The following is a 112,732-nucleotide window of genomic DNA, read 5'->3' on the forward strand; positions in this document are numbered from 1 at the left end:
GGCACGCTGGACGCGAACCAGCACGACGCCGGGCTCGACGCCAACGGCGTATACATCGTGCTCAGCGCCGGCGGTGTGATCAGCGCCCACCTGTAGACGCCTGCCCGGCTGCGCGTCGGCCCCTGCAATCCGCGAACATGTGATGGTTGTCGTATGACGCCGATCACAGAGGTGGAGGGGCGGCGGCTGGCGCTCAGCAATCTCGACAAGGTGCTGTATCCGGCCACCGGAACCACCAAGGGCGAAGTGCTCCATTACTACGCGATCACCGCGGCGGAGCCCCTGCTGGCGCACCTGCGCGACCGGCCCGTGTCCTTCCTGCGCTACCCGGACGGGCCGGACGGGCAGCTCTTCTTCACCAAGAACCCGCCCCCGGGCACGCCGTCCTGGGTACGGACCACCCCCGTGCCGCACCACGAGGAGAAGCAGGCCGCCCAGGTGGTCGTGCAGGATCTCGCCTCACTGACGTGGGCGGCCAACCTGGTGGTGGAGTTCCACACTCCGCAGTGGCGGGCCGATGCGCCCGGGATCGCCGACCGGATGGTGTTCGACCTGGACCCCGGCCCGCCCGCGACCGTTGTGGAGTGCTGCGCGGTGGCGGTGTGGCTGCGCGGGCGGCTGGCGGCGGACGGCTTGTCCGCGTACGGGAAGACCTCGGGATCGAAGGGGCTGCATCTGCTCGTACCGCTGGAGCCGACCCCCGCCGATCGGGTGTCGGCGTACGCCAAACGGCTCGCCGTCGAGGCGGAACAGGAGCTTCCGGAGCTGGTGGTGCGCCGGATGAAGCGGGCCCTGCGGCCGGGGAAGGTGTTCGTCGACTTCAGCCAGAACGCGGCGGCGAAGACGACCGCCACCCCCTACACGCTGCGCGCCCGGCCCGAGCCGACGGTCTCGGCGCCCGTCACCTGGGCGGAGATCGAGGAGTGCCGGACGCCGGGCAAGCTGGTCTTCCTCGCCGGTGACATGGGCGCGCGGCTGGAGCGGTACGGGGATCTGCTCGGCCCGCTCGTCGACGCGGACCGGGCCCGGCCGCTGCCGACCGCGCGGTAGGCGGAGCCGGGGCGGGAAGCCGCTGCCTCCGAGGCCGGGGCGAGGACCGGGGTCGGGGCCGGGGCGAGGGCCGGGCCGGAGTCGGGGCTGAGGCTGAAATCGGGGTCGGGGGCGGGGTCGGAATGGAACGCCCGAGCGTCCGAGGGCGGAGTGGACGCCCGGCGTCCGGGGCCGGAACGCGCACCGACCGGAGGGGCGGCTGTCTGGTCCGGTCCATCAAGACGGCCGAAATTCGCCCCTTCAACGCATAGCGCATGGCGGACGATCTTGTCATGTCCGTAAGGAAAAGACCGCATGTGGAGGGCGGATCGTCCGAGCCGTGGTGCACACTCCTCGCAGACACTGCTTCGTGGAGTTGCGTGGGGAGGCGATGGCGTGTTCGCAGGGATCGACGAGGTCGACTGGGCCTCGATGGAGCATGCCTACGGGCCTGCCGATGATGTGCCGGTGATGCTGCGGGGTCTCGCGTCCGGTGATCCGGTGGAGCGCGAGGCGGCGCTGGACGGCATGTACGGGGCCGTTCACCACCAGGGTGATGTGTACGCCTGCACGCTGGCCTGCATTCCTTTTCTGTTCGAGCTGGTCGTGGATCCCGGGATTCAGGACCGGGGCAGCATCGTCGAGCTGCTCACCAGCATCGGCGGCATCGATCTGGACGAGGACGACGAGGACGAGATCGACGAGGAGGAGATCGAGGGCGCGGCGAACTACGCGATGGCGGCGACCGCCGTCGCCGCGGGCGCCGGGGTGTTCTGCGAGCTGATGGCCGACGAGGACCCGGGGGTGCGGCTCGCCGCGCCCCTGGCGCTCGCCACGCTCCACAACCACCCGGAGCGGGTTCTCGCCCTGCTGCGGGAGCGGCTGCCGGTGGAGCCGGCCGAGGAGGTACGGCTCGCCCTGGTCGAGGCCGCCGGGCGGGTCGCTCTGCGGCATCGCGCACTGGCCGGGCAGGCGGCCGGCTGGCTGACCCGGCTCACCGGTGAGGGGTTCGCCCCGGGGCTGCGGCTCGCCGCCCTGGCCCAGTTGGCACGGTGCGCGCCGGATGCGCTGCCGGGCGATGTCGTGCGCGTGGTGACCGGGCTGCTGCGGCAGCTGCGCTCGGCGCCGCCGCGCCGGTCCGGGGCGGCCCCCGCCGGCGAGGCGCAGGCCGGCCGGACCGAGCCGGTCGCGGCCGCCGACGCGCCCAACGAGTCGGCCGGGGCCGGGGAACCGCCCGCGGACGAGCGGGCCGCGCCGGCGACCCGGATGGGGCAGCTGCGGGCGCTGTCCGAGGAGGACGTGCCGGGGCCCGGTGCCCCCTGGACGGCGGATCTGCTGCGGACGCTGCACGTCGGGCTCGACGACCGGGTCGCCGAGCGGACGGCACTGCTGGCGGACCAGCTGCGCAGCCCCGACCGCCGGCAGCGCATCGACGCGCTGCGGATGAGCAGCGGGCTGATCCGGGTGTGGCGCGGCTCGTACGAGGAGCTGGTCCGGCTGGTCGGCGAGCAGCTCGCGACCCCGGAACCGCGACTGGCCGGGGCGGCGGCGCATGTGCTGGAGGAACTCTTCGGGCTCGCCGCGCCCGCCGCCGACGCGCTGGCCGCGCGGGTGGCGGCGGACCCCGATGCCTGGGTGCGGGACTGGCCGAGCGGCCCCGCGGGGCTCGGCAGCGCGGTGAAGGCGCTGGCCCGGCTGGGCGACGCGCGTGCTGTCCCCGCGCTGGCCGCGGCGCTGGAGCGGCCCGAGGTGCCGCACGACATGGGGTTCGCCATCGGCTGTCTGGGGACGGCGGCGGCCCCCTTGGCCGCGGTGCTGCGCCGCAGGCTCGGCGAGGTCCGTCTCGACGAGGCGGCGTACGACCGGGCGGGCCCGCTGCTCACGGGGCTGGCCGCGCTCCGGGCGGACGAGGCGATGCCGGAGGTGCTGCGGGTACTGCGCGGCGCGCCGGAGCACCGGGGCCAGTGGCTGCGTACGGCGGCACTGCGGGCGCTCGGTTCGTTCGGGCCCGCGGCGCACAGTGCCGTACCGGAGCTGCGTACGCTGCTGCGCCGCCCCGGAAGCACCTCGGCGACCGAGGTGGCAGAGGCCCTGTGGGCGGTGGCCGGGGATGCCGACGCAGTGCTGCCGGTGCTCATAGACGGCCTGCAGGCGGAGCGCGTCCACGAGCGGCGCTCCGCGGTGAACGCACTGGGCAGGCTCGGGACGCGGGCGGCGGTGACCGCGCCCCGGCTGCGCGCGCTGCTCCGGCACGAGGATCCGTTGCTGCGGGTGGACGCGGCGGTCGCGCTGTGGGACGTGTCCGGGCGGGCCGACGAGTCCGTGCCGGTGCTCCTGGCGGCCTGGGAGCACCACCGCCATGTCCGGGTCCGGGTGGCGGAATGCCTGGCGCGGAAGGGGGTCGCTGGTGCAGGGTCGGACGCGGAGCACATGCTGCGCGCCGAGCTCGCCTCCGTACGCCGTCACAACGCGATGGACGGCGGATTCGGCAGCCACGACACATACGAGGACGAAAAGCTGCTGGCGCTCTGCCGGCAGGCTCTCCTGGGTGATACGGGGAAGGGACCCACCATATGATCATCTTCGGTACGCGGGGATATCTGTACCAACTGGCCATCCTGACGCTGGTCTGCGGCTGGTGCGGCAATCCGGCCGCGCACACGCTGCGCAAGCGCGTCACCAAGTTCACGCTGTTCTTCGTGCCGCTGTTCCCGTTCTCGACGAAGTTCGCCACGCAGTGCACGTTCTGCGGCGGGGAGCAGCAGATCCCGAAGGAGCAGGCCGAACAGCTGCTGGCGCAGAATGCCGCGTCGCAGGACGGCAACCCGTTCGGTCAGGCGCAGGGGCAGGGGCAGGCGCAGCCGGGATACGCGCCGGGCGGACAGGGGCAGAACCCCTACCAGCACTGACACAGCGCCCCGGGGCGACATCCCGAGCGGCAGTGAGCGGCGCTCGAACGCATTAAATAGGCATAACAGACTTCCTTCCGAATAAGGTCTATGAAGCATGGATCGCGGGGAAGGGAGGGTGTGATGCGTTCGCAGCGCCGGATGCGAAGCAGCGCGGCGGTGGCCCTCGGGGCCGTCGGCGCCGCGCTGCTGACCGGCTGCGGCGTCGGCGGCGGGCTGCGCAGCGCCGGACCCGCCCCGAACGCCGTCGGGCCCGCCCGGCTCTGGCCCGGGCTGCCGCCCGCCTCCGCCGCACCGTACGACTACGGCGAGGGCGAGACCGCGCGCATCCCGGGGATCGAGGTGCCGCACGGCGATGTGCACCGCCTGGACCCGGTCGCGGTGGTGCGGGCCGGCCTGAAGGCCCGGCCCAACCGGTCCAGCGGCACCGCCGACCTCCCCGCCGACACCGTCCGCCGCATCGACACGTGCCGCACCGAGCCGGTCTCCTGTCCGGTGCTGCGGCCCTACTTCCGCGATCTGACGGGCGACGGCAAGGACGACCTAGTGCTCGGCATCCGGCTGGCCGACCACCAGCTCTCCGTACGGGTCTACATGCCGGAGGCGGGCGGGCTGACCCGGATCCTGTCCACCACGGACGCCGTGATCAGTGTCGAGCTGGCCGGGCGGGATCTGATCATGCGGGTGCCGTCGGCCATCACCGGGTACGAGTACCGCACCGCCTGGACCTGGGACGGCCGGCAGCGCGCGATGCTGCCGACCCGGGACGAGATCCTGCGGATGCCGACGCCCCCGCCCCCGCAGCAGCGCCCCGGGGTCACACCGCCCACGGCCACCCCGCCCACCGGCACACCGTCCACCGCCACACCGTCCGCCGGCGTTTCCGCGGAACGCCGATGAGGCGGCGCGAGGCCGGGCGCCGCGGGACCGAACGGCACGAAACGGAGCGGCGCGGGACCGGATGGCGCGGGGCCGGGCGCCGCGGGACCGAACGGCACGCAACCGAGCGCCGCGGGACCGGATGGCGCGGGCCGCGGATGCCTTCCTGGACCGCGACGCTCACCTGGAAGTCGGCCGTCTTCATCACCGTGATGTGCTGCGTCCTCGCCGCGCTGCTGAGTGTGCTGGTCCACAGCGAGGTGACCCGGCAGACCGTCACCCAGGCCCGTGAGAAGGCGCTGTCGCGGCTGGCGGACGTCACCACCGCGTACGAGACGGGCGAGGCCCTCCCGCCGGGGTCCGGCATCGATCCGCCGGGGCTGCCCGCCTCCCTGCGCGCCCTGGCGGTGGACGGCGAACGCGGCACGCTCGTCGCCGACGACCACGGGCACCCCGCCATGTGGGCGGCGGCTCCGGCCGACGGCCGCGCGCTGGCCACCCAGGTGGACTACAGCCAGAGCGCCCGCACGATCAACGATCTCGACGGGGCGATCATCGGTTCCTCCCTGCTGGCCACCGGCGCCACCCTCCTCGTCGGCGCGTTCGCCGTCACCCGGGTCACCCGGCGGCTGCACCAGACGGCCCAGGTGGCGCGCCGGATCAGCGCGGGCGACCTCGACGCCCGCGTCGGCGACCCGCGCACGACGGATCCTTCGCGCCCGCAGGACGAGGTGGCGATCGTGGCCGGCGCGCTGGACACGATGGCGTCCACGCTCCAACGCAAGCTGCTGGCCGAGCAGCGGTTCACCGCGGATGTGGCGCACGAGCTCCGCACCCCGCTGACCGGGCTGTCGGCCGCCGCCGAGCTGCTGCCGCCGGGGCGCCCGTCGGAGCTGGTGCGGGACCGGGTCCGCACGATGCGGGCGCTGACGGAGGATCTGCTGGAGATCTCCCGGCTCGACGCCCGTACGGAACGGGTCGACCTCGATGTGCACGAACTGGCCCCGCTCGTCGAACGCGCGGTGGGCGCGTCGGGGACGGAAACCGAGATCCGTTTCGGGGAGCCCGGCTCGGCGCGCCCGCAGGCTCCCGTACGGGTCGAGACCGACAGACGGCGCCTGGAACGGGTCCTGGGCAATCTGATCGCCAACGCGCACAAGCACGGCCGCCCCCCGGTGGTGCTGACGGTCGACGGGCCGACGGTGACCGTACGTGATCACGGGCCGGGGTTTCCGGGCTATCTGCTGGAGGGCGGCCCGCAGCGGTTCCGTACCGAGGGCAGCGGCAAGGGGCACGGTCTCGGGCTGACCATCGCCGTCGGGCAGGCGGCGGTGATCGGCGCCGACCTCGTCCTGCGCAACGCCGGGGACGGCGGCGCGGTGGCCCGGCTGACGCTCCCCGAGTACGTACGGGCGGACGACGAGGCACCGGCGGACCCGGACGATCCGGAACCCGGGCGGCGACACTGAAGTGACGGTGCGTCAACCTCTCGCCCCACGGAGGCAGGCCGCCGGACAGGCCCCCAGGAACAGGTCGGCTGACACATCCGCTATGACATAAGGGAAATAGACACCACCTCTTGCTACGTTGCGTGGCATGACCGCAACGACGGCGGACACACCCCCGCCCGATCTACGTCTGCCCAAGCGGCGCGGAGTCGAGCTGCTGCTCCTCATCGGGGCCGTCCTCGTCTCCGTCTACGGCTACGCCGCCGTCGGCCTGGCCCGGAACGGCGCGGTCCCGCCCGATGTGGCCGGTTACGGCGCCGGTCTGGGGCTGCTCGCCCTCCTCGCCCATCTCGCGGTCCGCCTACGTGCCCCGTACGCCGATCCGCTGCTGCTGCCCATCGCCGTCCTGCTCAACGGTCTCGGCCTGGTGCTGATCTACCGGCTCGACCTGGAGACCCCGAAGGACCAGGCGGCCCCCACCCAGCTGATCTGGTCCACGCTCGGTGTGGCGCTCTTCATCGCGGCGGTCGTCTTCCTGCGCGACCACCGGGTGCTCCAGCGGTATGCCTATCTCTCGGTCGCCACCGCCCTGGTCCTGATGATCGTGCCGATCTTCTTCCCGGCGGTGAACGGCGCCAAGATCTGGATCCGGGTCGGCGGACTCTCCTTCCAGCCGGGCGAGTTCGCCAAGATCCTGCTTGCCGTGTTCTTCGCCGCGTATCTCGCCGCGAACCGCAACGCCCTCGCCTACACCGGCCGCCGGATCTGGAGGCTCCAACTCCCCACCGGCCGGGTGCTCGGCCCGATCGTGGCGATCTGGCTGCTCAGCGTCGGTGTCCTGGTCCTGGAACGCGACCTCGGTACCTCGCTGCTCTTCTTCGGCCTCTTCGTGATCATGCTGTACGTGGCGACCGGCCGGACCGGCTGGATCGCGGTGGGCCTGCTGCTCGCCGCCGTCGGCGCGTTCGTCGTCGGCTCCTTCGAGCCGCATGTCCACAGCCGGGTCCAGGACTGGCTCGACCCGTTCGCCTCCATCAACGCGGGCCAGGGCCCCGGCCAGCTGGCCCAGTCGCTGTTCGCGTTCGCCGCGGGCGGGATGCTCGGCACCGGGCTGGGGCTCGGCCACTCCATCCTCATCGGCTTCGCAGCCAAGTCCGACTTCATCCTGGCGACCGCGGGCGAGGAGCTCGGCCTGGCCGGGCTGACCGCGATCTTCCTGCTGTACGCGCTGCTCGTCGCCCGCGGCTACCGGGCCGGGCTTGCGCTGCGCGACCCCTTCGGACGGCTGCTGTCGATCGGCCTCGCCTCGATCCTGGCGCTCCAGGTGTTCGTGATCGCGGGCGGAGTGATGGGGCTGATCCCGCTGACCGGCATGGCGATGCCGTTCCTCGCCCAGGGCGGTTCGTCCGTCGTCACCAACTGGATCATCGTGGCGCTGCTGATCCGGGTCAGCGACCAGGCCCGCCGGCCCCACCCCGGCCAGGTGGAGACCGGAGTCATCGCGCCGATCGCAAAGGACGAGCCATGACCCCGTACCCGCCCGCCGTGCTCCCGCACGGGCCCGCCGCGCTCCCGTATCCGTCACGAGTCCCGGAGGCCAGGCCGTGATCCGTTACATCCGCCGGGCCGCCGCGCTCTGTCTGCTGCTGCTCGTGGCGCTGCTGCTGAACGCCGCCCGTGTCCAGGTCTTCGAAGCGAACAGTCTGGACAACAACCCGGCCAACCGCCGCCTCACGATCGCCCGTTACCACCAGCCGCGCGGCAACATCCTGGTCGGCGGCACGTCCGTGACCGGCTCCGAGAACACCGGTGAGCAGCTCGCGTACGAGCGCACGTACAAGAACGGCCCGCTGTACGCGCCGGTGACCGGCTACGCCTCGCAGACGTACGGCACGACCCTGATCGAGCACGCCGAGGACGGCATCCTCTCCGGCACCGACTCGATGCTCGCCCCGTTCCCGCTGTGGAACGAGATCACCCGCAGCCAGCAGCCCGGCGGCAATGTCGTCACGACCGTCAAGGACTCGATGCAGCGCGCCGCCTACGACGGGCTCGGCGGGCGCCGGGGCGCGGTGGCCGCCGTCGATCCGTCGACCGGCAGGATCCTGGCGCTGGTCTCCACCCCTTCGTACGATCCCGGACAGCTCTCCGGAACCGGTTCGTCCGTCACCGACGCCTGGCAGCGGCTGAACGCGACGAAGAGCCAGCCGATGCTCAACCGGGCGATCCGGCAGACGTATCCGCCGGGCTCCACCTTCAAGATCGTGACGGCGGCGGCGGCGCTCGACACGGACGTGGTCACCGATCCCGACGCCGAGACCGACACCCCGTCCCCCTATGTGCTGCCCGGCACGACGACCACGCTCCCCAATGAGGCGGAGGGCTGCGAGAACGCCTCGCTCGCCGAGGCGATCCGGGTCTCCTGCAACACCGTGATGGCGGAACTCGGAGTGCGGGTCGGGCTGAAGGACATGGTGGACGCGGTGCGGAAGTTCGGTTTCAACGACACCGGGCTGAAGATCCCGTCCGGGGTGGCGAAGAGCAACTTCGACACGAAGATGAGCGACGACCAGCTGGCGCTCTCGTCGATCGGGCAGTTCGACACGACGGCGACACCGCTCCAGATGGCGATGGTGGCCTCGGCCGTGGCCAACGGCGGCGACCTCAAGTACCCGTATCTGGTGGACCGTACGACCACGAGAAGCGGCTCGACCGTCCACCGGAACGGCTCGCGCACCTACCACCAGGCCATGAGCCCGCGGACGGCCATGCGGCTGCGGAGGATGATGGTCGACGTCGTGGAGCGGGGCACCGGGTCCAACGCCGCGATCGACGGAGTGACGGTCGGCGGCAAGACGGGCACCGCACAGCACGGCATCGACAACACGGGCAGGCCCTACGCCTGGTTCATCTCCTGGGCGCAGGCGCCGGACTCGGGTCGCCCGGCGGTCGCGGTCGCCGTGGTCGTCGAGGACGCCGCCGCGAACCGGGCCGACATCAGCGGCGGCGGCAGCGCGGCTCCGATCGCCCGTTCCGTCATGGAGGCGGCCCTGCGAGACTGACCGCGTGACGGGTGCGGGTGCGGGTGCGGGTGCCGATGCGGGCTCGGGTGGCGGTACGGCTGCTGCGGATGCGGATGCGGATGACGGTGCGGGCTCGGGTGGCGGTACGGCTGCTGCGGATGCGGATGCGGATGACGGTGCGGGGGCGGTGCACCGGGCGCTGGAGCGGATCGGGCGGGAGGATCCGCGCCTGTGCGCGTTCATCGAGGTGTGGCCCGCAAGGGCACGCGCCGACACGGAACGGGCCCGTCGACTGCCCCTGGGAGGAATGCCGTTCGCCGTCAAGGGACCGACCGGCATCCGTTCGTACGCGGCCCGGCGACTGATCGCGGCCGGCGGCGTCCCGGTCGGTTCGACCTCGGTCCCCGGCCCCGGCACACCCTGGCAGACCTGGGGGCTGGGCGCCCACGGCCGTACGGTCAACCCATGGCGCTCCGACCGCACGCCCGGCGGCTCCTCGGCCGGCTCGGCGGCGGCGGTCGCGGCGGGGCTGGTGGAGCTGGCGACCGGCAGCGACGGGGCGGGGTCGGTACGGATTCCGGCGGCGTGGTGCGGGGTGTTCGGCCTGAAGACGACGAACGGCCTGCTGCCCTCCCCGGACCGGTCCGGTCTCGCGTCCGCCGGGGTACTGGCTCGTTCGGCGGCTCATGCCCAGATCTATCTGCGCTGCGTCCTGGCCGGTCCAAAGGGTCCGGACGGTCCGGACGGTCCGGACGGTCCGGACGGTCTGATCGGTCCGGAGGGTCCGAACGGTCCGTACGGTCCGCAGGGCTGCGGACCCGCGCCGGCCGGCCTCCCGATCCCCGCCGTTCTCAGCCCCGACCTGGGGTATGCGGAGGTCGACCCCGAGGTCGGGTCGGTCGTCCGGCAGGCGGTGCGGCGGCTCGTGGCGGCCGGGGTGGTGCGGCTCGTGGACCGTACGTGCGAGCTGCTCGACCCGCGAGAGGCGTGGCAGGCGGTCCGGGACGGTCGGCCGTCGCCGGCCGCCGCGGAGATCCGGCGCGAGAACGACCTCCGGCTGGACGCCCTGTTCACCCGCACTCCGCTGCTGCTCACCCCGGCCACTCCCCACCGTCCGCACGGTCACGACGGTCCGGGCGAGCTCTACTCGACCGCGCTGACCTGGGCCTTCAACCTCAGCGGTCATCCCGCCGCGAGTGTGCCCGCCGGATTCACGGCGGACGGCTGTCCGGTCGGGCTCCAACTGGTCGCGGCGCGCGGGGCGGACGTCTCGCTGCTCGAAATGGCCCGTGCGGTGGAAGAGGCGCTGCCCACGGTGCGGCCATGACACACAGCGCCCCGCAGACCGGCCACGGACGCGCGGGGCGCCTGCCTCAGTTCAGCGGCTCGCGGCGTTGCAGCCACTGCGCGGGCACCCCGTCGACCCCGGTGGCCGCGCCGACGACACCGCCGGTGATGGCGCAGGTCGTGTCGACGTCGCCGAGACCCTCGGCCGTCGCCCAGAGTGCCGCTTCCAGGTCGTCCGGGTGCCGGGCCGCGGTCCACAGGGCGAACGGGACCGTGTCGTCGGCGCGGATGCGCTGCCCGTTGCCCAGCAGGTCGGCCGCCCGCCACGGCTCGGTGGTGAAGGGGACGTCGACGGCTCGGCGCAGGCCGTCGCGTACGAGCCCCTCGGGGGTCCGCTCGGCGACCGCCGCGAGGGTGTACTCGCCGCGGACCGACAGCGCCGCCGCGACCGCGACCGCCACCGCGCCCGCGATGCCTTCCGGATGGGCGTGGGTGACGGCCGCCTGCAGCGCGGCCTGCCCGGTTGCGTGAGCGACGTCCTCGTGGAAGCGGGCGCCGAGCGGTGCGACCCGCATCGCCGCGCCGTTGCCGAGGCTGCCGCCCTCGAAGAGAGCCGGCGCCAGCGTGCGCCAGTCGGTGGGCGAGGTCAGCAGCTCCGGCAGCAGGATGTGCATGCCGTGGCCGTAGCCGCGGGCCGAGTCGGCCTCGAAGGCGAGAGCGAAGCAGAGCGCGAGCCGGTCCTGTACGACTTCGCCGTCTTCGTCGACGGCGCGCAGGAGGGCGCGGGCCAGAGCGGTGTCGTCGGTCCAGTGCCAGACCGGTTCCTCGGGGGTGCAACGCGCCTTGATCTCGTTGTACGCCTGCCGGGGCCGGCGGAAGAGCGGAAACCACCGCTCACCGAACGCATCGCCTAGGGCCAGTCCTTCAAGGCTCCGGCGGGCGGCGGCGGCACCTGCGGGAAGGGAGGGGGGCGGAGTCGTCATACCCGCCATCCTTCCGGGACCGGCGGACGGCGTACATCCATTATGGCCCGCGGAAGTGCCCCGTTCCCTCCTGCTGTCGAACGATCTTGGGACGCATCTCGCGTTCTACCGTGGCTCCATGACGGTTCTTCATGTACGTGATCACAGCGGCCCCGACGACGGCCGGCCCGCTCTTCTCCTGCTCCACGCGGCCTCGCGTTCCCTCGCCGACTGGGACGCCGTCGCCCCGCATCTCACCACCGGCCACCGGGTGCTCGCCGTCGACCTGCCGGGGCACGGCTTGAGCGCCGCCCCTTCGTGGTCGTTCGACGCGGTGCTGAGCGATCTGGACGAGACCCTCGCCACCCTCGGGGTCACCGGTGCCGTGGTTCCCGTCGGGCACTCGCTGGGCGGGATGGTCGCCGCGCTGTACGCCGCCGAGCGGCCGGACCGGGTGCCGGGGGCGGTGAACCTGGACGGCTTCTGGTGGGGCAATCCCGGCCAGTACCCGGGTCTGGACCCGGACGAGGTGGCGCGGCGGCTGGCCGACATCGGGGACATGGCCCGTGCGTCGGCGGGGCAGCGGATGCCCGCGGAGTATGTCGAGCAGCAGGCCCAGTACAGCGTGGGGCTGGGCATCCCGTACGAGCGGGCGGAGGCATCGTTCCGCGCGAGCGCGCGAGAACTCCCGGACGGCAGCTGGCAGTTGCTGCCGGAACGGGAGTGCGCCCTGGAGATGCTGGATGCGCTGGACGCCCTCGACCTCTTCGCGCTGTTCCGCCGCGTTCCCTGCCCGCTGCTGCTGGTCCGGGCCCTGCACCGGGTGCCGCCGACGCCCGGCCTGGAGTGGCTGGACGAGCTGATGGAGGCGTACGGGCACGGCCTGGCCCGGGATCTGGCGGTACTGGTGGCGGAGCGGACGGGCGTCACGGCCGAAGGCATCGGGGCGACGCACGCGATGCTGCTGGAGGATCCGGAGCGGGTCGCGGAGCTGGTGCGGGACTTCGCCTCGCGGCTCTGAGGCCTCCGCCCCGCCGGCCGGCCCCGCCGGCCGGCCCCGCGACGGGCTCGTTCCCCGGCCGGCCCCAGTCCCCCGATGGGCTCAGTCCTCCGACGGGCCCGACGCGCCCTGCTGCACCGCCTCCTCGACCTCGGCGATCCTGGCCTGCTCCTCCGCCGCGAACCGGTCCCGGTCCAGTTGCTCGGCCAGCTCCTCGTCCTGGGTCATCAGCAGATCCAGGCTGGAGTCGCCGAGCCCGAAGACACCCATGTCGACGTAGGCCTTCTGGAGCCGTTCGCCCCACAGGCCGATGTCCTTGACACACGGGACTATCCGGCTGAACAGCAGCTTGCGGAAGAGCCGCAGGAACGGTGACTGCTCGGAGAGTTCCCCGGCCTCCCGCTTGCCGATGCCGAAGTTCTCCAGCACCTCGGCGCCCCTGAGCCGGTCGCGCATCAGATAGCAGCCTTCGATGACGAACTCCTCGCGTTCGCGCAGTTCGGCGTCGCTCAGCTGCTTGTAGTAGTCGCGCAGCGCCATCCGCCCGAAGGCGACGTGCCGGGCCTCGTCCTGCATGACGTACGCGAGGATCTGCCGGGGCAACGGCTTGGTCGTCGTGTCGCGGATCATGCCGAACGCGGCCAGGGCGAGGCCCTCGATGAGAACCTGCATGCCGAGGTACGGCATGTCCCAGCGGGAGTCCCGCAGGGTGTCGCCGAGCAGCCCCTGGAGGTTGTCGTTGACCGGGTAGAGCATTCCGATCTTCTCGTGCAGGAACCGGCTGTAGATCTCCGCGTGCCGGGCCTCGTCCATGGTCTGGGTCGCGGAGTAGTACTTCGCGTCCAGGTCGGGGACGGACTCCACGATCCTGGCCGCGCAGACCATGGCGCCCTGCTCACCGTGGAGGAACTGACTGAACTGCCAGGCGGTGTAGTGGGTGCGCAGATCGCTCCGGTCCTTCTCGGTCATCTTCGCCCAGTGCGGTGTGCCGTACAGGGTGAGGACGTCGTCCGGGGTGCCGAGCGGGTCGGCCGGATCGACCTCCAACGACCAGTCGATGCGCTTGTTGCCGTCCCACTGCTTGTCCTTGCCCTTCTGGTAGAGGGCGAGCAGGCGTTCACGGCCGTCGTCGTAGTCCCAGCTGAGGCGGGCCGCGCCGGAGGCGGGCACCTGCCAGAGCGGTGTGTCCGGGGCGGTGGTGTAGAGGTCGTGTGTCGACACGGACGGCTCCTTTTCGCCTTGCGTGCTCCGGCAAGTTGCGTGGCGGTTGCGCCAGTTGGCAGGTTCACACGTTGATAGACGCCGGGTCAACAAGTCGTGCGCAAGGGATTGACTGCCTTGCTGACGGGGAGTCTCATAAGGAGTGACCGCCGGTAACCCATGGGTGAGGTGCCTCCAGCCATGACCACAGTGTCCGAACGCGACGTGCAGTTGCTCCGCGACGCACTCGGCCCGCTCCGGGACCGCGAACAGACCGCCGAACGGCTGCTCGCGTCCTCGGCCAAGCACTCCTTCGATCCGGACAAGGAACTCGACTGGGACTCGGCGATCGAGGCCGGCAAGTGGTTCTGGCCGCCCGAGCTCGTCTCGCTCTACGACACCCCGCTGTGGCGGAGGATGTCCGAGGAACAGCGGATGGACCTGTCCAGGCACGAGGCGGCGTCGCTGGCCTCGCTGGGCATCTGGTTCGAGATCATCCTCATGCAGCTGCTGGTCCGCCACATCTACGACAAGCCGGTGACCAGCAACCACGTCCGCTACGCGCTCACCGAGATAGCCGACGAGTGCCGGCACTCGATGATGTTCGGCCGCATGATCAAGTGGAGCGGGTCGCCCGACTACCCCGTACCGCGCGTCTACCACAACCTCGCACGGGTGCTGAAGACCGTGTCCACCACGCCCGGTTCGTTCGCCGCGACCCTGCTCGGCGAGGAGATCCTCGACTGGATGCAGCGGCTGACGTTCCCGGACGAGCGCGTCCAGACACTGGTGCGCGGCGTGACCCGCATCCACGTCGTCGAGGAGGCGCGGCACGTCCGCTACGCCCGCGAGGAGCTGCGCCGCCAGATGGTGACCGCGCCGCGCTGGGAGCGCGAACTCACCCGGGTGAGCTGCGGCGAGGCGGCCCGCGTCTTCTCCGTCTGCTTCGTCAACCCGCACGTGTACGAGAGCGTCGGCCTGGACCGCCACGAGGCCGTTGCCCAGGTGAAGGCGAGCGGTCACCGGGCGGAGGTCATGCAGAGCGGAGCCAAGCGGCTGACGGACTTCTTCGACGACATCGGGGTGCTGAACGGGGTGGGACGCAGGCTGTGGAAGCGGTCGGGCCTGCTCGCGTGAGGCGACGCCCCGTTGCCCATGCGCCCGCAGCCCTTAGGGTTCATGGCATGACGACTGCCGCGCCGCCGACCCGTGCGTACCGAAGGCTCAGCGTCGAGGAGCGCCGCACCCAGCTCCTCGGTGCGGCCCTCACCCTGTTCGCGCACCGGGCCCCCGACGAGGTCTCGCTCGACGAGGTGGCGACGGTCGCCGGGGTCTCCCGCCCGCTCGTCTACCGCTACTTCCCGGGCGGGCGGCAGCAGTTGTACGAGGCGGCGCTGAGGTCCGCCGCCGAGCAGCTGATCCTGTGCTTCACCGAGCCGCCCGTGGGACCGCCCACCGAGCGGGTGCTGCACGTGCTGGACCGCTATCTCGCCTTCGTCGACGAGCACGACACCGGTTTCAGCGCACTGCTGCGCGGCGGCAGTGTCGTGGAGACCTCCCGCACGACGGCGATCGTCGACGAGGTGCGGCGGGCGGCCGCCGAGCAGATCCTGCTGCACCTGGGCCGGGGCGGCACGGGTGCGGGGGACGCGCCGGGGCCCAGGCTGCGGATGATGGTGCGCACCTGGATCGCGGCCGTCGAGGCGGCGTCCCTGATCTGGCTGGACGAGGGCAAGCAGCCCGCCGCGGCCGACCTGCGCGACTGGCTGGTCGACCAGCTGATCGCGCTGCTGGCGACGACGGCGGCCTCGGACCCGGAGACCGCGTCGGCGGTGACGGAGCTGCTGCCGCTGGAGACCGCCGCGGGCCCGGCCGGACGGCTGGCGGAGCGGCTGATCCCGGTCGTCGGCGGAGCGGCCCATCTGCTGCCCCGGGGCTGATCGGTCAGACTGGGGCGGTGAGAAGCGAGAACACCCCCTTCACCGGCGGCCCCCTGGACGGGCGGGTACTGCCCGTCCTCGTCGGCCCGACCGGCCACCCGCCCAAGTGGTACGAGGTCCCGGTACCGGCCGCCGACGGCGGGCCCGCCACCGTGTACGCGTACCGCCGGGTCCCGGCCGGCCACTCCAAGCGGCTGGGGATTCCGCGTGGCTGGGTGTACGAGTACGCCCCCGAGGGCAGGGAGCGGCACAGCCCCAAGTGGCCCTGGTCGAAGCCGGACTGAGGATACGGGGCCGGGCGCGGCCGAGCGGCCGGTCTAAGATCGACGCTCTGGTGCCAGGGCACGGTCAGCAAGGGGGTGCGCCATGGAGGCGCTGCGTCAGGACGATCCACGCCGCATCGGTCCGTACACCGTGCTGGCGCGGTTCCGCGAGACCGCGAGCGCCGTGCAGTACCTCGCACACGACGCGGCCGTCGGCAGACCCGTGCTGCTCACCGTCGCCCGCCCCGAACTCGCCGCGCTGCCCGCCTTCCGGCGCCGTTTCCTGGCAGAGGCCCGCATCGCGGACCGGCTGGCCGGCGACCGGGTCCCGCCGCGGTCGGACGCCCCTGCCGATGCCCCGGGCAACGACGCGGACGACGGCCTGCTGTGGACGCTCGGCCCCTACGTACCCGCGCTGACGCTCTCCGACGCGATCGAGGTCACGGGGCCGCTTCCCGAACGGGCCGTGCGGATTCTGGGCGCGGGCATCGCCGAGACCCTCTCCCGTGTGCACGCCACCGGAGCCGTACTCCAGGGCCTGGCACCCCGGACGGTCCTGCTGGCCGAGGACGGACCGCGGCTCACCGCGTTCGGCCCGCTGGCCGCCGCGGCCGCCGCCGAGGCCCGGCCCGGCGGGCAGTTGTCCGTACGGCTCGCCCACCTCACCCCGGAGCAGGTCGAGGGCGAGGAACCCGGACCGGCCTCCGACCTCTTCGTCCTGGGCCTGCTGCTGGCCTACGCGGCGACCGGCACGACCCCGCTCGCCGACGGCCCGGCCGCCGAGGGCGCCGAGCGCATCGCCCGCACGGACCCCGAACTCGGCGCTGTCCCGGCGGAGTTGCGCGACCTGATCGCCCGCTGCCTGGCGAAGGACCCGGCCGACCGGCCGAGCGCGGGAACGGTGGCGGCGGAGCTGGCCCGGGAGGGAGCGGCGGTCCCGGCGAAGAACGGCTGGCTGCCGGAGTCACTGGCCGCCGCGCTGACGGAACAGGGAGTACGCGTACGGGAGTTGGCCGAGGCGTGGCATCCGGTGGACGCGCCGGTGAGCGGGCCGGCGGACGGGCCCGGCGGCGCATCCGCCGGTGAACCCGTCGACGGGCCCGTGGACGGACCTGCGGACGAGGCAACCCCGGCCGGTGACCCGGCCGACGCACCGGCCCGCGAACCCGCCCCGGAGCCCGGTCCCGCCCGGGACACCCGTACCGCTCAACTCGGCGACATCGGGCGCCACGTACCGAGGACCGACCGGCCGACGACACAGTTGTCCGTCCCGCGCGAGCTCACCGGCGCGCCTGCCGGGCCCGCCGCCGGGCTCCCGGCGGTGCTCCCGCCCGTCGCACCGATACCGCCCCACCCGCTTCCGGCCCACGCGGCCTCGGCCGCCCCCCACGCCACCTCCGCCACCTCCGCCTCCCCCACCCTCGACCGGCGCGGCCTCTTCATCGGTCTCGCCGCCGGGGCCGCGGGGCTGGTGGTCGGCGGTGGTGGGGCGCTCGCGCTGGGCTCCGGCGACGGGGACACGGACGATGCCAAGCCCGCGCCGGGCCGCAGCGGCCCCGCCGTCGCGGGGCTGCCACCGCAGCCGCATTGGGTGTACCGGCACCCGGCGACCGAACCGCCGCCGCTCACCGCCGCCCTCTGGAACGGCCGGCTGCTGGTGCTGACCAGCGAGAACGGGGCGACCGGCGTCGATCTGTGCACCGGGCGCCGGGTCTGGGAGAGCGCGGACGCCGCCAAGGGGCGCGCCGCGCTGCCGGCCGGGAAGGACCTCTGCTTCGTCGCGGGTCCGTCCGAGTTCCTGTGGCTGTCGCCGAAGGACGGCAAGACCGTGCACCGGGCGGGCTACGCGGACCAGTTCACCGGGGCGCCGAACCTCGCGGTGTCGGAGATCGTCGGCACGCTCGGTCCGGTGGTCTGGTTCACGGGCTCCCACAAGGTCACCGTCAAGGCTCCGCCCCCGAAGAAGGGCAAGAAGCGCGGCAAGGACACCCAGGTCGTCACGTCGTACCTCTTCGCCTACGACATCCTCCAGCGCAAGGAGCTGTGGCGGACCCCCGTACCCACCGGGCGCGGCCCCGCCGCCCCCGTGTACCGGCTGGTCTCGACCGGACAGGACGGTTTCGTCGTGCGCCAGAGCCCGGCCACGCTCACCCCCGGCGACGTGAAGGCCGCCAAGGGGAAAGCCGTCTTCCGGAGCTTCGACCAGAAGACCGGGAAGCAGCTGTGGAGCCGGTCGTTCGGTACGGTCGCGCCGGACGCGGCGGCCCTGGGCGACGACCGGGACCTGCTGTACGCGGCGGTGGGCGACGATCTCCAGGCGTTCGAGCTCCCCGCGGGCAAGCCGAAGTGGACGCTGAACGGCACCACCGGAACCCCGTACGGGACCCCTGTGGTCACCGGCACGCTTCTGCACACCACCAACCGCAACCAGGAAGTGGGCGCGGTCGAGCGGGAGACCGGCCGGCTGCGCTGGCAGCGCTCGACGGAGGCGGCACCCGGCACCGCCGCCCCCGCGGTGGCCCTCAGCGCGACCGGCAGGACGCTGCTGGCCGCGGACGCGTCCCAGGTCACCGCATTCGCGGCGGAGGACGGGCGGCGGCTGTGGAAGTTCCAGGACATCGGCTCCCAGGACCCGAAGGGACCCACCGTCACCGCCCCGTACCGGGTGCTGCCGTCCGGCAGTACCGCCGTCGTCCAGCGCGAGCGGATCTTCTACGCGTTCCCGGTCGCCTGAGCCGTCTCGTTCGGGCCACCGAACGAGCCGCTTCGTCCCCTGCCGGTCCGGCCGGACCGGCCGTTCCTGCCGTTCCCCGCCGTCCCCCGCCGGTGCAGAACACGGTCGGCCGTGTGGAGGGCGCCACCCGATTGAAGCAGTGGCACGGCCTCGCCGCCCGCTACGGAACGACCCCGGCCGTCCACCCCCGCCGGATTCCGCATCGCGGGCCGCCGGACGGGCCGGAGCCGAAGCCCCGGCATCCGCGCCCGCTCACCGCCTTCCGGGCGAACCCTCCTGCCGCCACACCGCCGGGTTCTTGCATCTCTTGGCGCCAAGTGACCGTATTGATGCGTTGCGCTCGCTTATGGGGTAGTCCCATGATTCGCCCCGCCCCCGGAGGTGATGTCGTGTCAGGCGGAATCCTGCGCGTGGCCTGCGCCACGGCACTGGCCACGATCGCCGTGGCCTCGCCGGCGGCCGCCGCACCCGTGGAGCCGGGCCCCGCGGCGAGCGGTGCCTCGAAGCCGCCCGCCGCTCCCCCACCCGCTCCCGCCCCGGCCCCGGCAGCCGCGAGCAACGGTGTCGCCCGGCTGCTGACCGATCTGCAGAAGCTGTACCAGCGGACCGAGGAGGCCACCGAGACGTACAACGGGACCGCGGCGGAGCTGAAGAAGCGCACGGCGCAGGCGAAGAAGCTCCACGCCTCCCTCGCCGCCGCCCGGGTCGCGCTGGCCGACAGCCGTGACGCGGCGGGGCAACTGGCCCGGGAGCAGTATCAGGGGCGGTCGGACTTCTCGTCGTACCTGCGGTTGCTGCTGGCCCGTGACCCCGCGCACCTCCTGGACCAGGAGCATGTGCTCCGGCGCGTGGCAGCCGGGCGGGCGGCGACCGTGAAGCGGCTCACCGGCGCCGAGAAGCGCGCCGACGAGCTGGCTGCCGAATCACGCAAGGCGCTGGACCGGCAGCAGGTCCTGGCCGCGCGGCAGAAGAAGCAGCGGGACACGGTGCGGTCGCGGCTCAAGGCCGTCGAGGCGAAACTGGCCACGCTCTCCGCCGCTCAGCTCGCCGAGCTGTCCCGACTGGAGCAGCAGGGCGCGGCGAAGGCCCAGGGCGCGCTGGTCGCCTCGGGCGCGATGTCCTCGGTCAGGCCGCCGTCCCGGGCGGGCGGCGAGGCGGTCGAGTACGCGTTGGGCCAGGTCGGCAAGCCGTACGTGTGGGGCGCGGAGGGGCCGGATTCGTTCGACTGCTCGGGGCTCACGTCGCAGGCCTGGGCGAAGGCGGGCCGGACCATTCCACGGACCTCGCAGGAGCAGTGGCGACAGCTGCCGAAGGTGCCTCTGAACGCGCTGCGCCCGGGTGACCTGGTGATCTACTTCCCGAAGGCCACCCATGTGGCGCTCTACATCGGCAACGGCCTGGTGGTGCAGGCGCCCCGGCCGGGCACGCAGGTGAAGGTCTCCCCCGTGGCGTCGAACCCGCTGCTGGGCGCCGTACGACCGGATCCGCAGGCCGCACCGCTGTCCGCGTACCGGGCGCCGCAGCTCCCGCAGGGTGCGACCGCGGGCTCGGACACGGGGTACGGCTCCTCGTCGGCGCCCGAGGAGTAGGCCCCGGGCCCGTGACGTGCGCACAGGACAGCCGGGCCGGGTCCCGTCGGATTCCCGACGGACTCGGCCCGGCTGCTGCCGTCCGGCGGCCGACGCGGCCCCGGACACCTCGGCGAGGCACGCGTTCGTCTTCTCCGGGTCGGAGATGCAAGCCACTCACGTCAGAGGCCCCTCGCCTGCGAACTCTCCGCAGATGAGGGGCCTCTGACATCCCGTGGGCCGTCTGTGGACCGCCTGTGGTCCGTCAGCCCCGAACCGGGCCCCTGCTGTGGGCCGTCGCGATGCCCTCTGCCGCTCTGTCGGCTACGGCCCGATGTCCTGGGGTGGTGGTTATGCCCTGGGGGTCACGCCCAGCCCTTGTGCGAGTCCCTGCTCCGCTGCCCCGCGCTGCAGTGCCCCACTTTCCCCCGAGCCGCCTCTGCGGCGCAGTACGACCAGGCACGCCCCGGCCGCGGCCACGAGCAAAACCACCGTGGAAACAATCGAGATCATGGGTCCCCCGTTTGTCTGGCGGAACCGTCCCGCGGCCCCTCGCCGATCCGTTACTGTCAGTATCGGCGCGACGGCGGAGTTTGTGAATACCACGACCATCGCGTCTTGGCGTGGGCGCCCGAAAGCCGCCCGACACCGCGTCTGCCCAGGGGTTTGGGGGTCATGAGCCCCTGACTGTCACGGGGGTGCCAGGGCCACTCGCCGCGTCGGTGACCGGGCCGTCCGTGGGCCGTCCGACGACGGCCCACAGTCGCCGACGTTCACCAACGTTGACCGGTGCTGTGCAGGTCAGACGCCTACACAGCCGCAGAGACCTCGGCGAGGTACGCGTTCGTCTTCTCCGGGTCGAAGAAGAAGTTCTCGAAGTCCGCCGGGTTGTTGAAGCCGTTGGCGAAGCGGTTGGCGACCGGCTGGAGCTGGCCGGCGGCGCCGATCAGGTTCAGCACGTGCTCCGGCGGTACGCCGAGCATCGCGTTGGTCCACTTCACGACGTGCTGCGCGGTGTCCCAGTAGCGGTCGAACGTGGCCTGCATCCAGTCCGCGTCGAACTCCCGGTCGCCGTGCTCGATGATCGAGTCCAGGTACGCGTTGGCGCACTTGGAGGCCGAGTTGGAGCCCTGGCCGGTGATCGGGTCGTTGGCGACGACGACGTCGGCCACCCCGAGGACCAGGCCGCCGCTGGGCAGCCGGCCGATCGGCTTGCGGACGGTCGGGGCGTAGCGGCCCGCCAGGGTGCCGTTGGCGTCGGTCAGTTCGACCTTGGTGGCACGGGCGTACTCCCACGGCGTGAACCGCTCCATGAGCTCCAGCGTCTTGGCGAGGTGCTCGGAGGGGTCCTTGATGCCCTGGAAGGCGTCGAGCGGGCCGCCCGGGACGCCCTCCCAGAACAGGATGTCGGCGCGGCCGGACGTCGTCAGGGTCGGCATCACGAAGAGCTCGCCGACACCGGGGACCAGGTTGCAGCGGACCGCGTCGAACTCGGGGTGCTCGGGGCGCGGGCCCATGCCGTGGACGTACGCGACGGCCAGGGCGCGCTGCGGGGCGTCGAACGGCGAACGGGACGCGTCCCGGCCGAACATGGAGACCAGCTCGCCCTTGCCCGCGGAGACCATCACCAGGTCGTAGGTGCGGGAGAAGTAGTCCAGGTCGGAGACGGCGGCGCCGTGGATGACGAGCTGTCCGCCGCGCTGGGCGAACGTCTCCATCCAGCCGGCCATCTTCACGCGCTGGTCGACGGACTGGGCGAAGCCGTCCAGCTTGCCGACCCAGTCGACGGCGCGCGAGGAGTCGGGCGCGGCGACCGAGACGCCGAGGCCCTCGATGCGCGGGGCCTGGGACTCCCAGAAGTTGAGCTGGTAGTCGCGCTCGTGCTGGAGCGCGGTGTGGAACATGCACTGGGTCGACATGACCCGGCCGGACCGGATCTCGTCGGCGGTGCGGTTGGACATCAGGGTGACTTCGTACCCTCTGGACTGCAGTCCGAGGGCGAGCTGGAGACCGGACTGGCCGGCTCCGACTATGAGTATCTTCCGCATCGCGGTTCTCCGTTACGTATGGCGTGCGAGCTATGCCGGGGTGGCGTCGAGGGCGTGGCCCACGAGGGCCAGCAGCGACTCGACGACGGTGATCCTGTTACGCGCGTCCATGATCACAACAGGCACGTGCGGGGGGACAGTCAGGGCCTCCCTGACGTCCTCCGCCTCGAACCCCGGCGTTCCCTCGAAGTGGTTGACGGCGACGATGTACGGCAGGCCGCAGCTCTCGAAGTAGTCGAGTGCGGGGAAGCAGTCGGCGAGCCGCCGGGTGTCGGCGAGGACGACCGCGCCGATCGCGCCGCGCACCAGGTCGTCCCACATGAACCAGAAGCGCTGCTGGCCCGGTGTGCCGAACACGTACAGCACGAGGTCGTCGTCGAGCGTGAGCCGGCCGAAGTCCATCGCGACGGTCGTGGTGACCTTGTCGGGCGTCGCGGAGAGATCGTCGGTCTCCTCGCTGGCCTGGGTCATCATCGCTTCGGTCTTCAGCGGGGTGATCTCGGAGACGGACCCCACGAAGGTCGTCTTGCCCACGCCGAATCCGCCCGCGACCACGATCTTCGTGGCGATGGGGGCCCTGGTGTGGTCCAGCTGCCAGGCCTGCAGCGATTCCTCGGCCTGGTCCTTGGCCCTCGGCTGGCGCGGGGCGAAGAGTGGCGACTCAGAGACGGCGGAGTCCATTGAGCACCCTTTCGAGCAGTGCGCGGTCGGGCTGGCCGGTGCCGTGCCCGGTCCCGTACACGCGGATCTTTCCCTGGTCGGCCAAGTCGCTGAGCAGCACCCGGACCACGCCGAGGGGCATCTTCAGCAGGGCGGAGATCTCCGCGACCGTACGCATCCGGCGGCAGATCTCGACGATGGCCTGGAGCTCCGGCATGACACGGGTGGCCAGGTTGCCGTTGGTCAGCTCGCGGCGCTCCTCGGGCGCTTCGAGCGCGGCGACGAACGTCTCGACGAGCAGGACGTGGCCGAAGCGGGTGCGGCCGCCGGTGAGGGAGTACGGGCGGACCCGTGCGGGCCTTCGGTCGGACCCGCGGACGGGGAGCCTGCGGGCGGGTTCAGCAGGGGGCGTCACTGGGCGCTCTCCATCGATTTGCGCAGTTCACTGCGGAGTTCGGGGGTGAGTACGTGTCCGGCTCGGCCGACGAAGAGCGCCATGTGGTAGGCGATGACGCTCATGTCGCAGTCCGGGGTGGCGTGCACACCGAGCAGCGAGCCGTCGCTGATCGACATGACGAAGACGCTGCCCTCGTCCATGGCGACCATCGTCTGCTTGACACCGCCGCCGTCCATCAGCTTGGCGGCGCCGGCGGTGAGGCTGCCGATGCCGGAGACGATGGTGGCCAGGTCGGCGCTGGAGCCCTTGGGGCCGTCCTGCAGGCCGGTGGCCCGGGTGGCGAGATGGCCGGGGTCGGAGGAGAGCAGCATCAGTCCGTCGGATGAGACGACCGTGACCGAGTGGACCCCTGGCACCTCCTCCACCAGATTGCTCAGCAACCAGTGAAGGTTCCGGGCCTCGGTACTCAGCCCGAATGTGCTGGGCGCAGTCAACTGCGTGCCTCCTCGACTGTGTCCCCCGTCTCATCGGTTCGGCCGTCGGTACGGTCGGCCGACTCACTGTGCTCGGTGTGCGCGGGGCGTCCGGCGTGTGCCGCGGCCCCGGGGAACGGCTGGTTCGCCGTGATCTCGGCGATCTCCGCCTCGACGTCCCGGCGGCCGTCCCTCGCGCCCTGGTGGAAGCCGCCGAGCCGACGGCGCAGCGCCTCCTTGTCCAGGCTGCCCTTGCGCTCGGCGCTGGGCGCCGTGGTGGGCTTGACGACCTTGGGGGTGCGCTTGGGCAGCCCCTTGTCCGTGATGCGCTCCTGCTGCGGCTGCGGAGAGCGCTCCTGCGACTGCTGCTCCGGCTTCCGGGGGCCGGGCAGGGCGTCGGCGACGGGCGCGGGGGCCGGGACGGGAGTGGGTGCGGTGTACGGCTCCGGGGCAGGAGCGGGGGCCGGGGCGGCGTACGGCGCGGATGCCTGCGCCTGGGCCTGAGCCTGCGCCTGGGCTTGAGCCTGCGCCTGGGCGGTGTACGGCTCCGGGAATTCGTCGGCCGTGCGCTCGTGGCGGTCGGGGCCGATGGTGTACGGGTCGGGCGCCGTGAACTCCGAGGTGTCCGCGAACTCCGGAACCACCGGAAGGCGGACCTGCATCGTGATCTCCGCCTCGGCCTCGGCTGCTGCCGGGGCGGGCGCGGGGGCGCTGTCCGGGGCGTGCTCGGGCGCGGGCTCGGAAGCGGCCCCGGACTCGCGGATCGTCTGCTCCGCCGCCGCGATCAGCGGGTCGCCCGGCAGGGCGAGCGTGCGTGTCGGCAGCGCGTTGGAGTTGGCCTCGGCGACCGACCCCGGAAGGTTCAGCGCGGGCGCGTCCCCGGAGACCTGCACCGGCGGCGGCGTGGCGGCCGGTGGTGCCTTCGGCAGCAGGGTCTTGGGCAGGACGACGACCGCCGTGACCCCGCTGCCGCTGTGGTCGCGCAGCTGGACCCGTACGCCGTGGCGCGCGGCCAGCAGGGAGGTGACCTGGAGGCCGAGTCCGGCCCCGGGCGCCCCCTTGTCGTCCCGCTCGCCCGCATCGAACAACGTCGGGTCGCCGAGCCGGGTGTTGAGCTCGCTCATCCGCACGGCCGACATCCCGATGCCCTCGTCCTGGACGGAGAGCATCACCTCGCCGGTCTCCAGCAGCCAGCCGGAGAGCTGGACATGGGAGTCCGGCGGCGAGAAGGAGGTCGCGTTCTCCAGGAGTTCGGCGACGAGGTGGCTGAGGTCGTCGGCGGCGAAGCCGGCGATCTGGGCGTGCGGCGGCAGGGACTGGATGGTGACCCGCTCGTACCGCTCGATCTCGGAGACGGCCGCGCGCAACACGTCGACCAGCGGGATCGGGCTCGCGTGCCCGTGCCCGTGCTCGGCGCCCGCGAGGACCAGCATGTTCTCGCTGTGCCGACGCATGACCGTGGCCATGTGGTCGAGCTTGAAGAGGGTGGCCAGCCGCTCCGGGTCGTGCTCCCGCTCCTCCAGGCTCTCGATGACACCGAGCTGGCGCTCGACGAGGCCGAGGGTGCGCAGCGAGAGGTTGACGAAGGTGTGGTGGACCGTGTTCTTCAGCCGCTCCAGCTGGGCGGTGAGGTCGGAGGTCATGACCTGGAGTTCGGCGCGCTGGAGGGTGAGCGCCTCACGTCCGGCGATCAGCTCGGCGCGTTCGGTCTGCAGGCTCTCGAAGCGGCCGTTGAACTCGTGGAGCAGTCCGTGCAGCTTGCCGTGCAGGGCGTTGATGGACCGTACGGCCTGGGCGAACTCGTCGTTGCGGCCGGTGTAGCGGATCGGTTCGGCGGTGTCGGGCTCCGCGGCGAGGCGGGCGGCACCGATGCGCAGGACGGCGAGCGGCTGGGTGAGGGTGCGGGCCACGGCGGTGGAGACGCCGACGGCGATCAGCAGACAGCCGCCGAGCAGCGCGATCCGCAGTTCGAGCGCGGTGACGTCGTCGTCGCGCAGCTGCTCCAGGCGCTGGACCTGTGCGGTGCCGAGGGCCGATTCGACACCCCGCATCCGGTCGATCCGGGCGGAGAGGGCCGCCTCGACCTTCTTGCTGCTGACCCGCTGGTCGGCGTCGGACAGCTCGGGACGGTCGGTGAGGGAGTTGAGGTACTTCTCCGCGCTGTTGACCTCGGGCCCGGTGACGGTGGACGACAGCTTGTCGCGGGCGGTGGAGCCCGCGGCCTGGTCGAAGTCGGCGAGCGAGGAGAGCTCGCCCACCCGGGCCTGCTGGGCAGCGGCGCTCAGCTCGTCGCGGGTGCGGTCGTCCTTGCTGCTGCCCTGGTCCTGGCCCTGGACGGGCAGGCCGGTGAACGGGTCGGTCTGCGGGGACGACGCCTTGCCGGGCACGGAGAGCGCGGCGAGCAGCAGCCCCCGGGTGGCGGAGGCCTGCTCGGTGGCCCGGCCGAGGGCGAGCGGGGCGCGGGTGGCCTCGGCGGCGCGCGGTGGGGTCTTCTCGGCGAGTTCGTCGGCGAGGTCGTGGAGCTTGGCGATGACCTCGGAGTACGCCTGATGGGCCTCCAGCGCCGTGCCCTTGCCGCTGAGCGCGTCGCGGCGCAGGGAGGGGATGGTGGAGAGGTCGCGGCGCAGTGCGGCCGGGGCCGCACCCCTGATCTCGTCCACCTGCTGGTCGACGCGGGCGCTCCGGCTGCCGGGGTCGCCCTTGCCCTTCGCCCCCGGGCCGGACTTCTCCTCGCGGCCGGCCGCGATGTAGGAGGTGACCTCGTCACGTTCGTCCGCGAGGGCGTGGGCGAGCGCGATGGCCTGCTGGTTCAGCTCGGCGAGGGTGACCAGCCGCTGCGACTCGTTCAGGTCGGAGGAGGCGCCGAGGGCCGCGGGCGCACCCGCGGCGATGACGGTGATACCGACGACCGCGACACCGGCGACCAGCCGACTGCGTACGCGCGCGGTGCGCTGGGTGCCCTCGCTCTCGGCGGGTGCCGGAGGCGTCACCCCGGAACCGCTGTGCCTGCTGCCCTTGCTCCGAGGCCGCTTCTTCTGCACCGGTGCTCGCATTCTTGTACTCGTCCGCCCTTGAAGCAGAGGTGACGCACGGTCACATGTGAACGAGCGCCCCGACCGCTGGTACGGCTTCTGACCATTCCAGTGCTTTTGAGAGGGGGGCGCACATCAACCACTCCGCCACCTGAACGAGTGAACATCACTCCGGAGTTGACGAACAAGTCTGCCCTCGGAGCGCGTCCGGCACACCTGGACCGCTGGCTGGAACTTCCGCCCGTGCTTTGGCAGGATGCCCGCCCGCATGCCGCACGGAGCCTCTCCTTCCGCTCCAGGCACCCGCCTGACCTGCTGGTACAGGCCAATCTTGGGTCGTGCAGGGCCCGTGAAGGCATCGTGCAGACTGACCGCATGCGCATCGAACTCGCCACCGTCGCCGGCAGCACCGACCGCCCGAACGAGGACTGGGTTGCCACCGCCCTGCCCGCTTCCGGCCAAGGTGGGACGCTGATCCTGCTCGACGGAGTGACTCCGCCGCAGGGTGACGACGGTTGTGTGCACTCGGTCCCCTGGTTCACCGCACGACTGGGTGGCTCATTGGTCGAACTGTCTGATTCGCGACGCGATCTGACCCTCCAGGAGATTTTGGCCGAGTCCATTCGACGCACCGCCGACACACACCGCTCATCGTGTGACCTTTCTCACATGAGGACGCCGCAGGCGACGGTCGTCATGGCGCGCTGGGACGAACACGAGATCGAACATCTGGTGCTCTCCGATTCCGTACTCCTGTTCGAGGCGCTCGACGGATCCGTGCGCCCCCTCCTCGACGACCGGCTGAACCGCCTGCCGCCGGGCTCGCTGGCCAGTGAGGCGATCGCCGACGCCACGGTGCGGAACAAGGAGGGCGGCTTCTTCACGGCCGCCGCCGACCCCTCCGTGGCGACCCGCGCGGTCACCGGACGCACCCCGATCGGCCGGGTGCGGGCGCTGGCCGCGATGACCGACGGGGCGGCCCGCTGGACGGAGATGTTCCGCGAGGGCGACTGGGCGGACTGCCTCGGGGTGCTCCGCAAGGAGGGGACACAGGGACTGATCGACCGGGTCAGGGCACTGGAGGACGCGGACACGGAGCGCGCGCATCTGCGCCGCAGCAAGACGCATGACGACGCGACGGCGGTCTACGCGGTGCTGTGACGGGAAGCGACGGGAAACGGGGACGGGCCGGGGCCGGGCCGGGGCCGGGCCGGGGACGGGCCGGGGCCGGGCCGGGGACGGGCCGGGGCCGGGCCGGGGACGGGCCGGGGCCGGGCCGGGGACGGGCCGGGGACGGGCCGGGGACGGGCCGGGGACGGGCCGGGGACGGGCCGGGGCCGGGCGCCCGACGGGGGCCAGACGCCCGATCGGGGCCGGGCGCCGAGCCGCCGGCCCCGGGGCACCGAACCGTGATCCGGTACCCCGGGGCCCGTGATCCGGTACCCCGGGCCCAAGGCCCGACGCGTCAGTCCTCCGCGCGGGCGTTCAAGTGGTGCAGCAGCCGGGCCAGTTCGGCCACCTCGGCCCGGTCCCAGTCGGCGAGCTTGCGCACATAGCGGTCGCGGCGGGCGTCGCGGACACTGCGGTAGCGGGCCAGCCCCTCGGCGGTGAGGCGGACGAGGAAGGCCCGGCCGTCCGCCGGATCGGGCTCGCGTGCCACCAGCCCGAGGTCTTCCAGGGCACGCAGTTGACGGCTCATCGTCGCCTTGCCGACGCCGAAGTAGGCCGCGAGATCAGTGGCCCGCTGCCGTCCGGCCGACTCCAGCCGTACGAGAAGTCCGTAGGCGGCGGCCTCCAGTTCGGGGTGGACCTCGCGCGCCATTTCCCCGGAATTGGCCCGTGCCCGGCGCAGGAATACGGCCAACTCCCGCTCCAGCGCAAGGAATGCGTGGTCCACACCACTTTCTCCGGTCGCGCCGGGTTCACTACCGCTTTCGCTCCCGTGCACGTCAACACCCCTCATAAGCTTTCCCGCCACTGAAAGTTTCTTTCGCCGCTGGTCATCGCCGCAGCTCGGCCAGTATTTCGCAGGCGTAGACCAACGGCAGCGCCCAGACCCCCTTCCGCGACACGGGTCTACGTGCGTAGCGTCATACATGGCATGTTCACACCATGACATGTCTACAGGGGTGCCCCCGCGCCCCTGGGATCAGCGCGTCCCCCCACCGAGGCCTCGGAGGCACTCACATGCCGGTGCTCAGATCCGGATCCGGAACGTCCCGCCGCTCGCGCTTCGCGGCAGCAGGAACCCTGCTCGCAGCCCTCTCCCTCCTCCTCACCCTGCCCGGCGCGGCGAGCGCGGCGGGTGTCCACGACTCCGCCGCCGCGGCCAAGAAGCCCGCACGGGGCACGGCCACGATGGGCATGGGCGTCGTGGCCCACGACGGCCAGGGCGGACTGCCGCGCGACACCCGCGCCGCCCAGACCGAAGGCGTGGACGTCGCCAGCTACCAGGGCAACGTCGACTGGCCGACCCTCTGGAACAGTGGCGTGAAGTGGGCCTACACCAAGGCCACCGAGGGCACCTACTACACGAACCCGTACTTCGCCCAGCAGTACAACGGCTCGTACAACGTCGGCATGATCCGGGGCTCGTACCACTTCGCCACCCCGAACACCACGAGCGGCGCCGTCCAGGCCAACTACTTCGTGGACCACGGGGGCGGCTGGTCCAAGGACGGCAAGACCCTGCCGGGCGCGCTCGACATCGAGTGGAACCCGTACGGCGACCAGTGCTACGGCCTGAGCCAGGCCTCCATGGTCTCCTGGATCCGCGACTTCGTGAACACCTACAAGGCGCGCACCGGCCGCGACGCGGTCATATACACCGCGACCAGCTGGTGGCAGGCCTGCACCGGGAACAACGCGAGCTTCGGCGCCACCAACCCGCTGTGGGTGGCCCGTTACAGCAGCACGGTCGGCGAGCTCCCGGCCGGCTGGGGCTTCTACACGATGTGGCAGTACACCTCGTCCGGCCCGTACGTCGGCGACCACAGCCACTTCAACGGCGCGCTCGACCGCGTGCAGGCTCTCGCCAACGGCTGAGCCGACCCGCCGCACCCGCGCGGTCCACCACGTCGCACAACCGAGCCCCGGTGACCCACCCAGCCACCGGGGCCCTCCTCTATTCGCTCCCGTGACCAGGCACTTCTCCCGCCGAGCCGAAACCGAAGACCCCTACACATTCGGTGTATACACCACGTGTATAGTCCTTCTCGGCCGCACATCGTGTGCCCTGTTCAGCTACGGAGGAGTGACCCGCCTTGTCCATGAAGACGAAGTCGATCGGTACAGGGTTGGCCGCCGCCCTTGTGACGGCACTCACCCTGACGCTGAGCGGCTGCTCCATGCAGACCACCGCGCCGGGCTCGGCGCGCGGTGACGCGGGCTCCGACGCCAAGGGCTCCTTCGGTCCGGTGGACTGCCGCAAGGCGAAGTGCATAGCGCTGACCTTCGACGCGGGGCCGGGCGAGGACACCCCGCATCTGCTGGACATCCTCAAGGAGAAGAAGGTGCACGCAACCTTCTTCCTGTTGGGCAAGAACCACGTCAAGAAGCACCCCGACACCGTGCGCAGGCTCGCCGCCGAGGGGCACGAGGTGGCCAACCACACCTGGTCCCACGAGATCCTGACGGACAAGAAGCCGGCCGAGATACGCGCCGAGCTGGAGAAGACGCAGGACGCGATAGCGGAGATCACCGGCAAGAAGCCGCGTCTGATGCGCCCGCCGCAGGGCCGTACCGACGACACCGTCTCGGACATCAGCAAGGACCTGGGACTCTCCCAGATCCTGTGGAGCGCCACCGCCAAGGACTACTCCACGACCGACTCGGCACTGATCAAGAAGCGCATCCTGGATCAGGCGAGCAAGGACGGCATCATCCTGTTGCACGACATCTACAAGGGGACGGTGCCCGCCGTGCCCGGCATCATCGACGCGCTGAAGAAGCAGGGCTACACCTTCGTCACCGTCCCGCAGCTGATGGCCCCCGCCGAGCCGGTCCCGGGGACCATCTACCGCCCCTGATCCGGAGTACCGACCGCTGATCCGGAGTACCGACCGCCCCGGATCCGTACTCCGGATCCCTGCGGACGGAAGGGAAGTACACCCGGCGCACGCACGACGGCGGAGGCGCGAAAGCGCCCGGCGCGCGACGGCGGACGTACAAAAGAACCCGCCGCACCCCGGACGGCGGAGGCGCGAGAGCACCCCGCGCGCACGGAACGGCCCACCCACCCGTCGCCGGGAAGGCGGGCCGTCCGTACCGGTCGCGCACGTGGTGCCACGCCCGTCACGCCATGGCGCCTACGCCGCGGCCGGGATCCTCTCCCCGGGCCTGGCCGCGGAGGCCGGCGCGAGGGCGATCTCCAGTACCTGGCGCACATCCGTCACCGGGTGGACCTCCAGGGTGTCCAGGACCTCGGCCGGGACATCGTCCAGGTCCGCCTCGTTCCGCTTCGGGATCACCACGGTGGTGATCCCGGCCCGGTGCGCGGCCAGCAGCTTCTGCTTCAGGCCACCGATCGGCAGCACCCGTCCGGTCAGCGAGACCTCACCGGTCATCGCCACATCCGTCCGGACCAGCCGTCCGGAGAGCAGCGAGGCCAGCGCCGTCGTCATCGTGATGCCGGCGCTCGGGCCGTCCTTCGGGACCGCGCCCGCCGGGAAGTGGATGTGCACCCCCCGGTCCTTCAGGTCCGCGACGGGCAGCTCCAGCTCCGCGCCGTGCGACCGCAGGAAGCTCAGCGCGATCTGCGCGGACTCCTTCATGACGTCGCCGAGCTGACCGGTGAGGGTCAGTCCGGACGCCCCGGTCTCCGGGTCGGCCAGCGATGCCTCCACGAACAGCACGTCGCCGCCGGCGCCGGTCACCGCGAGTCCGGTGGCCACGCCCGGCACCGCGGTGCGGCGCTCGGCCGGGTCCTGGGCGGACTCGGGGACGTGGTGCGGCCGTCCGATCAGACCGCGCAGATCCGCCTCGGTGACCGTGAACGGAAGCTCCCTGGCGCCCAGTTCGTGCTGGGCGGCGACCTTGCGGAGCAGCCGGGCGACGGCCCGCTCCAGATTCCGTACGCCCGCTTCACGGGTGTACTCCCCGGCCAGCTTGCGCAGCGCGGACTCGTCGAGCGCCACCTCGTCCTTCTCCAGACCGGCCCGCTCCAGCTGACGCGGAAGCAGGTGGTCACGTGCGATGACGACCTTCTCGTCCTCGGTGTAGCCGTCGAGCCTGACCAGCTCCATCCGGTCGAGCAAGGCCTCCGGGATGGCTTCGAGGACGTTGGCCGTCGCGAGGAAGACGACATCGCTGAGGTCGAGCTCGACCTCCAGGTAGTGGTCGCGGAAGGTGTGGTTCTGGGCCGGGTCGAGGACTTCGAGCAGGGCGGCCGCCGGGTCGCCCCGGAAGTCGGAGCCGACCTTGTCGATCTCGTCGAGCAGGACGACCGGGTTCATCGAACCGGCCTCCTTGACGGCCCGGACGATGCGTCCCGGCAGCGCACCGACGTAGGTGCGCCGGTGTCCGCGGATCTCCGCCTCGTCCCGCACACCGCCGAGCGCGACGCGGACGAACTTGCGGCCCATGGCGTGCGCGACGGACTCACCGAGCGAGGTCTTTCCCACGCCCGGAGGGCCCACCAGCGCCAGCACGGCACCGCCGCGCCGTCCGCCGACGACGCCGAGACCGCGCTCGGCACGCCGCTTGCGGACCGCCAGGTACTCGGTGATCCGCTCCTTCACGTCCTGCAGGCCCGCGTGCTCGGCGTCGAGGATCCGCTGGGCGCCGGGGATGTCGTACGCGTCCTCGGTCCGCTCCGTCCACGGCAGTTCGAGAACGGTGTCGAGCCAGGTCCTGATCCAGGAGCCCTCGGGGCTCTGGTCGGAGGAGCGCTCCAGCTTGTCGACCTCCTTGAGCGCGGCCTCGCGGACGTGCTCGGGAAGTCCGGCGGCCTCGACGCGCGCCCGGTAGTCGTCGGACTCGTCTGCGCCGGAACCAGGACCGCCGTTGAGATCGGCGAGCTCCTTGCGTACGGCGTCGAGCTGGCGCCGCAGCAGGAATTCACGCTGCTGCTTGTCGACGCCCTCCTGGACGTCCTTGGCGATGGACTCGGCGACGTCCTGTTCGGCGAGGTGTTCACCGAGCCACTGGATGGCGAGCTTCAGCCGGGCGACCGCGTCGACGGTCTCCAGGAGCTGCACCTTCTGGGCCGTGGTGAGGAAGGGCGAGTAACCGGAGTTGTCGGCGAGCGCGGAGATGTCCTCGATCTGCTGGACCCGGTCCACGACCTGCCAGGCGCCGCGCTTCTTCAGCCAGCTGGTGGCGAGAGCCTTGTACTCCTTGACCAGCTCGGCAGCGGCCCCGGGGAGCGGGTCGGGGACGGCCTCGTCGACCCGTGTCCCCTCCACCCAGAGCGCCCCGCCCGGTCCGCTGGTCCCGGCCCCGATCCGCACCCGGCCACGGCCGCGGATGAGCGCGCCCGGATCCCCGTCCGAAAGCCGTCCGACCTGCTCGACGGTGCCGATGACACCAGTGCCGGCGTACGTCCCGTCGACCCGCGGCACCAGAAGCACCTCGGGCTTGCCACCGCCCTCGCGGGCTGCGGCCTGTGCGGCCTCCACGGCGGCGCGTACATCGGTGTCGGACAGGTCCAGAGGCACCACCATGCCCGGCAGCACGACCTCGTCGTCGAGCGGCAGCACGGGCAGGGCGAGCGGAGTGACCGCATTGGAATCGATAGCCATGATCTCCCCTTCGGCAGTCAACTTGAGCTATGCAGACTCAATGCTTGTGAGCCGCCCCTTGTTCCCCAGGGCATGTTCGCTGTGAGCGATCGCCTGAGGCGTTCGCACGCCGGACGGCCGCGTCGGACCCCGCACACAGGCTGAACCCCACGCGCGCCCCCTTGATTCCGGACCGTCCGAGCCGCTCCCGTCCGCGAAAACCCATCGGCAACCGGCCGGAACACCGGGCAGAGTGCCGACATGAGCGAGAGTGCGAGTACGGGTACGGGTACGGGTACGAGCGACGACAGAGGGCTGAGCCCGGACGGAACGATCCGGCGGGAGGGCTCACTGAGCCGGGTGCCGGTGGTGTTCGCCCCCGTGGTGGAGGCGGCTCGCGCCCGGATCACCGAGGCGTTCGACGGCGCGCGGCTGCACAGCGCGTACATCTACGGGAGCATTCCGCGCGGCACGGCTGTTCCTGGTGTCTCCGATCTGGACCTGCTGCTCGCCCTGCGTGCCGAGCCCACCGAGGCCGACCGGGCGGCGGCCCGGACCATCGAGGCCGAGCTGGACAGCTCGTTCGGCCAGATCGACGGGGTCGGTGTCCTTCTCGCCGCCGCCGAGACCCTCACCAGCACATTCGAACGCAATGATCTCGGCTTCTTCCTCGCCTGCCTCTGCACCCCGCTGCTGGGCGAGGACCTCGCCGCGCGGCTGCCGCGCTACCGCCCCACGCCACTGCTCGCCCGCGAGACCAACGGGGACCTCCACCTCCTGCTCCCCCGCTGGCGGCGGCGGTCCGCCGAAGCCGCCACGGACGCCGAACGCCGTAGTCTCAGCCGCGGCGTCGCCCGCCGCCTCGTCCGGTCCGGCTTCACGCTGGTCATGCCGCAGTGGGGCGGCTGGACCAGCGACCTGACCGAGTCTGCCGAGGTGTTCGCCCGCTACTACCCGGACCTCCCGGAGCGGATCGAGCAGATGCGGACGGCCGCGCGCACGGGCCGCGCCCCGTCCGCCGACCCGGCCGTCCTCGCGACGCTCATCGACGATCTGGCGCCCTGGCTGGCAGCCGAGTATCTCGCCGTCCACGGCAAGAAGGCCCCGCGCCCCTGACCCCCGCGCCCCCCGCCGCACCGGCGCGGCGCAGCAACGGCCGGCAGGCCAGGCCCAGCAGCAGCGCCAGCGGGTGGCCCCAGGCGGCGAGGGGGTTGTCGAGGTCGAGCAGATCACGCAGCAGCATCGCGCCGACCGCGCCGAGCACCAGCCCCCGCGGCCACGGCGTGAGCAGCCCGGCGAGCGCACCCACGCTCGCCATCACCCCGAAGCTGATGCCGTAGTCGAGCTGGTGCAGTGAGGACTCCGGCAGACGACCGGCCGCCACGGACAGCCCGACCGGGATCTCCGTGGCGAGGGTCGCCACGACATGGCCGAACAGGAACACCCCGGCGGCGCGCCGTCCCCCGACGCGGCGTTCCAGCGCGGTCAGCACCAGAGCGAAGCCGAAGAGGTACGGGGAACCGAGCCCGCCGACGACCCACAGGGCACTGGCGACCAGGACCAGCAGCGGGGTTTCACGCAGATGCGCGACGTCCGTGCTCGATTCGCGCAGCACGGCGGAGACGGTGTCCGGATCGCCGTACTCCATGAAGAGGGACGTGGCGACGAGCACCAGTAGGTACCCGAAGGTGAACGGGGTACCGGTGGGTGTCGGCAGCAGCCGCAGGCACCGGCGGGCCCACCGGGCCGTACCGCCCGCCCGGGGCTCCCGGACAGGTGGAGAGGCGACGGCTTCCGTACGGCGCCGACGCGGAACGGCGTCGGGCAGCGGGGCCGCGGGCTCGTCTTCGCGAACCGCCCTGCCCCTGCCCCGACGCACCGCGCGAGGCCCCTTCCCTACAAGCCCGCGAAGCAACGTCCCGCCCTCCGTGATCATCTCCGTGCTGTCCATGGCCCGAGCGGCGTGCGAACCGGCCGCACGTCCTCTTATACGCACCGTGCCCGTGCGCCTTATACGCACCGTGCCCGTGCGCCGGATATACGCACCGCGCCCATGCGCCGCTTATACGCACCGCGCCTGTGCACCGGCCGTGCCCGATGGCCTGTACGCACCGCGCCTGCGCACCGGTCCTGCCCGACGGCCTGTACACCGGCCGTGCCCGACGGTGCCTTGTACGAATCCAGCAATCCACCGGTCTTCGGATGAATCCGGCAATCCGCTGGCCCCCGGACGCGCGGACCGGCCAGGATGGCGGGGACCGCGGCGGTCACCCGCGTCCGCCGCCCGCGTCCGTCCCTCACGTCCGCCATCGACCGGAGAGCCACGCCATGCCCGAGATCCACGGCCCCGACCCCCTCGCCCCCCTCACGCTCGACCGCCGGGAAGGCCCGTACGGCGAAGTCGTCCTCCGGGAGCGGGGGGACGACTTCGAGATCATCGCCAACGGATGCTTCCTCATGGACACCTCGGACGGGCGCTCCGAGCGGCTGCTGATCGACGCGGCGCTGGCCGCCCTGCCCGACGGCCGGATGTCACCGGCGGTGCTCATCGGAGGGCTCGGGGTCGGGTTCTCGCTCGTGCGGGCCGCCGCCGAGCCGCGGTGGGGGCGGATCGCCGTCGTCGAGCGGGAGCAGGCGATCGTGGACTGGCACCGGGCGGGGCCGCTGGCCCGGATCTCCGGCGCGGCGCTCGCCGATCCGCGGACCGAGATCCTGACGACGGATCTCGTCTCGTATCTGCGCACGACTACGGACCGTTACGACGCTCTGTGCCTGGACATCGACAACGGACCGGACTGGACCGTCACCGAGGACAACACGAGCCTGTACTCCCCTGCCGGTCTGGCGGACTGCCGGGAGCGGCTGACGCCGGGCGGCGTTCTCGCGGTCTGGTCCGCACAGCCGTCCGCGGATTTCGAACAGGCCCTGCGGAATGCCGGATTCAGCGGGGTACGGACGGAAGAGGTGCGTGTTGCCCGAGGTGTTCCCGACGTGGTGCATCTCGCACTTCGGACAGTCTGAGAGCCCTCGTCGGACATTCCTGGCCCCCGGACGCCCGGGGGCCAAGCGCCACAAGGCCGACACTCCGCCACTTCGTCGCGCCCCTGCCGTTACACCCTGCGTAGCCGAGAGCGGCCCGCTGCCTTTACGCTGCTGACCGGTGACGGGATCACCCATGAAATCCACAAGCGAAGACCGTGCGTCCGGGGGAATGACCCCCGTGAGAACGGGCAGGGGCGGGGCGATGGAACAGACACACACCACCCACAACGGTGTCGCGGCCACCCCGGGCGCGCAGCGCCGGGTGCTGGTGGTCGAGGACGACGCCACGATCGTCGATGCCATTTCCGCCCGGCTGCGGGCGGAGGGCTTCCTGGTGCAGACCGCACTCGACGGGCCCGCGGCCGTGGACGCGGCCGAGGCGTGGCAGCCCGATCTGATGGTGCTCGACATCATGCTTCCCGGCTTCGACGGCCTGGAGGTCTGCCGCCGCGTGCAGGCCCAGCGGCCGGTGCCGGTGCTCATGCTGACCGCCAGGGACGACGAGACCGACATGCTGGTCGGTCTCGGTGTCGGCGCCGACGACTACATGACCAAGCCGTTCTCGATGCGTGAGCTGGCGGCCCGGGTGCACGTACTGCTGCGCCGGGTGGAGCGGGCGGCGCTGGCCGCGGTCACTCCGCGCAGCGGCATTCTGCGCCTCGGCGAGCTGGAGATCGATCACGCGCAGCGCCGGGTCCGGGTGCGCGCCGATGACGTCCACCTCACGCCGACCGAGTTCGATCTCCTGGTCTGCCTGGCCAATACGCCGCGCGCGGTGCTCTCCCGGGAGCAGTTGCTGGCCGAGGTCTGGGACTGGGCGGACGCCTCCGGCACCCGTACCGTCGACAGCCACATCAAGGCGCTGCGCCGGAAGATCGGTGCGGAGCGGATCCGTACCGTGCACGGTGTCGGCTACGCCCTGGAGACCCCGGCCCCATGACCCGGCCCGGTTCCGGACTGCGCCCCTTTTCGGTCAAGGCCAAGCTGGGCACGCTCGTGGTGGTCTCGGTGTTCATCACCACCGGGCTGCTGATGGTGGCCCTGCGCACCCGGACGGAGCTGCGTTTCATCACGGTGTTCTCGGTGATCGCGACCCTGCTGATCACCCAGTTCGTGGCGCACGGCCTGACGGCGCCGCTGGACGAGATGACGACCGTGGCCCGGTCGATCTCGCACGGCGACTACACCAGACGGGTGAGTGGTGCCGACCGGCGCGACGAGCTCGGCGACCTGGCCCAGACGATCAACCTCATGGCGGACGATCTGGAGGCCGTGGACCGGCACCGCAAGGAGTTGGTGGCCAATGTGTCGCATGAGCTGCGGACCCCCATCGCGGCGCTGAGAGCCGTGCTGGAGAACGTCGTGGACGGGGTGTCCTCGGCCGATCCCGAGACCATGCGGACGGCGCTGAAGCAGACGGAGCGGCTCGGCAGACTGGTGGAGACGCTGCTGGACCTGTCCCGTCTGGACAGCGGGGTGGTCACGCTGAAGTCCCGCCGTTTCGAGGTGTGGCCGTATCTGTCGGGCGTACTGAAGGAGGCGAACCTCGCCGCCTCGCACCGCCGGCTGTCCTCCGGTTCGGGGAACCACACCCGTAAGGACGTACATCTGCATCTGGATGTGTCACCGCCCGAGCTGACCGCGCACGCGGACGCGGAGCGGCTGCACCAGGTGGTGGCCAATCTGGTCGACAACGCTGTCAAGCACAGCCCGCCGCACGGCCGGGTCACCGTCCTGGCGCGGCGCGGCGCCGGGCCGGAGTCGCTGGCGCTGGAGGTCCTGGACGAGGGGCCGGGCATTCCGGAGTCCGAGCGGCACCGGGTCTTCGAGCGTTTCAACCGCGGCGAGGTGCCGTCCCCGCACGGGCCGGGCAGCGACGGCGGTACGGGCCTGGGCCTGGCGATCGCGCGCTGGGCGGTGGATCTGCACGGCGGGCGCATCGGCGTGGCCGAATCTGCTCGCGGCTGCCGCATCCAGGTCACTCTTCCGGGGATTCCGCAACCGCGAGGTTGACATATGGTTCGAACCGGAAGGGCACGTTCTGCGTGTTCCTTTCAAGGGGTACGGTCCAAGGGGCCGTAGCTGCGGTCCCGCGTACCCGGAGCGAAGCGGAACCATGCTTGTTTCCCGCCAATTCCTGCGCCGAAACCCGCCTTCCGATGTGACTTGCACGACGAAGACCGGCCCGGCCTGCATGGAACGGCTGGGGAGGCGTAGCCTTGATTTCCGCTGTCCATCACCTTGTGAAGCGGAAGAGGGCGGTTGCCGCCGTGTCGTCTCAGTCCCCCAGTAACTCGAGCATCTCGACCGACCAAGCCAGCCCGGGTTCCGACCCGGCTGCGGCTTTCGGCCCCAATGAGTGGCTCGTCGACGAGATCTACCAGCAGTACCTCCAGGATCCCAATTCGGTCGATCGCGCCTGGTGGGACTTCTTCGCCGACTACAAGCCGGGTACGTCCGGCACGGCGGACAAGCCCGTTCCCGGCACCGCGGGGGCTGCGGTGACCCCGGCCCCGGCCGCCACCGCACCGGCCGCCACCGCACCGGTCACCACGCCCCAGGCCGCTCCGGCACAGGTCCCGGCTCCGGCCGCGCAGGCCCCCGCGCCCGCGGCTCCGGCGCCCGCACAGGCCGCCCCCGCCGCCGCTGCCCCGGCAGCCCCGGTGAAGGCCGCTCCGGCCGCCGAGGCCCCGGCCAAGCCCGCGGCGGCTCCGGCCACCGAGGCCCCGGCCGGCCCCGAGTACGTGACGCTGCGCGGCCCGTCGGCCGCCGTCGCGAAGAACATGAACGCCTCGCTGGAGCTGCCGACGGCCACGTCCGTGCGCGCCGTTCCGGTGAAGCTGCTCTTCGACAACCGCATCGTCATCAACAACCACCTCAAGCGCGCCCGGGGCGGGAAGATCTCCTTCACGCACCTCATCGGGTACGCGATGGTGCAGGCCCTCAAGGCCATGCCGGCGATGAACCACTCCTTCGCGCTGAAGGACGGCAAGCCGACCCTGGTCAAGCCGGAGCACGTCAACCTCGGTCTGGCCATCGACCTGGTGAAGCCGAACGGCGACCGCCAGCTGGTCGTCGCGGCCATCAAGAAGGCCGAGACGCTGAACTTCTTCGAGTTCTGGCAGGCCTACGAGGACATCGTCCGCCGCGCCCGCAACGGCAAGCTCGGCATGGACGACTTCACCGGAGTCACCGCCTCGCTGACCAACCCCGGCGGCATCGGCACCGTGCACTCGGTGCCCCGCCTGATGCCCGGTCAGGGCCTCATCATGGGCGTCGGCGCGATGGACTACCCGGCCGAGTTCCAGGGCACCTCCCAGGACACCCTGAACAAGCTGGGCATCTCCAAGGTCATGACGCTGACCTCGACGTACGACCACCGGGTCATCCAGGGGGCCGCCTCCGGCGAGTTCCTGCGGATCGTCGCCCAGCTCCTGCTCGGCGAGAACGAGTTCTACGACGAGATCTTCAAGTCGCTGCGCATCCCGTACGAGCCGGTCCGCTGGCTGACGGACATCGACGCCTCGCACGACAACGACGTGACCAAGGCCGCGCGGGTCTTCGAGCTGATCCACTCCTACCGGGTCCGCGGCCATGTCATGGCCGACACCGACCCGCTGGAGTACCGCCAGCGCAAGCACCCCGACCTGGACATCACCGAGCACGGCCTCACCCTGTGGGACCTGGAGCGGGACTTCGCGGTCGGCGGTTTCGCCGGCAAGTCGATGATGAAGCTCCGCGACATCCTCGGTGTGCTGCGCGAGTCGTACTGCCGCACCACCGGCATCGAGTTCATGCACATCCAGGACCCGAAGCAGCGCAAGTGGATCCAGGACCGGGTGGAGCGCACGCGCACCCAGCAGCCCGAGCGCGAGGAGCAGCTGCGGATCCTGCGCCGGCTCAACGCCGCCGAGGCGTTCGAGACGTTCCTGCAGACCAAGTACGTCGGCCAGAAGCGGTTCTCGCTGGAGGGCGGCGAGTCCGTCATCCCGCTGCTCGACGCGGTCATCGACTCCGCCGCCGAGGCCCGCCTCGACGAGGTCGTCATCGGCATGGCCCACCGCGGCAGGCTGAACGTGCTGGCGAACATCGTCGGCAAGTCCTACGCGCAGATCTTCCGCGAGTTCGAGGGCAACCTCGACCCCCGGTCGATGCACGGCTCCGGCGACGTGAAGTACCACCTGGGCGCCGAGGGCACCTTCACCGGTCTGGACGGCGAGCAGATCAAGGTCTCGCTGGCCGCCAACCCCTCGCACCTGGAGGCGGTCGACCCGGTCCTGGAGGGCATCGCCCGCGCCAAGCAGGACCTCGTCAACAAGGGCGGCACGGACTTCACGGTCCTGCCCGTCGCGCTCCACGGCGACGCGGCCTTCGCGGGCCAGGGCGTCGTCGCCGAGACGCTCAACATGTCGCAGCTGCGCGGCTACCGCACCGGCGGCACCGTGCACGTGGTGATCAACAACCAGGTCGGCTTCACCGCCGCCCCGGAGTCCTCGCGCTCCTCGATGTACGCCACCGACGTGGCGCGCATGATCGAGGCGCCGATCATCCACGTCAACGGCGACGACCCCGAGGCCGTCGTCCGGGTCGCGCGCCTCGCCTTCGAGTTCCGGCAGGCGTTCAACAAGGACGTCGTGATCGACCTCATCTGCTACCGCCGCCGCGGTCACAACGAGGGCGACAACCCGGAGTTCACCAACCCGCAGATGTACACCCTGATCGACAAGAAGCGCTCGGTGCGCAAGCTCTACACCGAGTCCCTCATCGGTCGCGGCGACATCACGCTCGAAGAGGCCGAGCAGGCGCTCCAGGACTTCCAGGGCCAGCTGGAGAAGGTGTTCGCGGAGGTCCGCGAGGCCACCTCGCTGCCGGCTCCGACGCACACCCCCGAGGTCCAGCCCGAGTTCCCGGTCGCCGTGACCACCGCGGTCTCCCAGGAGGTCGTGAAGGTCATCGCGGAGTCCCAGGTCAACATCCCCGACCGGATCACCGTCCACCCCCGTCTGATGCCGCAGATGCAGCGTCGCGCGGCCTCGGTGGAGAACGGCACGATCGACTGGGGCATGGGCGAGACCCTGGCCATCGGTTCGCTGCTGATGGAGGGCACCCCGGTCCGGCTCGCCGGCCAGGACACCCGCCGCGGCACCTTCGGCCAGCGGCACGCGGTCCTCGTCGACCAGGTGACCGGCGAGGACTACACCCCGCTGCTCTACCTCGCCGACGACCAGGCCCGTTACAACGTCTACGACTCGCTGCTCAGCGAGTACGCGGCGATGGGCTTCGAGTACGGCTACTCGCTGGCCCGTCCGGAGTCGCTGGTCATCTGGGAGGCCCAGTTCGGTGACTTCGTCAACGGCGCGCAGACCGTCGTCGACGAGTTCATCTCCTCGGCCGAGCAGAAGTGGGGCCAGACCTCCGGCGTCACGCTGCTGCTGCCGCACGGCTACGAGGGCCAGGGCCCGGACCACTCGTCCGCCCGCCCGGAGCGTTTCCTCACGCTGTGCGCGCAGAACAACATGACGGTCGCCATGCCGACCCTGCCGTCGAACTACTTCCACCTCCTGCGGTGGCAGGTGCACAACCCGCACCACAAGCCGCTGATCGTCTTCACCCCGAAGTCGATGCTCCGCCTCAAGGCGGCCGCGTCGAAGGTGGAGGAGTTCACCACCGGCGGCTTCCGTCCGGTGATCGGCGACGACTCGGTGAACGCGAACGACGTCCGCAAGGTCGTCTTCTGCGCGGGCAAGGTCTACTACGACCTGGAGGCCGAGCGTACGAAGCGCGGCGCCACGGACACGGCGATCATCCGGCTGGAGCGCCTGTACCCGCTGCCGGGTGCGGAGCTCCAGGCCGAGATCGCCAAGTACCCGAACGCCGAGAAGTACCTCTGGACCCAGGAGGAGCCGGCCAACCAGGGCGCCTGGCCGTTCATCGCCCTGAACCTGATCGACCACCTGGACCTGGCCGTCGGCGCCGACGTCCCGCACGGTGAGCGCCTGCGCCGCATCTCGCGGCCGCACAGCTCGTCCCCGGCGGTCGGCTCGGCCAAGCGCCACCAGGCCGAGCAGGCACAGCTGGTCGCCGAGGTCTTCGACGCCTGACCGGCCGCTGTACGAACCAGGGGCCCGGTCCCGCGACTCGATCGCGGGGCCGGGCCCTTCGGCGTGCGTACGGGACGGGCCCGTTCAGATGATCGAGGGCTCGAAGTCCCAGTACGGTCGGTTCCGGGAGCGGGCCGAGACCGTGTGGACGTGCTGGGCGCCCAGGGTCGCCACCAGGTCCCCCAGCGCCTCGCTCTCGACCTTCTCCGCCCGCTGCCGGTCGCGGATGCCGCGCAGGTCCGCGGCGTGGGCGATCCGGGCGGAGAGGGTCAGCGGATGGGTCCGGCCGAGTACCTCGATGGCCCGGTTGATCACCGAGTCCGTCAGGGCGGCCGCGGATTCCGGGTCGCCCACCAGGTTGCGCAGCGCCGAGGCGTTGACCGCGCAGCCGAGGGTCCAGGGATGGTTCTCGCCCACGGCCTCCGCCATGTCGGCGAGCGCCTGCTCCAGGAGCGCGTGCGCCTGGTCCCGCTCCCCCACGTTCCGGAGGATCAAGGCATGGTTGGCCCGGGTCCCCGCCACGTAGGGGTGCGTCTCGCCGAGCATCTCCGTATAGCCCCGGACGACCTTCTCGCTTATGTCCCTGGCCCGGTCGATGTCGGCGTGCTCACGGGCGAAGCAGCTCTGGCTGGCCGCGAACATCATGGTCAGGGGGTCACCCTCGCCGAGCACGCGTTCGCATCGCTCCAGGACCCGGGTGAACAGCTCCGCGGCCCTGGGGCGTTCCCCCGAACGGTAGTGGCACAGCGCGAGGTTGTGTTCCGCTCGCAGGGTCTGCGGGTTGTCGGGCCCCAGAACCAGCCGGTGCACCCGGGCGCTCTGTGTCTGGAGCGACAGGGCGTCGCTGTACCGGCCGAGCAGGCGCAGGTCGGTGGCGTAGTTGATCTCGGAGTACAGGGTCCAGGTATGACGCGGGCGCAACAGCTGCCGCCGGGCCTCCAGGGTCAGCCGGTTGAGCTCCAGGGAGTCTTCGTACCTGCCGAGCAGCCGCAGTGAGATGGCCAGGTTGTTCTGCGCGCTGAGCGTGCGCGAGTCCTGGTCGCCCAGCAGTTCGCGGTAGGCGGCGAGGATCCAGCCGGACATCTCCAGCGCCTCGCCGTACCGGCCGAGGCCCCGCAGGTCGGCGGCGAGGCCGCCAGCGGCGCGCAGGTGTTCCAGGTCCTGGGGGCCGCGTTCGGTGCGCAGGTGGTCGACGGCGGCCCGCTCGATGGCCTCCGTACCGGCGTAGTCGCCCACGGCCCGCAGCACGTTGGCGTAGTTGTAGCTGAGGTCCCAGACCCTGGGGTGGTCCTCGCCGAGGAGCCGCCGCCAGGCCTTCATGGCGCGTTCGCCCAGTTTGATGCCGGCCCGGTACTCGCCGGAGAGGTACATGTAGCGCAGGCAGTTGAGCACCAGGGTCTGCACCGCCGGGTCGGTGCTGTTGAGCACGTCGGCCCACTTCAGGTGCGGGGTGATCTCGGCGTAGGCGGGCCACAGACGGGTGTCGGTGGGGCGGCCGGGGTCCGCGGCGGCGAGGGCGCGGCGGACCACGTCGATGAACTCCTGGCGGTCCTGGTCCGGCATGTCCTTGCCGATGATCTGGTGGACCATGCGGTGCATGTAGAGCGATTCGCCGGACGACGCCTCGTCGGCCACCGATTCGTGGGACTCCAGGCGGACCACGGAGTACTGGCGGAGCTGGCCGATCGCCTTGTTCCACAGCAGCGGGTCGTTCATCAGGCCGGAGACCTGTTCCGGCAGCTCTCCGGGGGGCATTTCCTTCAGCAGCCGCACGGGGATGGAGCCGGGCGCGAAGAAGCTGCACAGGCGCAGCAGGTCGACGGACTCGGGAACGGTGTCCTTGAGCTTGTTCAGCAGTATCGACCAGGCGGTCTGGAAGGCGAGCGGGAAGTCCGCGGAGACCTTGACGACGTCCTGGTCGATGCCGCCTTCGAGGAGTTCGATGTACTCGTCGACCGACATGTCGGAGTCGTTGAGCCAGCCGGCGGTCTGGTCGAGGAGGAGCGGGAGGTCTTCGAGGGCGTCGGCGAGCTGGTCGGCCTCGGCCGGGGTCAGGCGCGGCGCGCGGCGCCGGATGAAGGCGACCGACTCGTCGCGGTCGTAGACGGGGATCTCGACGAGGTTGCTGTTGTGTTCGCTCCACTCCGGATTGCGGGAGGTGATCAGGACGTGGCCGGGGCCGGTGGGCACCAGGTCCCAGATGTGTTCGGGCTCGTCGGCCCCGTCGAGGACGAGGAGCCAGTGGGAGTGCGGTTCGCCGCGGCGCAGCGCGTCCCGTACCGCGCGCAGCCGCTCGCCGTACTCGGCACCGGTCGACAGCCCCAGTTCGGGGGCGAGTTCGGCGAGTTTCTGGCGGTAGAGGGCGCGGCGGTCGGCGGGCACCCACCACACGACGTCGTACTCGGAGCCGAAGCGGTAGACGTACTCCGCGGCCAGCTGGGTCTTGCCGACGCCGGACATGCCGTGCAGCGTCACGACGCCGGCGCCGGGGCCGGCGTCCTGGAGGGCCTGGTACGCCTTGGTGAGCAGTTCCTCACGGCCGGTGAACCGGGTGTTGCGCCGCGGCACCCCGCCCCACACCTCGGGGGTGTCGGCCGGATACCGGGGGCCGGGCCGGGCCTCGACGGACTCCGGCAGCGGGTCGGCGGGCAGGCCCAGGCGGACGAGGAGCCGCCGCTCGGCCTCGTCGGCGCCGACGTTCGTCAGGTCGGCGGCGCCGAAGACCGAGGTGGCGCCGGGCAGCGCGGACGTGGTGACGCAGACGGCGGCGAAACGGTCCGGGTCGGGGGCGACGACCTCGCGCAGCGCCCTGTTCCACTCGTCGTGGCTGCGGGGGCCGAGCTGGAAGTACCAGTCGCTGAGGAGTACCAGGACGCGGCCGCGCGACAGCGTCAGATCCCGCAGCGACTCCTCCAGCGGGACCTCCACCGGGGGGTCCCACCGCTGCTGGACGACTGTCACCCCGCGCCGCTCCAGGCGGTCTCCGATCCACGCCGACCACGCGCGGTTGAAACCGGCGAAACTGATGGTGACGGTCTGCGCCCCGGTTGCTCCAACTTGCTTACGCGTTCCGGGCATTCAGCCGTCTCCCTGCCTCGATGCGACCTTGTCAACATACACCGGAGCATGGTCGCTCCGGCCGGTGTCACGGGTCCACTCACTGCGTTCGCGGGCCGTTCCTCTGCTGCCATATCACCTTGGCGGTGGCCACGTACGCCTGCGCGCGCGCGAGGTGACCCGTGGGGGGCGGACAATCGTCCAGACGGTGGTAGAGCGTGATCATCTCGTTGACCAGGACCCGGCCTTCGCGGGTCAGTGCCGCCGACCCGGCCAGCACGGGCAGGACGGCTCCGACCTGTTCGCGGCAGCGGGCGTGCTCGGCCCAGGCGAGGTCGCGGTGGGTGACGCGCCGCGCGCCGCGCGCGAACCGCTGCCAGTAGTCGGCGAGCGCGAGGTGCGAGTAGGCGCCCTGGAGGAGGCCGTCGAAGGGTCTGGGGTCGGATCGCCAGGGGGCGAAGTGGCGTGGTGTCGCGTCCTCGTGGTGCAGCGGTACGAGGGCGGCGAGTGCGGCCAGTTTGGTGTGCTGGAGTTCGTGGACCAGTGTGGAGGCGAAGTAGGCGGGGGTGGCCGGCTTGCTGCTGAGGACGGCACCGAACGCCTCGCGCCTGGTGCCGCTGCAGTGGGCCGCGCCCTCTCCGGCGGGCCCGGAGCCGGGCGGCGGGCCGAGCGGCACCAGGCAGCGCAGCAGCACGGCCGCTTCGGTGAGGCGGTGCTCGCCGCCGACGCGGAGCAGGGGCGCCACTCCGGCCCAGGACTCGGCCCAGGCCTTGCGTTCGTGGTCGTCGATGTGGGTGGCGGCGCTCAGTCCGTGGCGTCGCAGCCCGATGCCGTCGGTGCGGTACGGGTCGACGTCGTCCAGGGGCACGGGTCCGAGGCCGGACCGCAGGGCGGGCAGGGCGAACACCGGCAGCCAGCGCGGATCGGCCGAACCGGTCGTTCCGTCCGGTTGCGCGCGCAGGGTGAGGAGCAGCCCTCCGCCTGCCTCGCGGACCGTCAGTTCGCCGTCCTCGAAGGCGATGCCGAGCGGGCCGGATTCCGTGCGCAGGGCGCCCAGGGTGGGCAGGGACAGCACCCCGTCGTGTGCGGTGAGCCGGGTCGTGAACGTGATTCCCGCACGGATCGCGGCCGCGGCGGCCAGCGCGCTCAAGTGGTCCAGGTCGGCGCGGAGTCCGGGGCCGGGACCGGCGGCGGAGAGGCCGCGCAGGCAGCGCTGTGCCCAGGGGCCGGTGAGGGGGTGGAACAGGACCGTGCGCACGGCGCTCCGGTCGGTGCGCTCGGCCGTCTCCAGCAGCGCCCAGTCCTGCCGCAGCCGGTCGAGTGCCGGGGGCGGGCAGAGGGCTGCGGGGGCCGCCTCGGCCGCATCCAGCAGGGCCCGCAGGAGGAGGAGCCGGCGGGTGTCCTGATCGCGTACGAGGACGCCGAGGGTGCCGGTGTCGCCCTCGGTGCGGCCGAGTCGGCGCAGCATGTGGTCCGGGAGCCGGGGTATCGGTGGGGGGACGGGTGCGGGGCTCATCGGTGTGCTCCTGCGGTTGCGTCGGACAGCCGGGCCGCGATGTGGCGGATAAGCCGTTCGAGATCGGCGCAGTAGACGGACGGGTTGGTGAAGCCGTTGTCTGCGCGGTAGCGGTGTGCGTAGTGCCCGCCGCCGCAGACGGTCAGCAGCGGGCAGGCGCGGCAGGCGGCGGCGAGCGCGTCGGCGCCTGCCTGGCGGGCGGCGACGCCGGGGTGGCACAGGGCGTCGTCGAAGGTGTGGCGGAAGATGTCGAGTCCGGTGGCGGCGGCCGTGTCGTAGGCGGACTTGAGGGAGTCCACCTGCTCGATCGTCCCGTCGGTCTCGACCACGATCGCGTTGACCGGGTCGAGACCGAGGGATTCGGTGGCGGCGGGCAGGCCCAGCAGCAGGGCGACGCACTCCTCGAAGAGCCGGACCCGGGTCTCCCTGCGCGCGGCCGGCCACCAGCGGTCGAAGACGGTGGTGAGCCAGTCGCCGTACGGGGTCGGGCGGCCCGGTCCGGGCCCCGTGGGGGCTGTCCCCGCGGCGGGCAGTCCCGGCGGCGGGTTCGTCCAGTTGCCGTGCGGCAGCAGCAGGTCCAGGGCGGGCGGGCGCAGGGCGAGCAGCGACTCGTACATCTCGATCGGGTCGGTCCGCGGGTCGACGACCGTGAGGATGCCCGCGTACGCGCCGGGGTGCCGGTCGGCGAGGAGCCGGGCGCCGCGCGAGGCGGCGGGCCAGGAGGGGTGTCCGGCGCGGTCGGTGCGCCGGGTGTTGTGGGCGGCCAGACCGCCGTCGAGGCTGATGCCGATGCGTATGCCGTGCCGCGCGAGGGTGGCGGCACGGGCGTCGGTGAGCAGGGTGGCGTTGGTCTGCACGGTGGTGTGGACGGTGCAGCCCCCGGGCACCAGGTCGCGCACCCGGTCGGCGAAGGCGGCCAGCCGTCCGGCGCCCGCGAGGAGGGGTTCGCCGCCGTGCAGGACGAGGGCGACGTCACGCAGTCCGTGGGCGGCCGCGTGTTCGGCGATCCGGTACGCGGCGCGGTCCAGGACGGCGGATGCGGCGGCGGCCGGGCGGTTCCGCCAGGTGTGGTCGGGGCCCTCGTAGAGGTAGCAGTAGCGGCAGGCGAGATTGCAGCGGCCGTGCACCTTGACGACGAACTGCCCGAAGGGGACGGCGGGCCGGCCGCCGTCGGCACGCGGGGGCGGTTGCGGCGTCGCCTTTCGAGACACTCCCGCACCCCCGTGCCACACATTCACCGGTGCGGCCCCCGTTGCCGCCCCGAAGCGAGTATCCCTGGCCTGTCGCGAGGGCAAACCCGCCCCGTGCCAGGATGTCCTGTTCATCCGGGCCCCGGACCGAAATCGTGCGACCCGGCCCCGGCCCCGGCGCAACCCTGGGCACCGCGGCCGGAGTTGGGCATGCCGCGGACGTGCCCGGCGCCGAGGGGGCAGCGCTCAGAAGGCGTTGGTGAATCCCCACAGCATTTCCCGCGGCTGCTCGGCCCGGCCACGCAGATCCGCCACCACCTCGGAGAGCACCGGGTGGTCCAGCGTCCGCAGCGCCTCCAGATCGAGCCCCAGCAGGTCCGGCAGCGCCTCCGGTCCGCCGGACGGCCCGCCGCCCGGCGCGCCCGTGTGTACCGACTCGCTCATCACGCCTCCCCGTAGTACCGCATCGTGTTCCCCGGTGCGTGCTCGCCGTCGAGCACACCCCCGTCGAGCCTGCGTCCCTGCCCGCGGACCGCCGCGGATCCGGCCGGCCCCGGTCGCCTCTGTACCGATGCCCCGCACAACCCGGCCTACGCCTGGTGGGGCATTCCGTTGACCGGTGCCGGCCGGACGCCGGTCGCACGGTGGCAGCACACCCTGCGCCGAGCCCTCTTGGCCGAGCGGGTCAGCGTTCCAGTTCGGCCAGCCGTTCGGCGGTCGACCCGCCCGCCGCGCCGCCGCCGTCCGGCAGTTTGCGCCATTCCCGGCGGGCCGCCCGGTATGCCTCACGGGCCGCCCGGGGGCGTCCCGCCCTCTCATAGGTCATACCCCGCCAGTGGTTGGCTGTAGCACCCAACTCGACCGCCTGATGGATCTGTTGCGGACCTTCCGACTCCGCTTCGGCCGTGCCGGCCGCCTCGGCCGCGCCCCGGAACGCCTCCGCCGCGTCGTCGAGCCGGGCCGGGCGTTGCAGCACCCGGGAGGCGTCGAGGTGGGACAGGCCCAGTTCCAGCCAGCAGCGCGCCTCGGTCAGCGGATCGGCCGCCTCCTGGGCCGCGAGCCCGAAGAGGTGCTCGGCCTCTCGCAGGTCGACCCGGTCCTCGGTCGCGCGGTGCCGCAGCATCAGCGCCCGGCCCAGCATCAGCAGCCGCTCGGCCTGGCGCGCACCCCCCGCCGCCGTCTCCGTGCGGCAGTCGCGCAGCACCCGTACCGCGGCGCCGATGTGCGCCCGTCCGTCGGGCAGTTGGGCGCGGCGCAGCAGGGTGCCGCCCCATTCGGCGAGCAGATCGGCGTGGGCCTGCGAGTCGCGCGGGACGCCCCGCGCGGCGCGGGCGAACCAGTCGGCCGCTGCCACGAGTTCGCCGGGATCCCCGGTGTGTTCGTAGCGGGCGACCCGGACCCGGGCGGCCCGGGTCCGGAGCGAGGCGAGCAGCCGCTGGTCCCGTACGGTCACCAGGGCCTGCTCGATCAGGACGCCCGCCTCGTCCGGCTCCTCACCGGAGCCGAGCAGGGCGTCCACCAGGTCCAGCAGGATGCGCACCTCGGTGCCCACGGTGTGGCGGCCGCCGCCCTGCTCGAAGGCCGTGCGCAAGGAGCGGGCCGCCTGACCGGCGTACACCCGGGACTGTTCGGTGTCGGCGGTGGCCCCGGCCAGTTTCAGCAGGGTGCGGCCGTGTGCCAGCGGCAGGGCGGCCGGGCGGTTCTCCTGGTCGGGCCAGACGTCGGCGAACGCCTCCAGCATGCCGCACGCGGCCTGCAGCAGGGCGGTGTCGCCGTCGAGCCGCCACTGCGCCTCCAGGGCCCGGACCCGCTCCAGGGTGAGCCGGAGGGCCTCGGCCGGTTCCAGACCGGGGTCCGCGCAGGCGGCCGTGTACTCGCGGTCGGCGCGGCGCAGCAGCTCCAGTGCGCCGCGCCGGTCGCCGCGGCGGCGGCGGTCGTCGGCCGCGGCGTGCAACACCTTGGCCAGTACGGCGCGTTCGCGCACCGCCCCCGGGTGCGCGGCGGCCCGTTCGGCGGCGTACTCGGCCTCGCGGAGCAGTTCGGCGTCGCCCTGGACCTCCCACAGGCGCAGGACGCAGCGCGAGTACTCCGCCCACAGCTCGGGGTCGGCGCCCGGCCGCTCCTCGCGTTCGGTGGCGCCCCGCAGCAGCTGCACGGCGTCCATCAGGTACTGCACCATGCCGTCCGATTCGAAGTGCCGCAGCAGTACGCGGGCGCTCTCCACCGCCGCGTTCGGGGTCTGGACGGGGCTTTGGCGGCCGTCCCCGTCGCTCTGGACGACGAACTGCTCGGGCAGGGGCATGAACCGCTCCAGTACGCGGACCGCGACCTCGGCGAAGGGATGGGGGACGTGCGAACCGCCGCTTGCGCCGCCCTCCCCGTTCTCGTCGCCCTCTTCGACGCCCTCGTCGGGTGCGCCGCTCTCCATGGTGTCCGTGGTGCGGGTCGCCCGCGACGGCCCGTACCGGCCCTCACCGAGCTGGGCGAAGGCCAGGGCCGGGAAGTTCGGCCCGCCCTTCCCGAACCGCTGCTCGATGTACTGCGAGCAGTGTTTGAGCACGAGCAGCGCCTCGTCCCGGCCCAGCGGGCCGAGCAGCGCCTCCCGTACCCCGGGTGCGAACTCGTACCACTGGCCGCCTTCTTCGCCGCCGTCCGCGCCCTTGGTCCGCGACAGCAGTCCGCTCAGCAGCACCTCGGCGAGTTCGGACGGTCCCGAGCCGGGCAGCATCGTGCGCTGCACCAGCTGCATCACCGGGAGATACAGCGGGGCCGCCGCCAGGTAGACGGCCAGCTGCCCGGCGGCCGGGGAGGCCGCGGAACGGAACCGGCTGACCAGCTGGAGCGAGGACAGCCCGTCGCCGGGCCGCTGCGCGGCCGCCGCGGGCTGATCGGCCCGCACCCAGCCGACGGCTCCGGAGATCTGTCCCGCGCCGGTGCCGGACAGCAGTCTCGCCCAGCCCGCCAACGCGCCTTCCACCGGCGGGAGTACGGGAATCGCGAGGGCCCCCGGATGCACGGCGTGGCCCGTTCCGGCGTGCTCCGTGACCTTCAGTACGGCGGCTCCGCCGGGCCCCTCGCCACGCGTCAGCGCACCGTAGGTGACCGGCAGCCTGGTCCGGTTCCACATCCGCTGCGGCAGGGGCTGGAGGACGGCGGTCGGGGCCTGCCCGGCCAGCTGGTGCAGCAGCCGGTGGGCCCGGCCGCTGTGCCAGAGCGGGCCGGCGCAGTCGCTGACCAGGACGGTGACGCGACGACCGGTCGGATCGCTCAGCCGGTCCGCGGAGTTCAGCGGCGCGGCGGCCGGATCGGGGCTGCGGCTCACCGCGGCCGCGCCGTCCGGCCCCTGGTGCAGATAGCGCACCTGGACATCCCGGAAGGCACCCAACTGACTGAAGATCTCCTGGAGTTCACCGAACATCCGGTCCCACACCAGCATCGATGACGAGGCGTCCATGACGCACTGCAGCAGCGCCTCGCCCCGGGACGCGCCCCGGAACACCGGCATGATGATGCCGCCGGCCCGTGCGCTGAGCTCGGCGGTCGCCGTCTCGTCCAGGGTGCGGCGCAGCGGCGGTACGGCGGGGCGGTAGCGCTGCAACGGGCGCAGCGCCCGCTGGAGTTCGAGCGGCGCGGGGAGGGCGGGGGCGGCGGGTACGCCCAGGGTGAGCGCTCTTGTCCGGCCGCCCCGGGCGGCGCCCCGCCCGCGCCCGGCCGGTCCGTCCGGGCGCGGGGCGCCGGGTGGCGCGGTACGGGGTACGGGGTAGAGGGCCACCCGCCGGTCGGCGTCCCCGAGATCCTGCTGTCCGGCCGGCCCGTCGCCGTCCGCTGCGGGGCCCGGGGCCACCTCGCGCCCGGCCGCCGCAGTGGCCCGGTGCCCACCCGGCCGGTCCTCCCGGGCCGGGGCCGCGGCCGGCGGCACGGCGCCGTCGTCCGGCGCGTCGGGGTCGCGGGTCCAGCGGGCCAGCCAGAGGGCGTCGCAGATCTGTTCGACGTCGGGGTCGAGCCCCGCCTCGCGCAACCGGGCGACGAACGCGGGAAGCAGGCCCCCGTCGTACGGGGCGCCGCCCGTCGCCGGTGCGTCGCGCGACTCCCCGGCCCCGCCCGTCGTCACCAATGCATCGCGCAACTCCGCGGCCCCGTCGGGGGCGTTGTGGTCGCGCAACTCCGCGGCCCCGCCCGTCGTCACCGGTGCATCGCGCAACTCCGCCACCCCGTGCGGTGCGTTGTGGTCGCGCGGCTCCGCGCCGCCGCCCGCACCGCCGTCGGGGCCGCCTTCCTCGTCCGGTCCGTGCCGCGGCATGCCCCTGGCCATCAGCGCATCACCTCGGCCGGTCGAGTCGCTGGATGAGCAGATCGGCGAGGCGGTCGCGGCCGGCCGGGGCGGCGGCGTCGGTGAGATAGATCGCATTCAACAGCTGGTCGGTGGCGAGGAGTTCGCTGCGGGAGCGCTCCAGGAAGTGGGCGATGAGATCGTCCCCGGAACGCGCCGCCTCGTCGCCGAGGTGGGCGCGTACGAAGGTCGCGAGCCGCTGGTGGTCGGGGCGTCCGAGCTCCAGATGGATGCACCGGCGCATCAGGGGGGCCGGGAAGTCCCGCTCGCCGTTGCTGGTGAGCACCACGAAGGGGAACGCCCGGCACTGCACCCGGCCGCCCGTCACCTTCACCTTGTTGCCGTCGTCGTCGAGGACCTCCGCCTCGCCGTCGGGCAGCCGGTCGGCGATCCGCTCCAGCTCCGGAATGCCGAACTCGCCCTCCTCCAGCACATTGAGCAGGTCGTTCGGCAGGTCGATGTCGCTCTTGTCGAGCTCGTCGATGAGCAGGACGCGCGGCCGGTCCGAGGGCAGCAGCGCGGTGCCGAGCGGCCCGAGCCGGATGTAGCTGCCGACACTCTCCGCGGAATCGGCGCCGGTCGTTCCGGCCGCCGCGCTGTGCGCGGCGATCTGCACGTCCTGGAGCCGGGCGATCGCGTCGTAGTGGTAGAGGCCGTCCTGGAGCGCCGAGCGGCTGACGATGGGCCAGCGCAGGACCCGGCCGAGACCGAGCTCGTGGGCGACGGAATGGGCCAGCGTGCTCTTGCCCGCGCCCGGGCTGCCGGTGACCAGCAGCGGACGCCGCAGATAGAGCGCGGCATTGATCATTTCGAGCTCTTCGGCGCCCGGCCGATGGAGTTCGGCGATGTACCGGTAGCCGCCGAGCCGGCGGTCGGCGGATCCGTCCCCGCCCGGATCGTCGGGGGCCGGGGCGCCGCGGCCCGCGAAGTCCCGCCAGGGCGGCGGGGGCGGCAACTGCTCGATGCCTCCGTGCGGTTCGCCGGCCCCTCGGTAGATGAGCCACTCGCTGGGTTCACTCATAGCGTGGTCCTCGTCGTCACTCGTCCGCCAGGGGCAGCAGTCGAACGTGCATCACGGTAGCGATCCGTCGGACACCCCGTAAGGGGCCTGCGACCCCGCTCGTTCACGGCGCCTCCAGGAACTGGCCGGAGCCGGGCAGCGGATGATGGGGATCTTCGTACAGCAGGGCGACACCGTCCGACCAGTACGTCTCGGTGCGGCTCGCGCGTACCCCCTGCCTCAACTCATGTACCTTTCGCGGGAGTTGATCGGCGGTGCGGGCCTCGGCGACGGTATCGGCGGCGCGCCGGTGGAATTCCGTGCAGACCGCGGCCGGTTCGGCGGTCCGGCGCCGCCACAGGGCCACCCCGAAGCCGGCGTCGAGCACCCGCCCGAGACCGGCCGCGGCCTCCGGGTCGGCCCGGTCGCCGTAGCGGCAGAGCACCGGGACGGTCTCGTACGGCAGTCCGCGCAGCTCCTCCACCACGGGCACGGGTACCCGCATTCCGTCCTCGCAGTCGACGACGGCGGACCGCATCGCGGCGGACACGGTCCGGTTCCAGCGCGCCTCGCGCTCGTCCGTCCCGTCGTCGGCCGGGAACGGACGGTGGTCCAGCCGGCGGACGACGACGGGGCGCAGCACCCCGAGCGGCCGCCCGTCGGGCGGCACCTGCCATTCGTCGACCGCCAGGTCCATGAGGGTCCGGTCCACGGCGACCTGGAGCACGGCGGGGCTGCCGGGTTCGTCGCACCGCCGGAACGCCTCCGCCAGCGGTCCCGCGAGCCGGGCGGGGAGGGCGTCCGGCGCGGTGCCCCGGCTGTCCTCGGCGACGGGCAGGACGTCGCCGGCGTGCTGGGCGACGCCGATCCGCCAGTCGTAGCGGTCCGGTTCCCAGCCGCGCGGCTCCAGTTGCAGCAGGACGAACGGGACGGTGCGGGCCCTGGCGGGTTCGAGCGTCGGCGCCGGGGTGCGCAGGTGTTCGCGGCCGGGGGCGTGCCGGCCGTTGTGCCGGAGCCCGGCGAGCTCATGGCGGAATTTGCGGGAGAGCCGGTCCTCCGCCATCCGCTTCACCCAGTCCCACAGGGACGCCTCGGCGTACCGGGTGGACGGCAGGACGTAGGGGCGTTCGGCGGACAGGGCGCTCATGCAGTAGCGCAGGATCAGCTCCAGTGCGCCGTCGCCGCCGGGGGCGTCGTACAGCGTCCCCAGTCCGTCGCGCCAGCCGCGCGGGGCGGCGTGGTGCTCGGTCGGATGGGTGTCCGGCAGCCGGTCCAGGAGGTCGAGGAGACTGCGGGTGCTGAGCGGGGGCGGGAGTTCGGCGAGCCGGCCGAGCAGGTCGACGCGTTGCTGGGGGCTGAGGGCGAGCCCCGCTCCGGCGCCCAGTTCGCGCTGGAGATCGGCCCAGGTCCGCTCGGTGCCGACGGAACTGGTGTGCCGGTCGGCGTGGTAGCGGTCGTGGGCGTGGAACACCGCCTGGTAGGGGTCGTCGGTCTCGGCGGCGACCGCCGCGGGCGGCACGGGCAGCGTACGCAGCCGCTCGACGCCGATCGAGGTCCCGCCGGTCGTGCCGTCGGCACGCGACTTGAGTACGCCGACGACCTCGCCGCGGGCCAGGTCCACCACGGGGCCGCCGGACAGGCCCGGGTACATCCGGTCGCCGTCGAGCCGCATCTGCTCGTCGTCCTCGGCCCAGTCGCCGAAGGTGCCCATCACCTGGCAGCGCCCGCTGAACCGGGTCAGCTGCCCCGATCCGCCGTCGGTCCAGCCGGTGTAGAGGACCGAACCGCCGCCGAACATGCCGGCCGGGCGCTCGGTGACGTACACGCAGGGGTGCTCGACCGGCCGCAGCAGCCGGATGAGCGCGAGGTCGGGGGCGGGCCAGCCGCCCGACGGCGTCGGAACCCGTGCGCCGCCCGGCCCGGCCGCTCCGGTCCGGCTCTCGGGCAGGGCGGCCACCACAGTGCCCTCGACCGCGGTCTCGGCGCTGCCGGGGTCCGGCTTGAAGACCACGTTCACGTGACGCCCCTCCCCCTCCATCGCCACGTGCGCGCACGTGAGGACCCAGCTCGGGGCGATGAAGAAGCCGCTCCCCAGGAAGCCGCTGTCGGATCCGTCAGGGGCATACCCGGGCTCCGGACGGTGGATGCGTACGGTCGCCGCCATCACGAGGCCCGCCAGCGCACGGTACGTGCTCTCCGAGCCGCCCCCTGCACCCCTGCCCGGCGGCTGGGTCATGACCCGCTTCCGGCGTCGGGCCCGGCTCCGTCCGGATGCACCGGTGCGCCGGTGGATGCCCCGGGGTCCGGGCCCCCGGGGGACGTGGCGGCGTCCGGGGAGGCCGCGGGCGCGCCGTCCGGGGGCGCAGCAGACGCCGTCGGCGGCGCCGTCGGCACGGGCGGGGGCGCGGGCGGCGCGGCGGGCGGGGGCGGCACGGGGTGCGGCGGCGCCTGCCCCGCCCCGCGCGCCCCGCTCTGCGCCGGGATCGCCGGATCGACGGGCGGACCCCCGCCGTTCCACGTCAGGGTGACCTTGATGCCGCCCTTGGCCTCGCCGTCGGCGAGGAGGCCGACGACCTTGCCCGCCTTCGCGGTGAGCTCGATGCCGAATTCGACGCTGGCCTCGTCGGGCCGCACCGCTCGCAGCGGTTCGGCGAGCGAGCGCGCGACGCTGGTCACGACGGCCCGCAGGCTCTCGACCCGGGCCTGCACCTGATCGGCGAAGTCCCCGTACCCGATGTCCGTGAACGCCGGACCCCGGGCGGGCTTCGCCAGCTCCTCCGCCCCCGTGATCCGTGCCCAGACGGGTGTGCCGTCCGGCATCTCGATGCGCGTGATACGGGCTCCGCTGTCGCCCATGAAACCCCCCGTTCCCCCAACTACCCGCAGGTTAACGGCAGTACGCGGCCGACGCGAGGTACATGGCCCATGACACCGGCACTCCGCGGGCCGGTTCCCGGCGGATGCGCGCGGCCGCCGCGGACCGCGTTCCGCAACGCTCTCCCGGCCGCCGCGGGGCTGTCACCAGGCATTAGGCTTGCCGCATGTACTTCACCGACCGCGGTATCGAGGAGCTGGAGAAGCGGCGAGGCGAGGAAGAGGTCACTTTCGAGTGGCTCGCCGAGCAGCTGCGTACGTTCGTCGATCTCAATCCCGACTTCGAGGTGCCGGTCGAGCGCCTCGCCACCTGGCTGGCCCGCCTCGACGACGAGGACGAGGACGAGTAGGAGGACGAGCAGGCGGACGAGCAGGCGGGCAGGGGGTCAGTCCGGCCGGTCGGACCGGCCCGACGCCCCCCGCCCTTCGGTCCTGAACCTGTCGTACGCGAGGCCGAGCGCCCCGTGCGCCACCAGCAGCGCCCCCGCGAAGGCCCAGCCACCTCTGCGGCGCCCGATTCCCCAGAGGGCGAGCGGCAGTCCGGCCGCCACCTGCGCGCCGCCCAGCACCCGGGCCCTGGGGCCGCGCATCCAGGGTCCGAGACGGCTGTTCTCGGCCGCGTCGAGCTCGGCCGTCACCGCCTCGCGCCAGCCGGTCCAGGCGATCTGTTCCGCTTCGGGCCGTTCGCCGGCCGCCGCGTAGAGCCGGTCGCCGGGCGTCTCCGGGTCCAGGCCGGGCGGGAGGGCCAGTCCGATGCGGGTGAGGACCGCGAGCAGCCCGCGCAGCCGGACGCGGGCATCGGCATCCGGGTCCGGGCGGATCAGCCCTTCGAGCGCCTGGACGTCCAGTACCGGGTCGAGGCCCAGCCGCTCGGCGAACGTACTCATCGCCTCGTCCTCACCGACCGGTGTGCCGTCCGCCAGCCACACGTAGCCGACCGGGCGGCGGAAACCCGACGCGAGCGTGTGACCGGCCCGGTCGCCGTCCCACCACAGGGCCAGGACGGGCCAGGTCGAGCCCACCGCGAGCGCGGTGGCCCAGCCGGCCACGACCCGGTCGACCGGGTCCGCGTCCGCACCCCCGGAGCCGCCGTCCCGCCAGGGCCTCCCCTCGGGCACGAGGACGGACCACCCCTCTCCGGCGGGCACGAGCAGCATCCGCTCGCGCAGCAGATGGGCCACCGGCCGCACGGTCTCGGGTTCGGCCCGGCACAACAGCAGGGCCCCGACGGGGGATGTCGCGTTCATGCCCCACACGCTAGGGCAATGCGCCCATATCCGGCGCCATTTGACGCCCCTTGATCGACCGACTCCGTCACGGCATCCCTTGACTTCCCGGATCCGCGATATATCGTGTTCTGCAAGAGACGCGATATGTTGCGTCATTCCGCGCTCCTTGGAGGTCAGATCCATGCCTGTGTCGACATGGGCCGTCGCCGAGCCCCAGAAGCTGACCTTCGACGACCCTGTGACCTCGCTCAATGTGCGCATCGTCGGGGGCGCGGTCAACGTCGTCGGCACCGACGAGCCGACCGCCCGGCTGGAGATCTCCGCGATCGAGGGCCCGCCGCTGATCGTGACCCAGGAGGGCGGCACCCTCACGGTCGCGTACGAGGGCCTGCCCTGGAACGGCTTCCTCGAATGGTTCGACCGCAAGGGCTGGCACCGCAGCGCGGTCGTCTCGCTCGCCGTGCCCGCCGGGTCGGCGGTGGAGGTCGGCGTGGTCGGCGCCGGGGCCGTCGTGTCCGGAATCCGGGGGCGCACGGACGTACGGGGCGTCAGCGGCGACTCCACGCTCGTCGGGCTCGCCGGTCCGGTCCGGGCCGAGACGGTCTCCGGCAGCGTGGAGGCCCAGGCGGTCACCGGCGAGCTGCGCTTCCAGACGGTGTCGGGCGACCTGACGGTCGTCGAGGGCGCCGGCGCCTCGGTACGGGCGAACTCCGTCAGCGGCAACATGGTGCTGGACCTGGACCCGAGCGGGAAGCCCACGGACATCCAGCTGAACACGGTGTCCGGCGAGGTCGCCATCCGCCTGCCCCACCCGTCGGACGCGACGGTCGAGGCGAACACCGCGAGCGGCTCCGTCTCCAACGGCTTCGAGGATCTGCGGGTCAGCGGCCAGTGGGGGGCGAAGAAGATCACCGGCATGCTCGGCGCCGGGACCGGGAAGCTGAGGGCGACGACCATCTCGGGATCGATCGCCCTGCTGCGCCGCCCATCGGCCGAGGACGATCCGTACGATGCCGAGCCGACCGGAAAGGTGCTCTGAACATGTCCCCCGTATTCGCCCACGGCCGCCTCCGCCTCTATCTGCTGAAACTGCTCGACGAGGCCCCTCGCCACGGCTACGAGGTGATCCGGCTCCTGGAGGAGCGCTTCCAGGGGCTGTACGCGCCCTCGGCGGGCACGGTCTATCCCCGGCTGGCCAAACTGGAGGCCGAGGGCCTCGTCACCCATGCCACCGAGGGTGGCCGCAAGGTCTACTCGATCACCGAAGCGGGCCGCGCCGAACTGGCCGGCCGCACCGGCGAACTGGCCGATCTGGAACAGGAGATCAAGGACTCCGTCTCCGAACTCGCCGCCGAGATCCGGGACGACGTGCGCGGCGCCGCCGGCAAGCTGCGCAGCGAGATGCGGGCCGCGGCGCACGAGACCAGGCACGGCTCCGCCGGCTCCGGGACCGGCTCCGGCTCCGGCTCTGGCTCTGGCTCTGGCTCCGGCACTGGTCGCAGGAGCGACTGGGAGTCCGCCTTCGGCGATTTCGGTGACTTCGCGGACAAGGAGGCGTGGCGCGCCGCGAAGGAGGAGCTGCGCAAGGCCAAGCAGGAGTGGAAGGAGCAGGCCCGCCGGGCGAAGGACGAGTCCCGCCGCGCCCGCGAGGACGCCCAGCAGGCCCGTCGTCAGGCCAAGGAGGCCCAGGACAGGGCGCGCGAGCAGATGCAGAACGCCGCCCGCCAGGTCCAGGAGCACTTCGCCCGGGGCGACTGGCCCTCGGGGGTGCGGGAGGGACTGGCCGAGATCACCAACCAGCTGGGCAGCTTCGCCAGGACGGGCGGCCGGCCTCCGTACATCAAGCCCGAACCCGCCGGCGCCGATCCGGAATGGGGCAAGGACACCGCCACCGGCGACCCGGCCCGCGACCTGGACCGCCTGCTCGACCGCTTCCGCGACGACATCCGCGACGCCGCCCGGGACCGGGGCGTCACGGAGGATCAGTTGGCGGAGGCCCGCCGCCATCTGTCGACGGCGGCGGCCCACATCGGGGCGCTGCTGGGGAAGGACGACGGCGGGGAGAAGTGAGCCGGTGTCCGGCCCGCCCGGACACCGGCACGGGATTCCCGCTCCCGGCCCTCGGCTCCCGGCTCCCGGCTCTCAGCTCTCAGCTCTCAGCTGCCGGACGGGGCGGCATCGTCCCCGTTCCCGTACAGCGCGCGGTTCACCGTCTCGTACGTCGCGCCGTGGGCGGCGAGTACGTCGGCGACCACGCCGGGGCGGGCGGTGAGCGCCAGCAGGAGGTGCTCATCGCCGATGAAGCGGTCCCCGCGCCCCACCGCGATCCGCAGCGTCTTCGCCAGGACGTCCTTCGACCCGCGGGCGAACGGGCGACGCCCCGCCCCGCGCCGTCGGCCCCTGTCCAGCGCGCCCTCCCCGTGGGCCTCCTCGACGCGGGCGACGATCTCGGTGACGTCGATGCCGATGTCGGCGAGTGCCTCCGTATCGGCCCGGGTCAGCCCGCCGCGGCGGCGTGCGGTGACCAGATCGGCCTCGATCGCCGCGCGGCGGCCGGCGAGGCCCAGCGAGGTGATGGCGAAGGAGGCCCGGCCGCCGCGCCGGTCCAGCAGGGAGAGCAGCAGATGCTCCTCGGTGACCGATGCGGCATCGGCCCGTTCGGCGTGGGTCACGGCACCGGTCACTGTCGCCCGGGCACTCTTGGTGAATCGTTCGAACATCAACGCCTCCCGTACTTCTTGTGCACGGCCTGTCGGCTGACGCCCAGCTCGGCCGCGATCTCCTGCCACGACCAGCCCTTCGCACGGGCGCTTGCGACTTGTACGGATTCGAGTTGCTCCAGCAGCCGTCGCAGTGCGGCGACCGCCCGCAACCCCACCCGGGGATCGCGGTCGCCGGCGCGCGCGGCGAGCTCCGTTGCTTCGGTCATGATGTCAACTTACGTTGACATGACCCTCGCGTCAACCATGATTGACACAAGGGCACAAGGGCACAAGGGCACAAGGCTCTGCGGCGACCGTCTCAGCCTCGCGCCGCCCACGTCACCGTGACCGTGACACGCGCACCCTCGCGGGCCCGGACACGCACCTCTCCCCCGTCCCTGTGGACTTCGGCGTGACCGTCCACCGAGACCCGCCACTCCCCCGTCGTCGGCGGCAGGGAGACCTCCGTGGTGCCGCGGCGGCCCGCCGTGTAGGAGAGCCGGTAGACGCCGGTGGCGTCGTCGTACGTGTCGAAGTGGACGGTTCCGGCGACGGCGGGCGCGTACGGCGTGGCGGTCCGTTCCTTGTTGGTCGCGAAGGCGCCTTCCTTGTCCAGTGCGCAGTAGCCGCCGCCGTAGCACCACACCCAGCCGGCCCAGCCCGAGGTGTAGCGGCTCAGGGAGGCCATCGCGTCCTGGTAGAAACGGCCCATCTGGGGAAGTGTGTTGTTCAGTGGGCCCCACTCGCCGACGACGACCGGAATGTGCCGCTGCTCCGGGTACGTAGTGACGGCGGCCTCGTACGACTCGATCCAGCCCGCCGACGGGTCGTAGTCGGCGCCCGCCTCCATCGCGGTGTTGTAGAAGTGCGGTGCGTAGACGGTCCGGTGGTCCTTGATCACGCCCAGCCCGGTGGGGACTCCCTCGCCGACGGCGGGGGTGGGTTCGACGAACAGCCAGGTGGAGCGGTCCACCGAACGAATTGCGCGGGCCAGCCTGTTGTACATCGGGGTGAGCTGGCGGGCCTCGATGCGCCGGGCAGCCGTCGGCAGGTCCTCCCCCTCCTGGAGCTCCCCCATCGGCTCGTTGATCAGGTCGTAGCCGAGGACGGCGGGGTGGTGCGCGTAGCGGTCGGCGACGACCTGCCACATCTGCGCCTGGGCGCGCTGGAGATCGGGGTCCTCGTAGAGATGGGTGAAGGCGCGTTGCACGGCGGGCTCGAAGTACTCGGAGAACCAGTCGTCGGGGTGCGGGGTGAAGGGCAGACCGTCGGTACGGGTCGCCCAGGCCGGGATGCCCCGGCTGCCGAACGCCGGGCCGAAGACGTCCTGGTGGGCATCGAGCACCACCCGGATGTCGTACTTCCGCGCCCAGTCCAGGACCCGGTCGATCTTGCGCAGATACGCGGTGCTGTACTGGCCCCGGCGTGGCTCCAGGTCGTCCCAGAAGATGAGCAGCCGGGCGAAGTCGAAGCCCTTCGCGTGCAGATCGCGGAAGTGTTTCTCGGTGATGGCGGTCAGCGCTTGGTCACCTCTGTTCGCCTTGTCCGCGACGCTCCATCCGCGCAGGGTGAGGGTGCGGCCCTCGTCGTCGGTGAGGCGGGGGATGCCGGTCCGGTCCGGTGGTGCGGGCTGTGCGTCGGCGGCGGGGGCGAGGGCCCCCGCCGCGAGCACGGCCGAAGTGACGATTGAGGTGAGTACGCTGCCCATCCGTGTCCGCGTTCGCATGGCGCAGATGAGAACAGCTCACCCCGAACACCTCAAGAGCAGGTGAGCACAATCTTTCCGAACTGGTCGCCCGCGGCCAGCCGTTCGAACCCCTCGCGGGCCCGGTCCAGCGGCAGCACCTCGTCGATGACGGGCCGCACCCCGGTCGTCGCGCAGAAGGCCAGCAGATCCTCCAGCTCGTCCTTGGACCCCATCGTCGACCCGACGACCTTCAGCTCCAGGAAGAAGATCCGGGTCAGCTCGGCGTGCGAGGGCCGGTCACCGCTGGTCGCGCCGGAGATGACGAGGGTGCCACCGGGACGCAGGGACTTCACCGAATGGGACCAGGTGGCGGCACCGACCGTCTCGATGACCGCGTCGACGCGCTCCGGCAGCCGCGCGCCGGGCTCGTACGCCGCGATCGCGCCGAGTTCGACCGCGCGCTTGCGCCTGGCCCCGTCACGGCTGGTGGCGTGGACCCGCAGCCCGGCCGCCCGGCCGAGCACGATCGCGGCGGTGGCGACGCCGCCGCCCGCGCCCTGGACGAGGACCGAATCGCCGGGACGCACCCCGGCGTTGGTGAAGAGCATCCGGTACGCGGTGAGCCAGGCGGTCGGCAGACAGGCCGCCTGCTCGAAGGTGAGCTCCTTCGGCTTGGGCAGCACGTTCCAGCTGGGAACGGTGACCTGCTCGGCGAAGGTGCCCTGGTAGCGCTCCGTGAGGATGGACCGGGGTTCCTTCGGCCCGACGCCGTGTCCGGTCTGGCCGATGACGGAGTGCAGGACGACCTCGTTGCCGTCCTCGTCGATCCCGGCGGCGTCGCAGCCGAGGATCATCGGCAGTTTGTCCTCGGCGAGGCCGATGCCGCGCAGGGACCAGAGGTCGTGGTGGTTGAGGGAGGCGGCCCGGACGCTGACGGTGGTCCAGCCGGGACGTGCCCCGGGGGCAGGGCGCTCGCCCAGCTCAAGGCCGTTGAGGGGCTGGTCGCGGTCGATGCGGGATGCGTAGGCGGCGAACATGGCCTCGACGATAGGCCGGGGCGCCGACCGGCGTAACCAGGCGCCGGTGTGACACGCGCCGCCTCTTCCCGCACCGGGTTACGCGCCTTGCGCGTCGGTGGGGCCGGCTCTCCGGTCCCCTCGGCGATCGAGGAGCGGTGGCCGGGGACGGAGCCCCCGGCCAAGGGAAAGGGCGGGTGGGGGAACAGCCCACCGCAGGCGCACCCCGCACCCGCACCCCCACACCGCCCCGGGACTCAGCGTCGGGCGACGCCCTCCGCCCGCGCCGCCGCGGCCACCGCGGCCGTCACCGCAGGCGCCACCCGCTCGTCGAACGGCGACGGAATCACGTAGTCCGCCGCGAGCTCGTCGCCCACGACATCGGCCAGCGCGTTCGCCGCGGCGATCTTCATGCCCTCGGTGATCCGGGAGGCCCGGACCTGAAGGGCACCGGCGAAGATGCCGGGGAAGGCCAGCACGTTGTTGATCTGGTTCGGGTAGTCCGACCGGCCGGTCGCCACGACGGCCGCGTACTTGTGCGCGACATCGGGGTGGACCTCGGGGTTCGGGTTGGCCATGGCGAAGACGAACGCTCCGGGCGCCATCGAGGCGACGGCCGCCTCGGGCACGGTGCCGCCGGAGACCCCGATGAAGACGTCCGCGCCGGCCAGCGCGCTCTCCAGCGGACCGGAGATCCCGGCCCGGTTGGTGAGCTCGGCCAGCTCGCGCTTGACGTCCGTCAGGTCCGTGCGGTCCCGGCTGACGATGCCCTTGCGGTCGGCCACGGCGACATCGCCGAGCCCCGCCTCCAGCAGGAACTTGGCGATGGCCACTCCGGCCGCTCCGGCACCGGAGATGACGGCGCGCAACTCGCCGAGGCTCCGCCCGGACAGCTTCGCGGCGTTGCGCAGGGCCGCGAGCGTCACGACGGCGGTGCCGTGCTGGTCGTCGTGGAAGACCGGGATGTCGAGCCGCTCCTGGAGCCTGCGCTCGATCTCGAAGCAGCGCGGCGCCGAGATGTCCTCCAGGTTCACCCCGCCGAAGGACGGTGCGAGCCGGACGACCGTCTCGACGATCTCGTCCGCGTCGGTGGTCGCGAGCGCGATCGGCACGGCGTCGACGCCGCCGAACTGCTTGAACAGGATCGCCTTGCCCTCCATCACCGGGAGGGACGCCTCGGGACCGATGTCACCGAGGCCGAGCACCGCGGTGCCGTCCGTCACGACCGCGACGACCTGCGACTTCCAGGTGTAGTCGTGGACCAGCTCGGGATTCTCGGCGATGGCGCTGCACACCTTGGCGACGCCGGGTGTGTACGCGAGGGACAGGTCGTCCTTGTCACGGACGGGAACGGTGGCCTGCACGGCCATCTTGCCGCCGCGATGGAGCGCGAAGGCCGGATCGAACGGCTCGTCGGTGGTGCTGTCAGTAGTGCTGTCGCTGCGAGGATTGACGATCTCCGCTGCCATGGTGTTGACCCCTTAAGTCTTCATCGTTTGAGGGTGGCCACTCCTGGTTGAGGAGGGGTGGGCGGGCACCGCGTACGTCCCCTGCGCCCGGCGGTTGGCCCGCCCCGGCAGGGGGAGATACATACGCGCGGGCGCGCCGCACACGCGCCCTGAGCCCCGGATGAGGGGTGTAAAGGTCTTTCTTACCCGACGGACCGCATCGCGGACGAGTCCAAACCGGCGCGGTGACGTGACTCATAGTCGAATATCCGGATAAGTCAGCCACCCGGCGAAATGGCGTCCGCCAGTCGAGACGCGCCGCAGATCCTCCGGCATGAAGAAGGAACGCCCACGGATGGTCCGGCCGTCTGCTGTACCGGCCCCTGAGGTTCCCCTGAGGTTCGGGGATCGCCCGTTACCCGATTTTGACATGACTGGCCCCTTGTTCGGGCAAGTCCGAATGGCAAGATGCCGTAAATCGCACGGGGCGGCGACATCCGACAGCGCGTGTCAGCCACCGAGCAACACCACCCTCACCTGCGGAGGAGCCCGATCATGACCGCACGCACCACACGCCGTACGGCCGCGAAGTCCCGGATCGCAGCAGTCGGCGCCATCGCGGTCGCCGGCACCATGCTATTGACCGCCTGCGGCGACCAGACCAAGAGCGGATCCAACAGCTCGACGAAGACCAGCGGCACCGCGGCCGCAGATCTGCTGCCGCGGGAGATCAAGGCCAAGGGCGTCATCAGGGTCGGCTCGGACATCGCGTACCCGCCGGTCGAGTTCAAGGACAAGTCCGGCAGGACGGTCGGCATCGACCCCGACATCGGCGCCGCGCTCGGCAAGGAGCTCGGGGTGACGTTCCAGTTCGAGAACGGCACGTTCGACACGCTGATCACCGGCCTGCGCTCCAAGCGCTACGACCTGGCGATGTCGTCGATGACCGACACCAAGGACCGCCAGCAGGGCATCGACTCCGAGACGAAGAAGAAGGTCGGCGAGGGCGTCGACTTCGTCGACTACTTCACCGCCGGCGTCTCGATCTACACCCGGAAGGGCGACGACCAGGGCATCAAGACCTGGGCCGACCTCTGCGGCAAGAAGATCGCCGTCCAGCGCGGCACCGTCTCGCACAACCTCGCCAAGGCCGAGTCGAAGAAGTGCACGGGCGGCAAGAAGATCGCGATCGAGACCTTCGACAACGACCTGGAGGCCCAGACCCGGCTGCGCAGCGGTGGTGCCGACGCCGGCTCCTCCGACTTCCCGGTGGCCGCGTACGCGGTGAAGACCTCGGGCGGCGGCAAGGACTTCCAGATCGTCGGCGAGCAGGTCGAGGCCGCCCCGTACGGCATCGCCGTCGCCAAGGGCAACGACCAGCTGGCCAAGGCCGTCCAGGCGGCCCTGGACGCGATCATCAAGAACGGCGAGTACGGCAAGATCATCTCCAAGTGGGGGGTGGAGGCCGGCGCGGTCACCGAGGCCAAGCTGAACGGCGGATCCTGAGCAGGCACCGGCGCGGAAAGGTTCTTCCTGTGACTGACATCGAGAAGACGGGCCCGGCCGACCGGCCGCGCATACCGCCCACCTCGTCGGCCCGGCCGGAGGCGATCAAGGCCATTCCGGTCCGGCACTACGGCCGGTACGTCTCGGCCGTCATCGCCATCGCCGCGCTCGTGGCGATCATCTACGCGTTCAGCCAGGGCAAGATCAATTGGGGCGCGGTCCCCGACTACTTCTTCGACGACCGCATCCTCAAGGGCGTCTCCCAGACCCTGCTGCTGACCGCCCTGTCCATGGTCATCGGCATCGTCGGCGGCATCCTGCTGGCCGTGATGCGGCTGTCGAGGAACCCGGTGACCTCGTCGATCGCCTGGTTCTACATCTGGTTCTTCCGCGGCACCCCGGTCCTGGTCCAGCTGTTCGTCTGGTTCAACCTGGGCCTGGTCTTCGAGTACATCAACCTCATGCCGATCTACAAGGACTACTGGTCGAGCTTCATGACGCCGCTGCTGACGGCGCTGCTCGGCCTGGGTCTCAACGAGGCCGCCTACATGGCGGAGATCTGCCGTGCGGGGCTGCTCTCGGTCGACGAGGGCCAGACGGAGGCGTCGCACGCGCTGGGCATGAGCCACGGCAAGACGCTCCGGCGCGTCGTGATCCCGCAGGCGATGCGGGTGATCGTGCCGCCGACGGGCAACGAAGTCATCAACATGCTCAAGACGACGTCGCTGGTGGCGGCCGTGCAGTTCTACGAACTGTTCAAGTACGCCCAGGACATCGGGCAGGGGTCCGGAGCCCCGGTCGAGATGTACTTCCTGGCCGCGGCCTGGTATTTGATCATGACCTCGGTGCTGAGCATCGGCCAGTTCTATCTGGAGCGGTACTACGCACGCGGGTCGAGCCGCAGCCTGCCGCCCACCCCGCTGCAGAAGGTCAGGGCCAACCTGCTGTCCCTGGGCCGCCCGAAGGGAGGCATGGCATGACCGCCATGGTGAAGGCCGAGGGCGTCCACAAGTCCTTCGGCGCCGCGCACATCCTGAAGGGCATCGACCTGGAGGTCGCCCCGCGCGAGGTCTTCTGCCTGATCGGCCCGTCCGGTTCCGGCAAGTCGACCTTCCTGCGGTGCATCAACCACCTGGAGCAGATCAACGCCGGCCGGCTGTACGTCGACGGCGAGCTGGTGGGATACCGCCAGAAGGGCGAAAAGCTCTACGAGCTCAAGGACAGCGAAGTCGCCCTGAAGCGCCGGGACATCGGCATGGTCTTCCAGCGCTTCAACCTCTTCCCCCACATGACGGCGATCGAGAACGTCATGGAGGCCCCGGTCCAGGTCAAGCGCGAGTCCAGGGCCGTCGCCCGGGCCAGGGCGGAACGGCTGCTGGACCGGGTGGGCCTGGCCGACAAGGCGAAGAACTACCCCTCGCAGCTCTCCGGCGGCCAGCAGCAGCGGGTGGCGATCGCCCGCGCCCTGGCCATGGAGCCGAAGCTGATGCTCTTCGACGAGCCGACGTCGGCGCTCGACCCGGAGCTGGTGGGCGATGTCCTGGACGTCATGCGCGGTCTCGCGGAGGACGGCATGACGATGGTCGTCGTGACCCACGAGATGGGCTTCGCCCGTGAGGTCGGCGACGCGCTGGTCTTCATGGACGACGGCGTGGTGGTCGAGGCGGGCCACCCGCGCGACGTGCTGACCAACCCGCAGCACGACCGGACGAAGTCGTTCCTGTCGAAGGTGCTGTAGCAGCGCAGGAGCCGGAAGGGCGGTACGGAGGCCGACTCCGTGCCGCCCTCCTCCGTACCCCTACTTCTTGGGCAGCAGCTCCGGGCTGAGCAGCAGCTCCCGCAGCTGGGCACGGGTCAGCGGCGGCGTCTTCATGAGCGGGCCCTGCGCCCGCTCGCCCTTGAAGCCGGTGCTGTCACGGACGGCCAGCACCCCGCCGTCCTTCAGGGTGAGCCGGCCGACCAGCTCCTTGCCCCACTGCGGCGCGCCCTCGTGGTTCATCGGGTCGCTCCAGGTCGTCAGCACCCGTCCGTCCGGCAGCCTCTCGTTCACGCAGTCCGCCGGACCCGGCTGCCCCTGGACGGGCTTGCACGGATCGCCGTCCGGGGCCGCCTCGCCGGCCTTCCCGGTGTCCAGGTGGCCGATGACGAGGTAGCCGACGCCGCCGTCCTTGCGTACGGAGAAGTGCCCGTCCAGCGGCCCCGCCAGGTGCTCCATCTCCTGCTTGGAGGTGTCGCCCTTGAGGATGACCGACAGCGAGACCTGCTCGACGGCTCCGACGTCCTTCGGCAGCACCTTCGCCAGCTTCTTCGCCCGGCCGCCGTTGCCCGCGAGCTCGACCGGGGCCGCCACCGTGGCCTCCTGTGTGTCGCCCTTCGGTGCCAGGTTCGGCACGGCGACGGCTCCGGCCGCGACCACGGCGGCCGCCGCGACCGAGACGGTGACCCGGCGCCGCAGCCGCACCCGGGCGGCCCCGGCGAACACCGTCCGGGTGGTGGTGGCCGGCTCTCCCGCGTCGTCCGCGGCCCGCCCCAGCAGCTCGTGCACGTCGTTGCTCATACCAATTCCTCCGCCATCTCGGCGCGCAGCGCCGCCAGCCCCCGAGCCGCGTGGCTCTTGACCGTGTTCTCCCGCATCCCGAGCAGTCCGGCCGTGGCCTCGACGCTCAGGTCCTCCCAGTAGCGCAGGACCAGGACGGCCCGCTGCTTGTCCGTGAGCCGGGCGAGTGCCGCCCGCACCGCCAGGCCGGTGTCCGTGTCCGGCGCCCGGTCGGCGCGGTCGGGCAGTTCGCCGTAGGACTGTTCGCGCCGCCAGAACCTGCGGCGGGACGCGATGAAGGTGTTGATCAGCGTCTTGCGCGCGTACGCCTCGATGTTGTCGAGCCGTCCGTACCGCCGCCCACCGAGCACCACCTTGACCAGCGTCGCCTGGACCAGGTCATCGGCCTCGTGCCGGTCGCCGCAGAGCAGGTACGCGCTGCGGAACAGCGCGGTACGTCTGCCTTCGACGAAGGCGTGCAGCGCGGCATCGTCATCGATCCGCATCGTCGGCGCCCCTCTCCGGGTCCGCGGGTGCGGACCGTCTCACCCTTCCAGTGCGGTGGGAGGCACGGCGGGTTGCAGCGGAAGCCGGAAAAGAAGAGGCGGTACGGGCAACCTCCCCGTACCGCCCCTCACCGCACGACCCGCCGCTACTTCACGGCGAGCACCAGGCTGTCCGAGGGCGAGGCCCAGACGGCGCGCGCCTCGCCGAACCCCGCCTCGCGCAGGGTGTCGACGTGCCACTGCACGGACGGCATGTCCCCGTCCGCGTGCTCGCCGTAGATCTTGTACCGCTCGGCCGTCGGCCCGGCGAGAACCGGATCCTTGGCGGCGAGCTCCCACCAGTCCGCCCAGTCGAGAGCGCCCGCGGTCTTGGCGCGGTCCATGGTCGCGTGCCGGTGGGTACGCTCGGCCGCGTTGATGCGGGGCGTCTCGGTGTCGATCATGTGGTCGGCGTTCATGAACACCCCGCCGTCCCTGACGAGCCCGCCGATCCGCCGGTAGAGCGCGGTGAGCGGCTCGGTGTGCAGCCAGTGCAGGGCGGTGGCGGTGAGGACGGCGTCGTACGAGTCGTACGGCAACTGCCCTGCCCAGTCGGAGTCCTTGAGGTCGGCGGTGACGAAGGTGACGCGCTCGTCGCCGTCGAAGCAGCCGCGGGCGATGGCGAGCAGTGCCGGGTCGAGGTCGACACCCGTGCTGGTGGCTTCGGGGAACCGCTTGAGGAGCCGGTCCGTAATACTTCCCGTACCGCATGCGAGATCCAGCACTCTCGGCCGGGGCCCCACCACGGCCTCGACCATGTCCAGCATCACCCGGAACCGTTCCTCACGGTCGGGCATGTACCACTCCTGCTGGCGGTCCCAGCTCTCCTGCCAGGCCGCCCAGTCGGTACCTGTCGTTGTCTCCGCCACGAGGACCCTCCTATGTAATACCCTTAGACCGTAAACGCCCATTACATCGCTCGCTGCATCACTTTAGACCGACGCCGTAAGGACTACAAGTGGAACTGGCCTATTACTCGGACTATGCCGTGCGTCTGGTCAACACCGAGGAGCCGACCCGCAACAAGGACTCCCTCATCGCCGTCGAGGCGGTCCGCGAGCTGTTCGGCGTCAACCAACAGGCGGCCCGGCGGGCCACCGACGCGGATGTGACCCGCTTCCGGTCCGTACGGGCACGGCTGCGCGCGGTCTTCGAAGCGGCCGACGGCGGTGACGAGACACTCGCCGTCGACCTGCTCAACTCACTGCTGCTGGAGTTCCCGGTCAGCCCGCAGATCTCCGGGCACGATTTCCGCGACGAGGACGGCAAGCCGGACTGGCACATGCACCTCGCCGACCACCCGTCGAACGCGACGGCCGGATACGCCGCCATCGCGGCGATGGGCCTCGCCTTCCATCTCACCTCGTACGGTGTGGACCGGCTCGGCCTGTGCGAGGCGGCGCCCTGCCGCAACGCCTACCTCGACACCTCGACCAACCGCTCCCGCCGCTACTGCTCGGACCGCTGCGCGACCCGCGCCAACGTGGCCGCCTACCGGGCCCGCAAGCGGCTGGAGACGGAACGCGCCGCAGAGACCGGCCGCAGCGCGGAGACCGCCCAGGCCACCACACCCCACAGCGACCGCTGATCCTTCTTCAGCGGCCGGTAGCGCGCCCGGGCCCTGGCCAGCACGAGCTCCTCGGGCACCGTCCCGTAGTCCGTGCTGTCACCGCCGGCGAAGCTGTTGTCGGCCAGCACCCACCAGCCGCCCCGGCGGCGCTCGGCGGCCCGCTTGACGACCAGCAGATCCTGCTGGAACGGATGGCGCAGAATCACCACGTCCCCGGGACGCACCGTTGCCCCGTACTGCACGAGCAGCCAGTCCCCGTGATGGAGCGTGGGCACCATCGACGGCCCCGTCACCTCCACCACCTGGAACGACACGCGCCCGGCCGGCCCACGCCCGCGCTGCTCCTGCGTCAGCTCAGGCACCTCAGGCACCTCCCGCATCACTCCGACACCTCCCCGGTCCGTCCAGTACACCCTCCTGTACAGCGTTCCGTACATTCGGCCACCGGACCCATCCTCACCCCGGACTTTTGGCCTAAGCCCATGGGGGCAGCCACGAAAACCCGTCACTCACGGAGTAATGTCCCACCTGAGAAGACGATCACGAGGAAGGACAGCTCAATGCTTTCCCGCCTGTTTGCCCCCAAGGTGAAGGTCAGCGCCCACTGCGACCTGCCCTGCGGCGTGTACGACCCGGCCCAGGCCCGCATCGAGGCGGAGTCCGTCAAGGCCGTCCAGGAGAAGTACCAGGCCAACGAGGACCCGCACTTCCGGGCCCGCGCCGTGGTCATCAAGGAGCAGCGTGCCGAGCTCGCCAAGCACCACGTCTCGGTGCTGTGGAGCGACTACTTCAAGCCCCCGCACTTCGAGAAGTACCCGGAGCTGCACCAGCTGGTCAACGACGCCCTGAAGGCGCTGTCGGCCGCGAAGGCCTCCACGGACCCGGCGACGGGCCAGAAGGCGCTGGACTACATCGCCCAGATCGACAAGATCTTCTGGGAGACCAAGAAGGCCTGATCTCTGGCTGGGCCGCCGACCTGCGCTTTCGCGGGTCGCATCGCCCACCTGTCCGCACCCGGTCCGCAGGCCGCCGAACCCGGCGTCCATGACGGGCCGGGTGCGGTCTGTTTCACCCGGCAGACGGGCTCGCGGCCCGCGTTCGGCCGCTCCGCGCCCTCAGCCGGTCGACGTCCGATCGCCAGGTCGAACCACCCTCCTGGAGCGCCCCCGGCGCCCCTGTGCCGCCCTCGCTGATGAACCGCAGGCGCGCCACCGGGAAGCGCGGCCGGGAGAAGACCATCCGCTTCGCCTCGGCTGCGGTCCACCTGACCGCCCTGCCGCCCGGCAGCGTGGGCAGAAGTTCGTCGGCGAACTCACGGTCCGCACACGAGAATGCCGCCAAGGCAGGTGATCTCGTACGCCCCGTACCGGGCGATGTGACGGGCGACGAGAGCGCGGGCCCGATCGATGGTCGGCGCCGAAGGGCACGTCGCGCTGGTCCGCCCAGGCGCGGTACGAAGCCATGTGCGCAATGACGGGCTCGGGGTCACGGACTGCGATGGTTCCGGGCAGCTCGATGGTCTCCACCCGGCTGAACTCCTCGCCCAGGAAAGCCGGGGCCTTCTCCAGACAGAAGCGGGCGCTGAGCGAGATCCGGGCCGGACCGCGGCCGACGCCGAGGACCTCGCCGGCGGCCCGCTGCCACAGGTCATCGAGCTCGACCTTGTCGCAGTCGCTGTTGGTGGAGACGACGACCAGCCCGTCGCGGGCCACAACGCGGGCCAGCTCCCTGACTGCCTGGTCCGTCCAGTTGCCGAGGTATGGACGACGGAGGCCGCGGCTCTACAGGCCGCACTCGAAGACGCGGCCAGCCCTTGCCTTGGGGTGGGGCGGTGATCATCTCCGCGCTGGGCCGAGCGTCGGCGGCCGTGCCTGGCGAGGCCGAGTACCGCACGCTTCTCGGCCACACCTGTGCGTGCGCGGCCTGCCGCTGCTCACCGTGCCCCACCGCGCTCCGGCTCAGCCGCACCTGGCGGGAGGCGCGCCGATGATGTGCGACCGCTGCCACGAGCCCATGGCCCCTGAGGAGTCGAAGGCGTACGAGGTGGCCGGTGCGACCGGCCCCGGCATCACGATCCACGTGCACGAGCTACCGTGCGCACGGCCCGCCTGGGCGCGGCCGCGGATGTATCCGGCCCGCCGTTCGTGAGCCCCGAGGAGCACGAGGCGGCATGGGATGCGCGCCTGGCCCAGATGGAGGCCGCGTGGGGCTCCCCGGTCAGCGCTCTCTGCGTCGCCGCCGAACGATTCGACGACCCGCCGCTGCATCACGAGTGCCGAAAGGCCGGCTGCGTCTGTTCCTGCCACACCCCCTGACTCCCGCCCGCGGCTGTGACATCGCGCCGGCCAGCCGCGGGCGGGCTCCCGCCCGTACCCGAGGCCGGCGGCGGCCGGAGTCCGGGCGGCCATCCAGATCCGCCCAACACGCAAGGACGCCCGCACGGGCATCAGAGACACCATCAAGGCAGCGCAGTCCGTCATCGCGAGGGACGCCAGGAACGCGTCCACGCCCGACGCCCCCACACGGACGCAGGGCACGGTGGCTGACCGGCACATCCGGCAGGACCCCCCTGACCGGCTCTACGACGAGGATGCCGACCCGGTCGACGAGGAGTAGGCCCGCCTACTCCCGTACGAAATCTGCGAGCGACATACGAAATGCGGCAGCAGGCCGAGCGGGCAGTCGAGGCCGAGTCCGCCGTCGGGCCTCCACCGCGGAGCCGCCCGGACTGTCCGGTTTCTCTCGCGTAGGGTCAACGCCCGGCGTGTGCCCACCGTTTACCCCGCACGAGGCCGTACTCTCCGACGGGATCTCCGTCACCGCCATGACCCAGCCGGTGCTCGGCAGGTCCGGATGTCCATGGGGTCGAGCGCCCCCAATACCCCAGTAATGACCGATGAGTTGCCGGACGGCATCAGTCGGTATGGGCGGACATGCGCACACGCCAGACATGCGCTCACGACAGGAGACAGCGATGACCACCGAGGGCTTCACCACGTGTCTGTGGTTCGACGGGCAGGCCGAGGAGGCGGCGGAGTACTACCTCTCGGTCTTCGAGAACTCCCGCCTCGGCAGGATCGGCCGCTACACCGAAGCGGGCCCCGGGCCCGCCGGGCAGGCGATGACGGTCGAGTTCGAGATCAACGGCCAGAAGTTCGTCGGGCTGAACGGCGGGCCGCAGTTCACCTTCAACGAGTCCATCTCGTTCCAGATCCGCTGCGGGGACCAGGACGAGGTGGACCGCTACTGGAGCAGTCTCACCGACGGGGGCGAAGAGGGGTCCTGCGGCTGGCTGAAGGACAGGTACGGCGTCTCCTGGCAGGTCGTCCCCGAGGTGCTGATCGATCTGATCGGCGACCAGGACGCGGAAAAGGCCGCGCGGACCACCGCGGCGATGATGACCATGAAGAAGCTGGACATCGCCGCACTACGGAAAGCGCACGACGAGGGCTGACGCGAGCCGACGAGGGCCTACGGGGGGCTGGCGAGGGCTGACGACGGCTGACAAGAGTCGACGCGAGCCGACAGAGCGGAGAGGCCCGGCGGACAGTGAAGCCGTCGATGTCTCCGTCCGGCAACTCCCTCCGGCAGTCCGGCGGTGTGACAGTCCGGCGGTGCGGCGGTCCGCAGTGTGGCGGTCCGGCAGCGGGTGGCGGTGGCCTGGGTGGCGCCGCTCCCGGCCGTCGGCCGGCGGCGGTGCGGGCGGGTGTGTACGTGAGGGTGAGGCGCGGTCAGCCGGCCGGGTGGGCGCGCAGACGGGCCGCCCAGGGGTGGCCGGCGCCCTGGGCCAGGGTGATCGTCTCGGTCAGCCAGGCGCGCTGGTCCGCGGTGAGGACCGGCAGCGCCGTCGCGAAGTCCTGCTCGTCCTTGGGGCGCGGGGACGCGGCCTTGTACAGGAACTGCACCTCGGGGGCGAGGTACGGGACGCCGTCCTTCGAGACCCGGCCGAGCCGGTCGAGCGGAAGGCGGATGCGGGAGTCGCGGCGGAACAGCCAGTCGGTGCCCTCCGCGTCGTCGAGCATGAGCTGGACGCACCAGGATTCGGCGGGGCCCGGACGGCACCAGATGTCGTGGACGTACGGCGGCAGGACCTCGCCGGGGAGCCAGGGGCGCAGGGTGCCGGGCGGATCGGCGGCCCACCATTCCCAGCCCGCCAGGAGTTGCTGGGCCGCGAGCTGGTCGCGGCGCAGCAGGAGTACGTCGATGTCGCCGTGTTCCCGGAAGGTGTGGCCCACGGCGAGCTCGACCGCGTATCCGCCCGCGATCCACCACGGGGCGTGCAGCGGGGCGAAGAGGCGCGCGGCCTCTTCGAGCGGGGGCGGGTCCCAGGGGCCCCAGGGGGTTTCCGTACGCATCGGCTGCCGGCTCTCCTCCGGGGCCGCCTGCCCCTCTACTCCTTCGGGGGCCGCCCGCCCCTCTACTCCTTTGGGGGCCACAGGCCCCTCTTCTCTTCCCGTACCGCCCGGCGCGAGGTCAGTCCGTCGTCAGCAGATGCCGGTAGCTGTCCGGATGCTCCCGCAGATAGGTGGCGAGGTTCGTCGCCGGATGCCCGGTGAGGTTCGGTACGGCGTCGGAGACCGTGGACATCTCGCCGGTGGCGATGGCCTCGTACGACGTCACCCAGCCGGCCACCTCCCAGTCCTCCGCGCCGTAGTGCGCCCGTGAGGCGTAGGCCTCCTCGCGGGTCTCCGGTACGTAGGTGATGGTCCGTCCGGCGGCCCTGCCGAGCTCCTCGGCCGCTTCGGCGAGGGTGAACGCCTCGGGGCCCGTGAGGTCGTAGGTGACCCCGTCGTGGCGTGTGCCGTCGGGCTCGGTGTCGGCCAGCAGCACGGCGGTCGCGGCGTCCGCGATGTCGTCGTGGGCCACCGCCGCCACCCGGCCGTCGCCGCCCGGACCGCGCAGCACCCCGTCGGCGCCGGTCATCGCCGGGATCGCGGCGATGTACAGGCTGTCGCGCAGGAAGGTGTAGCGGACCTCGGCGACCCGGATGTGCGCCTCGGTGTGCCAGTGGTCCCGGGCGAAGGTGAACGTGGCTTCCGGTGCGGCTCCGAGGAAGGAGACGTACACGATCCGTTCGACGCCCGCGGCGACCGCCGCGTCCACGGCCGTCGTGTGCTCGCGCACCCGGTCGGCGCTCTCGTGCGCCGAGACGAGGAAGAGGGTGTGCGCCCCGGCGAGCGCGCGGCGCATGGCCTCCCCGTCGCCGTAGGGAGCGGGCGGCGCGGCGACGGCGCCGGGCAGTTCCGGCAGCCGGGACGGGTCGCGGCCGAGGAGCCGCACGGGCACTCCGGCGCGCGCGAGTCGCCGGGCGACACGGCCGCCGACCGCGCCGCCGGCGCCGGTGACGGCGACGATCGGGGCACCCGGGCCCACGGGGTCTGTGTGGTCTGTTGGGCCTGTGTGGTCTGTGGGAGGTGCGGGGTTCATGTGGGGTCGCCTTCCTTGCGCGGCCAGGGGCGCACCTCCACGACCGCGTCCACCGGGACGGGTCCGTAGATGTGCGGGAACTCCTCGCCGCCGGTCTCGACGGACTCGTACCGTACGGGTGCCGGGAGCCGGGCAGGATCGATGACGAGGACCACCAGGTCCTGGTCACCCGCCCCGGCCCGGCTGCCGGCGCCGTACACCCTCTCGGCCACGCCGTCGAGCTGGTGCGGCAGCGAGCAGTGGATGAAGCCCTCTTCGTGCAGGGTGCGGCCGCGGGTGGACATCTCGTACGTCCCGATCCCGCGGGCCGCCTCCCACAAGGGGCCTTCGGTGAGGTGCAGCAGCAGTTCGGCCATGGGCCAAAGCTAGCTGCGTCGACGCGTCCTGCGGGCCATCAGCGTGGCCGCCGATCCGGCGACGAGCAGAACTGCGGCAATACCACCGAGAATCCATTCACCTCCGTTGGAACCCGTGTTCGGGAGCGAGCCCCCCTGGCCGGAGTGGTCCGGCCACTCGGGGCCGGGGTGGTGCGGCCAGGAGTGGCTCGGGGTGGGTTTCGGTCCGGGTGCCGTGTGCGAGGGGGTCGGGGCGGGGGTTTTCGTCTCCGACGGGGTCGGGGTGGGCGACTCCGTCTCCGACTGGGTCGGCGTGGGCGTGGGCGACTCCGTGGGCGTGGGCGACGGCTCCTCGCCGCAGGCCGGCAGGTCTCCGTCGAAGGGATAGGCGTGCAGTTCCTGGCCGCCCGACTGCCCCTCGGAGGTATGGGTCAGCGAACCGGCGGTGTAGAAGCGGCCGTTGGTGCCGCTCATCGCGAGCGTCGTCGTGCTCGACCGGTTGCCGGCCAGCACGCTGCCCTGGAACTGGCCGGTGCCCTTCAGACCGATCTCGGTGGCGTCCGGGAAGTTCCACATCAGGCGTTCACGGAGCCCGGCCTGGGGCAGCGAGCCCATCAGCGTGCTGATGGTGCGGCTGCTGCCGTAGACGTTGACCAGCACGGTCGCGCCGTCCGGAATGCCGTCGAACGTGATGCCCTGCTGGCCGCCCTGGGCGGTCGTCACATCGGCGTCCAGGGCGAAGACCTGGATCGCGGAGCTGCCGTCACCGGCGAAGACGGTCTCAAAGCCGTTGTTCCGCACGGTTCCCGTGGCGGGGCGGCGGTGGTCCTTGCCGTCGTCGTACGCGTAGCAGTGGCTGGCCACGGTCAGCCGGTCGCGCAGCGCGGTGTACGGCGTCGTGGCGTCGGGATCCTCGACCGCAACCGGGATCACCGTCCCGCTGAGGTTCTGCGCGTACTTCACCACACCGTGGTTCAGGCCCTCTTCGGCGAGCAGCCGCTGTCCGCTCGCGACGGTCAGATCGCCGCCCACGGTCAGGTGGTCGGAGCCGTTGGGCGGCGGTACCCGGGAACCCACGCCCGCGACACCGACGTTGTAGATCTGCGAGGCGCCCTCGCGCTTGTCCATGTCGAACTCTCCGAGGGTGACGGTCTTCCCCTCGGCCTCGGCGGCGGCCTCCCGGACCAGGAAGTCACCGCCCACGAAGATATTGATGTTGCTGTCGTGATGGGTGACGGGCCCGTTGCCCGGGTCGGGCCATGTCGTCGGGCAGTCGCTGCCCAGACACGGGCCGAGCCCGCCGGGCAGCGGGTCGGCGACAGCGGTGGACGCGAGCGTGCCCACCATTGCCGCAGCCGCCGCCACGGCCACCGCCGCCCGGATACCTTTGCCGCATCTACGCGCACATGTTGCCATAAAAGGAAATATGCAGGTTTGGTGAACAAATGACCGGAATGCCACGCCGTTGGGCGACCTTCCGCCCGGATACCCCGATCACGGCGGTGCGCGATGACAGCCGTGCCCGATCACGGCGGTGACCGATCACGGCGGTGCCTGACGGCGGCGGTGCCCGATCCCGCGTCGGGGCACGTCCTGCGCGCGGGTCCGTGAGCGCGGGTGCGCGCGAGCGCGCGTCAGGCCGGATGCGCCAGCAGTGCGGCCTCCACTCGCGGGTCCAGACCGACCGCGGGCCGGTCCGGCCGCTGCGGGGCCGCGCCGTCCAGTCCTTCCAGCCACTTCCAGGTGTCGGCGACCGTCTCCTCGACCGGCCGGCAGCGCAGACCGGCCGCGTGCGCCTTGCGGACATCGCCCCGGTACAGGGTGTCGTGCAGCTCACCCGGCGGCAGCCAGACCGGTAGATCGCTCCAGGGCTCCACACCCGCCGCGAGGATGGTCTCCGCGGGGATCCAGCGGAGCTCCGCACCGGAGCCGGTGGCACGTACGCAGGCTTCCAGCAACTGCCCCATGGTGGCGTGGCCGGGGTGGCTGACCAGGTTGTACGGCCCGTGCAGACCTTCGCGGCCCGCGTCCAGGAGCCAGTTCGCGAGGTCGCGGGCGTCGATGTACTGGAGCATCAGGTCCGGTGTGCCCGGCGCCAGTACCGGGCCGCCGCGGGCGATCCGCAGCAGCCACCAGGGCAGCCTGCCGATGTTCTCCCAGGGGCCCAGGATCAGTCCCGCACGGGCCAGCAGGGCCCGGTCGCCGAAGGCGTCGAGTGCGGCCAGTTCGCCGCCGCGCTTGGCGAGGGGGTACGGGACGTCGCCACCGGCGTCGGGCGAGGCACCCGCCACCAGCGGACCGTCCTCGGGCAGACCGGCCGGAGCCGGCTGGTCGTAGACGGACCGGCTGGAGACGTACACGTACCGCCCGGCCCGGTCGGCCAGCAGACGGGCGGCGTCCCGTACGGCCGAGGGGGCGCCGCTCCAGGTGTCGACGACCAGGTCCCAGGTCCGCGCCCCCGCGCGGCCTCCGGCGGCCGCGGCCAGCGTGGCGAGGCCGTCGCCGGTGGTGCGGTCGCCGAGGAGTTCCGTCACGCCCGGAGGGGGTGCGTGACGGCCCCGGTGGAACACGGTGACCTCCCAGCCGCGCGCGAGCGCCGCCTCGGTGACCGCGCGACCGACGAATTCCGTACCGCCCAGCATCAGAAGTCTCATGACACCGACTCTGCCCGCCGGACGGCCGGGCGGACACCGCTCCTCGCTCTCGGCGCAATCGGGTACCGCCCCTTCACGGTGTACGGGCGAGCGGGCTGCGGTTGCGCAGCAGCCACTGGTGGTACCCGGACGCCCGCTGGGCCGCCTCCCGGTAGGCGGCCTCCAGTTCCCCGTACACCGTCGCCATGTCGGCGCCCGGCCGGGACACCAGCAGCAGCCGTACGGCGAGGGGGTCGTCGCGCAGCGGCCGGATCGCCATGTCGTCGCGCGGCCCGGAAGTGGGCTGGCAGGGGGCGACCGCCTCGCCGAGCACGACGAGGGACGCGGCGGTGAGGTAGTCGCCGTGCAGGACGGTCGGTGCGAGCCCGGCCTCGCCGAACACCCGGCGCAGCCCGTCCCATTCGCCGTCCACCGTGGGGTCGACCATCCACCGGTCGGCGGCCAGGTCCTCGAGGTCGACCACCGGCCGGGCGGCGGCCGGATGGTCCCGGGCCATGGAGATGAACTGCGGTTCACGGTCCAGGAGTACGCGCTGCGCCAGGCCCTCCGGGACGGCCAGCGGACAGCCCTCGACCTCGTGCACGAAGGCGACGTCGAGCCCGCCCGCCTCGACCGTACGCAGCAGCGCGCGGGCCGACACGTCGACCCGCAGCGAGATGTCCGTGTCCGGCAGCCGGAGCCGCAGCCTGCGCAGCCAGCCGCCGATGACCCGGCTGGCGGTGGAACCGATGCGCAGCCGGGGGCCGGAGGCGCGGACCGCGTCGGCCTCCGCCTTCGCGTCGCTGACCAGGGCGGCCATGCCGTCGACCAGGGGGCGGGCCCGGCCGAGGACGGCGCGGCCGAGCAACGTCGGTCGGCAGCCGGTCCGTTCGCGGCAGAACAATTCGGCACCCAGGGCGTTCTCGATCCGCCGCAGCTGGGTGGTCAGGGAGGGCTGGCTCACGCCCAGCCTGCGGGCGGCTCGGTGCAGGCTGCCTGTGTCGGCGATGGCGCACAGCGCCCTGAGGTGCCTCACCTCAAGCTCCATGCCGTCGAGCGTAGGACGGCGCAAGGCCGTCGCACCAGACGTCACAATCCCATCAAAGTCCGTTAATTCACCGGGAGTTGGTGCAGACGCCGAGCACCGTACCGGGGGCGGCGATAGGGCGGTGCTATCGCCGGTTGACATCATCCGCCGCGGCTTCCACTCCCCGACACTCTCTCCGTACCGCACCCCGTCCGAGTCCGATGACCGGACGGGTTCATCGGACAGGCAATCGGTAGGAGAACCCCCCATGAGACACCCCAGGACCGTCATGTCGGCCGTGATCGGCCTCGGCTTCGGACTCGCGGCCGCGCTGGGCACCGCACCCGCCATCGCCTCCTCGCCCGCACCCGCCGCAGCACCCGCACCCGTGGCCGCCCAGGCGGGCTACACGTCCCACTCCGGTTCGCACGAGAGCGCCGCCGCCAACAAGGCGTTCTTCGAGGCGGTCGCCAAGTCCGTCGCCGAAAAGCGGGCGGCGAACCCCGGCGCCCAGTCGGTCACCATCGTCTACAGCACCGCCAACGCACCGAGCTTCCGCACCCAGATAGCCAACAGCGCGCAGATCTGGAACGGCTCGGTCTCCAACGTCCGGCTGCAGGAAGGCTCGAACGCCGACTTCACCTACTACGAGGGCAACGACCCGAGCGGGTCGTACGCCAGCACCGACGGGCACGGCAACGGGTACATCTTCCTCGACTACGCGCAGAACCAGCAGTACGACTCGACCCGCGTCACCGCTCACGAGACGGGTCACGTGCTCGGCCTTCCGGACCACTACTCCGGTCCGTGCAGCGAGCTGATGTCCGGGGGCGGCCCCGGCCCGTCGTGCACCAACCGGTATCCCAACGCGAGCGAGCGCAGCCAGGTGAACTACCTGTGGCAGAACGGCTTCGCGGCCGCGCTCGCACGCAGCGCCTCCTGACCGCGGCCTCCCTGCTCAGCGGCAACGGGGCCACCTCGTAGGACGGGGTGGCCCCCTCGGCGTCCCCGGCCGGCGAGGGCGTCGGCGATCCCGGCCCCGGGCGCCGCGCCGGGGCCGGGAGGCCGGCAGGTGAACGCGCGCCCGGGCCGGGAGGCCGCCGGATCCGGCGGCCGGACGAGGCGCCGCGCCGGGGCCGGGACGGCCCGCGCCGGCCTACGAGCTGCCCAGCGCGGTCCGGACGAGGGCCAGCAGCTCCTCCTCCGTCATCCCCAACTCGCGTGCGTCGGCGACCACTTCGCGTACGCGTTCCAGCAGTCGGGCCCGGTGCGGGGACGCGCCGCCGGTGACGGCCGCGCCGCGCCCCCGGCGGAGTTCGATCAGTCCCTCCTCGCGGAGCTGCTGGTATCCGCGCAGCACCGTGTGGACGTTGACCCCCAGGGACTCGGCGAGCACCCGGGCGGCGGGCAGCCGCTCGCCCGGCGCCACCGTCCCTTCGGCGACGGCGCGGCGTACGGACGCCGCGATCTGATCGCCGAGCGGCACGGTGGAGGTGGGATCGACCCGGAAGAGCATGGTCAGTGCCCCGCCCGTCGCCGGTCGATCAGGGTGTTGAGGAGTGCGGCCCCGGTCGCCGAGTCGTCGACCGTCACCGCGAAGTCCCGGCCGCCGACCAGTGTCGCCACGATTCCCTCGCCGGGACGGATCATGACACCGCTCCGTCCCGGGCGGATGCGGTAGCCCCAGCCCCCGTACTCCGCGATCGGGTTGATGTCCCGGCTGGTCGCCGTCTCGATCCGGTCCAGCGGCACCCTGAGGCGCGGCCAGGGCAGCATGCCCGAGATGGTGATGCCGCGCCGGTCCACCACCACGTACGGCCGCGCGAAGCCGGCCATCAGCACGCCGAGGAGCAGCAGCGGAATCGCGGCCGCCCAGCCCGCGACGAACAGCAGCACCACCCCTCCGGCCATGCACGAGAGCGCGATCAGCGGCAGCCACCAACTCCCGGCACTGCGCGCCCATCCGGCGACCTCCCCGTCGGCGAGCGTGATCCGCGCACCGTCTCCGGCACTCAGGGGCGCGGCCGGCTCCTCCGGTACGGGGGCGAGCGCGGCCAGCACCAGCCCGAGCCCTCCGGCGAGTGCGGCGACCCCCAGGGCGACGGCGAGCTGCCACACGGGCATCGACACGTCCTGGGCGTCCCCCCGCGCATTCTCGCCGGCGTCCACGTTGGCGAGCAGTACGGCGGCCATCACCCAGCCGAGGAACCCGGCGAAGGCGTAACCACCGGCCACCAGCCGGCGGTAGGCCCGCCCGTAGAACTTCCCCCGCACCACCATGAGGGTCCACAGCACACCGGTCACGACGAACAACAGGACGTCGGCCACGGCGTGCCCCCTCGGGCCCGTGTGCCCGTTCGCCCGGCCGTCGGCCCCGAAATGGCTGGCCAGCCGGTCCGGAAGCCGGTCGCGGAAGGCCGCCAGCAGGGCCAGATCCATGACGAGCGCGAGCAGGAACGGCAGGGCGACAAGGGTGGCCCTGCCCAGGTTCTTACGCTTCATGAAAACCTCCATTGTTCGCATGTTAGTAGAACAATGAAGACGTGGCAAAGCCCTGACGGCACGCCGCTGCCCCGGCCGGGCTTCGGCGGCATGCCGATTCCCGGCCGGGGCAGCGGCCGCACGTCGTCGCGGCGCGGCACCGACGACGAACGTGGCCGGCCGACAGACCGCCTTACGGCTGACGGGCTGACGGGCTGACGGGCTGACGGGCTGACGGGCTGACGGGCTGACGGGCTGACGGGCTGACCGACAACGGAACGGTCGGGCAGGGAGGTTCAGGCCAGTTCCAGCGGGAACGCACCTCGATGTCCCGTACCGGCGCCCCGGTCCGGGCGGGGTTCGTACTCGCGGCAGCTCCAGACCTCCTGGACGAATCCGGTACGCCGGTCCCACAGGTCCAGGAGGTCGCCCTCGCCGGCCGCCCCGCGGTAGGCGTCCTTGGCCCCCCGGAAGCAGGCCAGGCCGCCGGAGAGGCCACGGCGGGGAGCCGGGAAGTAGTCCGAGAAGGCACAGGCGATGCAGGTCTGGAGACGCACTCCGGGCGGCAGGACGCGCTGGATCGTGGCGAGCGCGGACGCGAAGTCGGTCTCGGCGCGGTGGGATCCGTACGCGGCCCCGCCGAACTGCAGCTCCAGATAAAGATACGGATCGGGGCGGCGCAGCGACAACAGGCAGCTGAGCGTGGCCTGATGAACGGCTCCGTCCCAGACGACCGGGAGCGGCAGGTCCCACTCCAGGACGCAGTCGCCCAACACGCCGTCCACCAGGGCGAACAGGCCGTCGGCCGGTGGTGTGCCGGCCACCGGGGCGAGGCCGTCGAAGCTTTCGCCCTCGAAGTCGGTGCCCCTGATCCGGAGGCGGAGTTGCTGTCCGTCGGTGGTGAGGATGACGGCGTCGGAACCCTGTCGGTCCCGGTACCACCCTGCCCATGACTCATCTGTCATGGGCAGGGACTGTAGCCCGTGCCCATGACAGCCGCTCTGTCGCCCTCCTTTTCGCCTCATGGGCCCTGTGACCTCGGCACCTTGCGCTGTCCTCCCCGCTCCGTCGCGCTTTCTCCGTTCGTCTCCCTCCGCCCCTTCACCGTCCTCGGCGCTCCCGGTTCCCGGCACCCAGCACCCGGTTCCCCTGTCCGCGCCCCTCCGGTGCCGCTGCCCCTACCGCGGTCCCCCTCTGGGCTCAGTGCGTACGGCGCGTGACGAACTCCGCAAGGGTCAGGAGGTCGCCCGCCGCGGCCAGGTCGGGGATCGCCCGCGACAGGTGGTGGACGGCGCGTGACATCCGGTCCGCCGCGCCGATCTGCGCCCAGTCCCGGCCGCCGGCCCGGTCGACGGCGTCGGTGGCGCGGCTCACCTCACCGGGGGTGTTCATCGGTCCCCGGTAGAGCGCGGCGAGTTCGGACGCCGCCGGGGTGCCGGAGGTCAGTGCGGCGACCACGGGCAGGGACTTCTTGTGGGCGACGAGATCCGCCCCGACCGGCTTCCCGGTCTGCGCCGGATCCCCCCAGATGCCGATCAGATCGTCGATGAGCTGGAAGGCGAGGCCCGCCTCCCGGCCGAATCCGTCCATCGCGCCGACCACCCGCTCCCCCGCACCGGCGTACAGCGCCCCGAGCGCGCAGGCGCAGCCGAGCAGGGCGCCCGTTTTGGCGGTGGCCATGGTCAGGCACTCGTCCAGCGAGACCTCGCCCGGATCGCGGTCCTCGAAGGCGCAGTCGGCCTGCTGGCCCGCGCAGAGCTCGATGACACAGGTCGAGAGCCGTGCCGAAGCGCGGGCCGAGGCCGGGCCGCTGTCCTCGGCCAGCAGGCGCTGGGCGAGGGCGAGCATGGCGTCGCCGGCGATGACCGCGTCGGGGATGCCGAAGACCGCCCAGGCCGTGGGCCGGTGCCGACGGGTCCGGTCCTCGTCGATGACGTCGTCGTGCAGCAGGGTGAAGTTGTGGACCAGCTCCACGGCGACGGCCGCCCGTACCGCCCGTTGCGGGTCGCCGCCCAGGGCTCGGGCGGCGGCGAGAACGAGGGCGGGCCTGATCGCCTTGCCCGCCTGTCCGGACACTGGTGTGCCGTCGGCCTGCTGCCAGCCGAAGTGGTACATCGCGACGCGGCGGATCGATCCGGGCAAGGAGTCGACGGCGGCGCGCAGTTCGGGGTCGACGAGGGTCCGGGTCTGCTCCAGGAGGGCCGGGGCCTCTTGAGCCGGGGGCATGAGCGCGGCCGGGTCGTCGCTCCCGGGCGCGCGGGGTGTGGGTGGTTGGAGTGCGTGCTGAGTCTTCACTGGGACGTCCTCCCGGGGCCGCCCCGGACACGGCTGCCCGGTGGCGGGGGTTGGCGGGGGCCCGGACCCTGCCGTCCGGGCCCCCGAGCGGCTACCGCCAGCGGCTGACCTCGACGTTTTCCAGTACGCCCAGGGCGTCCGGTACGAGGATGGCCGCGGAGTAGTAGGCCGTCACCAGGTAGGAGATGATCGCCTGTTCGTCGATGCCCATGAAACGCACCGACAGACTGGGCTCGATCTCGTCGGGGATGCCGGTCTGCTGGAGTCCGACGACGCCCTGCTCGGCCTCGCCCGTCCTCATGCAGATGATCGACGTGGTCCGGGCGTCGGTGACGGGGATCTTGTTGGACGGGAAGATCGGTACGCCCCGCCAGGCCGGCACGTGGTGCCCGCCGACGTCCACGCTCTCCGGCACCAGACCGCGCTTGTTGCATTCGCGACCGAACGCGGCGATGGCCCGCGGGTGGGCGAGGAAGAGCTTGGAGCCCCGGCGGCGGGAGAGCAGTTCGTCCATGTCGTCGGGGCTGGGCACACCGTCGTGCGGCTGGAGGCGCTGCCCGTAGTCGCAGTTGTTGAGCAGGCCGAACTCCCGGTTGTTGATCAGCTCGTGCTCCTGGCGCTCGCGCAGCGCCTCGACCGTGAGCCGCAACTGCTGCTCGGTCTGGTTCATCGGCTGGTTGTAGAGGTCGGCGACCCTGCTGTGGACCTTCAGCACGGTCTGGGCGACGCTCAGTTCGTACTCGCGCGGCGCCGCCTCGTAGTCGACGTACGTGTGCGGAACGACGGCTTCGCCGACATGACCGGCGGAGAGGTCGATCTCCGCCTCGCCGTACTTGTTGGTGCGCTGCTGCGGGACGTTGAGCAGCCCGGCGAGGTGGAGGCGGAGCGAATCCGCACGCTCGGCGAGGTTCAGCACATCGGCCCGGCTCAGCGTCAGCACCGTGCAGGCCGTGACGGCGCGGGCCGTGTACTCCCAGACCGCGTCGCCGTCGATCAGGGCGTGGTCGCCGAAGTAGGCCCCGTCGGCGTGGACCCCGAGCACCGTCTCGTCCCCGTAGGGGCCGGTGCCGACCTTCTCGACCTTGCCGTGCGCCAGCAGGAAGACGCGGTCCGCCGCGTCCCCGGTGGAGGCCAGCAACTGGCCGGCCGCGATGTCGCGCTGCTCGCACCGCCGGGCCAGCTCACCGAGCACCTCCTCGTCGCCGAACTCCCGCAGGGCGGGGAGCTCTCCGAGCTCGGCGGGGATGACCGAGACACGGTCGCCGGTCTGCACGAAGGTCACCCGGCCGTCCCCCACCGAGTAGCTCAGCCTGCGGTTCACCCGGTACGTGCCGCCCTGCACCTGCACCCATGGCAGCATCTTCAGCAGCCACCGTGAGGTGATTTCCTGCATCTGCGGAGCGGACTTGGTGGTCGTCGCGAGGTTCCGCGCCGCTGCCGTGCCCAGACTCTGCTGCGGCGGCACCGGTGCGTTCTGAACCTCTTCACCAACGGACATCTGACGCCCTCTCGATCATTCATTGGTTGACCTGTGCGAAGAAGCCTTTCAGCACGGAGAGTCGGCGCACCATTACACAAATGAGTGTGATTAATCGGGCTTTGGGCTGGGCACAACGCTCGGCAATGTCCACGGGTGCCATTAAGTTGCATCTTTGATGCAACTTATCTAACGTGACCACCATGCGGCTGACGAGATTCACCGACGTGGCGCTGCGCGTACTGATGCGCCTCGCCGTCGTGGAGAACGAGGACCCGCCGACCACCCGGGAGGTGGCGGCGACCATGCAGGTGCCGTACACCCACACCGCGAAGGTGGTCGCCAAGCTCCAGCACCTCGGCCTCATCGAGGCACGCCGGGGCCGCGGCGGCGGGCTCAGCCTCACCGGAGCGGGCCGGTCCGCCTCGATCGGCGGACTCGTCCGGGAGCTGGAGGGGTCCGGCGACGTCGTCGAGTGCGAGGGCGCCACCCCCTGCCCCCTTCGCTCGGCCTGCCGGTTGCGCGGCGCCCTGCGCCGGGCGGAGGAGTCCTTCTACGCGACGCTCGACCCGATCACGGTCGCCGAACTCGTCACCTCCCCCACCGGACCGCTGCTGATCGGCATCAGCAGCGGCCGCCCGGCCCTCGACTGAGGCCGGACCGCCCCCGCCCCCCCTCCACACCCGCACCACCGTTCGCACCGCACCACGGGTGCCCTCACCCGGTTTCACGCCGCCCAAAAATATGAATCTCAGATTCCAATTCAAGAGTCAGGAGTCACCGATGCTCTCCGAGTCGTCGACCGCCACCGTCCGTGCCACCCTCCCCGCCGTGGGAGCGGCCATCGGAGACATCGCCGATCTCTTCTACCGCAAGCTCTTCGACGCCCACCCCGAGCTGCTGCGCGACCTCTTCAACCGCGGCAACCAGGCATCCGGCGCCCAGCGCCAGGCCCTCGCGGGCTCCATCGCCGCCTTCGCGACCCAGCTGGTCGAGCACCCGGACACCCGCCCCGACCTGATGCTCGGCCGGATCGCCCACAAGCACGCCTCCCTCGGCGTCACCGCCGCGCAGTACGACATCGTGCACACCCATCTGTTCGCCGCCATCGCCGAAGTGCTCGGCGACGCGGTCACCCCGGAGGTCGCCGCCGCCTGGGACGAGGTCTACTGGCTGATGGCCGGCGCCCTGATCTCGATCGAGGAGCGGCTGTACGCACAGCAGGGCGTCGTCGCGGGCGACGTGTGGCGCGAGTGGGAGGTGGCCGCCCGGATCGAGGAGACGGCCGATGTCGCCACCTTCCAGCTCCGCCCGGCAGACGACGCGCCCGCCCCCGCCTTCCGCCCCGGCCAGTACGTCTCCGTGCAGGTGGAACTCCCCGACGGCGCCCGTCAGATACGCCAGTACAGCCTCTCCGGCGCCCCCGGCTCGCCGCTGCGCTCGATCACCGTCAAGCGGGTGCACGGCGGCGGCTCGCCCGACGGCGAGGTCTCCCGCCGTCTGCACACCGAGGTCGGGGCCGGCGACCGGCTGCGGGTCTCCGCCCCGTACGGCGACCTCGTGCTCGACTCCGCCGACGCCCCGCTCCTGCTCGCCTCCGCGGGCATCGGCTGCACCCCGATGCTCTCGATGCTGGAGCACCTCGTGGCGACGGGACACCGCGCCCCGGTCACCGTCGTGCACGGCGACCGCTCCCCCGCCACCCACGCGATGCGCACCGACCACACCCTGCTCACCGGCAAACTCGCCGACGCCACCGCCCACTTCTGGTACGAGGACCCGGAGCCCGGCCACCCCGCCGACCGCACCGGACAGGTCGACCTGAGCGCCCTCGCGGTCGCCCCCGGCACCCACGCCTACCTCTGCGGCCCGCTGCCCTTCATGCGTGCGGTACGTACCCAGCTGCTGGCCAAGGGCGTCCCCGCGGCCGACATCCACTACGAGGTGTTCGGCCCCGACCTGTGGCTCGCGCAGGACTGAGACCGGTCAACGGCGTGGTGATCCACCACACGGCCACCGAGGGCACCGCGTCCACCGTCCGCATCTGCCGCGACGGCCACCCGAGGGTGCCCGGCCCGCTGTGCCACGGGCTGATCGCCATGGACGGCACGGTCCACCCGGTCGGCCACGGCAGGGCCGACCACGCCGGACTCGGCGACGACGGCGTACTGCGCGCCGTCGTCGCCGAGAAGCCGCCGTCGCCGAGAAGCGCCTCCCGTCCGGCAACGAGGCCGACACCGAGGAGAACAGGCACTGCCACGGCTTCGGGTGCGAGAACCTCGGGGACGGCCAGGACCCCTGCCCGAAACGACCCGCATCCACCCCTCCCCGGCACGGCCGGGTACGGCACGACGACAATGGCGGCATGCCTTCCGAAGCACTCGACCTCTCCCTCCTGCGGCCGGTGCTCCCCTCACCCCTGCGACCGGCCGAGGACGACCGCTTCGCACGCCACGGCGTACGGCTGCTGCTCAAGCGCGACGATCTGATCCACCCCGACCTCCCGGGCAACAAATGGCGCAAGCTCGCCCCCAACCTGCGGGCCGCCGCCGGGCGCACCGTGCTGACCTTCGGCGGCGCCTACTCCAACCATCTGCGGGCCACGGCCGCCGCCGGGCGGCTGCTCGGGTTCCGCACGGTCGGGGTCGTACGCGGTGACGAACTGGCCGGCCGCCCGCTCAACCCCTCGCTCACGCAGTGCGCCGCCGATGGCATGACCCTGCACTTCGTGGACCGTGCGACGTACCGCGCGAAGGCCGATCCCGAGGTCCTGGCGGGGTTGCTGAGCGCCTTCGGGGAGTGCTGCGTCATCCCGGAGGGCGGCAGCAACGCCCTGGCCGCACAGGGCTGTACGGAGCTGGGCCACGAGTTGCGCGGGCGGGCCGACGTGGTCGCGGTCGCCTGCGGTACCGGTGGCACACTCGCCGGGCTCGCCGCCGGCCTCGCACCGGGGCAGCGCGCCCTCGGTATCCCGGTGCTGCGCGGCGGCTTCCTCGGCGCCGCGGTAGGGGAACTGCAGCAGGAGGCGTTCGGCGGTCCTGCCGGATCGTGGTCCCTGGACGAGCGCTTCCACTTCGGCGGCTACGCCCGTACGCCCCCGCGGTTGCACGCCTTCGCGGACGACTTCGAGCAGCGGCACGGGCTGCCCGTCGAGCGGCTCTACGTCGCCAAGCTGCTGTACGCGCTCACCGCGCTGGCAGAGGAGGGCGCGTTCCCGGCGGGAACCACGGTCGCGGCCGTGATCACGGGCCGGCCCGCGCCGCGCGTACCGGCCCGCGCCGTGCCGTAGGCGGGAGGGCCGGCTCGCCGCGCGTGCCCGCCTCACCGGGCCGGTCGTGCCGACCCGCTTCCGCGTCCCAGGCACCGGCAGGCGGGAGAGCTGCGGCATCAGCCGCCGCACAACGCCCCGGCTCCCTTCCGATTCCGGCCCGCCCGGTCAGGGCGCGTCGGACTCCTCCCGGTAGGCCGCCGCCTCCTCCAGGTCGAGCCGTCTGAGCAGCGTGCGGAGCATCTCGTCGTCGATCCGCCGCTCGTCCCGCAGCCGTACGAAGACCTCGCGCTCGGCATCGATCATCTCCCCGGCCAGGCGCCGGTACGTGTCGTCCGCCGACTCCCCGGTCACCGGATTGGCCGCGCCCAGCCGCTCCCACACGGCGTTGCGGCGGCGCTCCAGGACGGTGCGCAGCCGGTCGGTGAGCGGTCCCGGCAGAGAGTTGCGCGGGTCGTCGAGCAGCTCCTCCAGGCGCGCCTCGGCGGCCGTGGACGCCTCGCTCTGCGCCTGCGCCTCGGCCAGCGTCTCCGCCGTCGTGTCGCGGCCGGGAAGCCTCAGGACGCGCACCAGCAGCGGCAGGCTGAGCCCCTGCACGACGAGGGTGCCGATGACGGTGGTGAAGGTCAGGAACAGAACCAGGTTGCGGGCCGGGAAGGCCGCCCCGGCGGTCGTGGCCAACGGGATGGAGAAGGCGATGGCGAGCGAGACGACCCCGCGCATGCCGGCCCAGCCGACGATCAGCGGCCCCATCCAGGTCGTCTCCGTCTCGCGCTCCCTGATCCGCCGCGACAGCCAGCGGGGCAGATACGTCGCCGGATAGACCCAGATGAAGCGGACCACGACGACGGCGAGGAACACGGCGACCGCGTACCAGAGAGCGTCCGCCACCGCGTATGTGCCGAGCCCCTTGAGTACGAAGGGCAGCTGGAGCCCGATCAGCGCGAAGACCGCAGACTCCAGGATGAACGCGACCATCTTCCACACGGCCGCCTCCTGGAGCCGGGTCGCGAAGTCCACCTGCCAGGACCGGTGCCCCAGATAGAGCGCGACGACGACCACGGCGAGCACCCCGGAGGCGTGCACGCGTTCGGCCGCCGCGTACGCCACGAAGGGGATCAGCAGCGACAGCGTGTTCTGGAGCAGGGCCTCCTTGAGGTGCGTACGGAGCCAGTGCAGCGGCACCATCAGCGCCAGGCCGACCACGACGCCGCCCACCGCGGCGAGGAGGAACTCACCGATCCCGGCGCCCCAGCTCATGCCCTCGCCGACGGCGGCGGCGAGCGCCACCTTGTAGGCGGTGATGGCGGTGGCGTCGTTCACCAGGGACTCACCTTGCAGGATCGTCGTGACGCGGCCGGGCAGCCCGACCCGGCGGGCGATCGCGGCGGCCGTGACCGCGTCCGGCGGGGCGACGACCGCGCCGAGCACCAGCGCGGCGGTGAGGGGCAGGTCGGGCACGAGGCGGTAAGCCAGCCAGCCGACCGCGACGGTCGCGAACAGGACGTAACCGACGGAGAGCAGCGCGATGGGCCGGAGATTGGCCCGCAGATCGAGGTACGAGCTGTCCACGGCCGCCGTGTAGAGCAACGGAGGCAGCAGCAGCGGCAGCACGACGTGCGCGTCCAGGCTGTACGTCGGCACCCCCGGCAGATACGAGGCGACCAGCCCCGCCGCGACCAGCAGCAGGGGGGCCGGTACGGGGGTGCGGCGCGCGGCCCCCGCCACGGCCGCACTGGCAGCGACCAGTGCCACCAGCGGCAATGCGTCCATTTCACGGTCCTCGCATCCGTCGTAACCTGACAATCATGAGTGAATGTCCGCACGTGTCCGAACTGCCGCGCCCCGAGCCGGCCCCGCTCAGCGGGACCTGCCTCGGCTGCCTCGCGGCGGGGAGCCACCCGGTGCAGCTGCGGCTCTGTCTGGTCTGCGGCCATGTCGGCTGCTGCGATTCCTCGCCGCTGCAGCACTCCACCGCACACTTCAAGGAGACCGGCCATCCGGTGATGCGGAGCTTCGAGCCGGGCGAGAGCTGGCGCTGGTGCTTCGAGGACGGTTCGATCGTCTGACGTCTGGGTACGTCAAACCGGCGCCGGTTGTTCGTAATTGACCGCCGCAGACCCCTACCCACCGTGTGTACTCATGGGTTTACCATGAGTGACAGTCATGGGTGGGGGCCCGGCGACACGGCATCATGGATCGCGATAGCGTCACCGGGCCAGAACCGAAGACGTACCGCATGGCTCCGGGGCACCCTTCCCGGATCCTCGAAAGAGTTTGTGCCACCTTGGAGGTGAGGGTGTCCCAGATCGCAGGCGAGCCCGGGAATCAGGACTTCGTAGAGGTCCGGCTGCCCGCTGCGGGTGCCTACCTGTCGGTGCTGCGTACGGCCACGGCCGGTCTCGCAGCGCGCTTGGACTTCACCCTCGACGAGATCGAGGATCTTCGCATCGCGGTCGACGAGGCCTGCGCGATCCTGCTTCAGCAGGCCGTGCCGGGCTCCGTCCTCAGCTGCGTCTTCCGGCTCATCGAGGATTCTCTCGAGGTGACCGTGTCGGCGCCGACGACGGACGGCCGGGCACCGGAGCGCGACACCTTCGCCTGGACGGTGCTCTCCGCACTGGCCGGAAAGGTGGACTCCTCGGTGGCCGACGACCGCACGGTCAGCATCAGCCTGTACAAACAGCGCGGCGCGGGACCCGGGCCGGCGTGAGCAACGGGAACGGGGACGGTCCTGTGCGGGACGAGACGATGCGACCAGGGGTGGTGCGCGCAGCAGGCATCCCGGAGCAGCAGGCCCTGCCCCATCCGGAGGACGGGGCGGACGGGCCTGCGGGCCGTACGGTCGCGGTGGAGCAGTCGCAGGCGGAGCGGGCGGGCCAGATGAGCGAGCACGGGCACCACGATCCACAGGACCGCAGCGGGGCGCGGGCGCTGTTCATCGAACTGCGCGGCCTTCCCGACGGATCGGCCGAGAAGGCGGAGCTGCGCAATCAGCTGGTGCGGATGCATCTGCCGCTCGTGGAGCATCTCGCCCGCCGGTTCCGCAACCGCGGCGAGCCGCTGGACGATCTGACCCAGGTCGCCACGATCGGCCTGATCAAATCGGTCGACCGGTTCGACCCGGACCGCGGCGTCGAGTTCTCGACGTACGCGACCCCGACGGTCGTCGGCGAGATCAAGCGCCACTTCCGCGACAAGGGCTGGGCGGTCCGGGTGCCGCGCCGGCTCCAGGAGCTGCGCCTCTCGCTCACCACGGCCACCGCCGAGCTCTCCCAGCAGCACGGCCGCTCACCGACGGTGCACGAGCTCGCCGAGCGGCTGGGCATCTCCGAGGAAGAGGTGCTGGAGGGCCTGGAGTCGGCCAATGCGTACAGCACGCTCTCGCTGGACGTGCCGGACACGGACGACGAGTCCCCGGCGGTCGCGGACACGCTGGGCTCCGAGGACGAGGCGCTGGAGGGCGTCGAGTACCGGGAGTCGCTCAAGCCGCTGCTGGAGGACCTGCCGCCGCGCGAGAAGCGGATTCTGCTGCTGCGCTTCTTCGGCAACATGACCCAGTCGCAGATCGCGCAGGAGGTCGGCATCTCGCAGATGCACGTCTCGCGGCTGCTGGCCCGCACACTGGCGCAGCTGCGCGAGCGGCTGCTCGTCGAGGAGTAGCGCGAAGGGCCGGTGCGGGCGCGCGGGACGGCGGAAGCGTCGAGGACCGCGCGCCCCGCCCGGGCGGGCAGGGCGGAGCGGACGGGTTCACGACCGCCTCACCCGGACACCGGGCACCCGGCTCAGGCCTCCGGCGTGGTGTCGGCTGCGGTGCCCGTCGCCGTGCCGGGGCGGCGGATGCCGAGTGCCTCGATCGTCGCCGGCCTGACCAGCTGGTAGAGCGCCGTCAGGACCACCGCGGCGAGGACGATCCCGGCCGGGATCAGCGCGCCGTGGGACCGCAGCAGCGTCCAGGCCACCGGGAGCGCGATGATCTGCGTGATGAGCGCGGGGCCGCGGCTCCAGCTGCGCCGCCGCAGCAGGCCACGCGCGGCGATCAACGGGATCAGGCCGAGCGCGATCAGCGTGAGGCCGCCCATCTCCGCCTGCTGCGGGCTCTCGGGGCGTCCGAGCAGCCCCATGACCAGCATGTAGATCCCGCCGATGACGAGCGCCGCCCCCTCAAGGGCGGTGAGTCCGGCCACGAGGGTGATCCTGCTCGGCTTCGCCGGTTCGGCCGACGGCAGAGGCGACGACGACGGCGTGTTCTGCTGAGTACTCACCCTTGCAGGTTGGCATCCCGGCCCCGTGAAAGCGAAGCCGGGGTGAAAACGCGCCCGGTCCGTCACCGAGCGTAAAGGCTATGGGGCAGGACTTCAGAGCGATACCGCGCGGTAGGTAGTCTGGCGGTCATGCGCGCACTTCTCGTGGTCAATCCAGCTGCTACCACCACCAGTGCGCGGACGCGTGACGTGCTGATCCACGCACTGGCCAGCGAGATGAAGCTGGAGGCCGTGACCACGGAGTACCGGGGCCACGCCCGGGACCTGGGGCGGCAGGCCGCGGACGCCGACGACATCGACCTCGTGGTCGCCCTGGGCGGCGACGGCACGGTCAACGAGGTGGTCAACGGCCTCCTCCACAACGGCCCCGATCTGGACAGCCTGCCGAGCCTCGCGGTGGTTCCCGGCGGCTCCACCAATGTCTTCGCGCGCGCCCTGGGCCTGCCCAACGACGCGGTGGAGGCGACCGGCGCGATCCTGGACGCACTCGCCAACCGCACCGAACGTACGGTCGGTCTCGGACTGGCGGCCGGCACTCCCGGCACCGAGGACGAGTCGGTTCCCGAGCGCTGGTTCACTTTCTGCGCCGGACTCGGATTCGACGCGGGCGTGGTCGGCCGGGTCGAACAGCAGCGCGAACGCGGTAAGCGCTCGACGCACGCCCTGTATGTACGCCAGGTGGTCCGGCAGTTTCTGGAGGAGCCGCACCGCAGACATGGCGTGATGACCCTGGAGACCCCGGGGCAGGATCCGGTCACCGACCTCGCGCTGTCCATAATCTCCAACACGGCCCCCTGGACCTACCTGGGGAATCGCCCCATGTACGCGTCCCCGAAGGCCACCTTCGACACCGGTCTGGACGTGCTCGGGCTGAAGCGGCTGTCCACTCCGGCGGTCGCCCGTTACGGCACCCAGCTGCTCACTTCGAGCCCGGAGAAGGGGCCTCGCGGCAAGCACGCAGTTTCACTTCACGACCTCACGGACTTCACCTTGCATTCAAAGGCACCACTGCCTTTCCAGATGGATGGCGACCACCTGGGAGTGCGCACCAGTGTGACGTTCACAGGCGTACGCCGTGCACTGCGTGTGATTGTGTGAGTGGAAGGGACCAAAGTCCTTTAACTCGAACGTTTGGGCTGGACTCCACCCCATAGAAGTACGGCTGTGACCTAGTCGACACCGAGGAATCAAAAAAAACTTTCCAGAAGGGGTTGTATCCGCCGCTGAGGTTTGCGAATCTCTACATGGCGATCGGGACGGCGCAACAACAGCCTCCACTGAGAGCCAGAACCCCTCCTCACTGCACAGGACCACAACCAGTTCATCTGGGCGTCGGCCCGTCATCTGCGGGGGGATTCGTGAAAGCGTTCACATTCACAAGCACCAGTATGTAATACCAAGGAGAGGTAGCAGCCATGGACTGGCGTCACAACGCCGTTTGTCGTGAGGAAGACCCCGAGCTGTTCTTCCCCATCGGCAACACCGGTCCTGCGCTGCTGCAGATCGAGGAAGCCAAGGCCGTCTGCCGCCGCTGCCCCGTCATGGAGCAGTGCCTGCAGTGGGCGCTCGAGTCCGGCCAGGACTCCGGCGTCTGGGGTGGCCTCAGCGAGGACGAGCGCCGCGCAATGAAGCGCCGTGCAGCTCGCAACCGGGCGCGTAACGCCAGCGCCTGATCCGACGCCACCGCTACGAGCCTCAGCCAGGCGGCGCGTACAGAGCGTACGCACAACCCCGCCCCCCGAGTCGCAGCGCGCAGTACCCCCGAAGCGCACGCTTGAACAGTGAGCCCGGACCGTGATCACGGTCCGGGCTCACTGCTGTGCTCGTTCCGGCCGACGACCGGCCGCCGGGGCTACTTCGCGGTGCGGACCGGGATGTCGAGGACGACCCGGGTGCCTCGCTCGGGGGCCGGGACCATCCCGAAGGTCCCGCCCAACTCGCCCTCCACCAGCGTTCTCACGATCTGGAGCCCCAGATTGCCGGCGCGCTGCGGGTCGAAACCCTCGGGCAGACCGCAGCCGTCGTCCTGAACGGTGATCAGCAGCCGCGCTTCGGCGGAGGAGCCACCGCGTACCGCCGACACCTCCACCGTGCCGGACTCGGCGAGGGTGAAGGCGTGTTCCAGGGCGTTCTGCAGGACTTCGGTGAGCACCATCGCCAGCGGTGTGGCCACTTCGGCATCGAGTATGCCGAAGCGGCCCGTGCGCCGGCAGGTGACCTTGCCCGGGGAGATCTCGGCGACCATCGCGATGACCCGGTCGGCGATCTCGTCGAACTCCACCCGCTCGTCCAGATTCTGGGACAGCGTCTCATGGACGATGGCGATCGAACCGACGCGCCGCACCGCCTCGTTGAGCGCCTCGCGGCCCTGCTCCGAGTCCATCCGGCGGGCCTGGAGCCGCAACAGGGCGGCGACGGTCTGGAGGTTGTTCTTCACCCGGTGGTGGATCTCCCGGATGGTGGCGTCCTTGGTGATCAACTCCCGCTCGCGGCGGCGCAGTTCCGTGACGTCCCGGAGGAGGACCAGGGAGCCGATCCGGACCCCCTTGGGCTTGAGCGGGATCGCCCGGAGCTGGATCACCCCGCCCGCGCACTCGACCTCGAACTCGCGGGGCGCGTAACCGCTGGCGAGTTTGACCAGTGCCTCGTCAACCGGGCCGCGGGAGGGGGCCAGTTCGGCGGTGATCCCGCCGAGGTGCTGGCCGACCAGATCGGAGGCGAGGCCGAGACGGTGGTACGCGGAGAGACCGTTGGGGCTGGCGTACTGGACGACTCCGTCGGCGTCGAGCCTGATCAGCCCGTCGCCGACGCGCGGCGACGCGTCCATGTCGACCTGCTGGCCGGGGAACGGGAAGGACCCGGCGGCGATCATCTGGGCCAGGTCGGAGGCCGACTGGAGATAGGTGAGCTCCAGCCGGGACGGCGTCCGCACCGTCAGGAGGTTGGTGTTGCGGGCGATGACGCCGAGGACCCGGCCCTCACGGCGTACGGGGATGGACTCGACCCGGACCGGGACCTCCTCGCGCCACTCCGGGTCGCCCTCGCGCACGATCCGGCCCTCGTCCAGCGCCGCGTCCAGCAGCGGGCGCCGGCCGCGCGGCACCAGGTGCCCGACCATGTCGTCCTGGTAGGAGGTGGGGCCGGTGTTGGGCCGCATCTGGGCCACGGAGACGTAGCGGGTGCCGTCGCGGGTGGGGACCCACAGCACGAGGTCGGCGAAGGAGAGGTCGGAGAGCAGCTGCCACTCCGACACCAGCAGATGCAGCCACTCCAGGTCGGTGTCACCGAGGGCTGTGTGCTGGCGGACGAGGTCGTTCATGGAGGGCACGTGTGCGAGCGTACCCGCGGACGGGTACGGGTTCCGAACCGAATGACCCGGCCGTACGTGCAAGGGGGAGGAGCCCCGGAAATTGCGGTGCTCCGACGGATGGACAGGGGCGAATGGTCTAGTCCACAATGCTCAAGACAGAGCTTCCGCTCTCCCCGCACAGGAGAGCGGATCGAGGTACCCGCGCTCTCTGCCCTGACCGCGCAGGTACCTCTCCCCGGCCGGGGGCACCGCACACCGCCGGCCGAGCAACTCCGGGCTGCGGTGCCGGACGGGCCGAGGGTCCCGTCCCGGCGCCGCGGCCCGCGGGTGTCTCCAGGGGGCTCCGCGCCCCCGTGACCGGCGGGGTCGGCGGGTCTCGGTGACCTCCGGCCGGCGCGCGGGAGGGCGTCCGGGTCCCGGCCGCGGGCGATCGCCACCTCGTACGCCGCCATCTTGAGCGGCGAGAGCGCGGCGCCGTCCGGCGCACCACGGGCCGCGAGGAGGACGAAGCGCGGCTTCCTCGCCGCGATCTTGGCAGCCACCTCGCGGATCCCGGGGGCGCCCCGGCCGGGGATGCGATGCAGCGCCGCGGGCTGTTCGGCCCTCTCACCGGCCATGATCCGCCCCGGCTGCCCGCTCCCCCGGCGGAAGGGGCGGCGGACACGTCGAGTGCCTCCCAGGGGTGTTCCGGGGGGTCAGGAACGCCGCTCGCCCCAGTCGGCCACGGGGATGCGGACAGCCGCCTGCGGGGTGTGGCCGGGACGGGTACGGCAGGCCGTGCCCGTGTTACCCGGTTCTGCTAGATTGGACCACGATTGGTCTATACCACATATTGATACGACTCCTCAGATCGGCAGGCCCCGCGTGGAAGTTGTCATCGTCCCGGACGCCAAGGCAGGCGGCGAACTCATCGCAGAGTCCATCGGCGCCCTGCTGAGCCGCAAGCCCGACGCCCTTCTCGGCGTTGCCACGGGCTCTACTCCGCTGCCCATCTACCAGGCGCTGGCGGCCAAGGTCCGCTCCGGCGCCGTGGACGCCTCGCGCGCCCGCATCTGCCAGCTCGACGAGTACGTCGGGCTGCCGGCGGGCCACCCCGAGTCCTACCGCTCCGTGGTGCTGCGCGAGGTCGTCGAACCGCTCGGCCTGTCCGAGGCGTCCTTCATGGGCCCCGACGGCTCCGCCGAGGACATCCCGGCCGCCTGCCAGGCGTACGACAAGGCGCTCGCCGAGGCCGGCGGGGTGGACCTGCAGCTCCTCGGCATCGGCACCGACGGGCACATCGGCTTCAACGAGCCGTGCTCCTCGCTCGCGTCGCGTACCCGGATCAAGACGCTCACCGAGCAGACCCGGGTCGACAACGCGCGCTTCTTCGGCAACGACATCTCGCAGGTTCCGCACCACGTGATCACCCAGGGCATCGGCACGATCCTGGAGTCCCGCCACCCGATCCTGCTCGCCACCGGCGAGGGCAAGGCGGATGCCGTGGCACAGACGGTGGAGGGGCCGGTGGCCTCGATCGTGCCCGCGTCCGCGCTGCAGCTGCATCCGCATGCGACGGTGGTGGTGGACGAGGCCGCGGCGTCGAAGCTGAGGCTGGCGGACTACTTCCGCGCCACGTACGCGGCGAAGCCGCTGTGGCAGGGTCTCTAGTCGTCGTCCCGGACGTGGAGAGAGGGCCGGGGCACCCGTGATGGGTGCCCCGGCCCTCTCTCGTAACCGTTGGGCCCTGCGCCGCGGGGAGGCGCGGACGCGTGGACGGGTGTCTCAAGCACCGGACGGGCGCGGGGGCGGCCCGGGGGCCGGGCAGGCGTGATGCGGACCCCCGGGCCGCATCATGCCTTGCCGTCAGGCCCGGGAGCCGCCCGTACCGCCGGCGATGATCTCCGCGGCCGCCAGGCCGCAGACGCGGGCCGCGCCGTGGGTGGCGATGTGCAGGGCGCCCCTGGGAGGCGCCTGCGGAACGCCCATCTCGACCACGATCGTGTCGGGGCGCTCCGCCACCAGGGCGTCGAGGGCCTCGGCCATCCAGGCGTGGCGGTGGACGTCGCGGACGACCACGACGACGCGCCGCTCCCCCGCGGCCCGCAGCACGGCGGCCGCGGGTTCCTCGGTCTCGCTGCTGTACGTGTCGGTCTCCGTGCCCGGCACCAGCCGGCCCAGCTCCGCGGCGACGCCCCAGGGGGTCTCGTTGCCGACCGCGATGTTCGACGCGGAGGTGAACGCGGCAACATAGGCGGGTCCGGTCAGCGGCTCGGCGGAGCCCGTCACCCGCACCGCGCGGCGGGCGGCGACCAGGCCGATGTCGGAACCGATCCCGGTGCCGGAGGCGGTCCCCTCCTGCACTGCCGCGCCCGGCCCCGAACCGGTCCTCGCGGCCCCCTGCGTCCAGGACGCGAGGGCACGCACCCGTGCGGCCGCGTCCGCGAGCCGCTCCTCGGCGAGTTCACCGCTGCGTACCGCCGCGACCAGCGCGTCGCGCAGCCGCTGCACCGTGCCGTCGTCCTCCAGCCCGCCACCGACGCACAGGGCGTCGGCCCCCGCGGCGATCGCGAGAACGGAGCCGCGCTCGATGCCGTACGTCCCGGCGATGGCCTGCATCTCCACGGCGTCGGTGACGATCAGGCCGTCGTAGCCCAGCTCTTCACGCAGCAGTCCGGTGAGGATCTGCGGGCTCACCGTCGCGGGGCGGTCCGGGTCGAGTGCCGGCAGCAGGATGTGCGCGCTCATCACGCACTTGGAACCCGCCGCGACGGCCGCCCGGAAGGGCACCAGTTCTCGGGCGTACAGCGTCTCCAGGTCCACGTCGATGCGCGGCATCGCGTGGTGCGAGTCGATCGCGGTGTCGCCGTGCCCCGGGAAGTGCTTGGTGCAGGCGGCGACTCCGGCGGCCTGGAGGCCCTCGATGTACGCGGCGGTGTGCCGGGCCACGAGCTGGGTGTCGGCGCCGAAGGACCGTACGCCGATGATCGGGTTGCCCGGGTTGGAGTTGACGTCCGCGGACGGTGCCCAGTTGAGGTTGACGCCGCACTCCGCGAGCCGGCGCCCCAGCTCCTGGGCGACCGCGCGGGTCAGCGCCACGTCGTCGACGTGGCCGAGCGCGAGGTTGCCGGGGAAGGAGGACCCGGTGCGCACCTCCAGCCGGGTGACGTCACCGCCCTCCTCGTCGATCGCCACGAGGAGGTCCTCGCGCCCGGCCCTGAGCTGGGCGGTGAGCGCGGCGACCTGCTCGGCCGTCCGGATGTTGCGGCCGAACAGGGCGACGGAGGCGAGACCTTCGTCGACCCGGCGCAGCACCCAGTCCGGGGCGGTGGTGCCGGTGAATCCTGGCTGCAGCACGGCGAGAGCGTCGCGGGTGACGGTGTCCGTGGTGGATGTCAAGGTGGTCATGGAGGAGCGTTATCCCTTCACGGCGCCGGAGGTGAGGCCGGTTGCCATGTACTTCTGCACCAGCAGGAAGAAGGCCACGACCGGGATCGCGATCAGCGTCGAAGCCGCCATCAGCGCGCCGTAGTCGATGCCTCGCGAAGTGGTGAAGTTCATCAGCCAGACGTTGAGGGTGTACTTGTCGTTGTCCTGCAGGACGACGTAGGCGAGCAGGTATTCGTTCCAGGCCGTGATCAGCGAGAAGATGGAAGCGGCGGCGAGGCCGGGGGCCAGCAGGGGGAAGGTGACGCGCCAGAACGCTCCCATCCGGCTGCAGCCGTCGACCATGGCCGACTCTTCGAGTTCCTGCGGAATGTTGATCACGAAGCCGCGGATCATCCACGTCGCGAACGGCAGGGTGGAGACGAGGTAGATGACGATGACGCCCCAGTACTCGTTGAGTCCACCGAGGTCGTTGAGCTGGATGTAGATGGGGATCAGCATGGCCGTCGGCGGCAGCAGCTGGACGACGAGCAGCACGATCATGAAGAACTTGCGCCCGCGGAACCGGAACCGGCCGATGGCGAAGGCCGCGATCGTGGCGAGCAGCATGCCGCCGAGGACGGCGACGCCGCACACGATGAGGCTGGATTCGATGGCCGTGCCGAAGTTCGGCTGCTTGATGGCCCGGGAGAAGTTGTCGAAGGTGATCGACGTCGGCCACAGCGTCTGGTCGTAGCTGCGGATCTCGGCGTTGGGCCGCAGGGAGCTGACAACCAGCCAGTAGACCGGGAACGCCATGAGCACGAAGGCGACGAGACCCGCGATGTTGTAGCCGATGCGGCTCTTCTTGCGGTCCGGGCGGAGGACCTGAGGCGTGGAGGTACTCACTCGACCTCTCCGATCTTGAGCAGCTGGCGCAGGTAGTACACGGCGACGCCGGACAGCAGCAGGACCGTGATGAGTGAGATGGCGGCGCCCTGGCTGAACGAGTTGGACTCGAATGCCTTCTCGAACGAGTAGATGCCGAGAACGGAGTACTCGGGTTCCGGCTTGTTGCCGCGCATCAGGAAGATCTGGCCGAAGACATTGAAGTCCCAGAGCACGGACAGGGTGGCGACCATCTGGAAGACCGGCTTGATGACGGGCCAGGTGACGTAGCGGAAGACGCCGAAGGTGCCGGCTCCGTCGAGCGAGGCGGCTTCTTCGAGCTCCTTGGGAACCTGGGTCAGCGCGGCGTACAGGGTCACGGAGACGAAGGGGATGGCCCCCCAGACCACGACCGCTCCGATGATGACGAAGCCCTGCTTCGGGTCGAGGAACCAGTTGTGCCCCTGCGCGTCGATCCCGAGGTACTTGCTCAGCACCATGTTCAGGACGCCGTAGTCGGAGTCCGCGAACCACCGGAAGATGGAGGTGGCCACGAGGAGGGGCATGGACCAGGCAGCGACCAGTGCGGCGGTCAGCAGGAGCCGTACCCATGTGGCCATCCGCTGCATGAGCATGGAGAGGCCCAGGCCGCCGGCCATGGTCGCGGCGACGCAGACGGCCATGAAGATGATGGTCCGCCAGACGACGTCCCAGAACTCGCCGTCGCCCAGGATGTTGGTGAACTGGTCGAAACCCACCCAGGGAGCGGCCTGTCCCGACCACAGCTCCCGGCGGCCCACGTCCTGGAAGGACATGATGACCGTCTTGATGAAGGGCCAGACGAACACAGCGGCGATCGCGATGAACGCCGGAGCTATCAGGAGGTACGGCAGCAGAGCGCCGGCCTTCCGCGGTGGACGGTTCACGTTCTTCGCAGGCTGAGGTTGCGTCCCCTCAGGGGCCCGCGGGACGGACACCGGCGGGTCGGCTGCTTTCATATCGGCGGCACTCACTGTGCTGGCCTTCCGTTCGGACCTGGTACCGGGGGGCGGGGGCGGCGGTTCCTTTCGGATCGCCACCCCCGCGAATGATCACTGGAGCCGCTGGTTCAGGAGTCCACCGGCTCGGATTCCGTGAGACGGAGGCTCAGGAGTCCTTGTTGATCATCGAGTCGATCTCCGCGTCGGCCGCCTTGGTGGCGTCCGCGACCGACTTGCCCTTGATGATGTCGAGCAGCATGACTTCGAGCGTTTCCTTCTTCTCGATCGCCGTCCAGCCCGGGGCGATCGGGGTGAACCAGGCGTCCGGCACGGCGTTGGCGATGGCCGCGGTCTCCGGCTTGGCCTTCAGCGGCTCAAGCTGCTTGGTGTTGTTCGGGAGGATGTTCTTGGAGGCGAGCACCTCTTCGGACTTCTCGCTGGTGAACATCGAGATCCACTCCTCGCCAAGGTCCTGGATCTTGGACTTGGAGATGGTGGCCAGGTCGGAGCCGCCGATGAAGGAGGGGAGGGCCTTGCCGTTCGGGCCGGGCATACCGGCGGTGGCGATCTTGCCTTCCAGCTTCGGGTTGCCGTTCGCCTTGGAGTCGACGACGCTTCCGGCCTCCCAGCCGTTGCCGTAGAGAAGCGCGGTCTTCTCGTTGGCCATGACGTTGGCGTGGTCCGCCTCGTCCTTGGTCTTGTCCCCGTGGTTGTACTTCTTGACCAGCTCGACGAAGTCGGTGATGCCCTTCTGGGCCTCGGGGGTGGAGAGGGTGGACTTCCACTCCTTCTTGCCCTCGTCGTACTTGGCTATCTGGCCGCCCTCGGCAGCGACGTAGGACATCGCGGCGTACCAGTACCGACCCGGCAGGTACAGCGGCGAGAACGCCTTGTCCTTGCCGTACTTCGCACCGATCTTGTCGAGGGCGGCGGTCAGCTCGTCCTGCGTGGCGGGGAGGGTGTCCTTGCCGGTGCCGGCCTTGAACATGTCCTTGTTGTAGATCGCCACGCGGGCGCCCGCGTAGTAGGGCACGCAGTACTGCTTGCCCTCGAAGGCGCAGGTGTCCTTCAGACCCTTGATCCAGGTGTCCGAGTTCTCGTACTTCTTCGGGTCGATCTCCCCGAGGGCCCCGTTGAGGATGTACGTCATGGTCTCGGTGTTGCCGAGCTCGACGACGTCCGGGAACTTGTCACCGGCCAGAGCGGCGTCGAGCTTCTTGGCCTTGTCCGCCCAGGTCTGGTACTGGACGTTGACCTTGACGTTGGGATACTTCGCCTTGAACTGGCTGTTGACATCCTTGACCAGCTCGGGCCAGGTGCTCTGCGCGTCCGACATCAGCCAGACGGTGAGCGTCTCCTTGCGGTCCTTCGGGTCCTTGGACGAAGTCTTGTCGTCGTCCGAACCACACGCTGCGATCGAAACCAACATGCCCGCGACGCCGATCGCCGCGATGAGCTTGCGCTTCACGCCACCCTCCTCAGGGATGCTGCAACCCCTCCCCCGCGAAGACCGTCGACGAGTACTGCTGGGGCTGGGACCTGGTCTTTAATGGTTTAGACCAGTACCGGGAGCTTGGCCTAGACCTTTTGGGGTGTCAAGGGTGTATAAGAAGTGCACTCGCGTCCGTTATAGGACCGACACCTGAGGGAGGGCGACGAGCCGTGACCGGACCGTGCCACCATGTGAGCCGCGACAGACGGAGGAGCCGGTGACGGCAGCAACGCAGCAGTCGGGAAGGCGGGCCATGGGTGCCGACGGGGGCAGTACGGAGAACGAGACGGGCGCGGCCACACGGACGGCGCGCGTCCCCAAGTACTACCGGCTGAAGCGACATCTCCTCGACATGACGGACACCATGCCGCCGGGCACACCCGTGCCGCCGGAGCGGACCCTGGCCGCCGAGTTCGACACCTCGCGCACGACCGTGCGCCAGGCGCTCCAGGAGCTGGTCGTCGAGGGCCGGTTGGAGCGCATCCAGGGCAAGGGCACCTTCGTCGCCAAACCGAAGGTCTCCCAGGCCCTGCAACTCACCTCGTACACCGAGGACATGCGCGCCCAGGGGCTCGAACCGACGTCCCAGTTGCTGGACATCGGCTATGTCACGGCCGACGACACACTCGCCGGACTGCTCGACATCACGGCCGGCGGCCGCGTGCTGCGGATCGAGCGGCTGCGGCTCGCCAGCGGGGAGCCGATGGCGATCGAGACCACGCACCTTTCGGCCAAACGCTTTCCCGCGCTGCGCCGTTCACTGGTGAAGTACACCTCCCTCTACACCGCACTGGCGGAGGTGTACGACGTACGGCTGGCCGAGGCCGAGGAGACCATCGAGACCTCGCTGGCCACCCCGCGCGAGGCCGGACTGCTCGGCACCGACGTGGGCCTGCCGATGCTGATGCTGTCCCGGCACTCGCTCGACGGCCGGGGCGAGCCGGTGGAGTGGGTGCGCTCGGTCTACCGCGGTGACCGGTACAAGTTCGTGGCGCGCCTGAAGCGGCCGACGGACTGATCCCCGGCGCGGCGACCAACCGTTTCCGGCCACCGCCCTCTCCGTACAACCGCCTCGGCCCTCGTGGGATCCAGCACTCCACGGGGGCCGTTCGCGTGCCCCGGTCCGGACCAAGTTCCGTACACTTGAAACCATTTCGAACATTCACGCCCATTCGCGGGACCGTTTCCGGACCGCAATGCGGACGGGGGGTGACGGTGACCGGATTCCTCCCCTAGATTTCCTGCGCATTACACCAGGTGATCAGCGAGGGGACGGAGTCGCCACATGCCAGCAGACCCAGCAGACCCAGCAGACCCAGCAGAGAATCCACCCACCGTCACACCTGTACGGGTGGTCATCGCCCTCTGTCTCATTGCGCCGTTCGTGGCGATGCTCTGGGTGAGTTCGTACGCGAAGGTGGACCCCTCCTTCATCGGTATTCCGTTCTTCTACTGGTACCAGATGCTCTGGGTGCTGATCTCCACCGCGCTCACGATGCTCGCGTACAAGCTGTGGCAGCGTGACCAGCGCGCCCGCAAGGGGGGTGCGTCGGCATGAAGGACGGCGTGAACGGCGTCGCGCTCGGCGTCTTCATCTTCTTCTTCCTGGCCGTCACGGTCATGGGCTTCCTGGCGGCACGCTGGCGGAAGGCCGAGAACGACGCGAGTCTCGACGAATGGGGCCTGGGCGGACGGTCGTTCGGGACCTGGGTCACCTGGTTCCTGCTCGGCGGCGACCTGTACACCGCGTACACCTTCGTCGCCGTTCCCGCGGCGATCTACGCGGCGGGCGCGGCCGGCTTCTTCGCCGTGCCGTACACGATCCTCGTGTACCCGCTGATCTTCACCTTCCTGCCGCGGCTCTGGTCGGTCTCGCACAAGCACGGGTACGTGACCACCTCGGACTTCGTCCGCGGGCGCTTCGGCTCGAAGGGGCTGTCGCTGGCGGTCGCCGTCACGGGCATCCTCGCCACGATGCCGTACATCGCACTCCAACTCGTCGGCATCCAGGCGGTGCTGGACGTGATGGGAGTCGGCGGCGGCGAGAACACCCACTGGTTCGTCAAGGACCTGCCGCTGCTGATCGCGTTCGCGGTGCTCGCCGCGTACACCTACTCGTCCGGCCTGCGGGCGCCCGCGCTGATCGCGTTCGTCAAGGACGGGCTGATCTATCTGGTCATCGCGGTGGCGATCATCTACATCCCGATCAAACTCGGGGGCTTCGACGACATCTTCGCCAAGGCGGGCGAGGCGTTCTCGCAGAAGAACGCGGCGGCCGGCAAACCGGTGGCCGGACTCGCGCCCGGCGAGGCGGGCCAGTGGGGCTACGCGACCCTGGCGCTGGGCTCGGCGCTGGCGCTCTTCATGTATCCGCACTCGATCACGGCGACGCTCTCCAGCCGCAGCCGCAACGTGATCCGGCGCAACACCACGATCCTGCCGCTGTACTCGCTGATGCTGGGTCTGCTGGCGCTGCTCGGCTTCATGGCGATCGCCGCCGGGATCAAGGTGGACAACGGGCAGTTGGCCATCCCGCAACTGTTCGAGGACATGTTCCCGGACTGGTTCGCGGGCGTCGCGTTCGCCGCCATCGGCATCGGCGCGCTGGTGCCCGCCGCGATCATGTCGATCGCCGCGGCGAACCTCTTCACCCGCAACATCTACAAGGACTTCCTGAAACCGGACGCGACCCCCGAGCAGGAGACCAAGGTCTCCAAGCTGGTGTCGCTGCTGGTGAAGGTCGGCGCGCTCGCCTTCGTCCTCACCATGGACAAGACGGTCGCGATCAACTTCCAGCTGCTCGGTGGGATCTGGATCCTCCAGACGATGCCGGCCCTGGTCGGCGGCCTGTTCACCTGCTGGTTCCACCGCTGGGCGCTGCTCGCGGGCTGGGCGGTCGGCATGGTGTACGGGACGGTGGCCGCGTACGGCGTCGCGAGCCCGACCCAGGCGCACTTCGGCGGGTCGTCCAAGGAGATCCCGGGGATCGGTGAGATCGGGTACATCGGTCTGACGGCATTCGTGCTGAACGTGGTGGTGACGGTGGTGCTCACCTTCGTCCTGAACGCCGTGAAGGCGCCCGCCGGGGTCGACGAGACCTCTCCGGCCGACTACACGGCCGACGCCGGCGACCTGGGCGTCCAGGTGGAGCTCCCGCCGGCCACGGCCGGGGCTCCCGGCGGCCACTGACGGCCGCGCCGATACCGTGCGGACGGCCCGTCGAGCCCCTCCAGCGGGGCGCGGCGGGCCGTCCGCACGGTCGGGGTCCCGCGGCCCGCAAGAGGGCCGCAGAGCCCGTTCTCCGGGTCCGAGTTCTGTTGCGCGACACAACATGTGGGGGCTGCCTCATCGGGCGGCCCCCACATGTATGCTCATCCTCGCTGTCGCCGCAGGGGAATCCGGTGCGAATCCGGAACTGTCCCGCAACGGTGTGTTCGGTGTGCTTTTGCGCACCCCCGAGTGAGTCCGAGGACCTGCCGGCAGCGCATCCGGCTCGACCGAACCGGATGCCAGACGTCCGGGCCTCGCGGATGGGCCGGTGGACGCCGAGTGGAGTACTGCCCTGCCCCGGGCCCGCCTCTGCCCGGCTGCCCCGTTCCCCGCCGGCCCCGAGCCGAGCGAGGGAGAGCACCACGTGACCATCGCGCCAGCCGATCCGGCTTCAGTCGCCCTGTCCGAAGCAGTCGAGTCCGAGGCGACCGCATCCGACGGACCGGGGACCGCGCTGCTGCGGACCCTGACCGACCTCACCGCCGATCTGCCCGACACCGACCCCGGTCGCGTCGCCGCCGCCGCGCTGCGCGGCCGCAGCGCCCGGGCGGACGAGGCCGAGCTGCGGTCGCTGGCCACCGAAGCCGCCGCGGGGCTGATCTCCGAGGACCCCGCCTACTCCCGGCTCGCCGCCCGGCTCCTGACCCGCACCGTCGCGGACGAGGCGGCCGGACAGGGCGCGGTCTCCTTCTCCGCCTCGGTCGCCGTCGGGCATCGCGAGGGACTGATCGCGGACCGTACGGCCGCGTTCGTCGCGCTGCACGCGGCGGCCCTCGACGCGCTGGTGGAGCGTTCGCTCGCCGACGGCGCCGACGACCGCTTCGGCTACTTCGGGCTGCGGACCCTGCACAGCCGCTACCTGCTGCGCCACCCGCACACCCGCCAGGTCATCGAGACGCCCCAGCACTTCATGCTGCGCGTGGCGGCCGGGCTCGCCGAGGACGACTCGCAGCGCGCCCTGGACGAAGTCGCGGCGCTGTACGGGCTGATGAGCCGGCTCGACTACCTGCCGTCCTCGCCGACCCTGTTCAACTCCGGCACCCGCCACCCGCAGATGTCCTCCTGCTATCTGCTGGACTCCCCGCTCGACGAGCTCGACTCGATCTACGACCGCTACCACCAGGTGGCGCGGCTCTCCAAGCACGCGGGCGGCATCGGTCTCTCGTACTCCCGCATCCGCGCCCGCGGTTCGCTGATCCGCGGCACCAACGGGCACTCCAACGGCATCGTGCCGTTCCTGAAGACGCTCGACGCCTCCGTCGCCGCGGTCAACCAGGGTGGCCGCCGCAAGGGCGCTGCCGCCGTCTACCTGGAGACCTGGCACGCGGACGTCGAGGAGTTCCTGGAGCTGCGCGACAACACGGGCGAGGACCAGCGGCGTACGCACAACCTCAACCTGGCGCACTGGATCCCGGACGAGTTCATGCGCCGGGTCGACGCGGACGGCGACTGGTCGCTGTTCTCGCCCGCCGACGTGCCCGAGCTGGTCGACCTGTGGGGCGACGAGTTCGACGCCGCGTACCGGGCCGCCGAGGCCAAGGGGCTGGCCCGCAAGTCGATGCCGGCCCGTGAGCTGTACGGCCGGATGATGCGCACCCTCGCGCAGACCGGCCAGGGCTGGATGACGTTCAAGGACGCCTCCAACCGGACCGCGAACCAGACCGCCGAGCCGGGCCGCGTCGTCCACTCGTCGAACCTGTGCACCGAGATCCTCGAAGTCACCGACGACGGCGAGACGGCCGTCTGCAACCTGGGTTCGGTCAACCTGGGCGCGTTCGTCGCCGACGGCTCCATCGACTGGGAGCGGCTGGACGCCACCGTCCGTACCGCCGTGACCTTCCTCGACCGGGTCGTCGACATCAACTTCTACCCGACCGAGCAGGCCGGCCGTTCCAACGCGAAGTGGCGCCCGGTCGGCCTCGGGGCCATGGGCCTGCAGGACGTCTTCTTCCAGCTGAGGCTGCCGTTCGACTCCCCCGAGGCCCGCGCGCTCTCCACGAAGATCTCCGAGCGGATCATGCTCGCGGCGTACGAGGCGTCCTGCGAGCTCGCCGAGCGGTCGGGCCCGCTGCCGGCCTGGTCCGAGACGCGTGCCGCGCGCGGTGTGCTGCACCCCGACCACTACGACACCGAGCTGAACTGGCCGGAGCGCTGGGACGCGCTGCGTGCCCGGATCGCACGGACCGGGATGCGCAACTCGCTGCTGCTCGCCATCGCGCCGACGGCGACGATCGCCTCGATCGCGGGGGTGTACGAGTGCATCGAGCCGCAGGTCTCCAACCTCTTCAAGCGCGAGACGCTCAGCGGTGAGTTCCTCCAGGTCAACGCGTATCTGGTGGAGGAACTGAAGCGGCTCGGCGTGTGGGACGCGCGGACCCGCGAGGCGCTGCGCGAGGCGAGCGGCTCCGTGCAGGGCTTCGCCTGGATCCCGGCGGACGTGCGGGCGCTCTACCGCACGGCGTGGGAGATCCCGCAGCGCGGTCTGATCGACATGGCGGCGGCCCGTACGCCGTTCCTCGACCAGAGCCAGTCGCTGAACCTGTTCCTGGAGACGCCGACGATCGGCAAGCTCTCCTCGATGTACGCGTACGCCTGGAAGCAGGGGCTGAAGACGACGTACTACCTGCGCTCGCGCCCGGCGACCCGGATCGCCCGCGCGGCCTCCGGCCAGGCCGCGGCCGCCGCCCCCATTCCCGTACAGCAGGCTTCGGCGCCCGACGCGGACGCGATCGCCTGCTCCCTCGAAAACCCCGAGTCCTGCGAGGCCTGCCAGTAATGAGCTCCACCAAATCCGAGAAGAACCTGCTCGACCCGGGCTTCGAACTGACTCTGCGCCCCATGCGTTACCCGGACTTCTACGAGCGCTACCGCGACGCGATCAAGAACACGTGGACGGTCGAGGAGGTCGACCTCCACTCCGACGTCGCCGACCTCGCCAAGCTGTCCCCCGGCGAGCAGCACATGATCGGCCGGCTCGTCGCGTTCTTCGCGACGGGTGACTCGATCGTCTCCAACAACCTCGTGCTGACGCTGTACAAGCACATCAACTCCCCCGAGGCGCGGCTGTACCTCTCGCGGCAGCTCTTCGAGGAGGCCGTGCACGTCCAGTTCTATCTGACGCTGCTGGACACCTATCTGCCCGACCCGGACGACCGTGCCGCCGCGTTCGACGCGGTCGAGGAGATCCCCTCGATCCGTGAGAAGGCACAGTTCTGCTTCAAGTGGATGGATTCGGTCGAGAAGATCGAGCGGCTGGAGACGAAGGCCGACCGCCGTCGCTTCCTGCTGAACCTGATCTGCTTCGCGGCGTGCATCGAGGGGCTGTTCTTCTACGGCGCGTTCGCGTACGTCTACTGGTTCCGCTCGCGGGGGCTGCTGCACGGCCTCGCCACGGGCACCAACTGGGTGTTCCGTGACGAGACGATGCACATGAACTTCGCGTTCGAGGTCGTGGACACCGTCCGCAAGGAGGAGCCGGACCTCTTCGACGACGAGCTCCAGCAGCAGGTCACCGACATGCTGAAGGAGGCCGTGGCCGCGGAGCTGCAGTTCGGCCGCGATCTGTGCGGTGACGGCCTGCCGGGCATGAACACGGAGTCGATGCGGCAGTACCTGGAGTGCGTGGCCGACCAGCGGCTCACCCGGCTGGGTTTCCCGGCGGTCTACGGCTCCGAGAACCCGTTCTCGTTCATGGAGCTGCAGGGCGTGCAGGAGCTGACGAACTTCTTCGAGCGCCGGCCGTCCGCTTACCAGGTGGCGGTGGAGGGCTCGGTCGCCTTCGACGACGACTTCTAGTCGGACCGGCTAGATCCTGGCCCAGCTTCTGAGGTAGGGACGCCGCGTGGCCGTGACCGGCTGCGCGGCGTCCGCCGTTTCCGGGGGCGCGTCCCCCCGCGCCCGTTCCGCCTCCCGCAACTGGCGGTCGATGCGGCGTTCCCGGAAGAGTCCGAGCAGGGTGGGCACCAGGAAGAGAGCGAAGAGTACGGCTATGCCCAGGACGTTCTCGATTGCGTTCATGGCTCCACTCTCGTCCGCGCGGACGGGATCCGGCAGTGGCAGGACTGTCATGGAACATCGAATTACTGCCACACTGGCGCCATGCTGAACAATGTCGCCGCCCTGCTGCTCGACGAGGTCCACCCCTTCGAGCTGGGTGTGCTGTGCGAGGTCTTCGGACTCGACCGCAGCGACGAGGGCCTGCCGGTCCACGATTTCGCCGTGGTCTCCGCCGAGGGCCCGGTGCTGCGGACCCATGCCGGGTTCACCATCGGTACGCCGCACGGCCTCGACCGCCTGGAGGAGGCCGACCTCATCGCCGTACCCGCGGGCAGCCACTTCATCGAGCGGGACTACCCCGAGGAGATCCTCGACGCCCTGCGCCGGGCCGTGGACCGGGGCGCGCGCGTGCTGAGCGTCTGCTCCGGCGCGTACGTACTCGGCGCGGCGGGACTCCTGGACGGGCGCCGCTGCACCACCCACTGGCGCCACGCCGGAGAGCTGGCCCGCCGCTTCCCGCGCGCGGTCGTCGAACCCGATGTGCTGTACGTGGACGAGGGCCCGGTCATCACCTCGGCGGGCACGGCGGCCGGGATCGACGCCTGTCTGCATCTGGTCCGGCAGGCCTACGGCCCCGGTGTCGCCAACGCGATCGCCCGCCGCATGGTGGTCCCACCGCACCGGGACGGCGGGCAGGCGCAGTACATCAAGCGGCCGCTCCCCCGCACCCGGTGCGACACGGTCGGCGAGACGCTGGTCTGGATGGAGCGCCACCTCGACCAGGAGATGACCGTCGAGCAGCTGGCCGCCCAGGCACACATGTCACCGCGCACCTTCGCCCGCCGCTTCCAGCAGGAGACGGGCACCACTCCGTACCGCTGGCTGCTCCGCCAGCGGGTGCTGCTGGCGCAGCACCTCCTGGAGACATCCGACGAAACGGTGGACACGATCGCCGGGCGCACCGGCTTCGGAACGGCCGCCGCACTGCGCCATCAGTTCGTACGGTCGTTGGGCACCACGCCGAACGCCTACCGCCGCACCTTCCGCGGGCCGGCCGCAACGACCGAAGTCGCCTGATCCACAACGGACTTGAGGCCCGATCGCCCGCCCCACCGGACAAGCCCCCGGTATGCCGGTCCGGACTGGCCGGCGTACCGGGCCCTCGTGTGTCAGATGCCGCAGTCCGGCGCCGACCAGTGGTGGCTGGGCCCCTGGTTGACGTGGACGTGGTCGCCGTGGTCCGGGTAGCCGGGGCCGGGGATCCCGTTGAAGCCGTGGTCGCGGGCCTCCTTGGCGAGGGTGCAGAGCGCGTGCGGTCCGGCG

95 protein-coding genes, 4 pseudogenes and 1 riboswitch (1 of these 100 cut by a window edge) are annotated in these 112,732 nt (G+C 71.5%); of the genes and pseudogenes, 49 read left to right on the top strand and 50 right to left on the bottom strand.

What is annotated here, in order from left to right:
- Positions 1–153: 153 nt before the first annotated feature.
- The 8 genes from ligD to ACIOMQ_RS35370 all read left to right on the top strand — a co-directional run bounded on the left by ligD (position 154) and on the right by ACIOMQ_RS35370 (position 10,615).
- Positions 154–1,050, top strand: coding sequence for a non-homologous end-joining DNA ligase (gene ligD, locus ACIOMQ_RS35335; protein ID WP_401261052.1), 897 nt, complete (start codon positions 154–156; stop codon positions 1,048–1,050).
- 375 nt (positions 1,051–1,425) lie between these two features.
- Positions 1,426–3,606, top strand: coding sequence for a PBS lyase (locus ACIOMQ_RS35340; RefSeq protein ID WP_402191864.1), 2,181 nt, complete (start codon positions 1,426–1,428; stop codon positions 3,604–3,606).
- Complete coding sequence (locus ACIOMQ_RS35345) at positions 3,603–3,938, top strand: zinc-ribbon domain-containing protein (protein ID WP_362200922.1); 336 nt, start codon at positions 3,603–3,605, stop codon at positions 3,936–3,938. The genes ACIOMQ_RS35340 and ACIOMQ_RS35345 overlap by 4 nt, the downstream gene beginning before the upstream one ends.
- Before the next feature lie 123 nt (positions 3,939–4,061).
- A complete protein-coding gene (locus tag ACIOMQ_RS35350; RefSeq protein WP_401261055.1) occupies positions 4,062–4,838 on the top strand; it encodes a hypothetical protein in 777 nt (258 codons plus the stop codon).
- 137 nt (positions 4,839–4,975) lie between these two features.
- Positions 4,976–6,286: an ATP-binding protein gene (locus tag ACIOMQ_RS35355; RefSeq protein WP_402191866.1), complete on the top strand. Its 1,311-nt coding sequence runs from the start codon at positions 4,976–4,978 to the stop codon at positions 6,284–6,286.
- Between the two features lie 127 nt (positions 6,287–6,413).
- The gene (locus ACIOMQ_RS35360) at positions 6,414–7,793 is read left to right on the top strand and encodes an FtsW/RodA/SpoVE family cell cycle protein (protein ID WP_362200916.1); all 1,380 of its coding nucleotides are present in this window, start codon (positions 6,414–6,416) and stop codon (positions 7,791–7,793) included.
- A 76-nt stretch (positions 7,794–7,869) separates the two neighbouring features.
- Positions 7,870–9,327: a penicillin-binding transpeptidase domain-containing protein gene (locus tag ACIOMQ_RS35365; RefSeq protein ID WP_362200913.1), complete on the top strand. Its 1,458-nt coding sequence runs from the start codon at positions 7,870–7,872 to the stop codon at positions 9,325–9,327.
- A gap of 148 nt (positions 9,328–9,475) precedes the next feature.
- Positions 9,476–10,615, top strand: coding sequence for an amidase family protein (locus tag ACIOMQ_RS35370; protein ID WP_402191935.1), 1,140 nt, complete (start codon positions 9,476–9,478; stop codon positions 10,613–10,615).
- A gap of 46 nt (positions 10,616–10,661) precedes the next feature.
- Here the strand turns inward: ACIOMQ_RS35370 and ACIOMQ_RS35375 are convergent, their stop codons facing one another.
- The gene (locus tag ACIOMQ_RS35375; protein WP_402191870.1) at positions 10,662–11,558 is read right to left on the bottom strand and encodes an ADP-ribosylglycohydrolase family protein; all 897 of its coding nucleotides are present in this window, start codon (positions 11,556–11,558) and stop codon (positions 10,662–10,664) included.
- A gap of 118 nt (positions 11,559–11,676) precedes the next feature.
- On the opposite strand from ACIOMQ_RS35375, the gene ACIOMQ_RS35380 reads away from it, so the two are divergent.
- Positions 11,677–12,558, top strand: coding sequence for an alpha/beta hydrolase (locus tag ACIOMQ_RS35380; RefSeq protein WP_362200910.1), 882 nt, complete (start codon positions 11,677–11,679; stop codon positions 12,556–12,558).
- An 81-nt stretch (positions 12,559–12,639) separates the two neighbouring features.
- Here ACIOMQ_RS35380 and ACIOMQ_RS35385 read toward each other — a convergent pair whose 3' ends face one another.
- Entirely contained in the window at positions 12,640–13,758 is a 1,119-nt protein-coding gene (locus ACIOMQ_RS35385; RefSeq protein WP_402191873.1) for a ferritin-like domain-containing protein, read from the bottom strand.
- A 180-nt stretch (positions 13,759–13,938) separates the two neighbouring features.
- On the opposite strand from ACIOMQ_RS35385, the gene ACIOMQ_RS35390 reads away from it, so the two are divergent.
- The 5 genes from ACIOMQ_RS35390 (at position 13,939) to ACIOMQ_RS35410 (ending at position 20,263) form a co-directional block, all read left to right on the top strand.
- Entirely contained in the window at positions 13,939–14,874 is a 936-nt protein-coding gene (locus tag ACIOMQ_RS35390) for a diiron oxygenase (protein WP_401261066.1), read from the top strand.
- 47 nt (positions 14,875–14,921) lie between these two features.
- A complete protein-coding gene (locus ACIOMQ_RS35395; RefSeq protein ID WP_362200901.1) occupies positions 14,922–15,677 on the top strand; it encodes a TetR/AcrR family transcriptional regulator in 756 nt (251 codons plus the stop codon).
- A 17-nt stretch (positions 15,678–15,694) separates the two neighbouring features.
- The gene (locus ACIOMQ_RS35400) at positions 15,695–15,961 is read left to right on the top strand and encodes a hypothetical protein (protein ID WP_351202691.1); all 267 of its coding nucleotides are present in this window, start codon (positions 15,695–15,697) and stop codon (positions 15,959–15,961) included.
- An 82-nt stretch (positions 15,962–16,043) separates the two neighbouring features.
- On the top strand, positions 16,044–18,674 hold the full coding sequence (locus ACIOMQ_RS35405) for a PQQ-binding-like beta-propeller repeat protein (RefSeq protein ID WP_402191875.1): 2,631 nt from the start codon (positions 16,044–16,046) through the stop codon (positions 18,672–18,674).
- Positions 18,675–19,063: 389 nt separating this feature from the next.
- Complete coding sequence (locus ACIOMQ_RS35410; RefSeq protein ID WP_402191878.1) at positions 19,064–20,263, top strand: NlpC/P60 family protein; 1,200 nt, start codon at positions 19,064–19,066, stop codon at positions 20,261–20,263.
- Positions 20,264–21,051: 788 nt separating this feature from the next.
- Here the strand turns inward: ACIOMQ_RS35410 and ACIOMQ_RS35415 are convergent.
- The 5 genes from ACIOMQ_RS35415 to ACIOMQ_RS35435 are packed head-to-tail and all read right to left on the bottom strand — an operon-like array spanning position 21,052 to position 26,861.
- Positions 21,052–22,290, bottom strand: a complete 1,239-nt coding sequence (locus tag ACIOMQ_RS35415) for a styrene monooxygenase/indole monooxygenase family protein (RefSeq protein WP_362200892.1) — start codon at positions 22,288–22,290, stop codon at positions 21,052–21,054.
- Positions 22,291–22,320: 30 nt separating this feature from the next.
- Positions 22,321–22,971, bottom strand: coding sequence for an ATP/GTP-binding protein (locus tag ACIOMQ_RS35420; protein WP_362200889.1), 651 nt, complete (start codon positions 22,969–22,971; stop codon positions 22,321–22,323).
- Positions 22,952–23,365 (bottom strand): DUF742 domain-containing protein, encoded by a 414-nt coding sequence (locus ACIOMQ_RS35425; protein ID WP_266357999.1) that lies wholly within the window; start codon positions 23,363–23,365, stop codon positions 22,952–22,954. Before ACIOMQ_RS35425 ends, ACIOMQ_RS35420 begins: the two co-directional genes overlap by 20 nt.
- Entirely contained in the window at positions 23,362–23,841 is a 480-nt protein-coding gene (locus tag ACIOMQ_RS35430) for a roadblock/LC7 domain-containing protein (protein ID WP_362200885.1), read from the bottom strand. The genes ACIOMQ_RS35425 and ACIOMQ_RS35430 overlap by 4 nt, the downstream gene beginning before the upstream one ends.
- Positions 23,838–26,861: a nitrate- and nitrite sensing domain-containing protein gene (locus ACIOMQ_RS35435; protein WP_402191937.1), complete on the bottom strand. Its 3,024-nt coding sequence runs from the start codon at positions 26,859–26,861 to the stop codon at positions 23,838–23,840. The genes ACIOMQ_RS35430 and ACIOMQ_RS35435 overlap by 4 nt, the downstream gene beginning before the upstream one ends.
- A gap of 366 nt (positions 26,862–27,227) precedes the next feature.
- Here ACIOMQ_RS35435 and ACIOMQ_RS35440 point away from each other — a divergent pair, with 366 nt between their 5' ends.
- Positions 27,228–28,013: a hypothetical protein gene (locus ACIOMQ_RS35440; RefSeq protein ID WP_402191881.1), complete on the top strand. Its 786-nt coding sequence runs from the start codon at positions 27,228–27,230 to the stop codon at positions 28,011–28,013.
- A 304-nt stretch (positions 28,014–28,317) separates the two neighbouring features.
- Here ACIOMQ_RS35440 and ACIOMQ_RS35445 read toward each other — a convergent pair whose 3' ends face one another.
- Positions 28,318–28,815: a MarR family winged helix-turn-helix transcriptional regulator gene (locus ACIOMQ_RS35445; RefSeq protein ID WP_389794446.1), complete on the bottom strand. Its 498-nt coding sequence runs from the start codon at positions 28,813–28,815 to the stop codon at positions 28,318–28,320.
- 224 nt (positions 28,816–29,039) lie between these two features.
- Between ACIOMQ_RS35445 and ACIOMQ_RS35450 the strand changes: the two genes are divergently transcribed.
- Together ACIOMQ_RS35450 and ACIOMQ_RS35455 are read left to right on the top strand one after the other, a co-directional pair.
- Entirely contained in the window at positions 29,040–29,897 is an 858-nt protein-coding gene (locus ACIOMQ_RS35450) for a lysozyme (protein WP_402191883.1), read from the top strand.
- A gap of 224 nt (positions 29,898–30,121) precedes the next feature.
- Entirely contained in the window at positions 30,122–30,880 is a 759-nt protein-coding gene (locus ACIOMQ_RS35455; protein WP_362200996.1) for a polysaccharide deacetylase family protein, read from the top strand.
- A gap of 279 nt (positions 30,881–31,159) precedes the next feature.
- Here the strand turns inward: ACIOMQ_RS35455 and lon are convergent, their stop codons facing one another.
- Positions 31,160–33,592 (bottom strand): endopeptidase La, encoded by a 2,433-nt coding sequence (lon, locus tag ACIOMQ_RS35460; RefSeq protein ID WP_362200865.1) that lies wholly within the window; start codon positions 33,590–33,592, stop codon positions 31,160–31,162.
- A 240-nt stretch (positions 33,593–33,832) separates the two neighbouring features.
- Here lon and ACIOMQ_RS35465 point away from each other — a divergent pair, with 240 nt between their 5' ends.
- Positions 33,833–34,687: a nucleotidyltransferase gene (locus tag ACIOMQ_RS35465; protein ID WP_401261077.1), complete on the top strand. Its 855-nt coding sequence runs from the start codon at positions 33,833–33,835 to the stop codon at positions 34,685–34,687.
- Here ACIOMQ_RS35465 and ACIOMQ_RS35470 read toward each other — a convergent pair.
- Complete coding sequence (locus ACIOMQ_RS35470; protein WP_401261079.1) at positions 34,614–35,450, bottom strand: rhomboid-like protein; 837 nt, start codon at positions 35,448–35,450, stop codon at positions 34,614–34,616. The two genes, ACIOMQ_RS35465 and ACIOMQ_RS35470, sit on opposite strands and share 74 nt — an antisense overlap.
- A 449-nt stretch (positions 35,451–35,899) precedes the next feature.
- Here ACIOMQ_RS35470 and ACIOMQ_RS35475 point away from each other — a divergent pair, with 449 nt between their 5' ends.
- The 4 genes from ACIOMQ_RS35475 (at position 35,900) to ACIOMQ_RS35490 (ending at position 42,714) form a co-directional block, all read left to right on the top strand.
- A complete protein-coding gene (locus ACIOMQ_RS35475; protein WP_362200856.1) occupies positions 35,900–36,592 on the top strand; it encodes a spermidine synthase in 693 nt (230 codons plus the stop codon).
- Between the two features lie 223 nt (positions 36,593–36,815).
- Entirely contained in the window at positions 36,816–37,553 is a 738-nt protein-coding gene (locus ACIOMQ_RS35480) for a response regulator transcription factor (RefSeq protein ID WP_014154105.1), read from the top strand.
- On the top strand, positions 37,550–38,626 hold the full coding sequence (locus ACIOMQ_RS35485; protein WP_401261082.1) for an ATP-binding protein: 1,077 nt from the start codon (positions 37,550–37,552) through the stop codon (positions 38,624–38,626). Before ACIOMQ_RS35480 ends, ACIOMQ_RS35485 begins: the two co-directional genes overlap by 4 nt.
- 257 nt (positions 38,627–38,883) lie before the next feature.
- Positions 38,884–42,714, top strand: a complete 3,831-nt coding sequence (locus ACIOMQ_RS35490; protein ID WP_402191886.1) for a multifunctional oxoglutarate decarboxylase/oxoglutarate dehydrogenase thiamine pyrophosphate-binding subunit/dihydrolipoyllysine-residue succinyltransferase subunit — start codon at positions 38,884–38,886, stop codon at positions 42,712–42,714.
- An 84-nt stretch (positions 42,715–42,798) separates the two neighbouring features.
- Here ACIOMQ_RS35490 and fxsT read toward each other — a convergent pair whose 3' ends face one another.
- The 8 genes from fxsT to ACIOMQ_RS35530 form a co-directional block, all read right to left on the bottom strand.
- Complete coding sequence (gene fxsT, locus ACIOMQ_RS35495) at positions 42,799–45,792, bottom strand: FxSxx-COOH system tetratricopeptide repeat protein (RefSeq protein ID WP_401985349.1); 2,994 nt, start codon at positions 45,790–45,792, stop codon at positions 42,799–42,801.
- A gap of 79 nt (positions 45,793–45,871) precedes the next feature.
- Entirely contained in the window at positions 45,872–47,287 is a 1,416-nt protein-coding gene (locus ACIOMQ_RS35500) for an aKG-HExxH-type peptide beta-hydroxylase (protein WP_402191890.1), read from the bottom strand.
- Positions 47,284–48,498 (bottom strand): FxsB family cyclophane-forming radical SAM/SPASM peptide maturase, encoded by a 1,215-nt coding sequence (locus ACIOMQ_RS35505; RefSeq protein WP_402191892.1) that lies wholly within the window; start codon positions 48,496–48,498, stop codon positions 47,284–47,286. Before ACIOMQ_RS35505 ends, ACIOMQ_RS35500 begins: the two co-directional genes overlap by 4 nt.
- A 225-nt stretch (positions 48,499–48,723) precedes the next feature.
- Positions 48,724–48,921: an FxSxx-COOH cyclophane-containing RiPP peptide gene (fxsA, locus tag ACIOMQ_RS35510; protein ID WP_362200838.1), complete on the bottom strand. Its 198-nt coding sequence runs from the start codon at positions 48,919–48,921 to the stop codon at positions 48,724–48,726.
- Between the two features lie 241 nt (positions 48,922–49,162).
- Positions 49,163–52,789, bottom strand: a complete 3,627-nt coding sequence (locus ACIOMQ_RS35515) for an SAV_2336 N-terminal domain-related protein (protein WP_402191895.1) — start codon at positions 52,787–52,789, stop codon at positions 49,163–49,165.
- A gap of 7 nt (positions 52,790–52,796) precedes the next feature.
- Positions 52,797–53,828, bottom strand: a complete 1,032-nt coding sequence (locus tag ACIOMQ_RS35520; RefSeq protein ID WP_362200832.1) for a MoxR family ATPase — start codon at positions 53,826–53,828, stop codon at positions 52,797–52,799.
- Positions 53,829–53,931: 103 nt separating this feature from the next.
- Positions 53,932–56,043, bottom strand: coding sequence for a trypsin-like peptidase domain-containing protein (locus tag ACIOMQ_RS35525; RefSeq protein WP_402191897.1), 2,112 nt, complete (start codon positions 56,041–56,043; stop codon positions 53,932–53,934).
- The gene (locus ACIOMQ_RS35530) at positions 56,040–56,663 is read right to left on the bottom strand and encodes a CU044_2847 family protein (RefSeq protein WP_402191899.1); all 624 of its coding nucleotides are present in this window, start codon (positions 56,661–56,663) and stop codon (positions 56,040–56,042) included. Before ACIOMQ_RS35530 ends, ACIOMQ_RS35525 begins: the two co-directional genes overlap by 4 nt.
- A gap of 185 nt (positions 56,664–56,848) precedes the next feature.
- Between ACIOMQ_RS35530 and ACIOMQ_RS35535 the strand changes: the two genes are divergently transcribed.
- Positions 56,849–57,031, top strand: coding sequence for a DUF6104 family protein (locus ACIOMQ_RS35535; RefSeq protein WP_003961784.1), 183 nt, complete (start codon positions 56,849–56,851; stop codon positions 57,029–57,031).
- A 36-nt stretch (positions 57,032–57,067) separates the two neighbouring features.
- Here ACIOMQ_RS35535 and ACIOMQ_RS35540 read toward each other — a convergent pair whose 3' ends face one another.
- Positions 57,068–57,928: a hypothetical protein gene (locus ACIOMQ_RS35540; RefSeq protein WP_362200823.1), complete on the bottom strand. Its 861-nt coding sequence runs from the start codon at positions 57,926–57,928 to the stop codon at positions 57,068–57,070.
- A 163-nt stretch (positions 57,929–58,091) separates the two neighbouring features.
- Here ACIOMQ_RS35540 and ACIOMQ_RS35545 point away from each other — a divergent pair, with 163 nt between their 5' ends.
- Positions 58,092–58,949 carry a DUF4097 family beta strand repeat-containing protein gene (locus ACIOMQ_RS35545; RefSeq protein WP_402191902.1) on the top strand — a complete coding sequence of 286 codons (858 nt, stop codon included), beginning with the start codon at positions 58,092–58,094 and terminating at the stop codon, positions 58,947–58,949.
- Positions 58,950–58,951: 2 nt separating this feature from the next.
- Positions 58,952–59,980: a helix-turn-helix transcriptional regulator gene (locus ACIOMQ_RS35550; RefSeq protein WP_402191904.1), complete on the top strand. Its 1,029-nt coding sequence runs from the start codon at positions 58,952–58,954 to the stop codon at positions 59,978–59,980.
- Positions 59,981–60,066: 86 nt separating this feature from the next.
- Here ACIOMQ_RS35550 and ACIOMQ_RS35555 read toward each other — a convergent pair whose 3' ends face one another.
- From ACIOMQ_RS35555 to ACIOMQ_RS35575, 5 genes are all read right to left on the bottom strand, one after another.
- On the bottom strand, positions 60,067–60,630 hold the full coding sequence (locus ACIOMQ_RS35555) for a Clp protease N-terminal domain-containing protein (RefSeq protein ID WP_401753928.1): 564 nt from the start codon (positions 60,628–60,630) through the stop codon (positions 60,067–60,069).
- Positions 60,630–60,839 carry a helix-turn-helix domain-containing protein gene (locus ACIOMQ_RS35560; protein WP_402191907.1) on the bottom strand — a complete coding sequence of 70 codons (210 nt, stop codon included), beginning with the start codon at positions 60,837–60,839 and terminating at the stop codon, positions 60,630–60,632. The genes ACIOMQ_RS35555 and ACIOMQ_RS35560 overlap by 1 nt, the downstream gene beginning before the upstream one ends.
- Positions 60,840–60,931: 92 nt before the next feature.
- Entirely contained in the window at positions 60,932–62,338 is a 1,407-nt protein-coding gene (locus ACIOMQ_RS35565) for a cellulase family glycosylhydrolase (protein WP_402191909.1), read from the bottom strand.
- 32 nt (positions 62,339–62,370) lie between these two features.
- Positions 62,371–63,336 (bottom strand): zinc-binding dehydrogenase, encoded by a 966-nt coding sequence (locus ACIOMQ_RS35570; RefSeq protein ID WP_402191911.1) that lies wholly within the window; start codon positions 63,334–63,336, stop codon positions 62,371–62,373.
- A gap of 236 nt (positions 63,337–63,572) precedes the next feature.
- A complete protein-coding gene (locus ACIOMQ_RS35575) occupies positions 63,573–64,784 on the bottom strand; it encodes an NADP-dependent malic enzyme (protein ID WP_362200803.1) in 1,212 nt (403 codons plus the stop codon).
- A 534-nt stretch (positions 64,785–65,318) separates the two neighbouring features.
- Between ACIOMQ_RS35575 and ACIOMQ_RS35580 the strand changes: the two genes are divergently transcribed.
- From ACIOMQ_RS35580 to ACIOMQ_RS35590, 3 genes are read left to right on the top strand one after another with little or no spacing between them, the layout of a single operon-like run.
- Positions 65,319–66,269, top strand: coding sequence for an ABC transporter substrate-binding protein (locus ACIOMQ_RS35580; protein WP_401261110.1), 951 nt, complete (start codon positions 65,319–65,321; stop codon positions 66,267–66,269).
- Between the two features lie 29 nt (positions 66,270–66,298).
- The gene (locus ACIOMQ_RS35585; RefSeq protein WP_362200797.1) at positions 66,299–67,249 is read left to right on the top strand and encodes an amino acid ABC transporter permease; all 951 of its coding nucleotides are present in this window, start codon (positions 66,299–66,301) and stop codon (positions 67,247–67,249) included.
- Positions 67,246–68,007, top strand: coding sequence for an amino acid ABC transporter ATP-binding protein (locus tag ACIOMQ_RS35590; RefSeq protein WP_362200794.1), 762 nt, complete (start codon positions 67,246–67,248; stop codon positions 68,005–68,007). The genes ACIOMQ_RS35585 and ACIOMQ_RS35590 overlap by 4 nt, the downstream gene beginning before the upstream one ends.
- 60 nt (positions 68,008–68,067) lie before the next feature.
- On the opposite strand, the gene ACIOMQ_RS35595 is transcribed toward ACIOMQ_RS35590, so the two are convergent.
- The 3 genes from ACIOMQ_RS35595 to ACIOMQ_RS35605 all read right to left on the bottom strand — a co-directional run bounded on the left by ACIOMQ_RS35595 (position 68,068) and on the right by ACIOMQ_RS35605 (position 70,261).
- Complete coding sequence (locus ACIOMQ_RS35595; RefSeq protein ID WP_402191913.1) at positions 68,068–68,826, bottom strand: hypothetical protein; 759 nt, start codon at positions 68,824–68,826, stop codon at positions 68,068–68,070.
- The gene (locus ACIOMQ_RS35600; RefSeq protein ID WP_362200788.1) at positions 68,823–69,311 is read right to left on the bottom strand and encodes a SigE family RNA polymerase sigma factor; all 489 of its coding nucleotides are present in this window, start codon (positions 69,309–69,311) and stop codon (positions 68,823–68,825) included. Before ACIOMQ_RS35600 ends, ACIOMQ_RS35595 begins: the two co-directional genes overlap by 4 nt.
- 146 nt (positions 69,312–69,457) lie before the next feature.
- Positions 69,458–70,261: a class I SAM-dependent methyltransferase gene (locus ACIOMQ_RS35605; protein ID WP_402191917.1), complete on the bottom strand. Its 804-nt coding sequence runs from the start codon at positions 70,259–70,261 to the stop codon at positions 69,458–69,460.
- Between the two features lie 47 nt (positions 70,262–70,308).
- Between ACIOMQ_RS35605 and ACIOMQ_RS35610 the strand changes: the two genes are divergently transcribed.
- Positions 70,309–70,938 carry a CGNR zinc finger domain-containing protein gene (locus ACIOMQ_RS35610; protein WP_362200782.1) on the top strand — a complete coding sequence of 210 codons (630 nt, stop codon included), beginning with the start codon at positions 70,309–70,311 and terminating at the stop codon, positions 70,936–70,938.
- Here the strand turns inward: ACIOMQ_RS35610 and sodX are convergent.
- A complete protein-coding gene (gene sodX, locus ACIOMQ_RS35615; RefSeq protein WP_362200779.1) occupies positions 70,842–71,300 on the bottom strand; it encodes a nickel-type superoxide dismutase maturation protease in 459 nt (152 codons plus the stop codon). The two genes, ACIOMQ_RS35610 and sodX, sit on opposite strands and share 97 nt — an antisense overlap.
- 180 nt (positions 71,301–71,480) lie before the next feature.
- On the opposite strand from sodX, the gene sodN reads away from it, so the two are divergent.
- Positions 71,481–71,876, top strand: a complete 396-nt coding sequence (sodN, locus tag ACIOMQ_RS35620; RefSeq protein ID WP_093899557.1) for a superoxide dismutase, Ni — start codon at positions 71,481–71,483, stop codon at positions 71,874–71,876.
- Between the two features lie 356 nt (positions 71,877–72,232).
- On the opposite strand, the pseudogene ACIOMQ_RS35625 reads toward sodN, so the two are convergent.
- Positions 72,233–72,659: pseudogene (locus tag ACIOMQ_RS35625) on the bottom strand (SAM-dependent methyltransferase); the annotation flags it as partial.
- Positions 72,660–73,013: 354 nt separating this feature from the next.
- Between ACIOMQ_RS35625 and ACIOMQ_RS35630 the strand changes: the two are divergent.
- Positions 73,014–73,235, top strand: a complete 222-nt coding sequence (locus ACIOMQ_RS35630; RefSeq protein WP_401753919.1) for a hypothetical protein — start codon at positions 73,014–73,016, stop codon at positions 73,233–73,235.
- Positions 73,236–73,894: 659 nt separating this feature from the next.
- Positions 73,895–74,374, top strand: a complete 480-nt coding sequence (locus ACIOMQ_RS35635; protein WP_401753916.1) for a VOC family protein — start codon at positions 73,895–73,897, stop codon at positions 74,372–74,374.
- A gap of 277 nt (positions 74,375–74,651) precedes the next feature.
- Here the strand turns inward: ACIOMQ_RS35635 and ACIOMQ_RS35640 are convergent, their stop codons facing one another.
- From ACIOMQ_RS35640 to ACIOMQ_RS35665, 6 genes are all read right to left on the bottom strand, one after another.
- Positions 74,652–75,275 carry a nucleotidyltransferase domain-containing protein gene (locus ACIOMQ_RS35640; RefSeq protein ID WP_402191919.1) on the bottom strand — a complete coding sequence of 208 codons (624 nt, stop codon included), beginning with the start codon at positions 75,273–75,275 and terminating at the stop codon, positions 74,652–74,654.
- 118 nt (positions 75,276–75,393) lie between these two features.
- Positions 75,394–76,293, bottom strand: coding sequence for an NAD(P)H-binding protein (locus tag ACIOMQ_RS35645; protein WP_402191922.1), 900 nt, complete (start codon positions 76,291–76,293; stop codon positions 75,394–75,396).
- Positions 76,294–76,343: 50 nt separating this feature from the next.
- Entirely contained in the window at positions 76,344–76,703 is a 360-nt protein-coding gene (locus tag ACIOMQ_RS35650; protein WP_401753914.1) for a DUF952 domain-containing protein, read from the bottom strand.
- 9 nt (positions 76,704–76,712) lie between these two features.
- Positions 76,713–78,029, bottom strand: coding sequence for a choice-of-anchor A family protein (locus tag ACIOMQ_RS35655; protein ID WP_402191924.1), 1,317 nt, complete (start codon positions 78,027–78,029; stop codon positions 76,713–76,715).
- 287 nt (positions 78,030–78,316) lie between these two features.
- Positions 78,317–79,324: an NAD-dependent epimerase/dehydratase family protein gene (locus ACIOMQ_RS35660; protein WP_402191940.1), complete on the bottom strand. Its 1,008-nt coding sequence runs from the start codon at positions 79,322–79,324 to the stop codon at positions 78,317–78,319.
- Positions 79,325–79,409: 85 nt separating this feature from the next.
- Complete coding sequence (locus ACIOMQ_RS35665) at positions 79,410–80,363, bottom strand: LysR family transcriptional regulator (RefSeq protein ID WP_362200757.1); 954 nt, start codon at positions 80,361–80,363, stop codon at positions 79,410–79,412.
- Between the two features lie 247 nt (positions 80,364–80,610).
- On the opposite strand from ACIOMQ_RS35665, the gene snpA reads away from it, so the two are divergent.
- Positions 80,611–81,285: a snapalysin gene (gene snpA / locus ACIOMQ_RS35670; RefSeq protein WP_401261131.1), complete on the top strand. Its 675-nt coding sequence runs from the start codon at positions 80,611–80,613 to the stop codon at positions 81,283–81,285.
- 213 nt (positions 81,286–81,498) lie between these two features.
- Here the strand turns inward: snpA and ACIOMQ_RS35675 are convergent, their stop codons facing one another.
- The 5 genes from ACIOMQ_RS35675 to ACIOMQ_RS35695 form a co-directional block, all read right to left on the bottom strand.
- Positions 81,499–81,858 carry a GntR family transcriptional regulator gene (locus ACIOMQ_RS35675; protein WP_362200751.1) on the bottom strand — a complete coding sequence of 120 codons (360 nt, stop codon included), beginning with the start codon at positions 81,856–81,858 and terminating at the stop codon, positions 81,499–81,501.
- Between the two features lie 2 nt (positions 81,859–81,860).
- Positions 81,861–82,844 (bottom strand): DUF1648 domain-containing protein, encoded by a 984-nt coding sequence (locus ACIOMQ_RS35680; RefSeq protein ID WP_402191926.1) that lies wholly within the window; start codon positions 82,842–82,844, stop codon positions 81,861–81,863.
- Between the two features lie 275 nt (positions 82,845–83,119).
- Positions 83,120–83,788, bottom strand: coding sequence for a DUF6304 family protein (locus ACIOMQ_RS35685; protein ID WP_401261137.1), 669 nt, complete (start codon positions 83,786–83,788; stop codon positions 83,120–83,122).
- A 235-nt stretch (positions 83,789–84,023) separates the two neighbouring features.
- Positions 84,024–85,049 (bottom strand): family 2 encapsulin nanocompartment cargo protein polyprenyl transferase, encoded by a 1,026-nt coding sequence (locus ACIOMQ_RS35690; protein ID WP_362200990.1) that lies wholly within the window; start codon positions 85,047–85,049, stop codon positions 84,024–84,026.
- A gap of 160 nt (positions 85,050–85,209) precedes the next feature.
- Positions 85,210–86,616, bottom strand: a complete 1,407-nt coding sequence (locus tag ACIOMQ_RS35695) for a family 2B encapsulin nanocompartment shell protein (protein WP_362200742.1) — start codon at positions 86,614–86,616, stop codon at positions 85,210–85,212.
- A 182-nt stretch (positions 86,617–86,798) separates the two neighbouring features.
- Here ACIOMQ_RS35695 and ACIOMQ_RS35700 point away from each other — a divergent pair, with 182 nt between their 5' ends.
- The 4 genes and pseudogenes from ACIOMQ_RS35700 (at position 86,799) to ACIOMQ_RS35715 (ending at position 89,884) form a co-directional block, all read left to right on the top strand.
- Positions 86,799–87,248 carry an RrF2 family transcriptional regulator gene (locus ACIOMQ_RS35700; RefSeq protein ID WP_401753907.1) on the top strand — a complete coding sequence of 150 codons (450 nt, stop codon included), beginning with the start codon at positions 86,799–86,801 and terminating at the stop codon, positions 87,246–87,248.
- Between the two features lie 130 nt (positions 87,249–87,378).
- Positions 87,379–88,575: a globin domain-containing protein gene (locus tag ACIOMQ_RS35705; protein WP_402191930.1), complete on the top strand. Its 1,197-nt coding sequence runs from the start codon at positions 87,379–87,381 to the stop codon at positions 88,573–88,575.
- Between the two features lie 2 nt (positions 88,576–88,577).
- Positions 88,578–88,900 (top strand): annotated as a pseudogene (locus ACIOMQ_RS35710) (N-acetylmuramoyl-L-alanine amidase); the annotation flags it as partial.
- Between the two features lie 60 nt (positions 88,901–88,960).
- Entirely contained in the window at positions 88,961–89,884 is a 924-nt protein-coding gene (locus ACIOMQ_RS35715) for a pyridoxal-phosphate dependent enzyme (protein WP_362200987.1), read from the top strand.
- Positions 89,885–90,031: 147 nt separating this feature from the next.
- On the opposite strand, the gene ACIOMQ_RS35720 is transcribed toward ACIOMQ_RS35715, so the two are convergent.
- Positions 90,032–91,636 carry a Na+/H+ antiporter gene (locus ACIOMQ_RS35720; protein WP_401261144.1) on the bottom strand — a complete coding sequence of 535 codons (1,605 nt, stop codon included), beginning with the start codon at positions 91,634–91,636 and terminating at the stop codon, positions 90,032–90,034.
- A gap of 35 nt (positions 91,637–91,671) precedes the next feature.
- Between ACIOMQ_RS35720 and ACIOMQ_RS35725 the strand changes: the two genes are divergently transcribed.
- The 3 genes from ACIOMQ_RS35725 to ACIOMQ_RS35735 all read left to right on the top strand — a co-directional run bounded on the left by ACIOMQ_RS35725 (position 91,672) and on the right by ACIOMQ_RS35735 (position 93,526).
- A complete protein-coding gene (locus ACIOMQ_RS35725; RefSeq protein ID WP_362200730.1) occupies positions 91,672–91,932 on the top strand; it encodes a UBP-type zinc finger domain-containing protein in 261 nt (86 codons plus the stop codon).
- Between the two features lie 230 nt (positions 91,933–92,162).
- Positions 92,163–92,576 (top strand): anti-sigma regulatory factor, encoded by a 414-nt coding sequence (locus tag ACIOMQ_RS35730; protein ID WP_073781878.1) that lies wholly within the window; start codon positions 92,163–92,165, stop codon positions 92,574–92,576.
- Entirely contained in the window at positions 92,573–93,526 is a 954-nt protein-coding gene (locus tag ACIOMQ_RS35735; protein WP_401261147.1) for an RNA polymerase sigma factor SigF, read from the top strand. Before ACIOMQ_RS35730 ends, ACIOMQ_RS35735 begins: the two co-directional genes overlap by 4 nt.
- 122 nt (positions 93,527–93,648) lie before the next feature.
- Here the strand turns inward: ACIOMQ_RS35735 and ACIOMQ_RS35740 are convergent, their stop codons facing one another.
- Complete coding sequence (locus tag ACIOMQ_RS35740) at positions 93,649–94,050, bottom strand: hypothetical protein (protein ID WP_362200981.1); 402 nt, start codon at positions 94,048–94,050, stop codon at positions 93,649–93,651.
- A gap of 207 nt (positions 94,051–94,257) precedes the next feature.
- Between ACIOMQ_RS35740 and ACIOMQ_RS35745 the strand changes: the two genes are divergently transcribed.
- Together ACIOMQ_RS35745 and ACIOMQ_RS35750 are read left to right on the top strand one after the other, a co-directional pair.
- Complete coding sequence (locus ACIOMQ_RS35745) at positions 94,258–95,226, top strand: diacylglycerol kinase family protein (RefSeq protein ID WP_362200726.1); 969 nt, start codon at positions 94,258–94,260, stop codon at positions 95,224–95,226.
- A 317-nt stretch (positions 95,227–95,543) separates the two neighbouring features.
- Complete coding sequence (locus ACIOMQ_RS35750; protein WP_003953983.1) at positions 95,544–95,801, top strand: WhiB family transcriptional regulator; 258 nt, start codon at positions 95,544–95,546, stop codon at positions 95,799–95,801.
- A gap of 179 nt (positions 95,802–95,980) precedes the next feature.
- Here the strand turns inward: ACIOMQ_RS35750 and ACIOMQ_RS35755 are convergent, their stop codons facing one another.
- Together ACIOMQ_RS35755 and ACIOMQ_RS35760 are read right to left on the bottom strand one after the other, a co-directional pair.
- Positions 95,981–97,447 (bottom strand): sensor histidine kinase, encoded by a 1,467-nt coding sequence (locus tag ACIOMQ_RS35755; protein WP_401754101.1) that lies wholly within the window; start codon positions 97,445–97,447, stop codon positions 95,981–95,983.
- Positions 97,448–97,854: 407 nt separating this feature from the next.
- Positions 97,855–98,055: pseudogene (locus tag ACIOMQ_RS35760) on the bottom strand (glucosamine-6-phosphate deaminase); the annotation flags it as partial.
- Positions 98,056–98,302: 247 nt separating this feature from the next.
- On the opposite strand from ACIOMQ_RS35760, the gene nagB reads away from it, so the two are divergent.
- Positions 98,303–99,088 carry a glucosamine-6-phosphate deaminase gene (gene nagB, locus ACIOMQ_RS35765; protein WP_362200723.1) on the top strand — a complete coding sequence of 262 codons (786 nt, stop codon included), beginning with the start codon at positions 98,303–98,305 and terminating at the stop codon, positions 99,086–99,088.
- A 195-nt stretch (positions 99,089–99,283) separates the two neighbouring features.
- Here nagB and ACIOMQ_RS35770 read toward each other — a convergent pair whose 3' ends face one another.
- The 4 genes from ACIOMQ_RS35770 to ACIOMQ_RS35785 form a co-directional block, all read right to left on the bottom strand.
- Positions 99,284–100,825: a glycoside hydrolase family 3 protein gene (locus ACIOMQ_RS35770; RefSeq protein WP_401985370.1), complete on the bottom strand. Its 1,542-nt coding sequence runs from the start codon at positions 100,823–100,825 to the stop codon at positions 99,284–99,286.
- A gap of 9 nt (positions 100,826–100,834) precedes the next feature.
- Entirely contained in the window at positions 100,835–101,692 is an 858-nt protein-coding gene (locus ACIOMQ_RS35775; RefSeq protein ID WP_351200973.1) for a carbohydrate ABC transporter permease, read from the bottom strand.
- Positions 101,689–102,684, bottom strand: a complete 996-nt coding sequence (locus ACIOMQ_RS35780) for a sugar ABC transporter permease (protein ID WP_362200714.1) — start codon at positions 102,682–102,684, stop codon at positions 101,689–101,691. Before ACIOMQ_RS35780 ends, ACIOMQ_RS35775 begins: the two co-directional genes overlap by 4 nt.
- A 133-nt stretch (positions 102,685–102,817) precedes the next feature.
- Positions 102,818–104,119, bottom strand: coding sequence for a sugar ABC transporter substrate-binding protein (locus tag ACIOMQ_RS35785; RefSeq protein ID WP_362200711.1), 1,302 nt, complete (start codon positions 104,117–104,119; stop codon positions 102,818–102,820).
- A gap of 277 nt (positions 104,120–104,396) precedes the next feature.
- Here ACIOMQ_RS35785 and ACIOMQ_RS35790 point away from each other — a divergent pair, with 277 nt between their 5' ends.
- The 5 genes from ACIOMQ_RS35790 (at position 104,397) to ACIOMQ_RS35810 (ending at position 111,208) form a co-directional block, all read left to right on the top strand.
- The gene (locus ACIOMQ_RS35790; RefSeq protein ID WP_362200975.1) at positions 104,397–105,161 is read left to right on the top strand and encodes a GntR family transcriptional regulator; all 765 of its coding nucleotides are present in this window, start codon (positions 104,397–104,399) and stop codon (positions 105,159–105,161) included.
- Positions 105,162–105,494: 333 nt separating this feature from the next.
- Positions 105,495–105,701, top strand: a complete 207-nt coding sequence (locus tag ACIOMQ_RS35795) for a DUF3311 domain-containing protein (RefSeq protein ID WP_401938287.1) — start codon at positions 105,495–105,497, stop codon at positions 105,699–105,701.
- A complete protein-coding gene (gene mctP, locus ACIOMQ_RS35800; RefSeq protein ID WP_401938285.1) occupies positions 105,698–107,332 on the top strand; it encodes a monocarboxylate uptake permease MctP in 1,635 nt (544 codons plus the stop codon). The genes ACIOMQ_RS35795 and mctP overlap by 4 nt, the downstream gene beginning before the upstream one ends.
- Positions 107,333–107,507: 175 nt before the next feature.
- Positions 107,508–107,639: riboswitch (cobalamin riboswitch) on the top strand.
- A gap of 138 nt (positions 107,640–107,777) precedes the next feature.
- Positions 107,778–110,189: a ribonucleoside-diphosphate reductase subunit alpha gene (locus ACIOMQ_RS35805; protein WP_401938282.1), complete on the top strand. Its 2,412-nt coding sequence runs from the start codon at positions 107,778–107,780 to the stop codon at positions 110,187–110,189.
- Positions 110,189–111,208 carry a ribonucleotide-diphosphate reductase subunit beta gene (locus ACIOMQ_RS35810; protein ID WP_362200698.1) on the top strand — a complete coding sequence of 340 codons (1,020 nt, stop codon included), beginning with the start codon at positions 110,189–110,191 and terminating at the stop codon, positions 111,206–111,208. Before ACIOMQ_RS35805 ends, ACIOMQ_RS35810 begins: the two co-directional genes overlap by 1 nt.
- Before the next feature lie 9 nt (positions 111,209–111,217).
- On the opposite strand, the gene ACIOMQ_RS35815 is transcribed toward ACIOMQ_RS35810, so the two are convergent.
- Positions 111,218–111,430, bottom strand: a complete 213-nt coding sequence (locus tag ACIOMQ_RS35815; protein WP_362200695.1) for a hypothetical protein — start codon at positions 111,428–111,430, stop codon at positions 111,218–111,220.
- Positions 111,431–111,511: 81 nt separating this feature from the next.
- Between ACIOMQ_RS35815 and ACIOMQ_RS35820 the strand changes: the two genes are divergently transcribed.
- Positions 111,512–112,486: a helix-turn-helix domain-containing protein gene (locus ACIOMQ_RS35820; RefSeq protein ID WP_362200692.1), complete on the top strand. Its 975-nt coding sequence runs from the start codon at positions 111,512–111,514 to the stop codon at positions 112,484–112,486.
- A gap of 92 nt (positions 112,487–112,578) precedes the next feature.
- On the opposite strand, the pseudogene ACIOMQ_RS35825 reads toward ACIOMQ_RS35820, so the two are convergent.
- Positions 112,579–112,732 (bottom strand): annotated as a pseudogene (locus ACIOMQ_RS35825) (D-Ala-D-Ala carboxypeptidase family metallohydrolase) (its annotated part continues 401 nt past the right edge of the window); the annotation flags it as partial.

The sequence above is a fragment of the Streptomyces sp. NPDC087845 genome, assembly GCF_044742755.1.
In the GTDB taxonomy this organism is placed as follows: Bacteria; Actinomycetota; Actinomycetes; order Streptomycetales; family Streptomycetaceae; genus Streptomyces.

What these genes read in the sequence shown, in the direction of transcription:
- ACIOMQ_RS35755 (WP_401754101.1), bottom strand. Translation starts at nt 97,447, where the DNA reads ATGAACGACCTCGTCCGCCAGCACACAGCCCTCGGTGACACCGACCTG.
- ACIOMQ_RS35535 (WP_003961784.1), top strand. Translation starts at nt 56,849, where the DNA reads ATGTACTTCACCGACCGCGGTATCGAGGAGCTGGAGAAGCGGCGAGGC.
- ACIOMQ_RS35440 (WP_402191881.1), top strand. Translation starts at nt 27,228, where the DNA reads ATGCGCATCGAACTCGCCACCGTCGCCGGCAGCACCGACCGCCCGAAC.
- ACIOMQ_RS35555 (WP_401753928.1), bottom strand. Translation starts at nt 60,630, where the DNA reads ATGTTCGAACGATTCACCAAGAGTGCCCGGGCGACAGTGACCGGTGCC.
- ACIOMQ_RS35395 (WP_362200901.1), top strand. Translation starts at nt 14,922, where the DNA reads ATGACGACTGCCGCGCCGCCGACCCGTGCGTACCGAAGGCTCAGCGTC.
- ACIOMQ_RS35690 (WP_362200990.1), bottom strand. Translation starts at nt 85,049, where the DNA reads ATGCCCCCGGCTCAAGAGGCCCCGGCCCTCCTGGAGCAGACCCGGACC.
- ACIOMQ_RS35525 (WP_402191897.1), bottom strand. Translation starts at nt 56,043, where the DNA reads ATGACCCAGCCGCCGGGCAGGGGTGCAGGGGGCGGCTCGGAGAGCACG.
- ACIOMQ_RS35545 (WP_402191902.1), top strand. Translation starts at nt 58,092, where the DNA reads ATGCCTGTGTCGACATGGGCCGTCGCCGAGCCCCAGAAGCTGACCTTC.
- mctP (WP_401938285.1), top strand. Translation starts at nt 105,698, where the DNA reads ATGAAGGACGGCGTGAACGGCGTCGCGCTCGGCGTCTTCATCTTCTTC.
- ACIOMQ_RS35575 (WP_362200803.1), bottom strand. Translation starts at nt 64,784, where the DNA reads ATGGCAGCGGAGATCGTCAATCCTCGCAGCGACAGCACTACTGACAGC.
- ACIOMQ_RS35530 (WP_402191899.1), bottom strand. Translation starts at nt 56,663, where the DNA reads ATGGGCGACAGCGGAGCCCGTATCACGCGCATCGAGATGCCGGACGGC.
- ACIOMQ_RS35515 (WP_402191895.1), bottom strand. Translation starts at nt 52,789, where the DNA reads ATGGCCAGGGGCATGCCGCGGCACGGACCGGACGAGGAAGGCGGCCCC.
- ACIOMQ_RS35660 (WP_402191940.1), bottom strand. Translation starts at nt 79,324, where the DNA reads ATGCTGGGCGGTACGGAATTCGTCGGTCGCGCGGTCACCGAGGCGGCG.
- ACIOMQ_RS35350 (WP_401261055.1), top strand. Translation starts at nt 4,062, where the DNA reads ATGCGTTCGCAGCGCCGGATGCGAAGCAGCGCGGCGGTGGCCCTCGGG.
- ACIOMQ_RS35595 (WP_402191913.1), bottom strand. Translation starts at nt 68,826, where the DNA reads ATGAGCAACGACGTGCACGAGCTGCTGGGGCGGGCCGCGGACGACGCG.
- ACIOMQ_RS35720 (WP_401261144.1), bottom strand. Translation starts at nt 91,636, where the DNA reads ATGGACGCATTGCCGCTGGTGGCACTGGTCGCTGCCAGTGCGGCCGTG.
- ligD (WP_401261052.1), top strand. Translation starts at nt 154, where the DNA reads ATGACGCCGATCACAGAGGTGGAGGGGCGGCGGCTGGCGCTCAGCAAT.
- ACIOMQ_RS35695 (WP_362200742.1), bottom strand. Translation starts at nt 86,616, where the DNA reads ATGTCCGTTGGTGAAGAGGTTCAGAACGCACCGGTGCCGCCGCAGCAG.
- snpA (WP_401261131.1), top strand. Translation starts at nt 80,611, where the DNA reads ATGAGACACCCCAGGACCGTCATGTCGGCCGTGATCGGCCTCGGCTTC.
- ACIOMQ_RS35550 (WP_402191904.1), top strand. Translation starts at nt 58,952, where the DNA reads ATGTCCCCCGTATTCGCCCACGGCCGCCTCCGCCTCTATCTGCTGAAA.
- lon (WP_362200865.1), bottom strand. Translation starts at nt 33,592, where the DNA reads ATGGCTATCGATTCCAATGCGGTCACTCCGCTCGCCCTGCCCGTGCTG.
- ACIOMQ_RS35375 (WP_402191870.1), bottom strand. Translation starts at nt 11,558, where the DNA reads ATGACGACTCCGCCCCCCTCCCTTCCCGCAGGTGCCGCCGCCGCCCGC.
- ACIOMQ_RS35485 (WP_401261082.1), top strand. Translation starts at nt 37,550, where the DNA reads ATGACCCGGCCCGGTTCCGGACTGCGCCCCTTTTCGGTCAAGGCCAAG.
- ACIOMQ_RS35480 (WP_014154105.1), top strand. Translation starts at nt 36,816, where the DNA reads ATGGAACAGACACACACCACCCACAACGGTGTCGCGGCCACCCCGGGC.
- ACIOMQ_RS35650 (WP_401753914.1), bottom strand. Translation starts at nt 76,703, where the DNA reads ATGGCCGAACTGCTGCTGCACCTCACCGAAGGCCCCTTGTGGGAGGCG.
- ACIOMQ_RS35380 (WP_362200910.1), top strand. Translation starts at nt 11,677, where the DNA reads ATGACGGTTCTTCATGTACGTGATCACAGCGGCCCCGACGACGGCCGG.
- ACIOMQ_RS35355 (WP_402191866.1), top strand. Translation starts at nt 4,976, where the DNA reads ATGCCTTCCTGGACCGCGACGCTCACCTGGAAGTCGGCCGTCTTCATC.
- ACIOMQ_RS35405 (WP_402191875.1), top strand. Translation starts at nt 16,044, where the DNA reads ATGGAGGCGCTGCGTCAGGACGATCCACGCCGCATCGGTCCGTACACC.
- ACIOMQ_RS35570 (WP_402191911.1), bottom strand. Translation starts at nt 63,336, where the DNA reads ATGTTCGCCGCCTACGCATCCCGCATCGACCGCGACCAGCCCCTCAAC.
- ACIOMQ_RS35680 (WP_402191926.1), bottom strand. Translation starts at nt 82,844, where the DNA reads ATGAAGCGTAAGAACCTGGGCAGGGCCACCCTTGTCGCCCTGCCGTTC.
- ACIOMQ_RS35750 (WP_003953983.1), top strand. Translation starts at nt 95,544, where the DNA reads ATGGACTGGCGTCACAACGCCGTTTGTCGTGAGGAAGACCCCGAGCTG.
- ACIOMQ_RS35700 (WP_401753907.1), top strand. Translation starts at nt 86,799, where the DNA reads ATGCGGCTGACGAGATTCACCGACGTGGCGCTGCGCGTACTGATGCGC.
- ACIOMQ_RS35675 (WP_362200751.1), bottom strand. Translation starts at nt 81,858, where the DNA reads ATGCTCTTCCGGGTCGATCCCACCTCCACCGTGCCGCTCGGCGATCAG.
- ACIOMQ_RS35345 (WP_362200922.1), top strand. Translation starts at nt 3,603, where the DNA reads ATGATCATCTTCGGTACGCGGGGATATCTGTACCAACTGGCCATCCTG.
- fxsA (WP_362200838.1), bottom strand. Translation starts at nt 48,921, where the DNA reads ATGAGCGAGTCGGTACACACGGGCGCGCCGGGCGGCGGGCCGTCCGGC.
- ACIOMQ_RS35790 (WP_362200975.1), top strand. Translation starts at nt 104,397, where the DNA reads ATGGGTGCCGACGGGGGCAGTACGGAGAACGAGACGGGCGCGGCCACA.
- ACIOMQ_RS35415 (WP_362200892.1), bottom strand. Translation starts at nt 22,290, where the DNA reads ATGCGGAAGATACTCATAGTCGGAGCCGGCCAGTCCGGTCTCCAGCTC.
- sodX (WP_362200779.1), bottom strand. Translation starts at nt 71,300, where the DNA reads ATGCGGGAGGTGCCTGAGGTGCCTGAGCTGACGCAGGAGCAGCGCGGG.
- ACIOMQ_RS35445 (WP_389794446.1), bottom strand. Translation starts at nt 28,815, where the DNA reads ATGAGGGGTGTTGACGTGCACGGGAGCGAAAGCGGTAGTGAACCCGGC.
- ACIOMQ_RS35815 (WP_362200695.1), bottom strand. Translation starts at nt 111,430, where the DNA reads ATGAACGCAATCGAGAACGTCCTGGGCATAGCCGTACTCTTCGCTCTC.
- ACIOMQ_RS35390 (WP_401261066.1), top strand. Translation starts at nt 13,939, where the DNA reads ATGACCACAGTGTCCGAACGCGACGTGCAGTTGCTCCGCGACGCACTC.
- ACIOMQ_RS35500 (WP_402191890.1), bottom strand. Translation starts at nt 47,287, where the DNA reads ATGAGCCCCGCACCCGTCCCCCCACCGATACCCCGGCTCCCGGACCAC.
- ACIOMQ_RS35715 (WP_362200987.1), top strand. Translation starts at nt 88,961, where the DNA reads ATGCCTTCCGAAGCACTCGACCTCTCCCTCCTGCGGCCGGTGCTCCCC.
- sodN (WP_093899557.1), top strand. Translation starts at nt 71,481, where the DNA reads ATGCTTTCCCGCCTGTTTGCCCCCAAGGTGAAGGTCAGCGCCCACTGC.
- fxsT (WP_401985349.1), bottom strand. Translation starts at nt 45,792, where the DNA reads ATGCCCGGAACGCGTAAGCAAGTTGGAGCAACCGGGGCGCAGACCGTC.
- ACIOMQ_RS35590 (WP_362200794.1), top strand. Translation starts at nt 67,246, where the DNA reads ATGACCGCCATGGTGAAGGCCGAGGGCGTCCACAAGTCCTTCGGCGCC.
- ACIOMQ_RS35635 (WP_401753916.1), top strand. Translation starts at nt 73,895, where the DNA reads ATGACCACCGAGGGCTTCACCACGTGTCTGTGGTTCGACGGGCAGGCC.
- ACIOMQ_RS35540 (WP_362200823.1), bottom strand. Translation starts at nt 57,928, where the DNA reads ATGAACGCGACATCCCCCGTCGGGGCCCTGCTGTTGTGCCGGGCCGAA.
- ACIOMQ_RS35580 (WP_401261110.1), top strand. Translation starts at nt 65,319, where the DNA reads ATGACCGCACGCACCACACGCCGTACGGCCGCGAAGTCCCGGATCGCA.
- ACIOMQ_RS35455 (WP_362200996.1), top strand. Translation starts at nt 30,122, where the DNA reads ATGAAGACGAAGTCGATCGGTACAGGGTTGGCCGCCGCCCTTGTGACG.
- ACIOMQ_RS35745 (WP_362200726.1), top strand. Translation starts at nt 94,258, where the DNA reads ATGCGCGCACTTCTCGTGGTCAATCCAGCTGCTACCACCACCAGTGCG.
- ACIOMQ_RS35560 (WP_402191907.1), bottom strand. Translation starts at nt 60,839, where the DNA reads ATGACCGAAGCAACGGAGCTCGCCGCGCGCGCCGGCGACCGCGATCCC.
- ACIOMQ_RS35420 (WP_362200889.1), bottom strand. Translation starts at nt 22,971, where the DNA reads ATGGACTCCGCCGTCTCTGAGTCGCCACTCTTCGCCCCGCGCCAGCCG.
- ACIOMQ_RS35605 (WP_402191917.1), bottom strand. Translation starts at nt 70,261, where the DNA reads ATGGGCGTTTACGGTCTAAGGGTATTACATAGGAGGGTCCTCGTGGCG.
- ACIOMQ_RS35770 (WP_401985370.1), bottom strand. Translation starts at nt 100,825, where the DNA reads ATGACCACCTTGACATCCACCACGGACACCGTCACCCGCGACGCTCTC.
- ACIOMQ_RS35665 (WP_362200757.1), bottom strand. Translation starts at nt 80,363, where the DNA reads ATGGAGCTTGAGGTGAGGCACCTCAGGGCGCTGTGCGCCATCGCCGAC.
- ACIOMQ_RS35520 (WP_362200832.1), bottom strand. Translation starts at nt 53,828, where the DNA reads ATGAGTGAACCCAGCGAGTGGCTCATCTACCGAGGGGCCGGCGAACCG.
- ACIOMQ_RS35655 (WP_402191924.1), bottom strand. Translation starts at nt 78,029, where the DNA reads ATGGTGGGCACGCTCGCGTCCACCGCTGTCGCCGACCCGCTGCCCGGC.
- ACIOMQ_RS35725 (WP_362200730.1), top strand. Translation starts at nt 91,672, where the DNA reads ATGAGTGAATGTCCGCACGTGTCCGAACTGCCGCGCCCCGAGCCGGCC.
- ACIOMQ_RS35465 (WP_401261077.1), top strand. Translation starts at nt 33,833, where the DNA reads ATGAGCGAGAGTGCGAGTACGGGTACGGGTACGGGTACGAGCGACGAC.
- ACIOMQ_RS35600 (WP_362200788.1), bottom strand. Translation starts at nt 69,311, where the DNA reads ATGCGGATCGATGACGATGCCGCGCTGCACGCCTTCGTCGAAGGCAGA.
- ACIOMQ_RS35450 (WP_402191883.1), top strand. Translation starts at nt 29,040, where the DNA reads ATGCCGGTGCTCAGATCCGGATCCGGAACGTCCCGCCGCTCGCGCTTC.
- ACIOMQ_RS35810 (WP_362200698.1), top strand. Translation starts at nt 110,189, where the DNA reads ATGAGCTCCACCAAATCCGAGAAGAACCTGCTCGACCCGGGCTTCGAA.
- ACIOMQ_RS35565 (WP_402191909.1), bottom strand. Translation starts at nt 62,338, where the DNA reads ATGCGAACGCGGACACGGATGGGCAGCGTACTCACCTCAATCGTCACT.
- ACIOMQ_RS35685 (WP_401261137.1), bottom strand. Translation starts at nt 83,788, where the DNA reads ATGACAGATGAGTCATGGGCAGGGTGGTACCGGGACCGACAGGGTTCC.
- ACIOMQ_RS35820 (WP_362200692.1), top strand. Translation starts at nt 111,512, where the DNA reads ATGCTGAACAATGTCGCCGCCCTGCTGCTCGACGAGGTCCACCCCTTC.
- ACIOMQ_RS35475 (WP_362200856.1), top strand. Translation starts at nt 35,900, where the DNA reads ATGCCCGAGATCCACGGCCCCGACCCCCTCGCCCCCCTCACGCTCGAC.
- ACIOMQ_RS35705 (WP_402191930.1), top strand. Translation starts at nt 87,379, where the DNA reads ATGCTCTCCGAGTCGTCGACCGCCACCGTCCGTGCCACCCTCCCCGCC.
- ACIOMQ_RS35640 (WP_402191919.1), bottom strand. Translation starts at nt 75,275, where the DNA reads ATGCGTACGGAAACCCCCTGGGGCCCCTGGGACCCGCCCCCGCTCGAA.
- ACIOMQ_RS35360 (WP_362200916.1), top strand. Translation starts at nt 6,414, where the DNA reads ATGACCGCAACGACGGCGGACACACCCCCGCCCGATCTACGTCTGCCC.